Origin of the sequence: Rahnella ecdela, assembly GCF_019049625.1 — a bacterium.
GTDB classification, from domain to species: domain Bacteria; phylum Pseudomonadota; class Gammaproteobacteria; order Enterobacterales; family Enterobacteriaceae; genus Rahnella; species Rahnella ecdela.
The window spans coordinates 114900-230242 of sequence record NZ_JAFMOY010000126.1 but is presented as its reverse complement, the minus strand read 5'-3'; the positions used below and the strand labels follow the sequence as shown (position 1 = coordinate 230242).

The 115343-nt window shown below is 53.5% G+C and carries 100 protein-coding genes, 2 pseudogenes and 1 riboswitch (2 of these 103 cut by a window edge); of the genes and pseudogenes, 57 read left to right on the top strand and 45 right to left on the bottom strand.

Features of this window, described 5'->3' with window-relative positions; translation table 11 throughout:
- Nucleotides 1-193: the beginning of a glyoxylate bypass operon transcriptional repressor IclR gene (iclR, locus tag J1784_RS13625; protein ID WP_217149669.1), read on the bottom strand. It extends 650 nt beyond the left edge of the window; only the first 193 of its 843 coding nucleotides appear in the window; its start codon is at nt 191-193; its stop codon lies beyond the left edge, outside the window.
- A 265-nt stretch (nt 194-458) separates the two neighbouring features.
- Between iclR and metH the strand changes: the two genes are divergently transcribed.
- Nucleotides 459-4142, top strand: coding sequence for a methionine synthase (gene metH, locus J1784_RS13620; protein WP_217149668.1), 3684 nt, complete (start codon nt 459-461; stop codon nt 4140-4142).
- 149 nt (nt 4143-4291) lie between these two features.
- Here metH and J1784_RS13615 read toward each other — a convergent pair whose 3' ends face one another.
- Nucleotides 4292-5002 carry a UTRA domain-containing protein gene (locus tag J1784_RS13615; RefSeq protein WP_217149667.1) on the bottom strand — a complete coding sequence of 237 codons (711 nt, stop codon included), beginning with the start codon at nt 5000-5002 and terminating at the stop codon, nt 4292-4294.
- A gap of 204 nt (nt 5003-5206) precedes the next feature.
- On the opposite strand from J1784_RS13615, the gene J1784_RS13610 reads away from it, so the two are divergent.
- The 7 genes from J1784_RS13610 to J1784_RS13580 all read left to right on the top strand — a co-directional run bounded on the left by J1784_RS13610 (nt 5207) and on the right by J1784_RS13580 (nt 12134).
- Nucleotides 5207-6265: an ABC transporter substrate-binding protein gene (locus J1784_RS13610; RefSeq protein WP_217149666.1), complete on the top strand. Its 1059-nt coding sequence runs from the start codon at nt 5207-5209 to the stop codon at nt 6263-6265.
- A gap of 78 nt (nt 6266-6343) precedes the next feature.
- On the top strand, nt 6344-7141 hold the full coding sequence (locus tag J1784_RS13605) for an alkaline phosphatase family protein (RefSeq protein WP_217149665.1): 798 nt from the start codon (nt 6344-6346) through the stop codon (nt 7139-7141).
- 26 nt (nt 7142-7167) lie between these two features.
- A complete protein-coding gene (locus J1784_RS13600; RefSeq protein ID WP_217149664.1) occupies nt 7168-8010 on the top strand; it encodes an ABC transporter permease in 843 nt (280 codons plus the stop codon).
- A 22-nt stretch (nt 8011-8032) separates the two neighbouring features.
- On the top strand, nt 8033-8818 hold the full coding sequence (locus J1784_RS13595) for an ABC transporter permease (protein ID WP_217149663.1): 786 nt from the start codon (nt 8033-8035) through the stop codon (nt 8816-8818).
- A 2-nt stretch (nt 8819-8820) separates the two neighbouring features.
- Nucleotides 8821-9813 carry an ABC transporter ATP-binding protein gene (locus tag J1784_RS13590; protein WP_217149662.1) on the top strand — a complete coding sequence of 331 codons (993 nt, stop codon included), beginning with the start codon at nt 8821-8823 and terminating at the stop codon, nt 9811-9813.
- Nucleotides 9810-10466: an HAD family hydrolase gene (locus J1784_RS13585; RefSeq protein ID WP_217149661.1), complete on the top strand. Its 657-nt coding sequence runs from the start codon at nt 9810-9812 to the stop codon at nt 10464-10466. Before J1784_RS13590 ends, J1784_RS13585 begins: the two co-directional genes overlap by 4 nt.
- A 15-nt stretch (nt 10467-10481) precedes the next feature.
- Nucleotides 10482-12134 (top strand): Na/Pi cotransporter family protein, encoded by a 1653-nt coding sequence (locus J1784_RS13580; RefSeq protein WP_217149660.1) that lies wholly within the window; start codon nt 10482-10484, stop codon nt 12132-12134.
- A gap of 64 nt (nt 12135-12198) precedes the next feature.
- Here the strand turns inward: J1784_RS13580 and panS are convergent, their stop codons facing one another.
- Both panS and lysC read right to left on the bottom strand, forming a co-directional pair.
- Complete coding sequence (gene panS / locus J1784_RS13575; RefSeq protein WP_217149659.1) at nt 12199-13116, bottom strand: ketopantoate/pantoate/pantothenate transporter PanS; 918 nt, start codon at nt 13114-13116, stop codon at nt 12199-12201.
- A gap of 93 nt (nt 13117-13209) precedes the next feature.
- A complete protein-coding gene (gene lysC, locus J1784_RS13570; RefSeq protein WP_217149658.1) occupies nt 13210-14598 on the bottom strand; it encodes a lysine-sensitive aspartokinase 3 in 1389 nt (462 codons plus the stop codon).
- Nucleotides 14599-14707: 109 nt separating this feature from the next.
- Nucleotides 14708-14895: riboswitch (Lysine riboswitch) on the bottom strand.
- A 228-nt stretch (nt 14896-15123) separates the two neighbouring features.
- Between lysC and pgi the strand changes: the two genes are divergently transcribed.
- The 4 genes from pgi (at nt 15124) to ubiA (ending at nt 18908) form a co-directional block, all read left to right on the top strand.
- On the top strand, nt 15124-16770 hold the full coding sequence (gene pgi / locus J1784_RS13565) for a glucose-6-phosphate isomerase (RefSeq protein WP_217149657.1): 1647 nt from the start codon (nt 15124-15126) through the stop codon (nt 16768-16770).
- A 193-nt stretch (nt 16771-16963) separates the two neighbouring features.
- A complete protein-coding gene (gene psiE, locus J1784_RS13560; RefSeq protein WP_095924316.1) occupies nt 16964-17371 on the top strand; it encodes a phosphate-starvation-inducible protein PsiE in 408 nt (135 codons plus the stop codon).
- Between the two features lie 89 nt (nt 17372-17460).
- Nucleotides 17461-17997 carry a chorismate lyase gene (gene ubiC, locus J1784_RS13555; RefSeq protein WP_217149656.1) on the top strand — a complete coding sequence of 179 codons (537 nt, stop codon included), beginning with the start codon at nt 17461-17463 and terminating at the stop codon, nt 17995-17997.
- Between the two features lie 44 nt (nt 17998-18041).
- Complete coding sequence (ubiA, locus tag J1784_RS13550; RefSeq protein WP_217149684.1) at nt 18042-18908, top strand: 4-hydroxybenzoate octaprenyltransferase; 867 nt, start codon at nt 18042-18044, stop codon at nt 18906-18908.
- Nucleotides 18909-19027: 119 nt separating this feature from the next.
- On the opposite strand, the gene plsB is transcribed toward ubiA, so the two are convergent.
- On the bottom strand, nt 19028-21511 hold the full coding sequence (gene plsB, locus J1784_RS13545) for a glycerol-3-phosphate 1-O-acyltransferase PlsB (protein WP_217149655.1): 2484 nt from the start codon (nt 21509-21511) through the stop codon (nt 19028-19030).
- Between the two features lie 127 nt (nt 21512-21638).
- Here plsB and J1784_RS13540 point away from each other — a divergent pair, with 127 nt between their 5' ends.
- The 4 genes from J1784_RS13540 (at nt 21639) to J1784_RS13525 (ending at nt 24785) form a co-directional block, all read left to right on the top strand.
- Complete coding sequence (locus J1784_RS13540) at nt 21639-22007, top strand: diacylglycerol kinase (RefSeq protein ID WP_217149654.1); 369 nt, start codon at nt 21639-21641, stop codon at nt 22005-22007.
- Nucleotides 22008-22126: 119 nt separating this feature from the next.
- Nucleotides 22127-22735, top strand: a complete 609-nt coding sequence (lexA, locus tag J1784_RS13535) for a transcriptional repressor LexA (protein ID WP_047605531.1) — start codon at nt 22127-22129, stop codon at nt 22733-22735.
- 284 nt (nt 22736-23019) lie between these two features.
- Nucleotides 23020-24384, top strand: a complete 1365-nt coding sequence (gene dinF, locus J1784_RS13530; RefSeq protein WP_217149653.1) for an MATE family efflux transporter DinF — start codon at nt 23020-23022, stop codon at nt 24382-24384.
- Nucleotides 24385-24575: 191 nt separating this feature from the next.
- Nucleotides 24576-24785 carry a CsbD family protein gene (locus J1784_RS13525; protein WP_112287077.1) on the top strand — a complete coding sequence of 70 codons (210 nt, stop codon included), beginning with the start codon at nt 24576-24578 and terminating at the stop codon, nt 24783-24785.
- A 156-nt stretch (nt 24786-24941) separates the two neighbouring features.
- On the opposite strand, the gene zur is transcribed toward J1784_RS13525, so the two are convergent.
- Together zur and J1784_RS13515 are read right to left on the bottom strand one after the other, a co-directional pair.
- Nucleotides 24942-25451, bottom strand: a complete 510-nt coding sequence (gene zur, locus J1784_RS13520) for a zinc uptake transcriptional repressor Zur (protein ID WP_217149652.1) — start codon at nt 25449-25451, stop codon at nt 24942-24944.
- 99 nt (nt 25452-25550) lie between these two features.
- Nucleotides 25551-26738, bottom strand: a complete 1188-nt coding sequence (locus J1784_RS13515; RefSeq protein WP_217149651.1) for an ROK family transcriptional regulator — start codon at nt 26736-26738, stop codon at nt 25551-25553.
- Between the two features lie 109 nt (nt 26739-26847).
- Here J1784_RS13515 and J1784_RS13510 point away from each other — a divergent pair, with 109 nt between their 5' ends.
- The 5 genes from J1784_RS13510 (at nt 26848) to pspG (ending at nt 34035) form a co-directional block, all read left to right on the top strand.
- Nucleotides 26848-30102, top strand: a complete 3255-nt coding sequence (locus J1784_RS13510) for a DUF5107 domain-containing protein (RefSeq protein WP_217149650.1) — start codon at nt 26848-26850, stop codon at nt 30100-30102.
- Between the two features lie 18 nt (nt 30103-30120).
- Nucleotides 30121-31020 carry an aldose 1-epimerase gene (locus J1784_RS13505; protein ID WP_217149649.1) on the top strand — a complete coding sequence of 300 codons (900 nt, stop codon included), beginning with the start codon at nt 30121-30123 and terminating at the stop codon, nt 31018-31020.
- A 9-nt stretch (nt 31021-31029) separates the two neighbouring features.
- Nucleotides 31030-32469: a sugar porter family MFS transporter gene (locus J1784_RS13500; RefSeq protein WP_217149648.1), complete on the top strand. Its 1440-nt coding sequence runs from the start codon at nt 31030-31032 to the stop codon at nt 32467-32469.
- A 129-nt stretch (nt 32470-32598) separates the two neighbouring features.
- Nucleotides 32599-33606, top strand: a complete 1008-nt coding sequence (gene dusA, locus J1784_RS13495) for a tRNA dihydrouridine(20/20a) synthase DusA (protein ID WP_217149647.1) — start codon at nt 32599-32601, stop codon at nt 33604-33606.
- 192 nt (nt 33607-33798) lie between these two features.
- Entirely contained in the window at nt 33799-34035 is a 237-nt protein-coding gene (gene pspG, locus J1784_RS13490; protein WP_217149646.1) for an envelope stress response protein PspG, read from the top strand.
- Between the two features lie 378 nt (nt 34036-34413).
- On the opposite strand, the gene J1784_RS13485 is transcribed toward pspG, so the two are convergent.
- Entirely contained in the window at nt 34414-35397 is a 984-nt protein-coding gene (locus J1784_RS13485; RefSeq protein WP_217149645.1) for a quinone oxidoreductase, read from the bottom strand.
- A 182-nt stretch (nt 35398-35579) separates the two neighbouring features.
- Here J1784_RS13485 and dnaB point away from each other — a divergent pair, with 182 nt between their 5' ends.
- Together dnaB and alr are read left to right on the top strand one after the other, a co-directional pair.
- A complete protein-coding gene (gene dnaB, locus J1784_RS13480) occupies nt 35580-36986 on the top strand; it encodes a replicative DNA helicase (RefSeq protein ID WP_013577363.1) in 1407 nt (468 codons plus the stop codon).
- Between the two features lie 172 nt (nt 36987-37158).
- The gene (gene alr / locus J1784_RS13475; protein ID WP_217149644.1) at nt 37159-38238 is read left to right on the top strand and encodes an alanine racemase; all 1080 of its coding nucleotides are present in this window, start codon (nt 37159-37161) and stop codon (nt 38236-38238) included.
- A gap of 3 nt (nt 38239-38241) precedes the next feature.
- On the opposite strand, the gene J1784_RS13470 is transcribed toward alr, so the two are convergent.
- Entirely contained in the window at nt 38242-39021 is a 780-nt protein-coding gene (locus J1784_RS13470; RefSeq protein WP_217149643.1) for a transporter substrate-binding domain-containing protein, read from the bottom strand.
- A gap of 123 nt (nt 39022-39144) precedes the next feature.
- Here J1784_RS13470 and J1784_RS13465 point away from each other — a divergent pair, with 123 nt between their 5' ends.
- Together J1784_RS13465 and J1784_RS13460 are read left to right on the top strand one after the other, a co-directional pair.
- Nucleotides 39145-39609: an Lrp/AsnC family transcriptional regulator gene (locus J1784_RS13465; protein ID WP_217149642.1), complete on the top strand. Its 465-nt coding sequence runs from the start codon at nt 39145-39147 to the stop codon at nt 39607-39609.
- A 245-nt stretch (nt 39610-39854) separates the two neighbouring features.
- Complete coding sequence (locus J1784_RS13460; protein WP_217149641.1) at nt 39855-40487, top strand: YitT family protein; 633 nt, start codon at nt 39855-39857, stop codon at nt 40485-40487.
- A gap of 68 nt (nt 40488-40555) precedes the next feature.
- Here J1784_RS13460 and J1784_RS13455 read toward each other — a convergent pair whose 3' ends face one another.
- A complete protein-coding gene (locus tag J1784_RS13455) occupies nt 40556-41305 on the bottom strand; it encodes a 3-oxoacyl-ACP reductase family protein (RefSeq protein ID WP_217149640.1) in 750 nt (249 codons plus the stop codon).
- Nucleotides 41306-41432: 127 nt separating this feature from the next.
- Between J1784_RS13455 and J1784_RS13450 the strand changes: the two genes are divergently transcribed.
- The 3 genes from J1784_RS13450 (at nt 41433) to J1784_RS13440 (ending at nt 44217) form a co-directional block, all read left to right on the top strand.
- Nucleotides 41433-42377 carry a LysR family transcriptional regulator gene (locus J1784_RS13450; protein ID WP_217149639.1) on the top strand — a complete coding sequence of 315 codons (945 nt, stop codon included), beginning with the start codon at nt 41433-41435 and terminating at the stop codon, nt 42375-42377.
- A gap of 116 nt (nt 42378-42493) precedes the next feature.
- Complete coding sequence (locus tag J1784_RS13445; protein WP_217149638.1) at nt 42494-43687, top strand: amino acid aminotransferase; 1194 nt, start codon at nt 42494-42496, stop codon at nt 43685-43687.
- Nucleotides 43688-43863: 176 nt separating this feature from the next.
- A complete protein-coding gene (locus tag J1784_RS13440) occupies nt 43864-44217 on the top strand; it encodes an MmcQ/YjbR family DNA-binding protein (RefSeq protein WP_217149637.1) in 354 nt (117 codons plus the stop codon).
- Here J1784_RS13440 and J1784_RS13435 read toward each other — a convergent pair.
- Both J1784_RS13435 and J1784_RS13430 read right to left on the bottom strand, forming a co-directional pair.
- Nucleotides 44199-45119, bottom strand: coding sequence for a pyridoxamine 5'-phosphate oxidase family protein (locus J1784_RS13435; protein ID WP_217149636.1), 921 nt, complete (start codon nt 45117-45119; stop codon nt 44199-44201). The genes J1784_RS13440 and J1784_RS13435 overlap by 19 nt on opposite strands.
- Before the next feature lie 5 nt (nt 45120-45124).
- Entirely contained in the window at nt 45125-45745 is a 621-nt protein-coding gene (locus J1784_RS13430) for a glutathione S-transferase family protein (protein ID WP_217149635.1), read from the bottom strand.
- A gap of 100 nt (nt 45746-45845) precedes the next feature.
- Here J1784_RS13430 and J1784_RS13425 point away from each other — a divergent pair, with 100 nt between their 5' ends.
- The gene (locus tag J1784_RS13425; RefSeq protein WP_217149634.1) at nt 45846-46763 is read left to right on the top strand and encodes a LysR family transcriptional regulator; all 918 of its coding nucleotides are present in this window, start codon (nt 45846-45848) and stop codon (nt 46761-46763) included.
- Nucleotides 46764-46878: 115 nt separating this feature from the next.
- Complete coding sequence (locus J1784_RS13420) at nt 46879-48060, top strand: esterase (RefSeq protein ID WP_217149683.1); 1182 nt, start codon at nt 46879-46881, stop codon at nt 48058-48060.
- Nucleotides 48061-48121: 61 nt separating this feature from the next.
- On the opposite strand, the gene uvrA is transcribed toward J1784_RS13420, so the two are convergent.
- Nucleotides 48122-50977: an excinuclease ABC subunit UvrA gene (gene uvrA, locus J1784_RS13415; protein ID WP_217149633.1), complete on the bottom strand. Its 2856-nt coding sequence runs from the start codon at nt 50975-50977 to the stop codon at nt 48122-48124.
- Nucleotides 50978-51302: 325 nt separating this feature from the next.
- Here uvrA and J1784_RS13410 point away from each other — a divergent pair, with 325 nt between their 5' ends.
- Nucleotides 51303-51845, top strand: coding sequence for a single-stranded DNA-binding protein (locus J1784_RS13410; protein ID WP_217149632.1), 543 nt, complete (start codon nt 51303-51305; stop codon nt 51843-51845).
- 99 nt (nt 51846-51944) lie between these two features.
- On the opposite strand, the gene J1784_RS13405 is transcribed toward J1784_RS13410, so the two are convergent.
- Entirely contained in the window at nt 51945-53375 is a 1431-nt protein-coding gene (locus tag J1784_RS13405) for an amidohydrolase family protein (RefSeq protein ID WP_217149631.1), read from the bottom strand.
- A gap of 94 nt (nt 53376-53469) precedes the next feature.
- Nucleotides 53470-54324, bottom strand: a pseudogene (locus tag J1784_RS13400) (LysR family transcriptional regulator).
- A 257-nt stretch (nt 54325-54581) separates the two neighbouring features.
- On the opposite strand from J1784_RS13400, the gene hpxO reads away from it, so the two are divergent.
- Nucleotides 54582-55739 carry an FAD-dependent urate hydroxylase HpxO gene (hpxO, locus tag J1784_RS13395; RefSeq protein WP_217149630.1) on the top strand — a complete coding sequence of 386 codons (1158 nt, stop codon included), beginning with the start codon at nt 54582-54584 and terminating at the stop codon, nt 55737-55739.
- Between the two features lie 126 nt (nt 55740-55865).
- Entirely contained in the window at nt 55866-57443 is a 1578-nt protein-coding gene (locus J1784_RS13390) for a hypothetical protein (protein ID WP_217149629.1), read from the top strand.
- Between the two features lie 62 nt (nt 57444-57505).
- On the opposite strand, the gene J1784_RS13385 is transcribed toward J1784_RS13390, so the two are convergent.
- The gene (locus J1784_RS13385; protein ID WP_217149628.1) at nt 57506-57991 is read right to left on the bottom strand and encodes a hypothetical protein; all 486 of its coding nucleotides are present in this window, start codon (nt 57989-57991) and stop codon (nt 57506-57508) included.
- Nucleotides 57992-58121: 130 nt separating this feature from the next.
- On the opposite strand from J1784_RS13385, the gene J1784_RS13380 reads away from it, so the two are divergent.
- Together J1784_RS13380 and J1784_RS13375 are read left to right on the top strand one after the other, a co-directional pair.
- Nucleotides 58122-59543 (top strand): aldehyde dehydrogenase family protein, encoded by a 1422-nt coding sequence (locus tag J1784_RS13380; RefSeq protein WP_217149627.1) that lies wholly within the window; start codon nt 58122-58124, stop codon nt 59541-59543.
- Nucleotides 59544-59549: 6 nt separating this feature from the next.
- Entirely contained in the window at nt 59550-60464 is a 915-nt protein-coding gene (locus J1784_RS13375) for an AraC family transcriptional regulator (protein ID WP_217149626.1), read from the top strand.
- Here the strand turns inward: J1784_RS13375 and J1784_RS13370 are convergent.
- On the bottom strand, nt 60454-61362 hold the full coding sequence (locus tag J1784_RS13370) for a LysR family transcriptional regulator (RefSeq protein WP_217149625.1): 909 nt from the start codon (nt 61360-61362) through the stop codon (nt 60454-60456). The two genes, J1784_RS13375 and J1784_RS13370, sit on opposite strands and share 11 nt — an antisense overlap.
- A gap of 121 nt (nt 61363-61483) precedes the next feature.
- Here J1784_RS13370 and J1784_RS13365 point away from each other — a divergent pair, with 121 nt between their 5' ends.
- Nucleotides 61484-62224: an SDR family oxidoreductase gene (locus J1784_RS13365; protein WP_217149624.1), complete on the top strand. Its 741-nt coding sequence runs from the start codon at nt 61484-61486 to the stop codon at nt 62222-62224.
- Between the two features lie 10 nt (nt 62225-62234).
- Here J1784_RS13365 and J1784_RS13360 read toward each other — a convergent pair whose 3' ends face one another.
- On the bottom strand, nt 62235-62615 hold the full coding sequence (locus J1784_RS13360; RefSeq protein ID WP_217149623.1) for a tautomerase family protein: 381 nt from the start codon (nt 62613-62615) through the stop codon (nt 62235-62237).
- A 116-nt stretch (nt 62616-62731) separates the two neighbouring features.
- Nucleotides 62732-63637, bottom strand: coding sequence for a DMT family transporter (locus tag J1784_RS13355; RefSeq protein ID WP_217149622.1), 906 nt, complete (start codon nt 63635-63637; stop codon nt 62732-62734).
- A gap of 187 nt (nt 63638-63824) precedes the next feature.
- Between J1784_RS13355 and J1784_RS13350 the strand changes: the two genes are divergently transcribed.
- From J1784_RS13350 to J1784_RS13340, 3 genes are all read left to right on the top strand, one after another.
- Nucleotides 63825-64703 (top strand): AraC family transcriptional regulator, encoded by an 879-nt coding sequence (locus J1784_RS13350; RefSeq protein WP_217149621.1) that lies wholly within the window; start codon nt 63825-63827, stop codon nt 64701-64703.
- Between the two features lie 85 nt (nt 64704-64788).
- Nucleotides 64789-65322, top strand: a complete 534-nt coding sequence (locus J1784_RS13345; RefSeq protein WP_217149620.1) for a GNAT family N-acetyltransferase — start codon at nt 64789-64791, stop codon at nt 65320-65322.
- Nucleotides 65323-65356: 34 nt separating this feature from the next.
- Nucleotides 65357-65980 carry a glutathione S-transferase family protein gene (locus tag J1784_RS13340; RefSeq protein ID WP_217149619.1) on the top strand — a complete coding sequence of 208 codons (624 nt, stop codon included), beginning with the start codon at nt 65357-65359 and terminating at the stop codon, nt 65978-65980.
- A gap of 145 nt (nt 65981-66125) precedes the next feature.
- Here J1784_RS13340 and J1784_RS13335 read toward each other — a convergent pair whose 3' ends face one another.
- The gene (locus J1784_RS13335; RefSeq protein ID WP_217149618.1) at nt 66126-67241 is read right to left on the bottom strand and encodes an SDR family oxidoreductase; all 1116 of its coding nucleotides are present in this window, start codon (nt 67239-67241) and stop codon (nt 66126-66128) included.
- Nucleotides 67242-67694: 453 nt separating this feature from the next.
- Here J1784_RS13335 and J1784_RS13330 point away from each other — a divergent pair, with 453 nt between their 5' ends.
- Complete coding sequence (locus J1784_RS13330; RefSeq protein WP_217149617.1) at nt 67695-68552, top strand: PA4780 family RIO1-like protein kinase; 858 nt, start codon at nt 67695-67697, stop codon at nt 68550-68552.
- A 4-nt stretch (nt 68553-68556) separates the two neighbouring features.
- Here J1784_RS13330 and modA read toward each other — a convergent pair whose 3' ends face one another.
- The 3 genes from modA to J1784_RS13315 form a co-directional block, all read right to left on the bottom strand.
- Nucleotides 68557-69297 carry a molybdate ABC transporter substrate-binding protein gene (gene modA / locus J1784_RS13325; RefSeq protein ID WP_217149616.1) on the bottom strand — a complete coding sequence of 247 codons (741 nt, stop codon included), beginning with the start codon at nt 69295-69297 and terminating at the stop codon, nt 68557-68559.
- Nucleotides 69298-69344: 47 nt separating this feature from the next.
- On the bottom strand, nt 69345-70433 hold the full coding sequence (locus J1784_RS13320) for an ABC transporter substrate-binding protein (RefSeq protein ID WP_217149615.1): 1089 nt from the start codon (nt 70431-70433) through the stop codon (nt 69345-69347).
- Between the two features lie 97 nt (nt 70434-70530).
- The gene (locus tag J1784_RS13315; RefSeq protein WP_217149614.1) at nt 70531-71163 is read right to left on the bottom strand and encodes a LysE family translocator; all 633 of its coding nucleotides are present in this window, start codon (nt 71161-71163) and stop codon (nt 70531-70533) included.
- Between the two features lie 171 nt (nt 71164-71334).
- Here J1784_RS13315 and J1784_RS13310 point away from each other — a divergent pair, with 171 nt between their 5' ends.
- A complete protein-coding gene (locus J1784_RS13310) occupies nt 71335-72138 on the top strand; it encodes an inositol monophosphatase family protein (protein WP_217149613.1) in 804 nt (267 codons plus the stop codon).
- A 247-nt stretch (nt 72139-72385) separates the two neighbouring features.
- Nucleotides 72386-73948: a methyl-accepting chemotaxis protein gene (locus J1784_RS13305; RefSeq protein ID WP_217149612.1), complete on the top strand. Its 1563-nt coding sequence runs from the start codon at nt 72386-72388 to the stop codon at nt 73946-73948.
- 19 nt (nt 73949-73967) lie between these two features.
- Here the strand turns inward: J1784_RS13305 and J1784_RS13300 are convergent, their stop codons facing one another.
- Nucleotides 73968-76061 carry a putative bifunctional diguanylate cyclase/phosphodiesterase gene (locus J1784_RS13300; RefSeq protein WP_217149611.1) on the bottom strand — a complete coding sequence of 698 codons (2094 nt, stop codon included), beginning with the start codon at nt 76059-76061 and terminating at the stop codon, nt 73968-73970.
- Between the two features lie 268 nt (nt 76062-76329).
- Between J1784_RS13300 and J1784_RS13295 the strand changes: the two genes are divergently transcribed.
- The 3 genes from J1784_RS13295 to J1784_RS13285 all read left to right on the top strand — a co-directional run bounded on the left by J1784_RS13295 (nt 76330) and on the right by J1784_RS13285 (nt 80717).
- The gene (locus J1784_RS13295; RefSeq protein WP_217149682.1) at nt 76330-76998 is read left to right on the top strand and encodes a glutathione S-transferase family protein; all 669 of its coding nucleotides are present in this window, start codon (nt 76330-76332) and stop codon (nt 76996-76998) included.
- 534 nt (nt 76999-77532) lie between these two features.
- Complete coding sequence (locus tag J1784_RS13290) at nt 77533-78900, top strand: NCS2 family permease (RefSeq protein ID WP_217149610.1); 1368 nt, start codon at nt 77533-77535, stop codon at nt 78898-78900.
- 167 nt (nt 78901-79067) lie between these two features.
- Nucleotides 79068-80717, top strand: coding sequence for a Na+/H+ antiporter (locus J1784_RS13285; protein WP_217149609.1), 1650 nt, complete (start codon nt 79068-79070; stop codon nt 80715-80717).
- Between the two features lie 72 nt (nt 80718-80789).
- Here the strand turns inward: J1784_RS13285 and J1784_RS13280 are convergent, their stop codons facing one another.
- A complete protein-coding gene (locus tag J1784_RS13280; RefSeq protein WP_217149608.1) occupies nt 80790-81668 on the bottom strand; it encodes a LysR family transcriptional regulator in 879 nt (292 codons plus the stop codon).
- Nucleotides 81669-81812: 144 nt separating this feature from the next.
- On the opposite strand from J1784_RS13280, the gene J1784_RS13275 reads away from it, so the two are divergent.
- Together J1784_RS13275 and J1784_RS13270 are read left to right on the top strand one after the other, a co-directional pair.
- Nucleotides 81813-82235, top strand: a complete 423-nt coding sequence (locus J1784_RS13275; protein WP_217149607.1) for a CidA/LrgA family protein — start codon at nt 81813-81815, stop codon at nt 82233-82235.
- Complete coding sequence (locus J1784_RS13270) at nt 82228-82917, top strand: LrgB family protein (RefSeq protein WP_217149606.1); 690 nt, start codon at nt 82228-82230, stop codon at nt 82915-82917. The genes J1784_RS13275 and J1784_RS13270 overlap by 8 nt, the downstream gene beginning before the upstream one ends.
- 321 nt (nt 82918-83238) lie before the next feature.
- On the opposite strand, the gene J1784_RS13265 is transcribed toward J1784_RS13270, so the two are convergent.
- The 19 genes from J1784_RS13265 to msrP all read right to left on the bottom strand — a co-directional run bounded on the left by J1784_RS13265 (nt 83239) and on the right by msrP (nt 100316).
- Nucleotides 83239-84000 carry an amino acid ABC transporter ATP-binding protein gene (locus tag J1784_RS13265; RefSeq protein ID WP_274387326.1) on the bottom strand — a complete coding sequence of 254 codons (762 nt, stop codon included), beginning with the start codon at nt 83998-84000 and terminating at the stop codon, nt 83239-83241.
- A gap of 8 nt (nt 84001-84008) precedes the next feature.
- Entirely contained in the window at nt 84009-85118 is a 1110-nt protein-coding gene (locus J1784_RS13260) for an amino acid ABC transporter permease (RefSeq protein ID WP_420803971.1), read from the bottom strand.
- 9 nt (nt 85119-85127) lie between these two features.
- Nucleotides 85128-86306: an amino acid ABC transporter permease gene (locus J1784_RS13255; protein ID WP_217149605.1), complete on the bottom strand. Its 1179-nt coding sequence runs from the start codon at nt 86304-86306 to the stop codon at nt 85128-85130.
- A 103-nt stretch (nt 86307-86409) separates the two neighbouring features.
- Nucleotides 86410-87435, bottom strand: a complete 1026-nt coding sequence (locus tag J1784_RS13250; protein ID WP_217149604.1) for an amino acid ABC transporter substrate-binding protein — start codon at nt 87433-87435, stop codon at nt 86410-86412.
- Nucleotides 87436-87807: 372 nt separating this feature from the next.
- Nucleotides 87808-88494, bottom strand: coding sequence for a CTP synthase C-terminal region-related (seleno)protein (locus J1784_RS13245; RefSeq protein WP_217149603.1), 687 nt, complete (start codon nt 88492-88494; stop codon nt 87808-87810).
- A gap of 144 nt (nt 88495-88638) precedes the next feature.
- Nucleotides 88639-88824 (bottom strand): hypothetical protein, encoded by a 186-nt coding sequence (locus J1784_RS13240; protein ID WP_217149602.1) that lies wholly within the window; start codon nt 88822-88824, stop codon nt 88639-88641.
- Between the two features lie 86 nt (nt 88825-88910).
- Entirely contained in the window at nt 88911-89828 is a 918-nt protein-coding gene (gene lpxP / locus J1784_RS13235; RefSeq protein ID WP_217149601.1) for a kdo(2)-lipid IV(A) palmitoleoyltransferase, read from the bottom strand.
- Nucleotides 89829-90246: 418 nt separating this feature from the next.
- Nucleotides 90247-90678, bottom strand: coding sequence for a DoxX family protein (locus J1784_RS13230; protein WP_420803970.1), 432 nt, complete (start codon nt 90676-90678; stop codon nt 90247-90249).
- 198 nt (nt 90679-90876) lie between these two features.
- Nucleotides 90877-91173, bottom strand: a complete 297-nt coding sequence (gene fis, locus J1784_RS13225; protein WP_004097144.1) for a DNA-binding transcriptional regulator Fis — start codon at nt 91171-91173, stop codon at nt 90877-90879.
- 21 nt (nt 91174-91194) lie between these two features.
- Nucleotides 91195-92160: a tRNA dihydrouridine synthase DusB gene (dusB, locus tag J1784_RS13220; RefSeq protein WP_217149600.1), complete on the bottom strand. Its 966-nt coding sequence runs from the start codon at nt 92158-92160 to the stop codon at nt 91195-91197.
- Nucleotides 92161-92560: 400 nt separating this feature from the next.
- Nucleotides 92561-93313 carry a carbonic anhydrase gene (locus J1784_RS13215; RefSeq protein ID WP_338019908.1) on the bottom strand — a complete coding sequence of 251 codons (753 nt, stop codon included), beginning with the start codon at nt 93311-93313 and terminating at the stop codon, nt 92561-92563.
- A 146-nt stretch (nt 93314-93459) separates the two neighbouring features.
- Complete coding sequence (gene prmA / locus J1784_RS13210) at nt 93460-94344, bottom strand: 50S ribosomal protein L11 methyltransferase (protein WP_217149599.1); 885 nt, start codon at nt 94342-94344, stop codon at nt 93460-93462.
- A gap of 43 nt (nt 94345-94387) precedes the next feature.
- Nucleotides 94388-95833 (bottom strand): sodium/pantothenate symporter, encoded by a 1446-nt coding sequence (panF, locus tag J1784_RS13205; RefSeq protein ID WP_217149598.1) that lies wholly within the window; start codon nt 95831-95833, stop codon nt 94388-94390.
- Nucleotides 95823-96065 carry a YhdT family protein gene (locus J1784_RS13200; protein WP_217149597.1) on the bottom strand — a complete coding sequence of 81 codons (243 nt, stop codon included), beginning with the start codon at nt 96063-96065 and terminating at the stop codon, nt 95823-95825. Before J1784_RS13200 ends, panF begins: the two co-directional genes overlap by 11 nt.
- 75 nt (nt 96066-96140) lie before the next feature.
- Nucleotides 96141-97490 (bottom strand): acetyl-CoA carboxylase biotin carboxylase subunit, encoded by a 1350-nt coding sequence (gene accC, locus J1784_RS13195; protein WP_056776169.1) that lies wholly within the window; start codon nt 97488-97490, stop codon nt 96141-96143.
- Between the two features lie 11 nt (nt 97491-97501).
- Entirely contained in the window at nt 97502-97966 is a 465-nt protein-coding gene (accB, locus tag J1784_RS13190) for an acetyl-CoA carboxylase biotin carboxyl carrier protein (protein ID WP_013577296.1), read from the bottom strand.
- Nucleotides 97967-97998: 32 nt separating this feature from the next.
- Nucleotides 97999-98451, bottom strand: coding sequence for a type II 3-dehydroquinate dehydratase (aroQ, locus tag J1784_RS13185; protein WP_013577295.1), 453 nt, complete (start codon nt 98449-98451; stop codon nt 97999-98001).
- A gap of 241 nt (nt 98452-98692) precedes the next feature.
- Nucleotides 98693-99295, bottom strand: coding sequence for a protein-methionine-sulfoxide reductase heme-binding subunit MsrQ (gene msrQ / locus J1784_RS13180; protein ID WP_217149596.1), 603 nt, complete (start codon nt 99293-99295; stop codon nt 98693-98695).
- Between the two features lie 19 nt (nt 99296-99314).
- Nucleotides 99315-100316, bottom strand: a complete 1002-nt coding sequence (msrP, locus tag J1784_RS13175; RefSeq protein ID WP_217149595.1) for a protein-methionine-sulfoxide reductase catalytic subunit MsrP — start codon at nt 100314-100316, stop codon at nt 99315-99317.
- A gap of 379 nt (nt 100317-100695) precedes the next feature.
- Here msrP and csrD point away from each other — a divergent pair, with 379 nt between their 5' ends.
- The 10 genes and pseudogenes from csrD (at nt 100696) to J1784_RS13125 (ending at nt 114932) form a co-directional block, all read left to right on the top strand.
- Nucleotides 100696-102630 carry an RNase E specificity factor CsrD gene (gene csrD, locus J1784_RS13170; protein ID WP_217149594.1) on the top strand — a complete coding sequence of 645 codons (1935 nt, stop codon included), beginning with the start codon at nt 100696-100698 and terminating at the stop codon, nt 102628-102630.
- Nucleotides 102631-102985: 355 nt separating this feature from the next.
- Nucleotides 102986-104029 carry a rod shape-determining protein MreB gene (gene mreB, locus J1784_RS13165; protein ID WP_013577291.1) on the top strand — a complete coding sequence of 348 codons (1044 nt, stop codon included), beginning with the start codon at nt 102986-102988 and terminating at the stop codon, nt 104027-104029.
- Nucleotides 104030-104304: 275 nt separating this feature from the next.
- The gene (mreC, locus tag J1784_RS13160; protein ID WP_217149593.1) at nt 104305-105312 is read left to right on the top strand and encodes a rod shape-determining protein MreC; all 1008 of its coding nucleotides are present in this window, start codon (nt 104305-104307) and stop codon (nt 105310-105312) included.
- Nucleotides 105309-105797, top strand: coding sequence for a rod shape-determining protein MreD (mreD, locus tag J1784_RS13155; protein ID WP_132966287.1), 489 nt, complete (start codon nt 105309-105311; stop codon nt 105795-105797). Before mreC ends, mreD begins: the two co-directional genes overlap by 4 nt.
- Before the next feature lie 7 nt (nt 105798-105804).
- Nucleotides 105805-106398 carry a Maf family protein gene (locus J1784_RS13150; protein ID WP_217149592.1) on the top strand — a complete coding sequence of 198 codons (594 nt, stop codon included), beginning with the start codon at nt 105805-105807 and terminating at the stop codon, nt 106396-106398.
- Nucleotides 106388-107857 carry a ribonuclease G gene (gene rng, locus J1784_RS13145; protein ID WP_120508334.1) on the top strand — a complete coding sequence of 490 codons (1470 nt, stop codon included), beginning with the start codon at nt 106388-106390 and terminating at the stop codon, nt 107855-107857. The genes J1784_RS13150 and rng overlap by 11 nt, the downstream gene beginning before the upstream one ends.
- A 98-nt stretch (nt 107858-107955) precedes the next feature.
- Nucleotides 107956-111783, top strand: coding sequence for an AsmA2 domain-containing protein YhdP (yhdP, locus tag J1784_RS13140; RefSeq protein ID WP_217149591.1), 3828 nt, complete (start codon nt 107956-107958; stop codon nt 111781-111783).
- 142 nt (nt 111784-111925) lie between these two features.
- Nucleotides 111926-113371 (top strand): metalloprotease TldD, encoded by a 1446-nt coding sequence (gene tldD, locus J1784_RS13135; RefSeq protein WP_217149590.1) that lies wholly within the window; start codon nt 111926-111928, stop codon nt 113369-113371.
- A 251-nt stretch (nt 113372-113622) separates the two neighbouring features.
- Nucleotides 113623-114369, top strand: a pseudogene (locus J1784_RS13130) (DUF6531 domain-containing protein); the annotation flags it as partial.
- A gap of 149 nt (nt 114370-114518) precedes the next feature.
- Nucleotides 114519-114932, top strand: coding sequence for a hypothetical protein (locus J1784_RS13125; RefSeq protein WP_217149588.1), 414 nt, complete (start codon nt 114519-114521; stop codon nt 114930-114932).
- Nucleotides 114933-115053: 121 nt separating this feature from the next.
- Here the strand turns inward: J1784_RS13125 and aaeR are convergent, their stop codons facing one another.
- Nucleotides 115054-115343, bottom strand: the 3' end of a protein-coding gene (gene aaeR, locus J1784_RS13120; protein ID WP_217149587.1) for an HTH-type transcriptional activator AaeR. 649 nt of this gene lie beyond the right edge of the window; 290 of the gene's 939 nt are visible here — the last part of the coding sequence; its start codon lies beyond the right edge, outside the window; its stop codon occupies nt 115054-115056.

Sequence of the window (115343 nt, the reverse complement as noted above, 5' to 3'; positions counted from 1 at the left end):
TAGTAGAATTAGGTAAACCCGCCTGCTGCGCCAGATCTGTCAGCGCAACGCTGCCCTGCGCTTCAGCAATATATTCCAGCAACTTAAGGCCACGTGTCAGGGACTGAACCTGCCCGGTCGCGGCGCTGCCTGTTGCGGCAGCGGCTTTGGTTTTCTTAGCACGTTTGGCCGGAGCCGATACGGACGTTGCCATGAGCCTGTTCCTTGTAAGATGCGCCAAATGCTGGCGAAGAAAAGTCATTTTTGGAATTGGTTTTCGTTTTTACAGTATGGATCGCAACATGCCTTTGCGCTCATCCGATGTGTTGCATTGCATTTGCGGGATGTCTTCCCGAATTGAAAAAGTCTCACGTCGGCGCGGGCTTTTGGCTGAGGAAGGTATGCTAGGATGTTGACCATAATTTCCGGTGTATGAATGAACAATTTGCCGGGTGTGAGTGACGGGTGATGAGGTGAAAGTGACTAATCGAGTTGAAGCGCTACATAAGCAACTGGCAGAGCGCATTTTGGTTCTGGACGGCGGCATGGGCACCATGATCCAAAGCTATCGCCTGGAAGAGGAAGATTACCGCGGTGAACGTTTTGCTGACTGGGAAAGCGACCTTAAAGGCAACAACGATCTTCTGGTGCTCTCAAAACCAGAAGTGATTGTCGAGATCCATAACGGTTATCTTGCTGCTGGCGCTGATATCCTTGAAACCAACACTTTCAACTCCACCACGATTGCGATGGCTGATTACCATATGGAATCGCTGTCTGCTGAAATTAACTATGAAGCCGCACGGCTGGCACGCCAGTGTGCCGATGAATGGACCGCCCGCACGCCGGATAAACCGCGTTACGTCGCCGGTGTGTTAGGCCCGACCAACCGCACGGCGTCGATTTCCCCTGACGTTAACGATCCCGCGTTCCGTAACGTGTCTTTCGATCAGCTGGTGGAAGCTTACCGAGAATCAACCCGCGCGCTGATTGAGGGCGGTGCAGATCTCATCATGATCGAAACCGTATTTGACACACTCAATGCTAAAGCCGCCACATTCGCCGTAGAAAGCGAATTCGAAGCGATGGGTATCGTCTTACCTGTGATGGTTTCCGGCACAATTACCGACGCCTCAGGGCGTACATTATCCGGCCAGACCACGGAAGCTTTTTATAACTCACTGCGCCATGTTAAACCGCTCACTTTCGGCCTGAACTGCGCCTTGGGGCCGGATGAATTACGCCAGTATGTCGCTGAATTGTCGCGCATTGCTGAATGTTATGTGACGGCTCACCCGAACGCCGGTTTACCTAATGCCTTCGGTGAATATGACCTGGAAGCCAAAGATATGGCGGAGCACATTGCCGAATGGGCGCGCTCGGGCTTCCTGAATATTGTCGGCGGTTGCTGTGGTACCACGCCTGCACATATTGCGGCGATGGTGAAAGCCGTCGAAGGCGTGCCGCCGCGTGCATTGCCGACTATTCCTGTTGCCTGCCGTCTGGCAGGGCTGGAACCGCTGACCATTGATCCGCAGACGCTGTTTGTGAACGTCGGCGAACGTACCAACGTTACCGGTTCTGCGCGCTTTAAGCGATTGATCAAAGAGGAGAAGTATTCTGAAGCGCTGGCTGTTGCCCGCCAGCAGGTTGAAAGCGGCGCGCAAATCATCGACATCAACATGGATGAAGGGATGCTAGACGCCGAAGCCGCAATGGTGCGTTTTCTCAGCCTGATTGCCGGTGAGCCGGATATCGCCCGTGTGCCGATTATGATCGACTCCTCCAAATGGGATGTCATCGAGAAAGGCCTGAAATGCATTCAGGGCAAAGGGATTGTTAACTCCATTTCGATGAAAGAGGGTGAAGAAGCCTTCCTGCATCACGCCCGCCTGGTGCGCCGCTATGGGGCAGCTGTGGTGGTGATGGCATTCGATGAAACCGGACAGGCGGATACCCGCGCCCGAAAAATTGAAATCTGCCGTCGTGCCTACAAATTGCTGACGGAAAAAGTCGGCTTCCCGCCGGAAGACATCATTTTTGACCCGAATATTTTCGCGGTCGCCACCGGTATCGAAGAGCACAATAACTACGCCGTCGATTTCATCGAAGCCTGTGCCGATATCAAAGCACAACTGCCGCACGCGTTAATTTCCGGTGGTGTTTCCAACGTTTCCTTCTCGTTCCGCGGTAACGAACCGGTGCGCGAAGCCATTCACGCCGTGTTCCTGTATCACGCCATCCGCAACGGTATGGATATGGGTATCGTGAACGCCGGTCAGCTGGCTATTTATGATGACTTACCGGCTGAACTGCGTGACGCCGTTGAAGACGTGATCCTCAACCGTCGCGACGATGGTACCGAGCGTCTGCTCGAACTGGCCGAAAAATACCGTGGCAGCAAGGACGATGGCGAAGCGAACAAGCAACAGGCGGAATGGCGCAGCTGGGAAGTTAAAAAACGTCTCGAATACTCGCTGGTGAAAGGCATTACTGAATTCATTGAACTGGATACCGAAGAGTGCCGCCAGCTGGCCGCACGTCCTATCGAAGTGATCGAAGGCCCGCTGATGGACGGTATGAACGTCGTCGGTGACCTGTTCGGTGCCGGTAAAATGTTCCTGCCGCAGGTAGTGAAATCCGCGCGCGTGATGAAACAGGCCGTGGCCTATCTGGAGCCGTACATTGAAGCAAGCAAGGAGAAGGGCCAGACCAACGGCAAAATCCTGCTCGCGACGGTAAAAGGCGACGTGCATGACATCGGCAAAAACATCGTCGGTGTGGTACTGCAATGTAATAACTACGAGATTATCGATCTCGGCGTGATGGTGCCTACGGACAAAATTCTGAAAACTGCCATTGAAGAAAACGTCGATATTATCGGGTTGTCAGGGCTGATTACGCCGTCTCTCGATGAAATGGTCAATGTGGCGAAAGAGATGGAACGCCGTGGTTTTACCATGCCATTGCTGATTGGTGGCGCGACCACATCCAAAGCGCACACCGCCGTTAAAATCGAACAAAATTACAGTGGCGTGACCTGCTACGTGCAAAATGCCTCGCGCTCTGTCGGCGTGGTTTCTGCCTTGCTGTCAAAAGAGCAGCGTGACGCGTTTATCGAACGTACGCGCAAAGAGTACGACACCGTACGCATCCAGCACGCACGTAAAAAGCCACGCACACCGCCGGTCAGCCTTGAAGTTGCACGCGATAACGCGACGACTATCGACTGGGACGATTACACACCGCCGGTTGCTCATCGCCTGGGCATTCAGAAAGTGGAAGCCAGCATTGAAACGCTGCGTAATTACATCGACTGGACGCCGTTCTTCATGACCTGGTCGCTGGCCGGTAAATATCCGCGCATTCTCGAAGATGAAGTGGTCGGCGAAGAAGCGAAGCGCTTGTTCCAGGATGCCAATGACCTGCTCGATAAACTCTCCGCAGAGAAGTTACTGAACCCTCGCGGCGTTGTCGGATTGTTCCCTGCGAACCGTAAAGGCGATGACATCGAAATCTACAGCGATGAACGCCGCGAAGACGTGCTGGTGGTCAGTCATCATTTGCGCCAACAAACGGAAAAAACAGATTTCGCCAACTATTGTCTGGCGGACTTTGTCGCACCGAAATCGAGCGGTAAAAAAGATTACATGGGTGCATTTGCCGTCACCGGCGGGCTGGAAGAAGATGCGCTGGCTGAGGCATATGACAAGCAGCATGATGACTACAATAAAATCATGATTAAAGCGCTGGCGGACCGTCTGGCAGAAGCGTTTGCGGAATACCTGCATGAGAAAGTGCGTAAGGTTTACTGGGGCTTTGCACCGACAGAAAATCTGAGCAATGAAGAACTTATCCGGGAAAATTATCAGGGGATCCGTCCTGCACCGGGTTATCCGGCCTGTCCTGAACACACTGAAAAAGGCCAAATCTGGAAGCTGCTGGATGTTGAAACTAACACCGGTATGCAACTGACCGAATCCTTTGCGATGTGGCCGGGCGCTGCGGTATCCGGTTGGTATTTCAGCCATCCTGACAGCAAATACTTCGCCGTGGCGCAGATTCAGCGCGATCAGGTCGAAGATTATGCCGCGCGTAAAAATATGCCAATTGGCGAAGTTGAACGCTGGCTGGCGCCGAACTTAGGTTACGACGCCGACTAATACCCGTCATCCTTCAAGTTGACTCTGCGTTGGCTGCCATCACGAACCCCAGTCACTTACTTCAGTAAGCTCCTGGGGTTCATTCAGTTGCCGCCTTAATTCATCTCGAATGATTTAGGGTATCCCATCGGTGTGTTTTTCCACTTGAATCAACTCACTTCCACATCAATGTGCAGCGCGTCATAGCGCCAGTACTCCAGATCGCAGTCGATGACCCGGTCGTGCTGGTCACGGTTAATACGCGTGATAAACAGCGCCGGACTGCCGGAAGCGACTCTCAACGCACGCGACGCTTCTTCTGGCAGTAGCGTCGGCACCATATCAAACCGCACGCGCCCGTAATGAATGTCATAGCGGGAAGCATATAAATCTGTCAGAGATGTCGTGAGATCCGCATCAAGAATGCCCTGAAAATACAGCGGATTAAGGTAATGCTCGACATACAGCACCGGGCGCTTGTCGATATAACGCAACCTGCGGATACAAATCACCTCACTCTCTGACGGCAACAGCAGCTTCTGGCTGACCGTTTCACTGGCTATGCAGTATTTCGCATCAATGACTTCGGTTTGCGCATGACGTCCCTGATCTTTCGCCATCGCGTGAAAGTGACTTCTTTGCAGCGGGTTGTAGACAATGCGCGGCGGGGAAACAAACCAGCCCCGGCGTACCTCCCGGTAGATCAACCCCTGCGCCTCGAGCTGGCTTAATGCTTCCCGTAATGTGATTCGGGTGGTGGAAAATTGTTCACTTAACGCCCGCTCAGAAGGCAGCCTTCCCTTGGCAGAAAAAGCCCCGGCCGCAATACTTTCGCTCAATGCCTTGCAGATGACAGCAAGGGTGGTCTGCGATTCACTCATCGGTCAGCAAGCCTCATTTCAGTGCGTTTTTGCACCAACCTGACTCTTCGTTGTGTAAATAGTGTGCGCTTGTTAACAGCTATAAGCTTAAAAATGCTGCTTTTTCATGCTGACATATAATTATCACAATTGAGCGTTAGATTGGCTTGGTTCTTGCTGGACTAGACCAGCACTTCACACACACTACCATCCGGAGCATCCGTTATGAAACAGTTGTTCGCTTCTGTGTTAACCAGCGCGCTTGTCCTCTCCGCTTCACCGGCATTTGCCGCTGAACCTCCAGCTGCACTCCTCAAAGCGGCGCAAGCCGAAGGGACCGTTAACAGCGTCGGTATGCCTGATGACTGGGCGAACTGGAAAGCCACCTGGAATGATCTGAATACCAAATACGGCCTGAAACACAGCGATACAGACATGAGTTCCGCGCAGGAAATCGCGAAATTCCTCGCTGAAAAAGACAACGCCAGTGCTGATATTGGGGATGTGGGTGCAGCCTTTGGTCCGGTCGCGGTTTCTAAAGGCGTTACTCAGCCGTATAAACCGACTACCTGGGATCAGGTGCCTGACTGGGCGAAAGATAAAGACGGTATGTGGGCACTCGCTTATACCGGCACTATCGCGTTCATCATTGATAAATCCCAGGTCAAAGATGAGCCGCACAGCTGGGCCGATCTGCTGAATAGCAAATACAAAGTGACCATCGGTGATGTGAGTACGGCAGCGCAGGCAGCGAACGGCGTGCTGGCGGCAACGTATGCGATGGGTGGCAATGAAAAGGATCTGAAACCAGGTCTGGAATATTTCGGCAAACTGGCGAAAGCAGGGCGTCTGAGCCTGACTAACCCGGTCATCGCTTCTCTGGAAAAAGGTGAAGTGCAGGTTGGCGTGGTCTGGGACTTCAACGGTCTGAGCTATCGCGACAAAATCGACAAAACCCGCTTCGACGTGGTGATCCCATCTGATGGCTCCATCACTTCCGGCTATACCACCATCATCAACAAATTTGCCAAACACCCGAACGCCGCCAAACTGGCTCGTGAATACATCTTCTCCGATGCCGGTCAGATTAACTTAGCGCAGGGTTATGCCCGCCCAATCCGTGCTGATCACATCACTCTGCCAGATGACGCAAAAGCCAAACTGCTGCCATCCAGCGAATACAAAAATGCTCACCCGATTGCCGATCCGGCTGCCTGGGATAAGAGCGCCAAAACCTTGCCTCGTTTGTGGCAGGAAAACGTCATGATCAACATGCAGCAATAATTGCTTAAAAAATAAGAAAAACCGGGCAGCGAAAGCATTGTTTATTTAAAACACCTGTACGAAATAGGCATACATGTAATGAAGAGCATTCTGGTAGTACTCGACGGCCTGAATTATCAGGTCGGCCGCGATGCAATGGGATATTTACAGGCGCAGTGTGCCGCAGGACGCGGTCGCTTGTATCAACTGGAATGCGAACTGCCTTCGCTGTCCCGGCCGCTTTATGAATGCATTCTCACCGGCATTACGCCGGTGGTGAGTGGTATTGTGCATAACCACGTTGACCGGTTATCGACGCAACGCAGTATTTTCCATTATGCCCGGGACGCCGGTCTGACCACGGCAGCTGCGGCTTATCATTGGGTCAGCGAGTTGTATAACCGATCGCCGTTTGACCCGCCGCGTGACCGCCATACCAGCGATGAATCGCTGGCTATCCAGCACGGTCATTTTTATTACGACGACAGTTACCCTGACTCGCATTTGTTCGACGATGCGGAAAGCCTGCGCCGTCGGCATGCCCCAGACTTTTTGCTGATCCACCCGATGAATATCGATGACGCGGGCCATAAATTTGGCCTGTCCTCGCCGCAGTACCGCAATAAAGCGCGGACAGCGGACGGCATTCTTTCGCGTTATCTTGGCGACTGGCTCGATGCCGGTTATCAGGTGATTGTGACCGCCGACCACGGCATGAATGATGACCGCAGCCACGGCGGTATTTTGCCGGAAGAGCGTCAGGTGCCACTGTTTGTATTTGGCAGCGCGTTCAGTTTAAAAGATGCCGCACCACTTCAAACCGAGCTGTGCGGAACCGTTTGTCAGATACTTAATATTGCCCACGACAAGCCACATTGCGCGTCATTACTGGCCTGAATCCGGTCACTTTTAGAGGATCACCGATGAAAGCTAAGTGGATTGCAGCGCTGTTTATGTTGCCGTTTCTGGTATTTTTCATCGCTTTTCAGCTGGCGCCGCTGGCCTGGATTGCAGTGAGCAGTTTTTACAGCGAAACCTACGAAGCCTGGGGGGTGGGCAATTACAGTGACATTCTGACTTCTCCGTTTTATCTGCAGGCCATGCGCTTCTCGCTGGATATTTCGATCTGGTCGAGTTTATACGGTTTGCTTATCGCGTTAGTGGGCAGTTACTCACTTCGTCAGCTGTGCCCGACAAAGCTGCATGATTTCGTCATGTCGTTCACCAACATGACCAGCAACTTCGCTGGCGTACCGCTGGCATTTGCTTTCGTCATCCTGCTTGGCCTGAACGGTTGTCTGACGTTGCTGCTGCGCAAATATGGGCTGATGGAGCACTTCGACCTGTATTCGAAAGACGGGCTGATTGTTCTCTACACCTATTTTCAGATCCCGCTTGGCGTATTGCTGATGTATCCGGCGTTCGATGCCCTGCGCGAAGACTGGCGCGAATCGGCTGCATTGCTGGGTGCTGGTCGCTGGAGTTACTGGCGCTACATCGGCATTCCTGTGCTGTTCCCGGCGCTGCTGGGCACTTTCGTGATTTTGCTCGCCAATGCCCTTGGCGCGTATGCCACGGTCTACGCACTGACCACCGGAAATTTCAACGTGGTGCCGGTGCGCATTGCGGCGCTGGTGTCGGGGGATATTTCCCTCGACCCGAATATGGGCAGCGCGCTGGCGATGTTACTGGTGGTGCTGATGGCCTTTATCACGCTTGTCCATCAGTGGTTATTGCGTAAAAGTTATCTCAGTCAGCGCAGCTGATTGCCCGAAGAAGGAACGTAAGATGTCGCGCTCTGAAGCGATTTACCACCGTGTGGTGAGCTGGGTTTTACTGATTGTCCTGATGTTACCGTTGCTGGCGACGCTGGTGTATGCGCTGGTGCTGGAATGGGGAGCGACGATTTTACCGAGCGGCTTTACGCTCAAATGGCTGGTGGAACTGTGGAGCGATCCGCGCTTCCTGATTGCGCTCTGGCACTCGCTGCTGGTGTGTTTCGGCACGCTTTTCCTGTCGCTGATACTGATCCTGCCACTGATGTTTGTGATTGCTTACTATTTCCCGAAGCTCGACGCACTGATGAATATCCTGATCCTGCTGCCGTTCGCCGTGCCGCCGGTGGTGTCTTCGGTGGGGCTGATGCAGCTCTATTCCGCTGAGCCGCTGGCGCTGACCGGTACCCCGTGGATCCTGATTGGCTGTTACTTCACTATCGCATTGCCATTTATCTATCGTGCTATTTCCAACAACATGCAGGCGATCAATCTTCGTGACCTGATGGATGCTGCGCACCTGCTCGGTGCCAGCACCTGGAAAGCTGCGTTGCTGGTGGTATTACCGAACTTACGCAAGGGGGGAATGATTGCCGTATTGCTGTCGTTCTCGTTCCTCATCGGGGAATTCGTGTTCGCCAACCTGCTGGCGGGCAGCCGTTATGAAACGGTGCAGGTCTATCTCTATAACATGCGCAATGGCAGCGGCCATTTCACCAGCGCATTAGTCATCTCCTATTTCATGGTCGTCCTGATTTTCACCTGGGTGGCAAACATGCTGAACAAAGGAAAGAGCTGATTATGTCGTATTTGCAGGTCACTCAACTCAACAAGTCGTACGGTCCGACGCAGATTTTCAACAACATTGATTTCTCGGCAGAAGAGGGCGAATTCGTCACGTTGCTAGGGCCGAGCGGCTGCGGAAAATCCACACTGCTGCGCTGCCTGGCCGGGCTGACGTCGGTCGACAGTGGAAAAATTGTGATTCAGGGGCAGGACATTGTGCCGCTACCACCACAGCAGCGCGGGATCGGGATGGTCTTCCAGAGCTACGCGTTGTTCCCGAATATGACGGTGGAAGCCAACGTCGCGTTTGGTTTGAAAATGCAAAAGATACCGGCTTCCGAATTGCATCGTCGCGTTGGAGAAGTGCTGGAACTGGTGGAAATGAACGATTACGCCAAACGTTACCCGCATCAGCTTTCCGGTGGTCAGTGTCAGCGTGTGGCGCTGGCGCGTTCACTGGTGACGCAGCCACGCCTGTTGTTGCTCGATGAACCGCTTTCCGCGCTCGATGCCCGTATCCGTAAACATCTGCGCGAACAAATCCGCCGTATTCAGCGCGAAATGAACCTGACGGCAATTTTCGTCACTCACGATCAGGAAGAGGCGCTGACTATGTCAGACCGGATTGTGCTGATGAACAAAGGACAAATCGTCCAAAATGCCGATGCCGAAACCCTGTATACTGAACCGGTGGATGCTTTTGCAGCAGGCTTTATCGGCAGCTATAACCTGCTGAGCTCTGAGCAGGCGATGGCGCTGACCGGCATGACTTACAGGGGGCGCGTCGCTATCCGGCCAGAGTCGGTGACAATATGCGAGCTGATTGAAGGCATTCCGGCTAAAATTCTCAGCCACAGCCTGCTTGGCAACGTGGTGCGTTATCGTGTTGTCGCGCACGGCGTGGAACTTTCTGTGGATGTCTTAAACCGTTCTGTGGCCTCGCTTCTCGCCGATGGCAGCGATATTGGTCTACAGTTAGATCTTGTTACGTTACGGGAAGTTGCATGAAACTGGCGCTGTTTGATCTCGATGAAACCCTGATTAGCGGCGACTGTTCCAGTCTCTGGTCTGCCTATATGGTGGCGAATGGCTGGGTGGCGGATGAGCAGGCTTTCCTGCAACAAGATGCCGCGCTGATGCAACAATATGCCGTGGGTAAGATGGATATGCAGGAGTACATGCGGTGTACTCTGGTGCCACTTGCCGGTCGCAGTGAAACTGACGTTGCGGCAATGGTCGCAAATTATATTCAGGATGTAATAGCACCGCGCATTTATGCGCAGGCGCGTGAGTGTCTGGCCGCTCACCGCGCACAGGGCGACCGGACGGTGATTATTTCCGCATCCGGCGAGCATCTGGTGCGGCCGATTGCCCGCTTCCTCGGTGTTGAGGAAACGCTGGCGATTGGTGTGGAAATTAAAGAAGGGCGCTTTACCGGCGCCACGCAGGGGACGATGACGTATCGCGAAGGCAAAGTGTCGCGCTTACTGGAACTCATCAATCAGGACGATTCCCTGCTGCAACAAGCCAGTTTCTATTCGGATTCCCATAATGATCTGCCCTTACTGACCCGTGTCGGTCAGCCGGTGGCGGTGAATCCGGACGCCATCCTGCTCCAGCACGCCCGGCAGGCAGGATGGCCGGTCTATGCCTGGCGTTAATGGAGCTGTTTTTTCGTGTTAACCCTTTTGCATCTGTTGTCTGCTATTTCTTTGCTCGTATGGGGTACGCACATCGTGCGTACCGGCATCATGCGCGTTTTTGGCGCCAATCTGCGCCGTGTTCTGAGTAACAGTGTTGAGAAAAAACCGCTGGCGTTCGTCGCCGGTATTGGCGTGACCGCACTGGTACAAAGCAGTAACGCGACGGCGCTGCTGGTCACGTCCTTCGTCTCGCAAGGACTGGTTGCGCTGGCACCGGCGCTGGTGATTATTCTCGGCGCTGACGTCGGGACCGCCGTGATGGCGCGTATCCTGACGTTCGATCTCTCCTGGCTTTCCCCGCTGCTGATTTTTGTCGGCGTGGCCTTCTTCCTCAGCCGTAAGCAAACCCGTGCCGGACAAATGGGGCGCGTCTGTATCGGGCTGGGTCTGATTTTACTGGCGCTGGAACTGATTGTGGGCGCTGCGACGCCGATTATGCAGGCCTCCGGCGTGAAGGTTTTATTCTCTTCTCTGACCGGCGATGTGTTGCTCGATGCGCTGACCGGCGCAGTGTTTGCCATCATCAGTTATTCCAGTCTGGCAGCGGTTTTGCTGACCGCAACGCTTGCGGCGACCGGCGTTATCTCGCTCAAAGTCTCCTTATGCCTGGTGATTGGCGCGAACCTCGGCAGCGGGCTGCTGGCGATGATCAACGCCAGCAAAATGAATGCGGCAGGCCGGCGCGTGGCGCTGGGCAGTACGCTGTTCAAACTGATTGGTTTAGTGATTGTGCTGCCGTTTGTCGGGCCGCTTTCCACGCAACTGGCGCGTCTGGGCATCCCGGATGAAGAACTGGTCATTTATTTTCATATGTTCTACAACCTGATCCGCTGTCTGGCGATGGTGCCGCTGACCGCGCCGATGGCGAAGATTTGCCAGCTGATGATTGCCGATGTGCCGGAAGACGATCCGCGTCTGCGTCCGCGCCATCTGGACGTCAGTGCCATTGATACACCGACGCTGGCGCTTTCCAATGCCGCCCGTGAAACCCTGCGTATGGGCGACGTGGTGGAACATATGCTGATCCTCAACCGCGAAGTGATGCACGGGAAACTGGCACAAGATCGCGAAGTACGGCGTCTCGATGACGACGTGGATGTGCTGTACACCGCCATCAAACTGTATCTGGCACAAATTAATAAAGAAGGTCTGGGTGAAGATGATTCGCGCCGTTGGGCTGAAATCATTGAGATGGCGCTGAACCTGGAACAGGCCGGTGACATTATCGAGCGCATGACCGGGGATATCACGGCGAAATCTCACGCCACGCGCCGTGCATTTTCGCCGGAAGGGTTAGTGGAGCTTGAAGCTCTGCATGAGAAATTGCTGGATAATTTGCGTCTGAGTCTGGGCGTATTCCTGTCGAACGACCTGACCAGCGCAAGGCGTTTGCGCCGTTCCAAACATCGTTTCCGTATTCTTGACCGGCGTTATGCGCACGCCCATGTTGACCGTTTGCATCAGCATAACGTGCAGAGCATCGAAACCAGTTCGCTGCACCTCGGGTTGCTGGGTGACATGAAGCGTCTGAACTCTCTGTTTTGTGCGGTGGCGTATAACGTGCTGGATCAGGATGAGCAGGAAGATGAACAGCGCGAACCGAATGACGACGTACAACGGGTGTAATACGAATAAAAACGGGCGCTGAGGATGCGCCCGTTTTTTATTTCACGTTTTGACTGTCTCAGAATCAGTCTTTTTTAACCGGTTTACCTGACCAGTAACCGGCCAGCAACGATCCTGACAGATTATGCCAGACGGAGAACAGTGCCCCCGGCAACGCGGCCAGCGGGGTGAAATAGATTTTTCCGAGCGTCGCGGCTAAACCGGAGTTCTGCATACCCACTTCCATCGCCAGCGTGCGACAGGTGGTTTCATCAAAGCCAAACAACTTCCCGCCCCAGTAACCGCTCAGCAGGCCAATGCCGTTGTGCAGAATAACCGCCACAATCACGATAAGGCCGACAGAACCAATAAAGCCCTGGCTGCCCGCTACCACGGCGCTGATTATCGCCACGATGCACACCATCGAGAAAAGCGGCAGCAGCGGTTCGATGCGTTTTACGGTTTTGGTGAACAAATGATGAATAATCAGACCGGCCAGAATCGGGATAACCACGATCTGCAAAATGCTCAGCAACATGCCTTCGACATCCACTTTGATGTGCGTATCGACATAAAGACGCGTCAGCAACGGCGTGGCGAAAACGCCGACCAGCGTGGAAACGGCAGAAATCGTCACGGAAAGCGCGACGTCACCTTTGGCAAGATAAATCATGACGTTAGATGCAGTGCCGCTGGCGACGCTGCCCACTAAAATCATACCCGCCGATAAATCCGCAGGCATATGGAAGAGTTTTGCCAGCACCCAGGCTGCCAGCGGCATCACCAGATAATGCAGGAAAGTGGCGGCGGCGACCGGGCCCGGACGCGACAGAACGCGCTTGAAATCACCGAATTCGAGGGTGACGCCCATCGCGAACATAATCAGCATCAGCAGGGTGGAAACGTACGGGCCGATCGGGGTGAACGTGCCGGGCGAATAATAGGCCGCGACGGATAACAGCACGGCCCACAGCGGGAACAGGCGGGTTATTTTGGCTAACATTGAGGATGATCCTTGTCTTTGTTGTTTTGCAAAAGGTACAGACAAAAAAAGACCGGGCACATGGCCCGGTCTTCTCAGATACCGCGCCCGTCGTTATTCGAATAGGTTGCGGTGTAGAGTTTTAACGACCTGATCGGCATCGTTGCCCGGCACCAGGAAGCACAGGTTGTAGCTGCTTGCGCCGTAGCAAATCATGCGGATATTGAACGGATCCAGCACGCCGAAGACTTCTTTGCCGACGCCACAGGCCTGCGACAATTTGTTGCCGATGATGGCGACCAGCGCGAGATTTTCTTCCACTTCCACGCGGCACAGTGAGGATAATTCTGTCAGCAGCGAAGTGGTCAGCAGACTCGCATCGGAAGAGGTGGAACCGGTGGTATCCAGCGTCAGCGCAACGCTGACTTCTGAAGTGGTGATGAGATCCACGGAAATGCTGTGACGCGCCAGAATGCCAAACACTTCGGCGAGGAAACCGCGTGAATGCAACATGCTCAGGCTGTGCAGCGTGACCAGCGTTTGTCTGCGACGCAGGGCAATCGCGCGGAACAGCGGCGGATTATCGGTGGTATCGCACACTAACGTGCCGCCGCCCGACGGATCCTTGCTCGAGCCGACAAACACCGGAATACCGCGGCGTACCGCAGGCAGTAACGTAGCCGGGTGCAGCACTTTCGCGCCAAATGTCGCCATTTCAGCGGCTTCTTCAAAAGCGATACGATCAATGCGTTTTGCTGCCGGAACCAGGCGCGGGTCGGTGGTGTAAATTCCCGGTACGTCGGTCCAGATATCCACACGCACAGCGCTCAGCGCTTCGCCCAGCAAGGCCGCTGTATAATCGCTGCCGCCACGGCCCAGCGTGGTGGTGCGGCCTTTGCTTTCGGAGCCGATAAAGCCTTGGGTGATCACCAGCGCGTCCTGCAGGCGCGGTTGCAGCTGCGAAACGGTGAGCTCGCTCAGGGCCTGCGTGTCCGGTTCTGCACGACCGAAACGATCGTTGGTGCGCATGATTTTACGCACGTCGAACCATTCCACCGGCACGTTGCGCTGGCGGATGATTTCAACAAACAGCAGGGTGGACATCAGCTCGCCGTGGCTGACCAGTTCGTCGGTCAGCGCCGTTGATGTCGCGAGGCTGGCGGCTTCAGACAGCATGGCGATGTTTTCCAGCATGCGGCCCAGCTCTTCGCGGATCACCGTCGGATTGTCCAGTCGGTCAATAATGGCATTCTGGATACGGCGAATTTCATCAAGCAGGAACGCCCGGCGCTCAGCTTCTTTGCCTTCGGCCAGCTCGACTAATAAATTGGTGACGCCCGCAGAGGCGGAGAGAACAACCAGACGCACTTCAGGGCGCGACAGAACGATATCTGCACTGCGATTCATAGCGTCGAAATCCGCTACGCTGGTACCGCCGAATTTGGCGACGATAACGTTGCCCAGAGGCTGCGGGTTGGCGTTGCGGGATGCTGCGTAATTCATGTAAAACCTCGTGTCAGGGTCGTCATACCAGACGGCCATCTATTCCATAAACTTTAAGAATTGGCACAAGGGGAGAGCGGGAAGGGGGCAGACGTAGAAATGCTACGATACACCCAGAAGCGCCCCACCTTGTCGACATCCTCTCGGATGCCCGGTGACAACCCAGGGGATTCAGCCCCTGTAGTCGATCATATGCCTGCCGCGGGCTTCAGACCTCGGCGTCGCTCCCCCTGATGTACCTTCGTAGGATTCGGCTCCTCCGATACACTTCCTGGGCGACGCGCCTCTTCTGGCTCACGCGACACGCGCGCGAGTTAGGTGCTTAGGAATAACGGGTTATGGCGCGTCTGTCAACGGTCTCTCGGCCCATGCGCCACATTTTGAACGATTCTCATCTAATATTGTTCTCTGTCATTGTGATTTAGCAGATCTGACCTATCGCAAGAAAAGGCATCTCATCTCGGGAAGTTCAGGATACAATCGGGACAGTTACCTCATATTTATTCTCAGCCTAAGAGCATTGCTATGAAAAATATCAATCCAACTCAGACCGCTGCCTGGCAAGCCCTGCAGCAGCATTTCGACAAGATGAAAGATGTGCAGATTAGCCATCTGTTTGCTGAAGATGGTGATCGTTTCTCCAAGTTCTCTGCCACGTTTGAAGACCAGATGCTGGTCGATTTCTCCAAAAACCGTATCACTACCGAGACGCTGGATAAACTGCAGGCGCTGGCGAAAGAGACCGACCTTCAGGGCGCAATCAAATCGATGTTCTCTGGCGAGAAGATCAACCGCACAGAAGACCGTGCCGTGCTGCACGTTGCCCTGCGTAATCGCAGCAACACGCCAATCGTCGTCGACGGCAAAGATGTGATGCCGGAAGTGAATGCGGTTCTGGCGAAAATCAAAGGCTTCACCGAACGCGTTATCGGCGGCGAGTGGAAAGGTTATACCGGTAAGGCTATCACTGACGTGGTGAACATCGGTATCGGCGGTTCAGACCTCGGCCCGTTCATGGTCACCGAAGCGCTGCGTCCGTACAAAAACCACCTGAATATGCATTTCGTCTCCAACGTGGATGGCACGCACATCGCCGAAACGCTGAAAGACTTGTCTCCGGAAACCACCCTGTTCCTGGTGGCGTCAAAAACCTTCACCACGCAAGAAACCATGACCAACGCCCACAGCGCGCGTGACTGGTTCCTGAAAACCGCAGGCGACGACAAACACGTGGCGAAACACTTCGCGGCGCTGTCTACCAACGGCAAAGCGGTGAGTGAGTTTGGTATCGACACCGACAACATGTTCGAATTCTGGGACTGGGTCGGCGGCCGTTATTCACTGTGGTCTGCAATCGGTCTGTCTATCGCCTTGTCTGTTGGTTTCGATAATTTCGAACAACTGCTGAGCGGCGCTCACGCGATGGATAAACACTTCGCCAATACGCCGGCTGAGAAAAACCTGCCGGTTCTGCTGGCGCTGATCGGTATCTGGTACAACGATTTCTACGGCACCGAAACCGAAGCTATCCTGCCCTACGACCAGTACATGCACCGTTTTGCTGCTTACTTCCAGCAAGGCAACATGGAATCTAACGGTAAGTTCGTTGACCGTAACGGCAATCCTGTGGACTACCAGACTGGCCCGATCATCTGGGGCGAGCCGGGTACCAATGGTCAGCACGCGTTCTACCAGCTGATTCACCAGGGCACCAAAATCATCCCTTGTGACTTTATCGCACCCGCTATAAGCCATAACCCGCTGAGCGATCACCATGCGAAACTGCTGTCTAACTTCTTCGCACAGACAGAAGCGTTGGCATTCGGTAAATCTCTTGATGTCGTCGAGAAAGAATTCGCCGATCAGGGTAAAAAACCGGAAGACGTGAAACACGTTGCTCCGTTCAAAGTGTTCGAAGGTAACCGTCCGACCAACTCCATCCTGCTGCGTGAAATCACGCCTTACAGCCTGGGTGCGTTGATCGCGATGTACGAGCATAAAATCTTTACTCAGGGCGCAATCCTGAACATCTACACCTTCGACCAATGGGGTGTGGAACTGGGCAAACAGCTGGCAAACCGTATCCTGCCAGAGCTGGAAGGCGACAAAGATGTTACCGGCCACGACAGCTCGACTAACGGTTTGATCAATCGTTTCAAAAACTGGCGCTAATACCCGTCATCCTTCGCGCTGCCCCGGTATTGGCTGTGTTGATCCAGCACGAATGATTTAGGGTATTCAGGTTTTTATACGTCAAAATAAAAGGGTCTGCCTTCACCGGTAGGCCCTTTTTTAATGGCGCTTTGCCGGTGCTGACTCTGTGGTATTCTGCGGGTATTCATAACAAAAATGGGATGTAGATCACATGGCAGGATCAAAACGCGCAATGATGATATCCGTCATTATGCAGCGAATCTTGAACGTTTTCTTATTAGGGCTGGCCGCGATCCTGATGATTTTTATCGGACGCGAAACCTATCATTTGGCCATGGTGTTGTTCGTAAATAACGACCAGTCTTCGTCGTATTTGCTGATAGAGGGGATTGTGATTTACTTCCTCTATTTCGAATTTATCGCGCTGATTATTAAATATTTCTCCTCGGGATATCACTTCCCATTGCGCTATTTTATTTACATCGGTATTACCGCGATTATCCGTCTGATTATCGTCGACCACAAAAGTCCTTATGACACACTGGTTTACGCCTGCGCCATCCTCGTGCTGGTCGTGACGCTGTTCCTTGCTAACGGCGAACGTCTGCGCCGCGAATAAAACAGGCCATTACTGACCCGCATTCATGCGCTAGAATGCGGGTCAGATAATTCATTGGAGGTATGAATACCTTCATTACGGAGCCGTTGATGTCTGATTCCCATTCCCCTGAACAATCCCCGATCTACTGGTTTGACGATCCTTCGCATGTGCCTGCGGATGTGGCTGACTGGCTGATGGAAATGGGATCCATGACGCGCCGCTTTGAAAAGCAGGGTGTTACCGTCACCGTGAAGCCGCAAAATGAATGTTTTGTCAGCCGCGATGAACTGGGTGAAAGTGAAGCGCAGCAGTTGCCGGAAAGTGCCCGTTACTGGATCCGCGAAATCGTGCTGTTTGGGGATGCCGAACCCTGGCTGCTGGGCCGCACGGTCATTCCTGAAGAAACACTGACGGGGCCGGATCTGGCGCTGGTTGATTTAGGCACAGTCCCGCTTGGGCGCTATCTTTTTAGCGGCAATAATCTGACCCGCGATTACATTCATTTGGGACAATTGCAAAGTGAACAGGGTGACTTATGGGCGCGTCGATCCCGCCTGCGGTTGTCTGATAAACCACTGCTGCTGACTGAAGTTTTCCTCCCGGACTCGCCGTTGCATCGCCCGCAAAATGAGGTGGGGCAATAATGAGTCAGACGAATCAACAAGGAGAACAGAGAGTGTCGGGAAGTATGACTCAGGGCACATGGCGTGATTACTGCCGCCTGATGCGTATTGATAAGCCTATCGGTTCACTGTTGCTGTTGTGGCCAACATTATGGGCATTGTGGGTAGCCGGTGGCGGACTGCCTTCGGCAAAGATTTTGCTGGTTTTCGTGCTGGGCGTATTCTTTATGCGTGCTGCCGGTTGTGTGGTGAACGACTACGCCGATCGTAAATTTGATGGTCATGTGAAACGCACTGCCAATCGCCCGCTGCCGAGCGGTGCCATTTCCGGTAAGCAGGCGAAAATGCTTTTCGTCGGGCTGGTGCTGGTGTCCTTCCTGCTGGTTCTGTTGCTCAACCGCATGACGATTTTGCTGTCTCTGGCCGGGCTGGCGCTGGCGTGGATTTATCCGTTTATGAAACGGGTCAGCCATCTGCCACAGGTTGTATTAGGTGCGGCATTTGGCTGGGCCATTCCGATGGCTTACGCGGCGGTCAGCGAAAGCGTACCGCTCAGCTGCTGGCTGATGTTTGCCGCCAATATCTGCTGGACGGTGGCGTATGACACGCAATATGCGATGGTCGATCGTGACGACGATTTGAAAATCGGTGTGAAATCCACAGCGATTCTTTTCGGCCGTTTTGACACGCTGATTATCGGCCTGTTGCAACTGGCGACGTTAGTGCTGATGGGTATTGTCGGCCATCTGTCGCAACTTGGCGCGCCGTTCTACTGCTCGCTGCTGCTGGCTGCCGCACTGTTTGTGCATCAGCAAAAGCTGATTGCTAAGCGCGAGCGCGATGCCTGTTTCCTCGCTTTTCGTCAGAACAACTATGTCGGGCTGGTTCTGTTCCTCGGCATTTTGATGAGCCTTTCAGCCATCACGTTGTAAGTGTTTCCGCACTGATTCAGCGCCCATAAAAAACGCCCGGACTCTGTAAGAAGTCCGGGCGTTTTGTTTTTGCCGTCTGCTGGCTGGCGCAACTTTATGGCTGACGCAACTAAAGCCAGTTAATGGTCGGTATCGCGCACATCCATCTTCGGCTCAGCCGGCGGTTCTGTCGGTTGCGGTAGCTCAGAAGGCATTCCCGCACTTTCAATGGTGAGCTTGATATCCGGCGTCATCAAATCGCTGAGCATGATGTAAATCTCACGCGTTTGTTCCTGAATAGCATCACCGCTGTCACTGATATAGCCCTCGGCGCGTAACGTGCCGACCAGCGTGGAGAACACCGCTTTATCGAAGAACTCAGGTGCATTGATACCGTGCAATACGGACAAACGCTGCGCCATAATCCGGCTCTCTTTTTCCAGCGCACCACGGTTGATGCTTGGATTATTGGTGAGCAGCGAGAAGGTAATCGCGTAGCGTTGCAGTGTTTCACGCACACCTGCGGCCAGCAGTTGCAACGTGCGGATACGCGCCGGGTTCAGCGTCAGTTCATCGTCTTCCAGATGAATGATTTGCTGACGCGCCAGTTCCAGCGTCAGGACATCCAGCACCTGCGGCAGCGCTGATTTATCAAAGTGCATAAACAGTTCAGCTTTGAGCATCGGATAAATTAGCTCGACCTGACGCAGTAATTCGGCGCGGGTGACCTGACGGTGATGCATCACAATGCTTGAAATCAGCGACGGCAACACCAGCATATGATGGATGTTGTTACGGTAATACGTCATCAGAACAGCCTGCTCGCGCGGCAGAACGATGATGTCACCGATGTTGTCTTTCTCGACCTGGAACTTATTCATGTTCAGGGCGTGATCGAGCAGCTGATCGGCGGTCAGATCAGGCACGGTCGAGTCCGCGTTATACGGTACGTTACGCAGCAATTGCAGATAGCAGTCTATTTGCTCGGTCAGCTGTTCGCGGGTCAGCGAGCGCTGACGCGATGCCAGCAGCGCGGTACAACACAGGTTCATGGCATTGGCTGCCGCTGAGTTGTTGATACGCACCATGATCTGCTCAGCCAGATCCTGCACCGTTGGCGTCAGCCAGCTTGGACGTTGCGCTTCAATCGGGTCGATTGCTTCACGCCAGGTCGGGACGTTCTGGTTCAGATAAGTGGTCAGATGCAGCGGCTCACCGAAGTTCACATACCCCTGACCGAGGTTGCGCAATTTGCGCAGCCCGTTCAGCATCTGTGTCAGGCTTTCTTTCTCTTTGGTCGCCCCGCGTAACTCTTTCGCGTAAGTACCCACTTCCATCACGTGCTCATAACCGATGTAAATCGGCACTAGCGTAATCGGACGTGAACCCCCGCGCAGCATGGCCTGAATGGTCATCGCCAGCGTACCGGTTTTCGGTTCCAGCAGACGGCCGGTGCGTGAACGGCCACCTTCGACAAAGTATTCGACCGAATAACCGCGACTGAACAATTCGCCCAGATATTCGCGGAAAACGGTGGAATAGAGTTTGTTGCCTTTAAAGGTACGACGGATGAAGAACGCACCCAGACGGCGGAAAATCGGGCCAGCTGGCCAGAAGTTCAGGTTGATACCGGCAGCGATGTGCGGTGGCACCAGCCCCTGATGATAGAGCACATAAGACAGCAGCAGGTAGTCCATGTGGCTGCGGTGGCAGGGCACATACACAATTTCCTGACCATCCAGCGCCAGCTGACGAACGCGCTCAGCATTGTTGACGTTGATGCCTTTATATAAGCGGTTCCACGTCCAGCTCAGCACGCGGTCTGAAAGACGTACGGCTTCATAAGAGAAGTTCGCCGCGATTTCTTCCATCAGTGCGATAGCGTTCTGCTGGGCTTTTTCGTGGGAAATTTTCTTACTGCGGGCTTCGTCTTCAATCGCTTTTTCGATGGCTTTGGAAGCCAGCAATTTATTGAATAAATCCTGACGAGCCGGAAGACGCGGGCCGACTGCCGCAAGACGCTGACGGGAGAAATGCATACGCGCCACGCGGGCCAGTTTCTGAGCGATAGTTTTGTCGGTGCCGTGCTCCGTCGCCATATAACGCAGGGAAACGGTATTGGAGAACCGGACAAAACTGTCACGGCCGAGCCACAGCACGGCGAAGAATTTCTGAATGCCGTTCAGCACGCGCAAATGCGGCGTATCATCCTGACCTTCACGGCCCGGCGCACGGCCAAACATCACGGAAACCGGCAGCATCTGAATGTCTAAATCCGGATTGTTACGGTGTAAATCCAGATAGTCGTGGAACAGTTTTACGGATTCCTGCTTCGGCGTGTAATACGAGAATACGCGCGGGCCTTCAGCGATGAAAACATGGCTTGGCAGCAGGGTTCCGTCAATTTCCAGCGGAATAAGGGGATCGGGCAGATTCTGTGCCAGACATTGCGCACGCAATGTCAGCAAATCCGCCTTGGAATTATAAGGTAACACGTACAAAATCGGCCGCGTCGGGTCTAAATGCAACTCGGTAACCGGATCTGAAGGTATGACCTTGCTCTTTACCAGCAATGAGAGTGGTAAATTCAATAATGTATAATAAAGTCTACGCCAACCTGACATAAAAACGTGAAGCCTCTTGTTAGCAATTTCGCCGCAAGGATACCAGAAAGCTCAGATGAGATCTGTGGTGATGCAATACCATATAACAGCTAAAATGCTGCAAACACTCTAAGGATCAGTACCCGAAATGGCGAATCAAGTCACTGGATTTACCCGAATTTATAAAGCGGCCGGATATTCCTGGAAAGGACTGAAAGCTGCATGGCAAAACGAAGCGGCTTTTCGTCAGGAAGCCAGCGTAGCTATCCCGCTAATTTTGTTATCTTTCTGGCTTGATGTCAGCACAGTTGAACGCATTCTGCTGGTAGGCTCCGTCGTGCTGGTCTGCGTCACTGAGCTGCTCAACAGTGCGGTGGAGTGCGCGATTGACCGTATCGGTTCAGAGTTTCACGTGCTTTCTGGACGCGCAAAAGATATCGGCTCTGCTGCCGTACTTCTGACCATCATATTGGCGATTTTTGTCTGGGTCAGTATCTTTTGGCCGCGATGGTTCTGATCTGGAATCTGTATTCCAGGAATCACCGTTATGCCCTGTTTTTATTCAATCTTAGGTTTTCATTGACCGTTTAGCTGTATATACTCACAGCAAGACTGTATAAACAACCAGGGGGCGGAATGAAAGCTTTAACGACCAGACAACAAGAGGTCTATGACCTTATTCGCGATCATATCTCCACCACCGGTATGCCACCGACCCGCGCAGAGATTGCATCGCGTCTGGGTTTTCGTTCTCCCAATGCGGCGGAAGAACACCTGAAAGCGCTGGCACGTAAAGGCGTTATCGAGATTGTCTCCGGTGCATCTCGTGGTATCCGTCTGCTGATGGAAGAAGAAGAAGGTTTACCGCTGATTGGCCGCGTTGCCGCCGGTGAACCGCTGCTGGCTCAGCAACATATCGAAGGGCATTACCAGGTTGACCCGGCGATGTTCAAACCGAGCGCCGATTTCCTGCTGCGCGTCAGCGGTATGTCGATGCGTGACATCGGTATTCTCGACGGCGATTTGCTGGCCGTGCATAAAACGCAGGACGTGCGTAATGGACAGGTTGTCGTGGCCCGCATCGATGACGAAGTCACCGTGAAACGCCTGAAAAAACAGGGCAGCGTGGTGCAGTTATTGCCTGAGAACAGCGAATTCCAGCCAATCGTGGTGGATTTGCGCGAGCAGAATTTCAGCATTGAAGGGCTGGCGGTAGGCGTCATCCGCAACGGCGACTGGATTTGACCTTCGTACTTCGAGCTGCAAATGCGTTGGCTGCGTGCGTTCACCCGAATCAGTGACTCTTGTCAGCTCATCGGGATTCTCCTACTTGCCGCCTTCCTGCAACTCGAATTACTCGGTCAGATATTACTGAGTCAGATTTCGAAGACCAAAGACATATTGAATATGGATGGCGGCCGCCCTGGCATCCATGTGAATTCAAAGAGAAATGCGTTTCTCTCATCGTCGCCCCTTTCGGGGCGATGTCATTTCCAGGCATAACCTGAACCTCCGGCATGAGATTCTCTATGCAACATCATTCCCTGCGACAAGCATTCAAAAACACCTTTTTAAGTCCTGCCGATAAAGCACTCTGGACGCTGGCGTTACCGATGATATTTTCAAATATCACGGTGCCACTTCTCGGCCTGGTAGATACGGCAGTGATCGGTCATCTCGACAGCGCGGATTATCTCGGTGGCGTGGCGGTCGGTTCGATGATCACCACTTTCCTCTTCATGATGCTGCTGTTTCTGCGCATGAGCACTACCGGCATGACCGCCCAGGCGCTGGGCGCGAAAGATAATCAGCTGCTGGCACGTGCTTTTGTGCAGCCCTTTTTGCTGGCGGTGCTGGCGGGTTTCATCATCTTATTGTTTCGCCATCCGCTGATGGAACTGGCATTTCATGTCGTCGGAGGCAGTCAGTCGGTGCTTGTACAGGCGAGGCTTTTTATAGAAATCCGCTGGTTCAGTGCGCCTGCCTCGCTGGCGAATCTGGTGATCCTCGGCTGGCTGCTGGGTATTCAATATATTCGCGGGCCGGTGATTTTGCTGATTGCCGGAAACTTGCTGAATATTATTCTGGATATCTGGCTGGTGATGGGGCTGGGGCTGAACGTGCGCGGTGCAGCGATAGCCACGGCCAGTTCGGAGTATTTCACGCTGTTCATCGGGCTGTATTTTGTCTGGCGTGTGATGAAACGACGCGGTATCACCGGCGCAGAAATCACCTCTGCGTGGCGGGGTAATCTGCGCCGTTTGCTCGGGCTTAACCGCGACATCATGCTGCGTTCATTGCTGCTGCAGCTTTGCTTTGCCTCGCTGACCGTACTGGGCGCGCGGCTCGGCAGCCACATTGTGGCGGTCAACGCCGTGCTGATGAATCTGTTGACCTTTACCGCGTTCGCGCTCGATGGCTTTGCTTATGCCATTGAAGCCCATTCCGGTGAGGCGTTTGGTGCGCGTAATCGCGAAAAATTACTGAACGTGTGGCATGCCGCGTGCCGTCAGGCCGGGCTGGTGGCACTGGCCTTTGCGCTGATTTACGCCATATCAGGCGAGACGATTATAAATGCGCTGACGTCACTCCCCGAATTGCGTGAGCTGGCGGATCATTATCTTGGCTGGCAGATTGTACTTCCGCTGGTGGCGGTCTGGTGTTATCTGCTCGACGGCATGTTTATCGGCGCAACGCGCGGGCGTGATATGCGTAACAGTATGGTGGTCGCTGCGCTCGGATACGGGCTGACGCTTCTGACCTTGCCGGCGCTTGGAAACCACGCGTTGTGGCTGGCGCTGACCGTTTTCCTCGGATTGCGTGGGATTTCATTGGGCTGGATATGGCGTCGTTACTGGCAGCGTGATAGCTGGTTTTCTTCTCCCGGACACTGATTTCGCAGTGTTTTATCAAAGAGATAAATCTTCTGTTGCCGTTATTTTCTGCTTTGGATTAATCCTAATAGTGGTTTTAATCGCTATCAGAGGAGGATTAATCCAGATTCTCTACTAACCTTAGAAGTGCTAAGGACGAGCTGCCAGAGCAAAACGCAGCTCCATAAACCCAAGGTAACAGGAGATATTTTATGAATAAGGACCAAGCCGACGGTAACTGGAAGCAGTTCAAAGGGAAAGTGAAAGAAAAATGGGGCAAACTGACAGATGACGACCTGACAGTGGTTGAAGGTAAACGTGATCAGTTGGTTGGTAAAATTCAGGAGCGTTACGGCTATCAGAAAGATCAGGCCGAGAAAGAGCTCAAGGAATGGGAAACCAGCAACAAATATCACTGGTAATACGCGACTCCCCCTCGCGTGTCAGTGACGTATCCTGAGATTTAGCTGCTCCTGCCCGGAACGCTTCAGGATACGGGTACACGGATGTACCCAACTTTATGTCTTCACTTCATTATGTCTTAGCTTCAACAATCCCCCACCAAAACACTCAATCCCTCAGCGTTTTTTCACCACAATACTGTGGTCATGATCACAGTGATCATGGCTGTCACAGGTTTCAACGACTTTACATTCCCCGCACAAACCGTGGGCTTCCACCACTGAATGGCGAAGCTCAAAGCCCGATTCCGCCGCCAGTTTCTCCAGACGTTCTTCGATACCGTCAGTGGTTTTTTCCGTCACCAGCCCGCAGCGGTCGCAGATAAATAGCGCTGATGTGTGGCTCGGTTCTTCGAAATGATGGCAAAGCACGTAGCTGTTAGCAGATTCCACCCGATGGATAAACCCTTGTTCGAGCAGAAAATCCAGTGCGCGGTAAACGGTCGGAGGCTTTGCCTGAGGTTCGCTGACACGTAGCAGATCAAGCAAGTCATAGGCGCTGATCGCACCGGGTTGTTGCGTCATCAGGCGCAGTACTTCCAGCCGCTGCGGCGTAAGACGAACATTGCGCTGCTGGCAAAGTTCTTCGGCTTGCGAAAGTAATTTTTCCGGATTATTCAGGGTCATAGCAACGTTCTCTGAGCGCAGATTGGGATCGGTAGGCCACATCATGCGACCATTGTTGATTTTATCACGCTTGGGCTAAAACGACGAATTATGCGCCATTCATCCCGCCATCGCGTCCAGCGCTTTTTCCACATACAAATATCCGATGCCCATAATCTGCTGCTCCCGGCTCAGCGTTCCCGGCGCAATATGTGTTGCCTGAGTTTTAACGTGATCAGTACGGTCAAACGGATTGAGACCGCTTTGTCCGCAGACGGTTTTCAGCCATGCATCGCCAAAACCACAACTGCGACCATAAAGATAAATGTGGTTTATATTCAGTATGTTGAGGAAGTTATACAGACTCAGCCCCAGCGCGCGGGCACCTTGCATAACCTGCTCACAAATGGCACTTTCACCCCGGTGATAGCGGTCGATCAGTTCCTGCGTTGAAGGCCTTCGTCTTGCCGGATCCGCAGGCTCAAGCTGACGGGCTTTTTTCTTTAATGCCGACAATGACGCCAGCGTTTCCAGGCAACCATATCGCCCGCAGGCGCACCGGTCGCCGTGGGGATCAATGATGGTATGGCCGATTTGTCCGCTACCGAACAGATTACCGCGATAAATTTGCTGATTGATTACGAAGGAAGATCCGATGCCGTAATCAACATTAATCACGCAGAAATCCTGATGATTATTAGCATTTTGCCATTTCTCCGCCAGCGCCAGCATGATGCAATCATTGTCCATCAGGATGTCAGTTTGCAGCTTTTGTTCCAGCAGATACTTAATCTCAATTTCGCCGGTCCAGGGCGCTTGTGGCATCCGCTGTGACACGCCAGTGGTCGGATTAACCTGCCCGTGGATCGCCAATGCCAGCCGGATTTTCATACCGGGATAGTTTTTCTTGTACTGATGAAAACAGACTTCGATTTGTGCCAGCAGCGCATCCGGCGTTCTGACTGAAATCTCCGTCATCTGATAGTCACTCAGCGGCAAAATAAGCCTGCTGACCAGAATGCTTTCGATGCGGTAAGGCGTGATGTTCAGGCACAGCACGGCGCTGCCATCGGTGGCTATCTGATAACTGCCGCCGCCCAGCCCGCGCGAATGTAAATTGACCGGGCTGTGCGTGATCAACTCTTCGCTTTGCAGATCGTCGAGGATCTTGCTGATGGCCGGGATCGACAGACGGGAAATCCGGGCCAGCGTGGATTTACTGGCTTTTTTCTCGCGATACAGCAGCGTCATCAGTACCTGTTTATTGAACTGACGTAGCCGCAGGTTATTCAATCCGGTTACCGACATTTACTAAACCCTGTTTACTGAATTGCGTGACCGTAGCAAATTCACCGTGTCAGTACGCTGCGTAGAATCTCGAAATTGATATTTCGGTCCGGCGTACTGAGGGAAAATCATGAGCGCAGCGGTAAAAGTCTGGCAGGAAGCGGTCGAACTCCCGACCTGGCTGACAGGAAAGCAGGACACACACCCGATGTTTCTGGCACACCGGGTTTATCAGGGATCTTCCGGTGCGGTCTACCCGTACGGCGTGACAGATACGCTGACCGGTGAAAAGGTCATGAAAACCTATCAGGCGTTATATCTGGAAAATGATTTTATTAAAATCATGCTGTTACCGGAGCTGGGCGGTCGGGTCCATCGTGCCTGGGACAAAATAAAACAGCGAGATTTTGTCTATTACAACGAAGTGGTGAAACCCGCGCTGGTCGGTTTACTCGGGCCGTGGATTTCAGGCGGTATCGAATTTAACTGGCCGCAGCATCACCGTCCGACCACTTTTATGCCGGTGGATTTCACTCTTCAGGCACAGGATAACGGCGCGCAAACCGTGTGGATGGGCGAAGTGGAACCGATGCGCGGTTTGCAGGTAATGACCGGTTTTACCCTCTATCCAGACAAAGCGCTGCTGGAAATCAGCGCCAAAATTTACAACGGCAACCCGACGCCACGCCATTTCCTGTGGTGGGCTAACCCGGCAGTCACTGGCGGAGACGGGCATCAGAGTGTATTCCCGCCAGATGTCACCGCCGTTTTCGATCACGGTAAACGCGATGTATCTTCCTTCCCGATGGCGACCGGCACCTACTACAAAGTGGATTATTCAGCGGGCGTGGATATCTCGCGCTACAAAAATATTCCCGTTCCGACGTCCTACATGGCCGACAAATCTGACTATGACTTCGTGGGCGCCTATGACCACGACCAGCAGGGCGGATTACTGCATATCGCCGACCATCATGTGTCGCCGGGCAAAAAGCAGTGGACGTGGGGCAACTGCGATTTTGGTCGTGCATGGGATCGCAATCTGACCGATAACAACGGGCCTTATATTGAGCTGATGACCGGCGTATTTACCGATAATCAGCCGGATTTCACCTGGCTGGATGCTTACGAGGAGAAGTGTTTCGTGCAAAACTTCCTGCCTTACAGCTGTCTGGGCACGGTGCAGAACGCCTCTGAGCAGGCGGTGATCAAACTTGAACGTCACGGGCAAAAACTGACGTGGGGCGTCTATGCCGTCAGCCCGTTAATTGCCGCGCGGATTGAGATTGCTTCTGAGGATGGCACGCAAATTTTGCTGGAAAAGGACATCACTTTGCAGCCGGGCGATGTGCTTCAGGGCGAACTGAGCGGTGAATTCCCGTCACGCCTGCGGCTTCGTTTGCGCGATGATCAGGGTAATGAGCTGTTGTCTTATCTGGAGCATCAGGCCAGCGAGACGCCGTTGCCGTCGCCTGCCAGCGCGCCATTGCCGGCGCAGGACATCACTTCTGCGGATGAAGCCTGGTTTATCGGACAGCATCTTGAGCAATACAACCATGCCAGTCAGGGAGCGGTGAATTATTACCGGCGTGGTGTGGAACTGGACGCGCTGGATTATCGCTGCAATCTGGCGCTGGCCACGCTCAGTTACAATCAGGCGAATTTCACTCAGGCGCTGGCTTTTGCTGATACGGCGCTGAGCCGGGCACACCGGCTGAATAAGAATCCGCAATGCGGGCTGGCGAGTCTTGTTCGTGCAAATGCACTTGAGGAGACCGGTGATTTTGACGTGGCTTTTGACAGTTATTACCGCGCCGTGTGGAGCGGTAATGCCAAATCCGGTGGCTATTTCGGGCTGGCAAAGATAGCTACACGCCGTAAACAGTATCCGCAGGCACTGAGTTTCTGCGAGCAGGGGCTGGCAACGCAGGCGAACCATTACGGCCTGATCGGCCTGAAAGCCACGTTGCTGTGCCTGATGAGCCAGGACGCCCGGACCTATATCGAAGCACATTTAACACTTTACCCGCTGCATTACCTTCTGCACTTCCTGCGTTATCACCTTTCGCCTGATGTGAAATCGGCCGCGCAACTGCGGGATGTCACCAGACAGCGTGGCGAAAGTGCCATGAATATTGCTGGTCAGCTGACCGGTTGCGGGCTAGATGCGCTGGCACTGGAAGCGCTGAACGTGCTGAAAAGTCGGGAAACCTTGCCGCTGTATTTGCAGGCTTCCCTTCAAAAAGAAGGGCGTGAGGCGTTATGTCTGGCTGCACGAAATGCCTTCCCGCAGCATGTCCGTTTCCCGCAATGGCTGGCGGAAGTTCGCATGCTTGCGGCTTTCCCGGATGACGCATTTGCCCTGCATTTACTGGCGTCTTTTCATTACAGCAAAGGCAATACACAGTCGGCGGTCGCCCGCTGGCAGCGTTGTCTGGAACTGGAACCGGACTTTGCGGATGCATGGCGCGGTCTGGGAATTAATGCGTGGAACCAGAAGCAGGATGGTGCCGAAGCGCGCCGCTGTCTGGAAGAGGCATGCCGTTTACAGCCACAGGATGCGCGGCTGTTATTTGAATCCGACCTGCTTAATCGTCTGACCGGCGTAGCCCCGCAAATCCGTCTGGCTCGGCTGGAGAAAGTGCTGCCCGTCGCCACACAGCGTGACGACCTGACTGCTGAATTACTCAGTTTGTATAACCAGTGCGGGCAGTTACAGGCAGCAAGGGCGCTGCTGGCTGACCGGAAATTTCATCCGTGGGAAGGCGGTGAAGGGCGTATCACCGGTCAGTATCTGCTGAACAAGCAACTGCAGGCGTTTGAATATCTCAGTGCCGGGGATGTGATTGCCGCGCAGGCGCAGCTGTTATCCGCGCTGGAATATCCGCAAAACCTCAGCGAAGGGCGGCTGGTCGGGCAAACCGATAACGATATCTGCTTCTGGCTGGGTATTTGTGCGCAAAAACTTCAGCAGCATAAACAGGCACAGGCGTGGTTTGAGCGCGCAGCGGCGGGTGATAAAGGGATTGGTGAGCGCCGCTATTACAACGATCAGCCGGTAGATTATTTGTTCTATCAGGGCATGGCGCTGCGCAAACTTAACGATGTGGCGCAAAGCCGTCAGGTCTTCCGACAAATGCTGGAATGGGCGGAGAGCGCAGCGGACCAGCCTGTGCAGGCTGATTTCTTCGCGGTGTCATTGCCGGATTTAGTCGTGCTGACCGGCGACCGTCAGAAAGAGCATCGCATTCACTGTCTGCTGGTAAAAGCGCTGGCCCTGCGTGGTCTGGGAGACGAGGCCTTTGCCGATGTGTTACAGCAAATCTTCGCGCTGGACCCTTCCTGTGCCAAAGCGTATCTCTTCTTGCAGTTGCCGGATTGCTGAATGAAGGAGAAGAGAACAATGCCGCTGTATTCTCTCGATAATCATCATCTTGCACTGACAGTGTCGCCTTGCGGCGGCACTATCCTGCAACTGCTGGCAAAGCGGGCGGACGGCAATGTTCACCTGCTGCGCCCGTCAGTATTGAGTGAGGAAACACCCGCCGCAGAGTCGGCTTGTTTTCCTCTTCTTCCCTTTGGTAACCGTCTGAAAGGCAATGATTTTTATTTTAAAGGGCGTCATTATACACTGCCGCCCAACACCGGGGACGCGCATTATCTGCATGGCGATGGCTGGCTGGGAAACTGGCAATGCACTTTCCAGAATGAAGATGCGCTGACGCTGGCCTTTACGCATCGCAGCGACAGTTACTGCTATTGCGCGGAGCAGCATTTTTCTCTGCATGATGACCGGCTGGATATCAGCTTATGTATCACCAATCAGGGGACTGAATCCCTGCCTTTCGGGCTGGGATGGCATCCGTTTTTCCCGCTCAGCGAAACTACTCGTCTTCAGGCAAAGGCGTCCGGTTACTGGCAGGAGGACGCGCAGTGGCTGGCGGGAAAACATCATCACGCACTGCCTGCCGGTCTGGATTTCAATACGCCTCAGCCGCTTCCCCGTCACTGGGTGAATAACGGTTTTTCCGGCGGGGATGGCAAGGCTGAGATTGTATGGCCGGGAGCCGGACATAAGCTTTCGCTGACCACATCTCCGGAATGTCCGGTATTTTTCCTGTTTATATCCGACAGCCGTTTCGATGCAGGCTGTCAGCATGATTTCTTCTGCTTTGAACCCATGACCCATGCGCCAAATGATCACCATTTGCCGCATGGGGGCTCGCTGCGGGTGTTATCTCCCGGCGAATCCCTGACACAGCAAATGTCGCTGCACAGCGCGACGATTAACATCCCGGAATGAGGAATGCTTATGTCTGACTCAAAAGCTTTGAATATGCCCTACGTGTGGATGATTTGCCTGGTGGCTGCCTGCGGCGGCTTATTGTTTGGCTATGACTGGGTGGTAATCGGCGGGGCCAAACCCTTCTACGAAGCGTATTTCGGGATAACAGATGCGGCAATGTCCGGCTGGGCGATGAGCTCCGCATTGCTGGGTTGCGTGCTGGGCGCGGCGGGTTCGGGATCACTGTCCGACCGTTACGGACGCCGCCTTCCTCTGATTATCGCCGCAGTGCTTTTCACCGCATCGGGTGTCGGAACGGCGCTGGCCTTCAGCTTTAATAGCTTTGTTTTCTGGCGAATTGTCGGCGGCGTCGGGATTGGCCTGGCATCCGCACTGGCACCGGTTTATATCGCTGAAATCAGTCCGGCAGAAAAGCGCGGACGCTTTGTGGCGGTGAATCAGCTGACAATTGTGCTGGGGGTGCTGGCTGCGCAGCTTATTAATCTGATGATTGCCGAACCGGTCGCCTCTGCCGCCGTACAGGCAGATATTTTACAGAGCTGGAATGGTCAAACCGGCTGGCGTTATATGTTTGGTGCCGAAGCTATTCCGGCCGCCATCTTCCTGATCATGATGTTCGTGGTGCCTGAATCCCCGCGCTGGCTGGCGAAAGCTAACCGGTATCCGCAGGCGGAAAAAGTCCTGCAACGTATCGGTTCTATGGAATATGCCCGCGTTACGCTGGCGGATATTCGTCGCTCGCTGGGCTCGGAAAACCAGAAGGTGCCGTTCTCTGCGTTGTGGGAACCGCGCGTCAGGCCGGTCATTCTGATGGGGATAGTACTGGCGGTTTTCCAGCAATGGTGCGGGATCAATGTGATATTCAACTATGCACAGGAGATTTTTGCCTCGGCGGGATTTGATATCAACGACACCCTCAAATCAATTGTCGCCACCGGCCTCATCAACCTGATTTTCACCTTACTGGCGCTGCCGCTGGTGGATAGAATTGGCCGCCGTCGCCTGATGCAGCTGGGTTCGGCGGGGCTGACGATCATTTATATTTTGATCGGGCTGTCTTACTCATTTGGTGTCACGGGATTACCGGTGTTGCTGCTGGTGCTGGTGGCTATCGCCATTTATGCCATGACGCTGGCGCCGGTGACCTGGGTATTGCTGTCAGAAATCTTCCCTAACCGGGTGCGCGGTAACGCGATGGCGGTTGGCACGCTGGCATTGTGGATCGCCTGTTTCCTGCTGACCTACACCTTCCCGCTGATGAACGCGGCTTTGGGCGCGGCGGGCAGTTTCTTCATCTACGCTGTTATCTGTCTGGCGGGTTGGATTTTCATCCAGTGCAAAGTGCCGGAAACCCGCGGGGTGACGCTCGAAGTACTGGAACAGCGCCTCAGCCGCACTGACGCCGAGCGGAAAGCCGAAAAAGCGGCGATGTCCGAAAGCCACTAAACCCCGCAAGATGCCGAATCTTTGTTCTGTGGTATAATCAGCGATTACCTTCCCTCTGGCGTTGCGCCGGAGGGAGCGCCACGAACCCCTTCAGCGAATGTCAGGCCGATGTCAGAAACTCAACACGCAATGCCCCAGACCACTCCGTTTTCCGCCCAGCGTTTTTCCGTTGCGCCGATGCTTGACTGGACCGATCGCCACTGTCGCCATTTTCACCGGCTGATGACCGGCCAGACGTTGTTGTACACCGAAATGGTGACCACCGGTGCCATTATTCACGGCAAAGGGGATTATCTCGGGTTTGGCGACGCAGAGCATCCGGTGTCATTGCAGCTTGGCGGCAGCAATCCGGCTGACCTTGCGCATTGCGCGAAACTGGCAGAAGAGCGGGGTTATGACGAAATTAACCTCAACGTCGGTTGTCCGTCAGATCGCGTGCAGAACGGCATGTTTGGTGCCTGTCTGATGGGGCAGGCGTCTCTGGTGGCGGATTGCATCAAAGCCATGCGCGATGTGGTCTCGATTCCGGTCACGGTCAAAACCCGTATCGGCATTGACGAGCAGGACAGCTACGAATTCCTGTGCGATTTTATCCGTCAGGTTTCAGAAAATGGCGGCTGCAATACCTTCATTATCCATGCGCGCAAAGCCTGGCTTTCCGGTCTCAGCCCGAAAGAAAACCGTGAAATTCCGCCGCTCGATTATCCGCGTGTGTATCAGCTTAAGCGTGATTTCCCGCAGCTGACGATGGCGATTAACGGCGGCATTAAAACCCTCGAAGAAGCCAAAACGCATCTGCAATTTATGGATGGCGTAATGGTCGGTCGCGAGGCTTACCAGAATCCGGGTATGTTGCTGAACGTGGATCGCGAGCTGTTTGGCTCCGTCGCACCGCTGAAAACCGGGCCGGATATTATCCGCGCGCTGTATCCTTATATCGAAGCGGAACTGAGCAAAGGCACCTATCTGGGCCACATTACCCGCCATATCCTCGGCCTGTTCCAGGGCGTGCCGGGCGCGCGTCAGTTCCGTCGTCACCTGAGTGAAAACGCACATAAAGCAGGCGCGGGCATCGATGTTGTTGAACAGGCATTGCAGATGGTCGCTCAGCAGCAGGAAATGGCCACGCAGGCGTAAAAACAGGGTGAGCAAACTCACTATCTGTTAGTCAAATTTACTATGTTTTCGCAGGTCGTTCGTGCCTGCGAATTATTTAATCTTTACTATTCAATTAATTATTTATTTCATCACACTGGCACGTTTCTTGTAATAGCTAACGTGTGTTCTGACATCACGTCTTATTGCACATGGCTTATTAAGGAGCACCCGATGCTGGAAATTCTCTTCGTGCTTGGTTTTTTCTTTATGCTGATGCTGACCGGCATTTCGTTGCTGGGCATGGTCGCTGCGCTGATCGTCGCATTTGCTGTGATGATGTTGGGGGGCTTTCTGGTAATTGTTATAAAAATGTTGCCTTGGTTGATTCTGGCCGTGGTCGCCGTGTGGATTTACCGGGCATTTATTAAACCGGATCAGCCAAAATATCGTCGCCGCCGTCTGCCATAACTTCTGCTGCCGATAAGTGATTTCTGTAACTGCATGAAATACAGATGATTAACGGTGGTCTTTTAAGCACAAAAATGTAACCGTTGCAGCGATAACTTTTGCTTATGTGCTAGCGATCACAAGCTGGGTCAGAATGTGCGGTCAAAGTGCATAAATCATATTTTTTAACATGGGTGACTGTTAGGATGGAATTCATTGGCAGCCGGCAGGCTGTAAAACGAATTCATCAAGTCCGCTGAGGCATACAATAGTCGCTTAAGTGACATCGCCCTGTGGATTTACCCGGCAGTACCCTACAGCAGTACCCGTCTGAAATCAGAGGTCGTCTGAGTCAGGCAGTAAAAAAGGCTTTCACATCAGTGAAAGCCTTTTTTGCATTTAAGGGATCAGTAAACTTGAGCCTTGCGTCACGCGACTTTCCAGCGTTTCATGTGCGCGTCTGGCTTCTGAGAGCGGGAATTTCTGCGCATCGCTGACGTCCACTTTTATCGCTCCGCTGGCAATCAGTGAAAACAGTTCGCTGCTCGCCTGCGCCAGTTCTTCGCGGTTCGTCACGTAGCCATTCAGGGACGGGCGCGTCACGAACAACGAACCTTTCTGATTGAGGATCGCCAGATCCACGCCTTTTACCGGCCCCGAAGCGTTGCCGAAACTGACCAGTAACCCGCGGCGTTTCAAGCTGTTCAGCGATTTCTCGAAGGTGTCTTTGCCAACGGAATCGTAAACCACTCCGACTTTTTCGCCATTTGTCAGGTCCGACACGCGGGTCGCGATATCTTCTTTTTGATAATTAATCGTCGCCCAGGCTCCGGCCTGACTGGCGCGTTCAGCTTTTTCATCAGAACCGACTGTTCCGATCAGTTTCACGCCCAGCGCTTTGGCCCACTGGCAGGCAATCAGGCCAACGCCACCGGCGGCAGCATGGAAAAGAATAGTTTCACCCGCCTGCACTTCGTGAGTCTGGCGCAGTAAATAGTAAACCGTCAGCCCTTTAAGGAAGGAGGCCGCCGCCTGTTCAAAACTGATGGCGTCCGGCAGCAGGGCGATTTTTTCCTGTGGCACGTTATGGAATTCGCTGTAAGCGCCGAGCGCCGACTGTGCGTACACCACACGGTCACCCGGTTTAATACCGGTCACATCGTGGCCGACTTTCGTCACAATTCCCGCTGCTTCAGTACCTAAACCGGCCGGAAAACTGGCGGGCGCATACAGACCGCTGCGCACGTAAGTATCGATATAGTTGATACCGATAGCTTTGTTCTCGACCTGAACTTCGCCAGCCTGCGGATCTTGTGGCTGATAATCAACGTATTGCAGAACGTCGGGTGTGCCTGTTTCAGAAAACTGGATGCGCTTTGCCATGTTTTTCCCTCGTGATGGAGTCTGATTTCAACCCTAGGCTAAATGTCCGGGACAATCCAGATTTTCGGCACTAAGGGTTAATACCCTTTTGAAATGGTTTATACTGTCGCGCGAGTCTGGCTCCGAATTTTGGAAACCCGACGCTCATAAAACAGGCGCTTAGAGCAGGAACTAATCCACAGATGGCAGCAAAAAAACCGACCAATCAACAGAACGAAAACCGCGATCGCCAGATGGAAGGATTGAAACTTCCGCCGCATTCGCTGGAAGCTGAACAATCCGTTCTGGGCGGGCTGATGCTGGACAACGAACGCTGGGATAACGTCGCCGAGCGCGTGGTCAGCAATGACTTCTTCAGCCGCCCGCATCGCCTGATTTTCACCGAAATGCAGCGTTTGCTGGAAATGAGCAAACCGATCGACCTGATAACGCTTTCTGAATCTCTGGAACAGAAAGGCGATCTGGATTCTGTCGGCGGTTTTGCGTATCTGGCAGAACTCTCGAAAAACACTCCAAGTGCGGCGAACATCGGCGCTTATGCCGACATCGTGCGTGAACGCGCCGTCGTGCGTGAAATGATTTCCGTCGCCAATGAAATTGCCGATGCGGGGTATGATCCGCAGGGGCGCAGCAGCGAAGACCTGCTGGATTTAGCTGAATCCCGTGTATTCCAGATTGCCGAAAGCCGTGCCAGCAAAGACGAAGGCCCGAAAAGCATCGACCGCATTCTGGAAAGCACCGTTTCCCGTATCGAAGAATTGTTCCAGCGCCCGCACGACGGCGTAACCGGTGTTTCTACCGGCTATGCGGATCTCGATAAGAAAACTGCTGGCTTGCAAAAATCTGACCTGATTATCGTGGCGGCACGTCCGTCGATGGGTAAAACCACTTTTGCGATGAACCTCGCCGAAAACGCCGCGATGATGCAGGACAAACCGGTCTTAATCTTTAGTCTGGAGATGCCCGGCGACCAGATCATGATGCGTATGCTGGCGTCGCTTTCCCGCGTTGATCAGACCAAAATCCGTACCGGTCAGCTCGATGATGAGGACTGGGCGCGAATTTCCAGCACTATGGGCATTCTGCTCGAAAAACGTAACATGTATATTGATGACTCGTCCGGCCTGACGCCAACCGAAGTCCGTTCGCGCGCGCGACGCATCTTCCGTGAGCACGGCGGCCTGAGCCTGATCATGATCGACTACCTCCAGCTGATGCGTGTTCCGGCGCTGTCCGATAACCGTACGCTGGAAATCGCCGAAATCTCCCGCTCGCTGAAAGCGCTGGCGAAAGAATTGCAGGTGCCGGTAGTGGCGCTGTCTCAGCTGAACCGAAGCCTGGAGCAACGTGCCGATAAACGCCCGGTCAACTCCGACTTACGTGAATCCGGCTCCATCGAGCAGGATGCCGACTTAATCATGTTCATCTATCGTGACGAGGTCTATCACGATAACAGTGAAGAAAAAGGCATCGCGCAAATCATCCTCGGTAAACAACGTAACGGTCCGATCGGTACCGTCCGCCTGACCTTTAATGGTCAGTGGTCGCGGTTTGATAACTATGGCGGCCCGCAATACGACGAAGACTAGTGCGGAGCTAGCTTACTTGCCATTTTGAACCCGGGCAGTGCTCAAAATCCTCACGTACTTTGTGTACGCTCCGGTTTTTCCGCGCTGGCCGTGTCCAAATTGGCCGCGACGCTGACGCCCCTAAGCATTAGCGGTTAGGTTAACACTCTCAATTTCATGCAAAGGACTCAAAATGAAAGCGGCTACGGCTGTCATTGATCGCCGCGCTCTGCGACACAATCTGCAACGGGTGCGTCATCTGGCACCTCAAAGTCGTCTGGTTGCAGTTGTGAAAGCAAACGCTTATGGGCATGGTCTGTTAGAGACGGTGCACAGCCTGCAGGACGCCGATTATTACGGTGTTTCCCGGCTCAGTGAGGCGCTGACACTGCGCAAAGCCGGTATCGTAAAACCCATTCTCCTGCTTGAAGGTTTTTTCTCCGCCAGCGAATTACCTTTACTGACTGACCATCAGCTCGATACCGCTATCCATAGCATTGAACAGCTGGAAGCGCTGGAAAGCGCGGACCTTGCGCGTCCGCTGAATGTCTGGCTGAAAATCGACACCGGAATGCACCGTTTGGGCGTTCATCCCGCGCAGGCAGAAGCGTTTTATCAGCGCCTGAGCGCCTGCAAAAATGTCGTTCAGCCGGTCAATATGATGAGCCATTTCTGCCGCGCCGATGAGCCGCAAAGTGACGCGACGCCGAAACAGCTGGACAGCTTTAATGCGTTTGCCGACGGCAAGCCGGGGCAGAAATCAATCGCGGCGTCTGGCGGGATTTTGCTTTGGCCGGAATCGCATATGAATCTGGTTCGTCCCGGCATTATTTTGTACGGCGTTTCGCCGATGGAAACCGGTACGGCCAGCGATTTCGGGCTGCAACCGGCCATGACGCTGACCTCCAGTCTGATCGCCGTGCGTGACCATTTCGCCGGAGAATCTGTCGGTTACGGCGGTACCTGGGTCAGCGACAGTGATACTCGTCTTGGCGTGGTCGCGATGGGTTATGGCGACGGTTATCCGCGCAGCGCACCGAATGGTACGCCGGTGCTGGTCAATGGCCGCGAAGTGCCGATTGCGGGGCGCGTCTCTATGGACATGATCACCGTCGATTTAGGGCCGCAGGCGTCGGATAAGGTCGGGGATGAAGTGATTTTCTGGGGCGAAAAATTACCGGCTGAGCGCATCGCGCAGGCAACCGGTATCAGTGCGTATGAGCTGATTACCCAGCTCAGCGAGCGCGTTGCCCGCATTTATACTGGCGACTAAACCTTACTTTTTCACCGCCAGCCACTGGCTGACAATCTTCTGATATTCGCCGGTGGCTTTACTCAGGTGCAGCCACTGGTCGACATACATCTTCCAGCTCACGTCATCACGCGGCAGCATGTAGGCTTTTTCGCCATATTGCAGCGGCTTTTTCGGGTTCACCGCACACAGTTTCGGGTAATGCTTCTGCTGATACAGCGCTTCTGACGCATCCGTAATCATCACGTCTGCTTTCTTATCCACCAGTTTCTGGAAGATCGTCACGTTATCGCTCAGCGTCAGTGTGCCCTTTGGCAGATGGCTGTGGACGAATGCTTCATTGGTGCCGCCCGCCGGTTCAATCAGGCGCACGGATGGCCGGTTCAGCTGTTCAACGGTCTGGTACTGACGCACGTTTTCACAACGCACCAGCGGAATTTTCCCGTCCTGATCCAGAACGTTTGCGAACCAGGCTTTTTGCTGGCGCTTCAGCGTGACGGAAATCCCGCCCATCGCGATATCGCAATGACCGGCGCTCATTTCGTCCGGCAGGGATTTCCAGGTGACCGGCACCCAGTTCACTTTCACGTCCAGACTTGCTGCCAGCGATTGCGCCATCGCGATATCAATACCTTCATATTCCCCATTTTTTTTCAAAAAAGTATATGGCTTGTAGTCGCCGGTAGTGCAGACATTCAGCGAGCCTTTCTGTAATACGCGCTCAAGATGGGAAGACGTGGTATCCGCTTTTGCGAAAGCAGGCAAAGCAGACAGTAATGCGAGAGAGTAGAGTACTTTTTTCATTATTTTTTCCTTGCGGTAACAATGAGCGCAAGTATAAGAAAAAACAGCCGATAAGTATTTAACCGGTATAGTCTTTGCAATAAGAATTCGAAACATAAAAATTAAAACGACAGGAAAGGTGCCATGTATAGCGTTGATGATTATGACCTGAAAATTCTGACCTTATTACAAGCCAACGGAAGACTGACCAACCAGGAATTAAGCGAACTGGTCGGGCTGTCGGCCTCGCAATGTTCACGCCGCCGGATTGGTCTGGAGCAGGCTCAGTTAATTCTCGGTTATCACGCGCGTCTGGCGCCGGAAGCGCTCGGCTTAGGCATGATAGGCCTGATTGAAGTCAGGCTGATCAACCATTTACCCGCGCAGGTCGAGGCTTTCCATAGCATGCTGGGGGAAGTGGCTGCTATCATTGATGCTTATAAAACGACCGGTGATGCGGATTATTTGCTCAAAGTCGCCGTAAAAGACTTAGCCGCTTTAAGCACGTTGATCAGCCAAATCCTGTCAGTGCATAAAAGTGTGGCCCATGTGAAAACATCGGTCGTGCTTAACCGCTTAAAAGAAAACGGGTTATTAACACTGAGTTGAGAAATATAACCCTGTATTTTTTGCGCACTGTTATGGTGATTTATTTTGGTGCAAGCTCACTTTAATGGTGCATTATTTTGAATTGATATGCGCACTCCGTGCATGTAAAGAATAATTAACGCGTAATAAAATCTTATTTTCGATTTTTAATGCAAATTCCGTGCGTGAATATTGCCTTAATTCCTCATCTCATTAATTATCTCAAAATCAGACTTTAGGATTATTATTTTTGGGTACGGGGAATTATGGCAAGTGTAGACGACATCAAACAGCCGGTTGAGCAGCCGCGCATCGGGCATACGCGGGTGGAAGATGCGCTGGCGATCATTATCGGTACGCTGATGGTTTCATTTGGCGTAGTGATGTTACGTCAGGTCGGCGCGCTGACTGGCGGCACAGCGGGGATGGCCTTTCTGGCGCATTACGTGACGCAGATTTCGTTCGGTACTGCCTTTTTTATCATCAACTTACCTTTCTATTATCTCTCTTTCCGCCGTATGGGTTTGCAGTTCACGCTGAAAACTTTCGCTGCGGTCGCGCTGGTTTCCGTATTCTCCGATCTGCATCCGATGTTTGTGCATTTCGATCATCTTCAACCGTTCTACGCCACGTTGTTTGCCAATGTGATTATGGGCATCGGCTTCATTGTGCTGTTCCGCCACAAGGCCAGCCTGGGCGGCGTGAACATTCTGGCGCTGTACCTGCAAGATAAATACGGTATCCGCGCCGGTAAACTGCAGATGGGCGTGGATTGCTGCATCGTGCTGGCGTCGTTGTTTGTGGTGAGTTACGAAATGCTGATTGCCTCGGTGCTGGGCGCGGTGATCGTCAACCTGATTATCGCGATGAATCACCGTCCGGGGCGCTACAGCGTCTGAATATACAGATAAAAAAATGGCGCAGGGATATGAACCCTGCGCCATTTTTGACTGTACACCAGTATAAATTATGCGCCGAAGCCGCCGTCAATTGTCAGGTTCGCACCGGTGATGTAACCCGCTTCAGGGCCGGAAAGATAGGCCACAAAGCTGGCGATTTCACTGTCTTTACCATAGCGGTTGAGCGCCATGTAAGAACGCATACCGTCGGCCATTTCGCCGTCTGCCGGATTCATATCCGTATCCACCGGGCCGGGTTGCACGTTATTCACGGTAATACCGCGCGGACCTAAATCGCGGGCCAGACCTTTGGTGAGGCCGACGATAGCGGATTTACTCATGGCATACACCGCGCCACCCTGGAAGGGCATGCGGTCGGCGTTGACGCTGCCGATGGTGATGATGCGTCCGCCGTCAGGCATGTGACGCGCTGCCTGTTGGCTGGCGACAAACACGCTGCGCACGTTGATGGCAATGGACCGGTCAAAATCATCTATTGTCAGTGCATCAATTTCGCCGAAGGCCAGTACACCGGCGTTATTCACCAGAATATCGATTTTGCCGAAGGTTTTTGCCGCGCTGTCGATAGCGGTGCGAACGCTGTTTTCATCGGCGCTGTCGGCTTTAATCGCCAGTGCTTTACCGCCACCGGCTTCGATACTTTTTACCAGTGCCTGTGCTTTGTCTTCAGATGAGACGTAAGTGAAGGCCACGCTGGCACCTTCACTGGCCAGACGTTTAACGATGGCGGCGCCGATGCCGCGTGAACCGCCCTGTACAAAAGCGGCTTTACCTTGCAGTGAGTGCTGTGTGGTCATTTTCTGTTGCTCCGGATGATGAAGTTAATCGGGTTGGTTAACCGAGTATTCACCTGATCCGTCCGGTGAACTAGCCGGTAAACGCTATAATCATTTCAAACTAACAGTTTGAAATCGGAGTAAACGGATGCTTGTTCATCTTGATTGCTTTGTCATCAGCGCGGATAACGGCAGCTTTTCAGCGGCTGCGCGACAACTCGGACTGACCTCGGCGGCGGTAGGGAAAAATGTGACGACGCTGGAAACACAACTTGGCGTGCGCCTGTTTCAGCGTAGTACACGTAAGCTGATGCTGACGGAAGCCGGTGAGCGATTTCTTCAGGAAGTGCGTGGCGGGCTGACGGCGGTAAAAATGGCGATGCAGGGACTTTCCACCTCAACGGAACGTCCTTCCGGCACGCTGAAAGTCAGTATGGGCACTTTTTTTGGCATGCATTTTATCCTGCCATTGCTGGTCGAATTTCTGACCCGTTATCCGGATATTGAGCCTGACTGGGAATTCGATAACCGCAAAATAGATCTGATCGGTGAGCGTTTTGATGCCGCCATCGGCGGTGGATTCGATTTACCGCAGGGGATTGTGGCACGCGAACTGGCACCGGTACATGCCGTGCTGGCGGCGTCACCGGCTTATCTGAGCCAGCACCCGCCGTTTCTCGAGCCGGAAGATCTGGCGCGAAGCGCAGGCATCCGCATCCGTTCGCCGCAAACCGGACGCATACGCAACTATATGCTGCGTAATGCTTCGGGGCAGGAGGCGCCGGTGAATTTACCCGTACGCATGACGTTTAATGAACCCGAAGCCTGTTGCCGTGCGGCTGAAATGGGGCTGGGAATGGTGATGGCTAACATGCCGGATCTTCTCCCTGCGCTGGAGAGCGGGAAACTGGTGCGCGTACTTCCTGAATGGTATGCAGAGGCGGGGGCTGTTTTCCTTTATTTTCCGACACATAAACTGCTTCCGGCCAAGACGCGGGTATTCGTCGATTTTATTATTGAGAAATTCCGTGAGCACCGCATCGCCCGGCGTATTGATGCGCGGATCACCGCACAAAAAATGCCCGACAAATGACAACATAGTTGTCATCTTTTTTAACGAACTTTGATAGTCTGTGAAACAGTCGCGAAGCACCTGGCTACGGGGAGCTTATCGCCGCGCTACTCAACCAAACCAAGGAGATGTATACCGTGTTCCAACATGTCGATGCCTATGCCGGTGACCCGATTTTGTCGCTGATGGAAAGCTTCAAGACCGATCCGAGACAAGATAAGGTAAACCTGAGCATCGGTCTTTATTACGACGAGCAGGGTATTATTCCGCAACTGGCTGCGGTGGAAAATGCAGAAAACCAGCTGAACGCCGGGCCACAGGCCGCGTCAGTGTATCTGCCAATGGAAGGCCTGCCAGCATACCGTGCGGGCATTCAGGAACTGCTGTTTGGTGCCGAGCATCCGGCGCTGAAACAACAGCGTATCGCAACGATTCAGACCGTCGGCGGTTCCGGCGCGCTGAAAGTGGGTGCGGATTTCCTGAAGTTTTATTTCCCGGATTCAGAAGTTTACGTGAGTGACCCGACCTGGGAAAACCACGTGGCTATCTTTGGCGGCGCAGGTTTCAAAGTGCATACCTATCCGTACTTTGACGCAGAAACGCTGGGTGTGAATTTCACCGCGATGATCGAACGCCTGAAAACTTTACCGGCGCAAAGTATCGTGCTGCTGCACCCGTGCTGTCACAACCCGACGGGTTCTGACCTGACGCCAGCGCAGTGGGACCAGGTGATTGAAGTCACCAAACAGCGCGAGCTGATCCCGTTCCTCGACATCGCTTATCAGGGTTTTGGCGCAGGCATTGATGACGATGCTTACGCCATCCGTGCAATGGCCGCAGCGGGCGTGAACTGCTTCGTCAGCAACTCCTTCTCGAAAATTTTCTCTCTGTATGGTGAACGCGTCGGCGGATTGTCCGTGGTCTGTGAAGACAGCGAAGCCGCAGGCCGCGTGCTGGGTCAGCTGAAAGCGACTGTGCGCCGTAACTACTCCAGCCCGCCGAATTTCGGGGCGAAAGTGGTGGCGAAAGTACTGAGCGACAGCGCCCTGAACGCGCAGTGGAAAGCGGAAGTCGAGAAAATGCGTACCCGTATTCTCGAAATGCGCCACACGCTGGTCGACAGCCTGAAAACCGCTTTGCCGGGCCGTAATTTTGACTACCTGCTGCAACAGCGCGGGATGTTCAGCTATACCTGTTTCAGCGAAGCGCAGGTGGTTCGTCTGCGTGAAGAATTCGGCGTATACCTGATCCTCAGTGGTCGCGTGTGCATGGCTGGCCTGAATCACCATAATGTTAAACAGGTAGCTGAAGCCTTCGCCGCCGTGCAGTAAATCCTCGTCATAATTCGGGCTGCTGCTGCGTGGGTTGCGCTCACTAAGGTCGACAGAAATGTCGGCCTTTTTTGTATTTGCGATCTTCTACCTTTCTTTTTTGCGATGTTGCTGCACACTAAATAGACGATTCCGGTTCGCGGAGTCGTCAACATCAGACAAGGAGAGAGGCCAAAATGACCAGTTCGGAATTGCTCGACTACTGCATGGGAAAACCCGGAGCAGAACAAAGTACCCAAAATCAGCTCGGTGCCAATCAGATAAAAGTGGGCGGCGTAATGTTCGCCATGTTCTGCGATTGCCAGGGACATGAAGCGGTATCGCTGAAAACCAGCACCGGCATGGCCGGCAAGTTACGCGCTGAACACACCTGCATTCTTCCGGGTAAGAATCTCAACAAGGCGCACTGGAATACCGTAGTTCTCGATGGCACCTTGCCGGATTCTCAATTTTATTCCCTGATCGACAGTTCTTATCAGACGGTCGTCTCCGGTTTAGAAGAGCATCTGCGTCAGGAAATTGGCAACTGATCGCCCGACCATTGACCGGTTTTCAGTGTCGCAGGTGAGAACTCCGCCGGTGCTGCACGCCACGGCAACGCAGCGCGAAAACGCCACACGCGGGTGATATCCAGACTCCAGTAACGTTCCGCGCCTGCCGGACCGGGAAACGCTTCCGGCTGCCAGTGGATCTGCGTATGTCCCTGAAGATGTAAAATATCGCCGTTATCGAAATCCATAAACAGCAGCGCTGCACGCGGTTCTGCCAGTAAATTTCCCAACGTATTCATGTATCTGTTGCCGCGAAAATCCGGCACCCACAGCCGGTTTCCAACCAGATGGGCAAATCCCGGCTGACCGCCGCGATGCGACACATCCGCACCGCCATGCGCGTGACTGGCGATGAAAAACGTGTCAGAGCGCGCAATCAGCGCACGGGCGTCGGCATCCGGCTCCGTCATATCTTCCCGTGGAGGCAGCGGTGAACTGACCGGCATTTCCGTCAGTTTGCGGATCTGAATATACTGCGGACAATTACCAAAACTCTGATCGACAACGATCTCGATCCGGTTTTTATCAATGCGTCCGATCTTGCCGTTCACGCGATTACGTCGCCGGTTGGAAAAGTCGATCCCCAGTCCGCCGATCTGTTTTCCCGGCTGTAAAGCGGCCAGCGCCGGATCGTCCGCCCGTCTCGGCGCGTTCACCCGCAAATGTGTGTCATCCGGCGTGCGGATAAAACCGGCAGGCCCGGTCAGGAGCGTTGCCACCGGCCAGCCGTTTTCGTCCAGCGTTGAGATAAACAAATAGGGCAGCGCGGCGAAAAACAGCCGATGCTGTTCCGGCATCGCTTCACGGATACCGTGTGCTTCGACGTCAAACCCTGCCATGTCCTGAGCCAGGATTTCGTCTGCATGGAAAGGGTTATTCATCGTGTTTACCCCACAATTTCAGGCAAAGGTAACGGCGGAAGCGGCGTAAAGCCGGGCAGACTTTCAATCCGCACAAGCCAGCGCTGAATGGCCGGATAACCGGTCAGAGCAACGCCGCCTTCCGGTGCGGTCGCCACATAGCTGTAACAGGCCAGATCGGCAATCGTCGCGCGCTCCGTCGCCAGAAACTCACGGTTTTCCAGATGATTGTCCAGTTGCGGCAAGAATCTTGCTGAAATCTTCAGGGCGCTTTCATAGGCTTCCGGCGCAGAAAACTGTTTGACCATACGCGCAGACGCCGGACCGAAACGCACTTCCCCGGCGGCACGGGATAACCATTTTTGCACCTCGGCGGCCTTCAGCGGATCTTCCGGCAACCAGTGGCTGTCGGGCGCATAGCGCTTTACCAGATACACCAAAATCGCGTTGCTGTCGGTGAGCACGTGTTCACCGTCGATAAGAACGGGGATCTGGCGCAGCGGATTGAGCTGCGCAAATTCTTCTGTCTGGCGCACGTCGGCACCGGCTTCCGTAGCTTCAAACGGCAGATTTAGCATATTCAGCAGCAAGGTCACGCGGTGACAGTGGCCGGAAAGCGGCGTGCTGTAAAGTTGAATGGCGGGCATGGGCGTCTCCTTTAAGTGTCTGAGAACAACATTACTCTTGCACTAAACGATTGTGATCCACGAAGATTGAAATTGAGTGTTTCACTATGCGGAAGAATCTATGGATCGTTTGGATGAAATGGCGATTTTTGTCGCTGTACTTCAGTATGGCAGCCTGGCGGAAGCCGCCCGTAAACTTCACCGGTCGCCGCCCGCGATCACCCGCGCCATTGCCTCGCTGGAACACCGCTTCGGCGCGAGGCTGGTAGAGCGCACCACGCGCAGCCTGGCACCGACCGAAGCAGGCGCCCGGCTGGCAGAAAAGGCGCGGACGTTGCTCAGTCAGTATCAGAATGCCGTCGAAGATACCGCAGAAACTCAGCTCAGCGGCCTGTTACGTATTACTGCGCCGGTGCAGTTTGGCCGTAAACACGTCGCGCCGCTGGTGATGGAATTTCTGGCGCAGCATCCGGATATGCAAATCGAAATGGTGCTCAATGACCGGAATCTGGATCTGATCGACGAAGGGTTAGATCTGGCAGTACGCATCGGGCATCAGGAAGATTCGGGCAAAGTGGCCCGCAAGGTGGCGGAGGTGACCCGCGTACTGGTCGCCAGTCCGGCGTATCTGGCGCAATACGGCGTGCCGCAGCATCCGGCTGAACTGGCCGCGCATCAGACGGTGATGGGCACGCTGCGCACGCAAATCCGCGAATGGCGTTTCGGGCCGCATGAGGATGATTTGCGTGTCCGGCTTACGCCACGTTTGCTTTCCAACGACGTCGAATCGCAGCTGCTGGCGGTGCGCAGCGGGCAGGGGATTGCGCGCCTGTTGTCTTATCAGGTGAGTGACGATTTGCAGGCGGGCAGTATGGTGCGGCTTCTGGCGAATTTTGAGCCTCTGCCGTTACCGGTACAGCTGGTGGCGCAGCAGGTGCAGCAGATGCCACGAAAGGTCAGGACATTCTGGGATTTCGCTTATCAGCAACTGAGCGCGCTACCGCAGCTTCACGCCCTGAGCGCATCCTCTGAACAGTGACGCAGATCACGTCCGCTTGCGGTAAAAATAACCTACTCTGAGAGTTGTGCAAAAACAGTGAGTTACTTCAGGACAGGTTGTCCGTTTGCTCACGCCAACCCAGAAGGAAAGGATGATGACCCGTAACCGGCTGAATCTTGCCACGCTTTTGATACTGGCGCTCAGTGCGCCAGTCTCCCTGACCGTCTCCGCGCAGAGTTTGCCGCAGGATACGGATGCCTCGGTGCCTGCGAAAAACTACATCACGGCGGTAAATCCTGATTTAACCATTACTTACCGGCTGTATGCGCCGACTGCGGAACACGTTGACGTGGTGACCGGTGCGACGCCGGTGACGTACATTCCGCATCAGATGAAGAAGGATGATAAAGGCGTCTGGAGCTGGACGTCGGAGGCGCAGAAACCGAATCTTTATGAATATTTCTTCAACGTTGATGGTTTGCGCATTGCCGATCCGGGCAGCGCGATGCCGAAGCCGCAGCGTCAGGTGAATACCAGCCTGATCCTGGTACCGGGCAGTATTCTGGATGTGAAAAACGTGCCGCACGGTGAAGTCCGCACGCTGACGTACCATTCCGCCGCGCTGAATTCAGAGCGTCAGGTCGCGGTGTGGACGCCGCCGGATTATACCGACGCGTCACAGCCGCTGCCGGTGCTTTATTTCTATCACGGCTTTGGCGATACCGGCCGCTCGGCGCTGGATCAGGGGCGTATCCCGCAAATCATGGATAACCTGCTGGCGGAGAAAAAAATCGCACCCATGTTAGTGGTTATTCCTGATACCGAAACCGACGCCAAAGGCGTTGTGCCGGAAGATTACGTCACCAAAGATCGCCGCAAAGACTTCTATCCGCGCAATGCTGCGGCGGCAGATAAAGAGCTGACCGGCGACATTATCCCGCTGATTTCTAAAACCTTCCGCGTACGCGATGACGCCGCCGGGCGCGCACTGGCCGGACTTTCACAAGGCGGCTATCAGACTCTGGTCAGCGGCATGACGCATCTCGACCAGTTCGGCTGGCTGGCGACGTTAAGCGGTGTTACCACCACGACAGTCCCGAATGCCGACGTCCAAAAACGCTTCGCTGAACCGGATAAAATCAACGCGCAGCTGAAAAACTTCACGTTAGTTGTGGGAGAAAAAGATGTGGTGACGGGCAAAGATATCGCCGGACTGAAATCTGAGCTGGAAGAGAAAAAGATTAAATTCGATTACCACGAATACCCGAATCTCGGCCACGAAATGGACGTCTGGCGTCCGGCCTACGCGGAGTTTGTGCAGAAGATCTTTAAGTAAGTTTGAACCGCAATGCAGAAGGGTTAGCTCCTCCCCTGCGAAGGGGAGGAGCTCTTTTACGTTAAGCGCTTTTCTTCGCCTGCTGGCGGTGGCGTTCCAGCAACGGTTTCAGGAAGCGGGCGGTGTGCGATTCTTTGCACTCCGCGACGGTTTCCGGTGTACCGGCGACAAGAATCTGTCCCCCGCCCGCGCCGCCTTCCGGCCCGAGGTCGACAATCCAGTCTGCGGTTTTAATCACATCCAGGTTGTGTTCAATCACCACGATGGTATTACCCTGATCGCGTAACTGATGCAGTACTTCCAGCAGTTGCTGAATATCGGCAAAGTGCAGGCCGGTAGTCGGTTCGTCGAGAATATACAGCGTCTGACCAGTACCGCGTTTGGACAGCTCACGCGCCAGTTTCACGCGCTGCGCTTCACCGCCGGACAGCGTGGTCGCCGACTGGCCGAGGCTGATGTAGGTCAGACCGACGTCGATCAGCGTCTGCAATTTACGCGCAAGGGCAGGAACGGCATCGAAGAAACCACGTGCTTCTTCAATGGTCATTTCCAGCACTTCGTGGATGCTCTTGCCTTTGTATTTAATTTCCAGCGTTTCGCGGTTATAGCGTTTGCCTTTGCACTGGTCGCACGGCACATAAATATCCGGCAGGAAGTGCATTTCGACTTTGATCACGCCGTCGCCCTGACAGGCTTCGCAGCGTCCGCCTTTGACGTTGAAACTGAAACGTCCCGGCGTATAACCGCGTGAACGCGATTCCGGTACACCGGCAAACAGCTCGCGCACCGGTGTGAAAATGCCGGTGTAAGTCGCCGGGTTAGAACGCGGCGTACGGCCAATCGGGCTCTGATCGATATCGATGACTTTATCGAAATGTCCCAGACCTTCGATTTCGCGATACGGAGCCGCTTCGGCAATCGTCGCGCCGTTCAGCTCCCGTTGTGCAAGCGGGAACAGTGTATCGTTGATCAGCGTCGACTTACCCGAACCGGACACACCGGTGATGCAGGTAAACAGGCCTACCGGTAGCGTCAGCGTCACGTCTTTCAGGTTGTTGCCTTTCGCGCCGGAAAGTTTCAGCACTTTGGCCGCATCTGCAGGAACACGCTGCGCCGGTACAGAAATTTCACGTTTACCGCTCAGGAACTGGCCGGTCAGTGAGTTTTCCGTCGCCATGATGTCTTCCGCGGTGCCTTCAGCCACCACTTCGCCGCCATGTACGCCAGCTCCCGGACCGATATCAATAATATGGTCAGCGGCGCGGATCGCGTCTTCGTCGTGCTCGACCACAATCACGGTATTACCCAGATCGCGCAGATGGATCAGGGTTTCCAGCAGACGCTCATTGTCGCGCTGATGCAGGCCGATAGACGGCTCATCCAGCACGTACATCACGCCCACCAGACCGGCACCAATCTGGCTCGCCAGACGGATACGCTGGGCTTCGCCGCCGGACAGCGTTTCCGCAGAACGGGACAGCGAGAGGTAATTCAGGCCGACGTTCACCAGGAATTTCAGGCGATCGCCAATCTCTTTCAGCACTTTCTCAGCAATTTTGGCACGCTGGCCGCTGAGTTTCATATTGCGGAAGAAATCCATCGCATGGCCGATGCTGAAATCAGAGATTTCCGGCAGTGTGGTTTCTTCGACAAACACGTTGCGCGCTTCCTCACGCAGGCGGGTGCCACGACATGAAGTACACGGACGGTTGCTGATGTATTTCGACAGTTCTTCACGTACCGCGCTGGATTCCGTCTCTTTATAACGACGTTCCATATTGTGCAGCACGCCTTCAAACGGATGGCGACGGATAGAGGTATCACCGCGATCGTTGATGTATTTGAATTCAATCGTGGTTTTGCCGGAGCCATGCAGAATGGCGTGTTGCACATCGCTGCTCAGTTCGTTAAACGGCGCTTCCACGTCAAAATCATAATGCTCGCCAAGAGAGCGCAGCATCTGGAAGTAATAGAAGTTACGGCGATCCCAGCCACGAATTGCGCCACCTGCCAGAGAAAGCTCAGGGTTTTGCACCACGCGTTCAGGGTCGAAGAACTGCTGCACGCCCAGGCCGTCACAGGTCGGACAGGCACCGGCCGGGTTGTTGAACGAGAACATACGCGGCTCAAGCTCGCGCATGCTGTAGCCGCACACCGGGCAGGCGAAGTTGGCGGAAAACAGCATCTCATCGGCTTTCGGGTCATCCATATCGGCGACTACCGCGGTGCCGCCGGAAAGCTCGAGCGCGGTTTCAAACGATTCCGCCAGACGCTGCGCCAGATCATCACGCACTTTAAAGCGGTCAACCACCACTTCAATGGTGTGTTTTTTCTGTAATTCCAGTTTTGGCGGATCAGACAGGTCACACACTTCGCCGTCGATACGCGCGCGGATATAGCCCTGCGATGCCAGGTTTTCCAGCGTCTTGGTGTGCTCGCCTTTGCGATCTTTAACAATCGTCGCCAGCAACATCAGGCGCTGACCTTCCGGCTGCGCCAGCACGTTATCCACCATCTGACTGACGGTCTGGGCTGACAGCGGAATATTATGATCCGGGCAGCGCGGCTCGCCCACGCGGGCAAACAGCAGACGCAGGTAGTCGTGGATTTCAGTGATCGTCCCGACGGTAGAACGCGGGTTGTGCGACGTTGATTTTTGCTCAATCGAAATCGCCGGAGACAGACCTTCAATATGGTCGACGTCCGGTTTTTCCATTAAGGATAAAAATTGGCGTGCGTAGGCAGACAGCGACTCGACGTAGCGGCGCTGACCTTCGGCGTACAGCGTATCGAACGCCAGAGAGGACTTGCCTGAACCGGATAAGCCGGTGACAACAATCAATTTGTCGCGCGGGATAATCAGGTTGATATTCTTGAGATTATGGGTGCGTGCGCCCCGAACTTCGATCTTATCCATTCATCATTCCCGGATTAACTTGATAGCTCACCGTGCCGGTGACCGTCGTGAGATACAGCTTCGCGCCAGCCATCGAATCGGGCACAGAGAAGAACGTAACGCGCAATTATGACACAAATCACAGCCCATGCCACCCCAAAACCTGAATGTATATCCAGTACTCGATGTAACAATGGAATGTTTGCTGAACAATCTGGAAAGAATATCCCAGTGCATGACATCCGTGGTACGGAGTCATCGTTTTGTGGTTATAATGTCGCGAAGTGAGTTCCTCACACCCCAAACTGTGGTTTCAACCACGACATACATCATCAGGAGAATCCACATGGCCAGCAGAGGCGTAAACAAAGTTATTCTCGTCGGTAATCTGGGACAAGACCCGGAAGTCCGCTACATGCCTAACGGCGGCGCGGTTGCCAACATCACCCTGGCAACCTCTGAAAGCTGGCGTGACAAAGCCACCGGCGAGCAGAAAGAAAAAACGGAATGGCACCGTGTGGTGTTGTTCGGCAAATTAGCGGAAGTCGCGGGCGAATACCTGAAGAAAGGTTCTCAGGTTTACATCGAAGGTGCACTGCAAACCCGTAAATGGACCGATCAGGCTGGCGTTGAAAAATACACCACCGAAGTCGTCGTTAACGTGGGCGGCACCATGCAGATGCTCGGCGGTCGTACCGGCGGCGGCGCACCAGCAGGTGGCGGTCAGCCATCCGCAGGCGGCCAGCAGGGCGGTTGGGGTCAGCCTCAGCAGCCACAAGGCGGCAACCAGTTCAGCGGCGGCCAGCAGGCTCGTCCGGCTGCGCAAAACAACGCGCCAGCACAGAACAACGAACCACCAATGGATTTCGACGACGATATCCCGTTCTGATAAGTTGCCTTCGGGCATCAATGTCAGACATCGCGTCAGAAAAACAAAAAGCCCCGAAAGGGGCTTTTTGCTGTCCGGCATTCAGGAATTTCTCATCCTTCAAACTTTCCCCACCGCCCCAAACACTAATCTGCCCTGATGGAATGTCGCTTTCACCTCTGACACCCGCGCGACCGCTTCGGCGGAGCAGCTGGCATCGACCAGGATCATCTCGGCGTTATCGTTCACTGCAGGCCACTGGCGTTTGCCGCTGTCGTCGAGTGGCAGGATGTTGCCGGTGGCGATGGCGAGAGAGCGTGTCAGGCCGAATTCGTCGGAATTGCCATAGAGCTGGGCGTAGAGGCTGGCTTTTTCCAGCATGCTGCCGGTGCCGAACGGCGACCAGTGGTCGATCACACTGTCGGTGCCGGTCATCACGAAAACCCCATTCTGGCTGAGCTGCGGCAGCGGCATGTTCAGTTTGCCCAGCGGAATAGTGGAGGCGACGGTGAACTGCTGCTGTGACAGTCCGGCGATCACTTCTTCAAGTTCCTCACCCTGCATCATCGCCAGCGCGAAACCGTGGCTGAGCGTCACTTTGACTTTCAGCTGCGGGTTTTTCTCCACAGTCTGAATCATGTATTTGACCGCGGCAATCCCGGCGGGGGTGGTTTCATGCAGATGAATATCCACGCCTTTGTGGGTATCCAGTGCAATCTGGAACATCGCATCGAGCGATTTTTCCATTGCGCCGTCTACGTTGGTTGGATCCAGCCCGCCGACGTACTGCACGCCCATTTGCATCGCTTCGCGCATCAGACCGTCGACTTTCGAATGCAGTAAACCGTGTTGCGGGAATGCCACAATTTCACAGCTGAAATCCTGCTGATGTTTTTCCAGCGCGATTTTCAGATGCTCAAGGCTTTTCAGGCCGCTGACAGGGTCGATATTGCAGTGGCTGCGCGCCATGGTGGTACCTTTGGAATGCAAAAGACCAATGATCGCTTCGGCATGTTCCACCGACGTCGGCAACAGTTGCGGGATCAGCACCTGTTCGCGGGCAATCATGTCCATGATGGTTTTGCCTTTACGCGGGCGCGGTGCTTCCCATTTGCCGCCGTAAAAGGTCTTGTCGAGGTGGATATGCATGTCACGCGTGGCAGGCAGCAGGAGTAATCCCCGCGCATCAAAGGCAGGTAAGGTGCCCGCCGGTGCGTCTTTTGCAGGCTGAATCGTCACGATTTTGCCGTTGTTGATTTCCAGATTGTACAACCCGGTTTGGGTGGCAATAACGATATCGCCTTCGCGCTCAAAACCCTCTTCCAGCCGGACATTGCGCAGCTGGTAGTGCGGCGCAGAAATGGCGTTGATCTGACTGGCATCGTCACATTTTTCGGCCATCGCGCCTGCTTTAAAGGGTGCGGCTGATGCGATGCCGGAGGCCATCCCTGCGGTGAGCAGCGCGCCGGTGGCGGTGATTTTGGCGCTATGAGAGAGAAAGTTTCTGCGGCTTTGTTGCTGAGGATTTTGCACGTCGAATTCCTTAATCATGATGCGGGAGGATGCTGTTTCCCTTTCACCCTAAAAGATATCGCCGGTTCCGGCTGCGATTTTTCCCACTGCCTGCCAGTGGGAAACGTAATGGCTAACTGAGCTGACAAAAATCCTTTAATTTTCCGGCCAATGCGATTTGTGCAGGCGTCGCGTCGGGGCGGTAAAACAGTGCCAGTTCGACGTTATCCACCTGCGGCAATCCGCTTTCGGTGCCCAAAATCCGGTGCTCCGGCAGACGGCAACTGGCGGGCAATAAAGTGACGCCCAGCCCGGCAGCACTGGCGGCGACCAGCGCGGCGAGGCTGGCACTGCTGTAACTGATGCGCCAGCTGCGTCCGAGGGAATCCAGCGCCTGACACAGTTCTTCGCGATACAACCCGTTGAGCGGGAACAGCACCAGCGGGATCGGATCCCGTTCAAACGCCGGAAACGCGGCGCTGTCGAGCCACAGCATCGGCTCGGGACGCGAGGCATTGGCTTTCTCGCCGGTCAGCTGCTTCACCAGAATGATGTCCAGCATGTCCTGTTGCCAGGCGCGACGCAGTTCGTGGCTCAGGCCGCTGGTGACGTCGAGGCGGATATGCGGATGGGCGCGGCTGAACTGTGCCAGCAACGAGGTAGTCGCTGCCGCAAAATCTTCCGGCACGCCAAGACGCACCACGCCGTCCGGCCACTGGTCATTCAGCGCATCGTGTGCTTCACCGTTGAGCGCGATGATCCGCCGCGCATAACCGAGCAGCCGTTCGCCTTCTTCGGTGAGCTGCACCTGATGTGAGGTGCGTTCCAGCAGGGATTTGCCCAGCGCTTCTTCCAGCCTGCGGATTTGCTGACTGACCGTCGATTGCGACAGATACACGCGGTCGGCGGCGCGGGTAAAACTGCCGGTTTCGCAGACGGCGACAAAACTGAGTAATTACTGCGGGCTGAACATCGGATAGCGATTCATTTTATAAATACTTATGTTTAACGTATTCGAAATATCAATACTACCCAGAGTACCAACCTTCGCGCCCGCGCACCAGACTGGCTCATTGCACGGTGAATTATCCACTTCTGCTCCAAAAGAACGCCTTGTTTTAGGGCATCGCTCCCGCGCTCCGGCAGTTTCTGATTTCACTTAAGATTGTATACAAGGCTCCGGCGGCAAATTGTCTTTCTGGTACAGAAATTGCTTTTCCCCTGTATGACTCAGGGGAGAAAAATATGAAAGCGATCGTGATTGGTGGCGGTATTGGCGGTGCGTGTGCGGCGATTGCGCTGAAGCGTTTTGGCATTGAAACGGCTGTATACGAGGCGGTGAAGGAGATCAAACCGGTGGGCGCGGCGATTTCCATCTGGCCGAACGGCGTGAAGTGCCTGAATTATCTGGGTATGAAAGACGCGCTGCGTGAACTTGGCGGCAACATGCGTTTTATGGCCTACAAAGAATATCAGCAGGGTCAGACCATGACGCGTTTCAGTATGGATCCGCTGATCCAAAGCGTTGGCGAACAGCCGTATCCGGTGGCGCGCGCAGAACTTCAGTCAATGCTGCTCGATACTTATGGTCGTGATCAGGTGCAGTTCGGCAAACGCGTCACGCACGTTGAAGAATCCGCCGACAGCGTCACTGCCTGGTTTGACGACGGCACGTCTGCGACCGGCGATTTACTGATCGCCGCCGACGGCACCCATTCTATTATCCGCCAGCATGTGCTGGGTTATGCGACGGAACGCCGCTACGCCGGTTACGTCAATTGGAACGGGCTGGTTGAAATCGACGAAAGCATCGCGCCTGCCGATCAGTGGACGACGTTTGTCGGCGAAGGCAAACGCGTTTCACTGATGCCGGTGAGCGGCAACCGTTTCTATTTCTTCTTTGATGTGCCACTGCCGAAAGGTTTGCCGCAGGATCGCACCACCGTGCGCGACGATTTGCAGGGCTACTTTGCAGGCTGGGCAGAACCGGTGCAGAAGCTGATCAGCCAGATTGAGCCGCAGACCACCAACCGCGTCGAAATCCACGACATTGAGCCCTTTATGCAACTGGTCAAAGGCCGGATTGCGCTGCTCGGCGACTCCGGCCACAGCACCACGCCGGATATCGGGCAGGGCGGGTGCGCGGCGATGGAAGATGCGGTGGTGCTGGCCAATATGCTGCAAACCAATTCATTAGGCATTGAAGATGCGCTGCTGCGGTATCAGGAAAAACGCGCGTATCGCGTGAAGGATTTGGTGCTGAAAGCGCGTAAACGCTGCGATGTGACCCACGGCAAAGAAATGGCCGTCACTGAACAATGGTACGAAGATTTGAAAACTGAAACCGGCGAACGCATTCTTTCCGGTATGTGCGAAACCATTCTGGGTGGCCCGCTGGAATAGCCATTTACTCACAGGAAATAACTCTTTACATATCCTTAAAGTTTCCTGTGTTTTTGCCGAAAATAGCATCAGAAGGATCAGGGTATCCACTGGCGCTGTGACGCAAAAACATAGGGACTCATCAGGATGACAGTTATCTCTGCGACAGGTAATCAGGCGCTTAATACGCTGGTTACCGCCACCAAAACCACGGCTACGCTCACTTCTGCGACCAGCCAGCAACAGGTTTCAGCAACGCAATCCACTGCGGTGAACATCGGCCAGACGGACACCACGTCGCCGGTTTACGCTATCACCAAACCGGCACTGGTCTGGGAACGTTCTTCCGGCGACCTGATGTCTTCAAAGCTCGCGTCGAACTTCAGTAACGCCGGTAACGCGGCGCGTTTTACCGGGCTCGGTGCGGCGCTGCTTGAGCGTTTCACTACCGATACAAGCAGTTATTCGCAATCGGTGATGAAACAAACTTCAGCTCAGTCAGCCAGTTCAGCGGGCAACGTCGCCGCCCAAAATCAGCTCCATACCAAAGCCGATAACCAGATAAGCCTGAGCATTAAAACCGCCAGCGGCGCGCTGGTGGATATTACACTCGGCAGTGATGATGACGGTCTGGGCGTGCAGGTGAATGTCAGCAAAGGCACGCTCAGCGATGCCGACCGCAGAGCTCTGGCCGGGCTGGCAGAAGGTTTTCAGAAAGCGATTGATGGCCTGACCGCGCAGCCGCCGAAGCTGGATCTGAGTGGCCTGACGAAATTTGATACCTCTGTGCTGTCGTCCGTGGATTTACACGCCACGCTCGGCACCACCAATACCCAGACGCTGGATTTCCATGCGGATGCGAATACGCGTTCCGTGAAATCGACCGGTATCGCCGGTACGGTGGATATCAGCGTGGACATGAGCAAACGCGCACTGCTGGGCACTGAAAGTCAGCAGAAACAGGCGCTGAACAGTTATCTGAAGCAAATTAACAGTGCGGGGAATCGCGGGAATGCTGACGATTCGCTGATGGCAATGTTCAAAGATGCCTTTACCGCGCTGAACAGCAATTACGGCGATACGGAGACGACCTATAAAAGCCGGGGCCCTGAGCCGGTGTATTTCTCGCTGACCAAAACCGATAAAAACATGATGACCGGACTGGCGGATTTCACGGCGTCCATTTCGCAAACGCCGGTCGATTCCACCAATCCGATGCGCCCGGACGAAACCGATACGTTCTCCTATCAGCTTTCACAAGCCAGCACCATTACCGGCACAGGAACGCAGGATCGCAACATCTCGCAGAAACAGCAGTCACATCTGGTCGCCAGTTATCATCAGTCGCTGACGCAGGGTTTGCAGCTGAACCTGACCAGTGACCGCAACTCACAGAATTACCTGTATTATCAGATTGATGATAAGTCAGAAAGCACGACCTCCATGCAGTATCACAAAGGGGCGCTGGTCAGTGCGTCGGTCGATCAGTCTGCCAGCCACTTAACGCATATTCAGAAATATGTGAAAGGCGCGCTGGAGTCGGATACCACTACGCCGGAATCCGTGTCGAAAACCACTAATCTGCTCGGCAAGCTGCAATCCGCCTGGGAAAATGACGCTCCGCGGATGTCATTCCAGGATTACCTGAATCATCAGACATTGCCGGATCTCAGCCCTCTGGTACTGATGGAATCTGATCCCACGCAGCTCAAAAACCGGTTTTAATAAGCGCAGATAAAACGAAACAGCCTCTTCTGAGGCTGTATTTTTATGGTTTTATGGCAGGCTTACATTTCGAACTTTGTGCCTTTTACCACGATGTCATCAAATTGCAGATGATGCATAAACTCTCGCAAAATCAGCAGGGTGGCGGCGAAATCATTGCCGTCAGGTATGCCTTCGAAATGGGCAGGACGGCCATTAATCACCAGCGCCAGACGGTCGAAAGTACGCTCCACGGCGTCGAGTGATAAGGTCATCACTTCGTTTTCAGCCTCACCGGCAATGCGGGCCAGCGCGCGGATATCATTATCCGTACTGAATAATCTGGCGCCCGGCGGAATATCATGGCGGATGCGGATCACTTCGTCCTCGACCACCATAATGGCGGTTTCCATTTCATCCGGCGTCGGCGGCGAATGGCGGAAATAGCCGACGGAGGTCAGCTGTGAGCCGAGTGTCAGGAGTAAATTTTTATCTTCGTTATCATCATTTCGGACGATAACCCGCGTTTCTTCGCTGCCGATATGCAGCAATACAGCAGGTGTGGTCATCGGCGTCTCCCCATCGTTAGCATTCTGTTTTACTCCCCGACAGCAGGATCAGGCAATCCTTGCACAGTATTGGTCTATCTGAGATTTGCGCACAAGTCTTAGCATGAAAGCTCATTCACCGGAGGCATTCATGAAACAGATTAATCAAATCTATATTAATGGCGAATTCGTCACCCCGCACGGCAATGAAATGATGAACCTGATTAATCCTGTGACCGAGCAGGTTGCGGCGCAGGTTCGTCTGGCCGATGAAACCGATACCCGTCAGGCGATTGCTGCCGCCAAAGCCGCATACGCGACATTCTCGCGTACCTCAAAAGCGCAGCGTATTCAGTATTTGCAGCAATTACATGATGCGGTGCTGGCGCGGGCGGATGAGCTGGAAGTGGTAATGAGCGCAGAATATGGCGGGTCACTGGCGATGGTTCAGGGCACCGTTGCGCGGTCTTCCGGCGCTTTTTTACAGGCGATAAAACTGCTTAATGAATACGACTTTGTGCGCCAGATTGGCCGGGCAAAAGTGGTGATGGAACCACTCGGCGTGGTCGGGCTGATTACGCCGTGGAATGCGAATTACGGTTTCATCTGCAATAAAATGGCCACCGCTCTGGCGGCGGGCAGCACGGTGGTGATCAAGCCCAGCGAGCTGAGCGCGGGACAAACACAGTTGCTGACCGAATGCCTGCACGCCGCAGGATTACCGGCGGGCGTATTTAATATCGTCACCGGTCGCGGCGATGTGGTGGGCGCCGAAATGACCCGCCATCCGGATATCGCCAAAATCTCGTTTACCGGTTCGACGCTGGTCGGCAAAACCATTGCCCGCGACGCGGTTGATACCCTGAAACGCGTCACGCTGGAACTCGGCGGCAAGTCGCCAAATATTTTGCTGCCGGATGCCGATCTCGCGAAAGCCATTCCGCTGGCGCTGGCGGTTGGCACCATGAATAACGGTCAGGCATGTATCGCCGGAACGCGTCTGCTGGTGCCGCAGGAACGTCTCGAAGAAGTGAAAACGCAGTTGTTGCAGGCAGTGGCGAATGTGAAAGTCGGCGACCCGACGCAGGCTGATACGCAAATCGGCCCGCTGGTGACTGCCAAACAATACGCCCGTGTGCAGAATTATATTCGTCTGGGCATTGAGGAAGGTGCGGAACTGCTGTGCGGCGGCGAAGGGCGGCCGGAAGGATTAGACAGCGGTTATTTCGTCAAACCGACAGTATTTGTCAACGTCACACCGGATATGACTATCGCCCGCGAAGAGATTTTCGGACCGGTGCTTTCGGTGCTGACCTACTGCACTGTCGAAGAGGCGGTGCAGATGGCGAACAATACGGTGTACGGCTTGCAGGCGTATGTCAGCGGGGAAAACCGTCAGCAGGCGCGTGAGGTCGCGGCGCAGATTATTGCCGGACGGGTGTTCGTCAACGGCATGTATGACGAACCTGATGCGCCGTTCGGCGGCTTCAAACAATCCGGTTTAGGGCGCGAATTTGGCACTTACGGGCTGGAAGCGTATCTTGAGCCGAAGACCCTGATCGACGATGAGTGAGGCGCGATGACTTCAATGACGTCCATGATTTCCCTGAGCGCGCGCGTGTTGCGCGCTTTTTCCCTGCTACCGCCGGAAGAGAATTCCTGCCCGACGGCGCTCCCGTGGCTGTCTTTTATCCGTTTCACCCATCCGACCGCGCTCAATAAAGGCATGCTGGAACCGTCAATGTGCCTGATTTTACAGGGACAGAAAAAGGTGCTGATTGGCACTGACGTGGTGGAGTACGGCGCGGGCAGTTATCTGCTTTCCGCCATCGACATGCCGGTTTCCGGGCTGGTGACGCAGGCATCGGAAGATCATCCGTATCTGGGGATCCGTATCGATCTGGATCTGAAAGAGATGGCGGATCTGATGATCGACATGCAGCTCGATCAGCGGCTGATCCCTAAATCTGGCAGCGCGACTTATGTGGCGAAATCGGATAATTATCTGGCGGATGCTTTTTTGCGGCTGGTGACGATGCTGGATATTCCGCAGGACTTGCAGGCGCTAGGCCAGCTGGTGAAAAAAGAGATTTTCTACCGGCTGATCACCGCGCCGGAAGGCGGTCATTTTTATCAGCATCTGCTGTCGTATTATCAGGGGAAGGGCGTCAGCGAGGCGATTCAGTGGATCAAAGCCAATTTTGCTCATCCGCTGCGTATGGACGAACTGGCGAAAACGGTCGGCATGAGCGTTTCCAATCTGCATCACCGTTTTAAAGCGCTCACGGTGATGAGCCCGCTGCAATACCAGAAACAAATCCGTCTGCTCGAGGCGCGGCGTCTGTTGCTGAGCGGCAATATCGACGCCGCGACGGCGGCATTTCGGGTTGGCTATGAAAGCCCGTCGCAATTTAACCGTGAATACCGCCGGTCGTTTGGCGCGCCGCCGTTGCAGGATATCGGTCAGCTGCGCCAGCAGGGCGTCACGCTGTAAGCGGATGCGGATCCCGTCGCGCAAACTCTTTCACCATCCAGTCGATAAACACCCGCACGCGTGGTGAAAGCTGGCGGTTACGCGGGTAAAGAAGGGAAACCGGCAGTGAACCGGCCGGATAATCCGCCAGAATTTGCACCAGACTTCCCTGCGCCAGATCCTCCAGCAGACCGTAATGCGGCACCTGAATAATCCCCATTCCGCGCCGCGCCGCCTCTTTCATGCTTTCCGCGCCGTTGACCGATAAACTGGTCGGCAGCAGAATTTCACGCGTTTTGCCCTGCGTCTGAAAAACCAGCGGCAACAGGCCGCCGGTGGCGCTGGAACGAAAACCAATCATCCGGTGACCGGTGAGATCGTCGGGCGCTTTTGGCGTCCCGAAGCGTTGTAAATAATCCGGGCTGGCGCAGGTGATTTCCGGCAGCGTACCGAGCGCACGCGCCACCATATCGCTGTCTTTCAGCTCTCCGGCGCGGATCACGCAATCTATCCCTTCGCGCACCAAATCCACAAGCCGGTCGCCTTCGCTCATGTAAAACTCAATGTCAGGATACTGCGCCAGAAAATCCGGCAGACCGGGCAGCAGAAAATGCCGCGCCATTGAACCGTGCACATCCACCCGCAACAGCCCTTTGGGCTGCGCACCGGCAAAGGCCATTTCGGCATCTTCCACATCCGCCAGAATGCGCAGACAGCGCTGGTAATAGGCTTCGCCATCCAGCGTCGGGCTGACGTGACGGGTGGTGCGTTGCAAAAGCCGGATGTTCAGCCGGGTTTCCAGCTGCTTTATCGCATCAGTGACGGTCGAACGTTTCAGGTTCAGCGCCTGCGCGGCCTGCGTAAAGCTGCGCAGTTCCACCACGCGGGTGAACAGCTGCATGCTGTCGAGTTTATCCATGATGATTGTTCGCCTTTTCCGGATAGTGATAACGAATATCAGGGAATTATCCGGCGGCGTCAATCGGCTACTCTTTCTTCATCGACAACAGATCCGAAGCACTGAAAAAAGGAAACGCATCATGACTTCATCCAAACAGAAAGTCGCGCTGGTCACCGGCGCATCACGCGGTATTGGTGCCGCCATCGCAGAACGTCTGGCGCGCGACGGTTTCACCGTGATCGTCAACTATTCACGCGGTGCGGCAGAAGCCGACGCGGTGGTCAGTAAAATCGAGCAGGCTGGCGGCAAAGCCATCAGCGCGCAGGCGGATATCAGCGACGCAGCCGCGGTCAGCCGGATGTTTGCCAGCGCGGAACAGGCGTTTGGCGGCGTGGATGTACTGGTGAATAATGCGGGCATTATGACGCTTTCGGCCATTGCGGATACCGATGATGCGGCATTTGATCGCCTCATCGACATCAACCTGAAAGGCACTTTCAACACGCTGCGTGAAGCGGCGAAACATCTGCACAACGGCGGGCGTATCATCAATTTCTCATCGACTGTCGTCGGTTTATACCAGCCGACATACGGCGTGTATGCCGCGACCAAAGCCGCTGTCGAAGCACTGAGCCGCGTGCTGACCAAAGAAATGCGCGGACGCCAGATAACCGTCAACACCGTGGCTCCCGGCCCGACGGCAACGGATTTATTCCTCAACGGCAAATCGGATCAACTGATCGAAACCATTGCCAAAACCTCACCGCTTGAACGCCTCGGCCAGCCGGAAGATATCGCCTCCGTCGTCGCGTTCCTCGCCGGTCCCGATGGCGCCTGGGTTAACGGCCAGACGCTGAAGGCGAATGGCGGGATTATTTAAGCGGTTGTGATCACGCGTATTGCGCTTCACCGTTGCCGAAGGACCAGTTCTCTTTCGGCACTTCGACCAGGCTGATGAATACATCTTCTAAGCGTAAACCGACTTTTTCGTGCAGTCCGTAGGCTACGGCGTGATAGAACGCTTTTTTCATGTCTGTCGTGCGACCCGCATTGAGCGTTATCTGTATGACAATGCAGTTCGGGCTGCGCTGGATATCCAGATAGTCCGGTGAAATCATCATTTCTGCCGGAGAGTGTTCGGAGATGACAATAAACTTGTCGTTTTCCGGTACGTTCAGCGTGGATCGCATGGCGTCGTAGACCACATCGCCGACGGTTTTTCGGTAGGTTTCGGGTTTTCCTTCGACCATATCAATACGTACAAAAGGCATTTTATTCTCCTCGTTATTTTCTGTAGGGCGCGCATCTCTCAGGATGCGGCCTTTCAGGTATGCAACACGAGGAGCCGGTCTGTCGAGCGATTTTTTGTACGTACCGGTAACCCGCCTTACGCCACTGCGGTTTTGCGCCTGAACATCTCCAGCCAGGCCGGACGACAGAACATCACCAGATTCCCGAGCAGGATCAGCGCCAGCCCGATAACTGCATTGGCGTGCCACTGATAACCTTCATAAAACGTGGAAACCGTCAGCGCGACCAGCGGGAAAAGCAGCGTGCTGTAGGCGGCCTGACTGGCACCGATACGCCCGACCAGCGTGAAGTAAATACCGAAAGCCAGCACTGAACCAAACACCGAAAGATAGACCAGCGAGCCGAGATATTGCGTCGTGAGGTCGATGGCGAAAGACGCACCCTGCGCCAGACTCAGCGCGCCCATCACTGCGGTGCCGTAAAACATCGCGTACGTATTAGTGGAAAGCACGTCCAGTCCGTGACGCTGATGGCGCGAGCTGATCATATTGCCGAGCGAGAAACCGTAGGTACCGAGCAGGCTCAGACCGATACCTTTGAGCAGTTCCGGCGCGATATGCGCGGCGCTGAGATCATGCCAGAACAGTGTGATAATTCCTGCCAGCCCGAGAACGGAGGCCGGAATAACCGCCGGTGCGAGTTTCTGGCGGAAAAACAGCATGCCGTTGAATGCATTAAACAGCACGGCCATTGAGAAAATCACCGATTCAAGCCCGCTGGTGATGTAGGCCGCTGCGTGATAGAAGCAGTAAAAATTGAAGCAAAAAACACAGCAACCCTGAACCATGCAGAACAGGTGATCTTTCAGCGCCAGACGGCGTAACCGGCGCGTTGCCAGCAATGCCATCAGCATAATCACTGCTGCCAGCAGGAAACGGTAGAAAATTGACACCGTCACCGGCACGTCGCCCTGTTGCAGGTAAATCGCAAACCAGGTGGTGCCCCAGATAATAATCACCAGGATATAAAGCAAAGCGTTCATCGTTTCTCTCACTCAAAAAGTATTGGCTGAAAGAAGTGTGCCGCAACGCGAGATTGCAGGCTTTCAGCGACTTGCACGGAGTTGCATATTCTTGCGCATTTTTTTGTCTCTGAGGGCAGCAAAATGTGGCTCTGGGGCGGGGAAAAACCGTAAACTGAAGCTCTTCTTTCCTCCACACGGGAATGCCATGACTAAGGTTTATCAGGCTTTCGAAACGCTGCGTCAGCACAAAGCGGTTCTGCATGACAGTGTGGAGCTGGGTTCCGGTATTCAGCTGGCGGCATGGTCGAACAAAAATGACATCGTGAATCAGGAAAGTGCCGATCACCATACGCTGAGCCTGTACGTCGCCAACGGTTACGAGTGTTATCACAAAACCCGTGGCGGCTGGCGCAACGGCGGCGGGCCGGATCGCTTTTGTCTGATGCCCAAAGGCAGTATGTCGAGCTGGGATGTGCGCGACGATCTGTCGTTTGTGCATCTGTATTCTTCTGATGAACATCTGCGCCATCTCGTCGAGCAGACCTGGGATCGCAGCCCGGCGGCGATTGAGCTGGAAGAACGCACGTTTGAAGAAGATCCGCAGATTACGCTGCTGTATCGCCACTTCTTGCTCAACAATCAGTGGCAGGAAAACAGCAATCAGCTGATGCTGAGCAGCGCGGCTAATTTGCTGCTGGCGCATCTGGTCAAAAATTATACCCATCTGCAATGGGCGCTGCCGACGGTGCGCGGCGGGCTGGCTCCGCATATTCTCAATCGCGTGAAAGATTATATTCATACCCATCTGGCGGAGCCTTTACTGTTGCCGGAACTGGCCGCGCTGGCACAACTCAGCGAATTCCATTTTGCCCGTATGTTCAAGCAAAGCATGGGCATGGCGCCGCATCAGTACGTAATGAACGCCCGGCTGATCCGCGCGGAAAATCTGCTGAAAACCAGCTCGCTGGACATTACCGCCATCGCGCTGGCGTGCGGATTCAGTTCCACCAGCCATTTCAGTAACCGCTTTAAATCCGTCCGTGGCATGACGCCTTCATCGCTGCGCGGCGGCATTATCGTCTGATTTTCATTTCCCGTTAAAAGCCCTCTTCCTGTCCGTGTAATTCCAGTGCTAAGTTAATGGAAACTCACTTTATTCAGAGAAAACCATGCTGACCCGGGCACCTGTTATTGAAACCGAACGTCTGATTTTACGCGCCCATCACGTTGATGATTTTGAACATATTGCCGCGCAATGGGCCGATCCGGCGATAGTAAAATATATCGGCGGCACACCGTCGACCCGCGAAGCCAGCTGGAGTCGTCTGCTGCGTTATCCCGGTCACTGGCAGATGCTGGGATTTGGTTACTGGATTGTGTTCGAAAAAAACGACGGCGCAGAAGGCACGTTTGTCGGTGAAATCGGTCTGGCGGATTATCAGCGCGACATCACGCCGTCGCTGAATGGCATGGCGGAAATGGGCTGGGTGGTTTCTCCGTCATTTCATGGCAAAGGCTATGCCTCTGAAGCCGCGCAGGCGGTGATCCGCTGGGCTGAAAAAAATCTGGATCGTCAGCTATGCTGCATTATTGCGCCGGAACATCAGGTTTCCATTCGTCTGGCGGAAAAATGTGGTTTCGTGGCGAAAACCGACACCACTTATCACGGCTCAGCCACGCGGATTTTTGTGCGCCCGTCGTGACAGGCCATCTGTGCTCCACTTAACAGGGGAAATCATGCTGAAGATTCTGGGTAAATCACCGTCGATCAATGTGCGTAAAGTGTTGTGGACCTGCCACGAGCTGGGGCTGGATTACGAGCAGGATCAGTTTGGCGCAGGTTTTCAGTCCACGCAGACAGCGGATTTTAAAGCGCTGAACCCGAACGCGATGGTGCCGGTGGTGCTCGATGGCGAGTTCGTGTTGTGGGAATCCAACGTGATTTGCCGGTATCTGGCGGCGCGGGAAGGGCGTGAGGATTTGCTGTCATCCGACCCGAAACGCCGTGCGCTAACGGAACAGTGGATGGACTGGCAGGCCGGTGAGCTGAATAATTCCTGGCGCTATGCGTTTCCGGCGCTGGCGCGCAACAGTCCGCAACATCAGGATCCGGCACTGATTGATGCCGGTGTCAGCGAATGGAACCGCCATATGCAGATGCTGGAAGAACAGCTGCAGCGCAGCGGTGATTACGTGCTGGGCGATAATTTTACGCTGGCAGATATTCCGCTCGGGCTGGCGGTGAACCGCTGGTCGATGACGCCGATGCCACGTCCGGCGTTACCGGCAGTGAGCGCGTATTATGACAGGCTGAATCAGCGCGAAGGTTTTCGTCAGTATGGCCGTAACGGTCTGGTCTGATCCCCGTCATCCTTCACGCTGCCTCTGCGTTGGCTGCCTTCATTTACCCCGGTCACTTACTTATGTAAGCTCCCGGGGATTCATTCAGTTGCCGCCTTGATGCAACGTGAATGATTTAGGGGGGGAATATTTAACAGCCGTTGGTTTATTTAAAATCCACCCGCATCAGTTCACTGATAGATTGTCCCCGCGTAGAGGAAACACATTTATCAATATAACTTTTAAACGCGGCTGGCTTTGGAATGCCCATATTCAATAATCGTGAATTATCAAATTTCACGTTTAATTGTGCAAAGCCGCCGTAGAGTTTAATGGCGCGTAAAATGATTTTGTCATTACACGGTCCAAGCACATCTTTAAATTGCTTACGGATGCCGGTGAATTCCTGATAACTGATTTGCTCATATTCACTGATAATACGCGGCGCATTATTCGCTTTAGCCACGGACGTATCAATTTCATGGAATGGCGTACACATCTCTTCGCCGGAAGAAATATGATAAAAATTATGGCTGAGTTCGGTTTCCAGACATAATTTTGCCAGCACCATCGCGCAATAATCTACCGGAATAACATCCACCTGGTCGTCAAGCGTGCAGGTAAATTTCTTCAGTTTTATCGCCATCATAAAGACCCAGAAAATGCTGCTCGAAGGCTGGCAGCCATGCTGGGTATGGCCGACGATAATCGACGGACGGGCGACGACAAACGGCAGTGACGGGCATTCTTCCCGCACCAAATTTTCGATAGCACGCTTGGACGCGGTGTATTGCACCAGGTCTTCGTTCTGCTCGTTATCCGGCATACCTTCATAGAATACGCTGTCTTTATCCGGCATTGAGGCCATCGCCGTGCCGACATGCACAAATCTTTGCAGCCCTTTGACCTGCGCCATACGTTTGGCAAAGACCAGTGAGCCTTCAACATTCACCCTCCACATAGCCGGATTATTACCGAAGGAAGCAATGGCGGCGCAGTTAATGACATGGGTGACATTATCTAAACGCGGATCCAGAATAAAACTTGCTGGTTCAGCTAAATCACCGGTTAATATTGACGCGTCGCTCAGCGCAGAAAGCTGTTCATCACTGAGTTCAAATTTCTTTAAGTTATCGATAATTCTGGCGAGTCCCGTCGCATTATCGTCAGCCCTGACTAAAAGCAATAGTTTATTTTTGGTGGTTAATTGCTGACGCAAAAAATATTCAACGACAGCTCCGCCAACAAAGCCAGTGGCACCGGTAATTAATAAAGTGTTCATAACAGACAACCTGCAGCGGGAAATTAACGGCACAGTACCACCTCAATTCTAAACGCAGCGTATACCGTTTCCTGCCCTTAATAAACGAAGGCTAAACAGCACGAAACGTTCAAGTCAGGGAAAAAGTTCCGATGAAATTAAAATATAATAACTGGCAGGACTTATTTACAGTAAGAAATAATTATCAGGTGTGAAGTAATTAGTTAAGTCAAATTACCGGTGGCGAGGTTCACAGGGAAAACAGCCGCATTGCCCCTCTTCTTTTTTGCGCAGAATGACAATAACCTGTGAGCAGAAAGTATCCACTCCATCGCCACTACGTTAAACTGTACCTCTGAAGGCGGTAAGCGATAAGGATTAAGAAAGGATGACGCGAACGGCGTGTCTGGTGTGTAATGAAGGGAATATTGCGCAGGTCATTCCCTCATGCGCTGAAATAAGGTACAAGGCTGCATGAAAATCCCAAATAGAATCCAACCTCTGGTGGATGACGGCCTGATTGATGATGTGGTCCGTCGACTGAAAAGTGGCAAAGAGGCCGACGTGTACACCGTTTTATGCGGTGAAGAGATACGTTGTGCCAAGGTTTATAAAGAAGCGACGCAGCGTAGCTTCAAACAGGCTGTGCAATATCAGGAAGGCCGTAAAGTCCGTAACACCCGCAACGCGCGTGCGATGCAAAAGGGGTCGAAGTTCGGTCGTAAACAACAGGAAGAGTCCTGGCAGACGGCGGAAGTTGATGCGCTGTTTCGTCTGGCGAATGCCGGTGTGCGCGTGCCGCAGCCTTATATTTGCCTCGATGGCGTGTTGCTGATGGAGCTCATCACCGACGCTGACGGCGTGGTCGCGCCGCGCCTCAGTGATGTCATCCTGAGTGAAGAAGAAGCGGTCGCGGATTTCGAAACCATGATCCGCAATATCGTGCGCATGCTCTGCGCCGGTATCGTTCACGGTGATTTGTCAGAATTTAACGTGCTGATGGACGCTGACGGGCCGGTGATTATCGACCTGCCGCAGGCCGTTGATGCTGCCGCCAATAACCACGCAGAAACGATGTTTGAGCGCGATGTGAATAACATGACTGAGTACTACGGTCAGTTCGCGCCGAAGTTGCTGGAAACGCGTTATGCCAAAGAGATCTGGGCATTGTATGAAGACGGTAAACTGACACCGGAATCACCGCTGACTGGCCTGTTTGCCGAGGATACGCATAAAGCGGATGTGGATTCCCTGCTCGACGAAATCATTGCCGCCGAAGATGAGTATTACGATCGTCAGCGGGCAATGAAGGAACGCGATTTAGATCATTAATTCCTTATTCCGGCATCACCGAATGCTTTCCGCAAAAACCGGCGTTCTGCAAAATATGCTGGCCGGTTTCTGAAAGAATGAATTCTGCCAGCGGTTTCCCTTTTTCGGTGCAGGTGGCCAGCGCGTAGATGGCACGGACATTGTAATCTGCCGGAATATTGAACACTTCCAGCTCATCATTTTCCCGCAACAACGTGGCATAACTGGTATAGCCGATAAACACATCGGCTTGCCCGCTGCAAATCAGCCATTCTGCCGCCAGTTTACCTTCTGGCACTTTTGCTGACTTCTCACCGCCCACCAGCCGTAAGGCTTTATTGCGCAATGCTTCACCGGCACCCGGATGACGACGCTCAATATTTTCAAACATCTGCCAGGTATAGTCGCCGGAAGGATCACTTTTTGGCGTGGATGTCGCCAGCCGGAAACGCGAATCGAGTAACACTTTCAACCAGTTAAGCGTTTCCAGTTCCGGCACTTTACGCGCCGTCACACACAGGCTGTTGCCGCAAAAATTGTCCACTGACAGTGCCTTGCCATGCTGCTGTAAAGCCAGCGGATGCGAAGTATTAGCGCAAGCAAACAGATCGACTCTTTCACCCTGTTCGATGCGTTCACGTAACAGCCCGGCAGGGCCGAACTCCGCATTCACTTTCGTGCCGGTTTTTTCCGTAAAGGCTTCACACAATGGTTGCCATGCCCGGCGCAGGCTACCTGCGGCCAGCACTTTGATTGAATTTGTCATCAGGTCTCCTTGTCACATTGCCTCGATAAAAAACGCCGGGGACGAGGTTATTTCCCCGCGCGCGCCGCGTCTGCCGCGGGTTTAAAATTCGTCCGGTAGAAGCGCTGATAATAAGCGTTAGCCTGTTCTTGCATGTCGATGTCTGCGAATTTTTGCGGATACAGTTTTTTCGCCATCCACAGTTCACCGATCGCCAGCGCTTCGGGCATCGGGTAGCCCCAGGCTTTGGCGTATTCCGGCATCAGATAAACGCGGTGATTTTTAACGGCATCAATACTTTGCCATTTCGGATCACTGTTGATCTGCCCGACCACTTCCGGATATCGGTCCTGGACGAAAATCACCTGCGGATCCCAGGCGATCACCTGTTCCATCGCCACCTGTTTGAATCCTTTCACGGTGGCAGCGGCCACGTTCATCGCACCCGCATGTGACATCATCAGGCCGGTGTATTTACCGGAACCGTATGTGGTTAGATCGGGATTTGCCATGTACGTACGGATGCGCTGTTCAGGCGGAATGTCTTTCAGACGCCCGGCGGTCAGTTTGCGCTCTGAAAAAGTATAGTCGATCAATTCCTGAGCCTGTTTCTGGTGATTAACCACTTCGCCAATCAGCGCGATGCCTTTCTTCAGCCCTTCTGTGTACGCCTTATCTTCATCAGGCAGCACCGGATTCATTTTATGTTCTTCGCCTTTGGGATCATCACGCAGTGAAATCGCGACCACCGCAATGCCGGCCTGGCTGATCTGGTCGATCATTTCCTGCGGCGCATAGTTGGTGACAAAAACCACCTGCGGATGCAGCGCTACCACGCTTTCCAGATTCACGCTGGTCAGGTCGCCCACTTCCGGCGTTTTGGCAAGCTCCGGTGCGAGACGGACATAACCGCTGCCCAGCTGCTTTTGCCAGTTATTCAGCACGCCGACAATGTCTTTGGTGGCATCGAGCTGAACCAACAGATTCAGGGTCTGATGTTGCAGAACGACCACGCGATCCACGTTATCGGGGATCGTGACCTGACGGCCTAACTGATCAGTAATCTGGCGTGAAGCCAAAACGGAAGGGGAGGCAAAGCTCAGGGCCAGCCCGAGCAGGGCGACCGAAGGCAAAAAGCGGGATGATAATGCGCGCACGTATAAATCCTCTGGTTTCGTTGTGCAGAGGATTATATAGAGTTCGCCGTTAAGTGAATATGACCGGTGATAAAGGACCGTTCTTATAAACTGAACGTTATTTACGGCCGTCGAGCAGCATACGCACTGCCAGCCCGCCCAGAACCGCGCCCATGAACCAGCGCTGAAGCACCATCCACAAAGGGCGCCCCGCAAGGAAGACGGCGATATAACCGGCTGACAGGGCGATCAGCGCATTAACCGTCGCACTGATCAGGATTTGCGAGCTTCCTAAAATCAGTGACTGCGTCAGCACATGTCCCTGCCCCGGCACGAGAAATTGCGGCAGTAATGTCAGGTATAACACCGCCACTTTAGGATTCAGCAGACTGGTGACCAGTCCCATGCTGAACAGCTTTTTATTGCTGTCGCGGGGTAAATCTTTGACCTGAAATGGCGAACGACCGCCGGGTTTTACCGCCTGCCACGCCATATACAGCAGATACGCCGCGCCGCCGATGCGCAGGGTGTCGTAAGCGAATGGAACCGCCATCAGCAGCGCGGTAATACCCAGCGCGGCGAACAGCATATAAAACAGAAAGCCCAGCACCACGCCGCCAAGCGAAATCAGGCCTGCCTTTGGCCCCTGACACAGTGAACGCGAAATCAGGTAGATCATGTTCGGGCCGGGCGTTAACACCAGTCCGAGACAAATCAGTAAAAAAGGGATCCAGTGGGCGGCATCAGGCATGGGAATCTCCGGCGAAAAGCAGAAAAGTTAAGCACACAGATATAGAGTGTTTTGCGCTGTTTTGGCAAGCGGCCCGTTGTCATTTTTTATTCATCAAAACCGGTGCATTCTATGTGCGTGAATGTCTCTTGAAACAGAAAACCCTTCAGACTGTAAAAATCAGGATTTATGATGACGAATAGTACAATGCCCGGGCGTCTGGCGATGGCCAGCCAGATTGCGGCGCAGGCGGCTGAACTGGCGCTGAGCTTTTTTAACCGCCGGGACACCATTGAGGTCAGCAGCAAACGCACGCAGGATTTCGTCTCAGAAGCGGATGTGGCGGTCGAGCAGTTTATCCGCGGTCAGCTGGCAGAGCATTTCCCGCACGATGCCATTATCGGTGAGGAACTGGGCGGCGTGCTGACCGACGCGCCTTGCTGGGTGATCGACCCGATTGACGGCACGTCGAATTTCCTGCGCGGTTCGCCGCTGTGGGGCGTATCGCTCGGGCTGGTGGAAAACAAAAAGCCGGTGATAGGTGTCGTGGCGCTGCCGGTATTAAACGACCTGTTTGCAGCGGAATGCGGAAAGGGAATTTTCCATAACGGTAAGCCTTTTAGCCGTGATGACCGGTTTGGTGACGTACAGGTGGTTTCCCTCGGGGACAGTTCCGACGACAAGCTGGATGAAGCGTCGGCATTTTATCAGGGGCTGCGCGCTGCACACTGGTCGGTGCATTGTTATCGCTGCACGACCATAGGCATGGTGTTTGCCGCTAAAGGCATTATAGACGGGCACCTGCAACGTCGCACGACGCTGTGGGATATTGCAGGTGGTACGGTGCTTTGTCAGGAAGCCGGACTGCAAACCGTCGTGAAATTCGCCAAAACGCCGGACGGTATCGAGAATTACCGGCACATGTCGGTCGCAGCCGGAACCCCGAATCTGATGTCTGACATCATGCCGTTATGGCCGGGTTTTGAGCCCAGGTGAACCTCAGTCATTCGAAATAATGCGGCGATACTGCTCTCTCGGCCAGAGAGGGAAAAACCGGGGAAATACGCCGCAGATCATGTTTTTAGCCTGCGCATATAACATGAAAAATTTGTCCGGTAACCCTGGAATTACATTTCGAAAGCCAGCGTTTAACAAAATGAAATATAGTTTCATTTTGCCATAAAGTTCCCTTTCTTTTGGCCGTTATGAGAGTCTCCTTTCACTGACTTTCTGATGTGTCCAGATGAAAAAATTCACCAATCTCTCTGTTCTTACCCGTTTACTTGGCGCTTTCGCCGTCGTGATGGCGCTGATGCTTACTCTTGCCGCAATGTCCGCCTGGCTGCTCAGCAGCAGTAATCAGCAGATCGAAAACTACCGGGCTTATCGTCTTCCCGGCGTGCAATATCCGCTGGTCATGCGCGGGACGCTGGCGGAATTACGCCTGCAACAGGTGCAATATATCGCCTCGCCGCAAGGGTCGTCGCGCGACGGGCACCGGGTGGAAATTCAGCAGGCCGTTGATACCTTTAAGGCCGCCGAAAACGCGTATCAGAAGCTGAACAGCGGCGGCAGTAAATCAGATCTTTTTAAGCAAATTGTCAGCAACTTCGAACAGTTTTCGCGGGCAAATGACGAAGTGATTACAGCAATGGAGCGCAACGATATTGCGCAGGCCACGCAAATCAGCGGTGACAATTCGCGTAAATACCGCACGCAGCTGATGGCGAGTCTGGCGAAGCTGGTCAGCGACGAACTTGCCAATAGCGAGAAAGCTGCCGCACAGGCCCGCAGCAGCTATCAAAATGCCAGCGTGATGTTTTTAGTGCTGGTCGTCGTGGCCTTTATTATTTCGCTGCTCATGGCGCTGTTGCTGGCACGCAATCTGATTAAACAGCTGGGCGGAGAACCTGCCTATGCGGCTTCGATTATGCATGAGATTTCCACCGGCAATCTGGCTGCCAGAATAGCCCTTAAGCCGGGAGATACGGACAGTTTGCTGGCTTCACTCAACGGTATGAATCTGCAACTGAATAAAACCATTCATCAGATTATGCAGGGCAGCGAGTCGATTAATCATGCCGCCAGTGAGATTGAGCAGGGTAACGTAGATCTCTCGCAGCGCACGGAAGAGCAGGCGGCATCGCTGGTGCAAACCAGTTCGAATATGCAAAACCTGACGGCGACCGTCAGTCAGAATGCTGAGAATGCGCGCCAGGCCAGCCAGCTGGCTCACGAAACTTCGAAAACGGCCTCGCAGGGCGGGGCGATTGTCAGCGGTATGCAGGCGCATATGCGTGATGTTTCCGGCAGTTCCAGCGAAATCATCAATATCATCAGCGTCATCGAAGGCATTGCTTTCCAGACTAATTTGCTGGCGCTTAACGCCGCCGTAGAAGCAGCGCGTGCGGGAACGCAGGGCAAAGGTTTTGCGGTGGTCGCGAGTGAAGTCCGTGTGCTGGCACAAAAAAGCGGGCAGGCGGCAAAAGAGATTAAAGACCTTATTCAGGACACGGTGACTAAAATTTCAGAAGGCTCAGATCAGGCCGATCGCGCCAGTAAGGCCATGAGTGAAATCGTGATTTCGGTGAATAAGGTGGCTGAGATCGTCAGTGAAATTTCGACGGCCAGTTCGGAGCAACATTCCGGTATTCATGAAGTGGGGATTGCGGTCGATCAGATGGATCAGGTGACGCAACAAAATGCGGCGCTGGTTGAACAGGCTGCCGCTGCCGCGCAATCGCTGACCGAACAAAGCGTCGAATTACGCAACGCTGTGCGGTTTTTCCGCACAGCGACTGCCTGAAATACGACGCTATCTGTCATTACGCTTTCTGTTTAATAGTGAGCTGTGGTTCCCAGTCGGCATCGGGGTGCTGGGCAATCTGTTGCGGTGTCATCGGACGCCCCAGCAGATAGCCCTGCAACGTGTCGCAGCCCAGCTGTGTAAGGAAATCCTGTTGTTGGGTGGTTTCCACACCTTCGGCCACCACTTTCAGATTGAGGGTCTGACCCAGAGCGATGATCGCCGAAACAATACTGGCATCTTCACTGCCCGCGATCAGGTCATTAATAAATGCCCCATCGATTTTCAGTTCGCTGGCCGGCAGACGCTTGAGGTAAAGCAGGCTGGAATAGCCGGTACCGAAATCGTCAATCGAGGCCTTCACGCCAAACTGGGTCAGGCGTTCCAGAATTTCCACGCTGACGTCCGGATTGCGCATTGCCGTGGTTTCTGTGACTTCAAGCGTCAGCATTTCCGGCGGGATCTGATGACGTTCAATCGTCTCAATCACCATTTCCACCAGATTTGACTGCTCAAACTGTAGCGTGGAAAGATTGACCGCCACTGTCCAGGTGGTATGTCCTTCCAGATGCCATTCGCGCAACTGGCGGCAGGCTTCATTGAGCACCCATTCGCCAATCGGGATGATTAAACCGGTTTTTTCCGCCAGAGGCAGGAACACGTCCGGGCTCAGCGTTTTGCCGTCACGCTCCCAGCGCAGCAGCGCCTCGAAACCACTGACCGGCCCGTAAGGCGCGATAAATTTCGGCTGATAGTGCAGGCGCAGTTCGTGGTGTTCGATTGCCAGACGCAAATCATTGAGCATCTGCAACTGGTTTTGCGCATTGGCATTCATCGACGGCTGGAAGAAGCTGTGTCCGTTGCGGCCGGAATTTTTGGTGTGATACATCGCCGCGTCGGCATTGAGCATCAGCTCCCGCTCATTTTCACCGTCGCCCGGATACACCGCGATACCGACGCTGGCGGAAACCAGCAGTTCGTAACGGGAGACGTAAAACGGACGGGCGATCAGATGCACCAGTTTATCGGCTAACTGTGAAGCATCCGTCGGATCGGCGATTTCCACCAACAGGACAAATTCATCGCCGCCCAGACGCGCCAGCGTGTCTGTCGCGCGCAACTGAGATTTCAGGCGTTCAGTGACAGAAATTAACAGCTGATCGCCGATGTGATGCCCGAAAGCATCGTTAACCGCCTTGAATCCGTCGAGATCCAAAAACAGCACCGCAAACTGTGATTCCCCCCGCGAGGCTTTCTGAAATGCCTGACTGAGGCGGTCTTCCAGTAACAGGCGGTTCGGCAGACGGGTGAGATTGTCATGCAGCGCCAGCTGAGTCAGCTCGCGATTAGCCTGCGCCAGCGACGACGCCAGAATCGACGTGCGTGCCTGCATCCGGCCATCAAGAATGGAAATAATCAGGGTGATCGCCAGAATGGCCAGCGTCACCACAATCACCAGCAGCGCCAGCCAGTTATTATCCACGCCACTGAACGCCGCCATGCTGTGGCTGTCCATCGGGAATTCGGCAGCGGCCATGCCGATATAATGCATACCGACAATCGCTGTGCCCATCACCACGGCGGCACTGATGCGCAACAGTCGCACATTCGGCGACTGCTGACGCAGATGGAACGCCATCCACAGCGCCGCGCCGGATGCAACAATGGCCACCACGACAGATAACGTGACCCAACGGAAGTCATAAACAATCGGCGGCATCATCAGCATCGCTGACATGCCGGTGTAATGCATGGCCGCAATACCGCCACCCATCAGCAATGCACCCGCCAGCAAACGCCGCACTGGCAGCTCCTGCAGGCAGACCAGCCAGAGCGCAAAGGCTGAAGAAACAATCGCGATCAGCATGGAAAGCAGCGTAATAACCGGGTCGTAACCCATTGGCATAGAAGAATTAAAGGCCAACATGCCGATGAAATGCATGGACCAAATACCGATACCCATTGCAATGGCGCCACCAATTAACCAAAGTCGGGAAGCCCTTCCCTCCGTGGTGGCAACCCGGCCAGCCATATCAAGCGCGGTATAAGAGGCAAGCATTGCAACAATGAACGAAAACATTACAAGCACATTGTTGTAATTACTGGAAAACATGTAAGGCTCCACAAACATAGAGTCGAAAGCGACGGGCTGATTTTTTATCCGGCGATAATGGCATTAAGATTTATTAAAGGCGAATGAAGTTACGATAATTTTTTTCGTGTAATTAAGATTAATCCGTAAGTGATTTTTATCAAATAAAAAGATGTCCATGATATTAATCCTGATGAAAACAAGGGTTTTTAAAGCGAATGTGACACGGGCATCGAAAGCGTTGTCTATAGTTAACAAATAATTAAATACGAAAGGGCAGATGACAGTTATGTTAACAGTTCACCATTTAGATAATTCCCGATCACAGCGAATCTTATGGATGCTCGAAGAATTGAGCGTCCCTTACGAAGTGCAACGTTATCAGCGCAACGCAGAAACGATGCTGGCGCCCGCCGTATTGAAGAAAATCCATCCTCTGGGCAAGTCTCCGGTAATCGAAGATAACGGTCTGATTCTGGCGGAGTCCGGCGCCATTATCGAATATCTGCAGGAAGTCTATGACGAGGCCGGAACGCTGAAACCTTCGGCGTTCGCCGAGCGCCAGCAGTACCGCTACTGGATGCATTATGCGGAAGGTTCGCTGATGCCGTTGCTGGTCATGAAGCTCATTTTTGGCCGCTTAGGTAAACCGCCCATGCCGTGGCTGATCCGTCCGATTGGAAGCGCGATTGGTCAGGGTGTGCAAAAAAACTATCTCGATAAACAAATTTATACTCATCTGGATTATCTCGAGCAGCATCTGACCACCCATCCTTATTTTGCCGGTTATCAGTTCAGTGCGGCGGACATTCAGATGAGTTTCCCGGTAGAAGCCGTCAATGCCCGTACCGGTTTGGAAAAATACCCACATATAAATGCATGGCTTTCCAATGTGACAGCCCGACCGGCTTATCAGCGGGCACTGGAAACCGGTGGCCCGTTGAATATTCTGCGTTAATTGTTTTTAAGTCAGCGGAAAATATAAAGGGAAGCGTTTTGGTTTTTTTATCGCCGGAACGTTTTCCCTTTTTATATTTAATAGCGGGCTTTTTGCTGGCTGCAAATTGGCGCAACAGACGCCATCAAAAATAAACCTTAATAAACGTCCTGTTATTTTTCTCTCCTGCTTTTTGCATTCCGCGATGACGTTTCATCGTGATTTGTCCTCCCTGTTTCCCTCCACGTTGAACAGCGTGCGCAACCGTTATCGCACAGCAAATCGCCAGCCGGATAGATTTCCACCACAACCGCGTTTTTATTGACCAGACAACGGTAAATTGTCGGCGAACGGAGTTGAAATGGAAGTACTAAAGGCCGGATAATCGTTTGCGTTAATTTTTGTCCCGCCATACGCGATGCGAGTTAAACGTTTGCCTTGCCGTTCTGATGCCTGTTTCGGCGGTTTCAGACGACAAATAAGGAAGTAAACGTGCAGAAACGGTTTCATAATGACCACGCCGGCTAATCAGTAGAGACATTCAGAGGATTTTCCATGTCGAGTCAACACACTCCGACGGGCAGCGCTGTTGCGCCAAAAGGCCCGTTTGATTCTTTTTTCAAAATCAGTGCGCGTGGCAGTAACGTTCGCCAGGAAGTGATCGCCGGCTTAACGACGTTTCTGGCGATGGTGTATTCGGTCATCGTTGTGCCGTCAATGCTCGGTAAAGCGGGCTTTTCGCCAAGCGCCGTGTTTGTGGCGACCTGTCTGGTTGCCGGTTTTGGCTCGTTGCTGATGGGCCTGTGGGCTAATCTGCCGCTGGCGATTGGTTGCGCTATTTCTCTGACTGCCTTTACCGCCTTTAGTCTGGTGCTCGGCCAGCACATCAGCGTACCGGTTGCCCTCGGCGCGGTATTCCTGATGGGGGTATTGTTCACCATTATCTCGGTGACCGGCATTCGTTCGTGGATATTGCGCAATCTCCCCGTCGGGGTTGCGCACGGCACTGGCATCGGTATCGGTCTGTTCCTGTTGCTGATCGCTGCCAACGGTGTTGGTCTGGTGGTGAAAAACCCGCTGGACGGCTTACCTGTCGCATTGGGCGCATTTACCTCTTTCCCGGTGATCATGACGCTGCTCGGTCTGGCGGTGATTTTCGGTCTTGAGAAACTGCGTGTTCCCGGCGGCATTTTGCTGGTGATTATCGCGATTTCCATTATTGGTCTGATTTTCGATCCTGCCGTGAAATATCAGGGTTTGTTCGCGATGCCATCTCTGGCAGGGGCTGACGGCAAATCGGTGATTTTCGATCTCGATATCATGGGCGCGCTGAAAGCCGCGGTATTGCCAAGCGTTCTGGCGCTGGTCATGACGGCGGTATTTGATGCCACCGGCACCATCCGTGCAGTGGCCGGACAGGCAAACCTGCTGGACGAAAATGGCCAGATCATCAGCGGCGGCAAAGCCCTGACCGCAGACTCTGTGAGCAGCATTTTCGCCTCACTGGTTGGCGCATCCCCTGCGGCGGTTTACATCGAATCGGCAGCCGGTACGGCAGCTGGCGGCAAAACTGGCCTGACCGCGACGGTTGTCGGCGTACTGTTCCTGCTGATGTTATTCCTGTCTCCGCTTTCGTATCTGGTGCCTGCTTACGCGACCGCTCCGGCGTTGATGTACGTTGGCCTGCTGATGCTCAGCAACGTGACCAAGCTGGATTTCAACGATTTCGTGGATGCCATGTCAGGATTGCTGTGCGCCGTGTTCATCGTGCTGACCTGTAATATCGTGACCGGCATTATGCTCGGTTTCAGCTCGCTGGTGATTGGCCGTATTTTCTCCGGCGAATGGCGCAAACTGAACCTGGGTACAGTGATCATCGCCGTGGCGCTGGTGGTGTTTTATGCGGGCGGATGGGCGATTTGATTTGTTACTCCCTCCCCCTTCGCAGGGGGAGGAGCAGTAAATCCCCAGTTGTAACCGCACGCACTGATTTAAATCCCGTCCCCTTTTGATCTACTATTCCAAAGTCCGTCCCGGATTCACTCACCTGCGTCCGGTTGAATTCATAAAAACAAGAGTCTAAGGAAAGCATGGAAATCTTCTTTACCATTCTGATTTTGATTCTGGTGGTGTCACTCTCCGGTATCGTCACCAGAATGTTGCCATTCCAGGTTCCTCTTCCATTAATGCAGATTGCCGTCGGTGCTTTGCTGGCGTGGCCCAATTTTGGCCTGCATGTGGACTTCGATCCGGAACTGTTTCTCGTTCTGTTCATCCCGCCATTGCTGTTTGCCGATGGCTGGAAAACCCCGACCCGTGAATTTCTCCACCACGGCCGCGAAATTCTCGGGCTGGCGCTGGTGCTGGTGCTGCTCACCGTCGTTGGTATCGGTTATCTGATTTATATGATGGTGCCGGATATTCCACTGGTTGCAGCCTTTGCACTCGCGGCAGTGCTGTCCCCGACCGATGCCGTGGCATTAGGCGGGATTGTCGGTAAGGGCCGTATTCCTAAGTCGATCATGAGCGTGCTGGAAGGTGAAGCGCTGATGAATGACGCATCCGGTCTGGTGTCGTTGAAATTTGCTATCGCGGTTGCGATGGGCACGATGATCTTTACCGTCGGTGGTGCCAGCGTTGAGTTTCTGAAAGTGGCGATCGGCGGCCTGATGGCCGGTGTCGCGGTCACCTGGTTGTACAGTAAATCGCTGCGCATTATGAGCCGCTGGAGCGGCGATGATCCGGCGACACAAATCGTCTTCCTGCTGTTGCTGCCGTTTGCGTCTTATCTGATTGCCGAACACATTGGCGTTTCCGGCATTCTGGCCGCCGTGGCTGCGGGTATGACCATCAGCCAGTCGGGCATTATCCGTAACGCGCCGCTGGCGATGCGTCTGCGTGCGAACAGCGTCTGGGCAATGCTCGAGTTCGTGTTCAACGGCATGGTGTTCATCATGTTGGGCCTGCAATTGCCGGGCATTCTTGAGAACTCGATTGATCAGGCAACTCACGACCCGTCCATCGTGACGTGGCATCTGTTCGCTGACGTCGGGATTATCTATTTTGCACTGCTGATCCTGCGTTTTGTCTGGCTGTGGGTGATGAAGAATTTCAGCAACCGTTTCCTGAAAAAGAAACCGCTGCTGTTTGGCAGCTACAGTACGCGTGAGCTGTGGGTGGCGTCTTTTGCCGGTGTGCGTGGGGCGATTACGCTGGCCGGTGTGCTGTCGATTCCGTTATTTCTGGCCGATGGTTCAGCGTTCCCGTCGCGCTATCAGCTGGTGTTCCTGGCGACCGGCGTCATTCTGTTCTCCCTGATTGCCGGTGTGATTGCCTTGCCGTTCCTGCTTAAAGGCGTGGTGGTGGCGGATGGGACGGCTTATCGCGAAGAAGAACGGATGGCGAAATCCATCGCGGCGGAAGTGGCGATAGAAAGCCTGCATAAGATGGAAGAACGTCTGGCGGCGGATACCGAAGAAAACATTGATGAGCAGACGCTGAAGGAAATCAGCTCGCGTGTTATCGGTACACTGCGGCGACGCACGGCCAATCGTGATGATATGGAAACTGCGCTGAAGCTGGAAAACCTCGAGCGTCGCTTCCGTCTGACCGCGCTGCGCGCTGAACGTGGTGAGCTTTACCACCTGCGTGCGACGCAAAAAATCAGTAACGAGACGCTGCAAAAGTTGCTGCACGATCTCGATTTGCTGGAAGCATTACTGGTCGAAAAAGAAGTTTAGTTTCTGCCGGGACTGAACAAAACCGCGCGCTCTGAAAAGGGCTCGCGGTTTTTTATTTCCTACAACTTCCGGCTATTTCCAGTAGTCACGGCACAGCGTGATCCACGCCTGCGCGCTGTGCGAAAGATAACTGCCCTGATGCCAGATAAGCCCAAGCTGCCACGGCATCAGCGGATCCAGCGGCAGCCACATCAGCGCGTTTTTATCCAGCCGCTGACAAACAGGCTCCGGCAAAATCGCCACGCCCATACCCGTCTGTACCATCGCTGCTAAGAAATCCCACTGCCCGCTGCGGGCGGCAATTTTGGGTGTGAAACCGTGGGCGGAAAACGCATCCATCAGCTGCCGGTACAGCGCAAAATCTTCGTTATAAATCAGAATACTTTCGTCAGACAGATCACTTATCCCGATGCGCGTGCGGTTCAGCCAGTGCGGCGTGCGCGGCACTACCACGCACAGCGGATGGCTGAACAACAAAATTGAGGCGATAGATGGCACCGCATCGGCGGGCAGGGCGGTCAGCGCCAGATCCAGCTCACCGGAAATCACCGCCTGTTGCACCGTCAGGCCGCCAAATTCGGAAATTATCAGTTCAATGCCGGGATATTGCTGGCGGAAACTGCCGATCAGTGGCGCGATTTGTGTGCCGACCATGGGTGGAATACCCAGCCGCAAATGACCCGATTTCAACGAATTAATGTCTTCGAGTTCGGCTTCGAGCTGGCGGAATTCTTCGAGAATATTCAGCCCGCGCTGATACAACGCCTGGCCGCTGTCGGTGAGACGCAAGCGGCGTCCTTCACGGATAATCAGTGTGCATTCCAGTTCTTCTTCCAGATGGCGCAGCATTTTGCTGATCGTCGGCTGGGTGACGAACAGCTTTTCCGCCGCGCGGGTGAAGCTTTGCTGGCGAACCACTTCGACAAAATAGCGTAAGGTACGGACGTCCATGAGCTGATGTTTCCCCGTTCAGAGCGGCGAGTAACAAAGTATTCCAAACTGGAATCATTTTTATGATTTTAATTCATTTCTTTACCGGTTTCCTGCCAGCGTATACTTCATTTTCACTCTTTTTCCTCTTTTGAGGTCGTCCCCATGTTGCTGGCGTTGCGCACTAAAGCGCCGTCCCTGCTGACCCGCTGTCAGATCCCCGTTCAGGTGGTGTTGTACGCGGTGTTATTCGTTATTGCCGACCGTCTGGTCACTCTGTTACATCTGCCTTTGCCCGCCAATATTGTCGGGATGCTGATGCTTTTGCTGTTGATTATGTTCCGTGTTTTGCCGGTGAAATGGGTGAAAGCCGGTTCACGCTGGCTGCTGGCGGAAATGCTGCTGTTCTTTGTACCCGCCGTGGTGGCGGTGGTGAATTACGCCCAGTTGCTGATGATCGAGGGCTGGAAAATCTTTCTGGTCATTGGTATCAGTACCTTACTGACGCTGGGCGCGACAGCGGTGGTGGTCGATAAAGTTTACCGGCTGGAACAACGTCTGGCGGCGAGGAAGACGGCCCGTGACTGATTTACTCATCAGCATTCTGTGTTTTGTCATCACGCTTGGCCTGTATTACGCCAACAAAAAACTCTATCGCCAGAAGCGCACTTTGCTGCTGATGCCGCTGGTCTTCACGCCGATTGTGCTGGTGATTTTGCTGGTAGTGACGCACACGTCTTATCAGGATTACATCGGCGAAACGCACTGGCTGCTGTGGCTGCTCGGGCCATCCACTATCGCGTTCGCAGTGCCGGTTTACGAAAATATGGCGGTGATCCGTCGTCACTGGATGTCGCTGAGCGCGGGCGTGCTGACGGCGATTGTCGTAGCGGTCACCAGCTCCGTCTGGCTGGCGCGGATGCTGACGTTGCCGGAAGAGATCCAGCGTAGTCTGGCGGTACGTTCCATCACCACGCCATTCGCGCTGGCGGCTGCGAAGCAAATGGGCGGTCAGCCGGATCTGGTCGCGCTGTTTGTGGTGATCACCGGCGTATTCGGCATGGCGGTGGGCGATATGTTGTTCCTGCGTCTGGCAGTGAAAAGTGGCCTGGCAAAAGGCGCCGGGTTTGGCGCGGCGTCGCATGGTGCCGGCACGGCAAGAGCCTATGAACTGGGCGCGGAAGAAGGTGTCGTTTCCAGTCTGGTGATGATGCTGGCCGGGGTTGTCACCGTGGTGATAGCACCGATGATCGGAGTACTGATGTGGTGATGATCTTTTGAAAAAGATCTGAAACTTTAAGGTCAAATCCAAGGTCGTGGGTTGCCACCCACACTGGCCTTAAGAGGCGCCTATCGCCGCGCCTCTTAAGAATCACCGGCTCTTTTACTGCGCGCTACCGCAGCCATGACGGACATACTCCTTGGCAATAATGAGTGGCGCAAAATGTCATCGCTGCGCGATTCCCGAATTTCAGGTTTCGAGCCTTGGGTCTCGAACCGTTCATTCGGTGCCATTTTTGAGTACGCCAATCAACCTTTCTAAAAGATAAAAAACTGTCTTCAGTTATTTTTAAAAAGCTGCGCCACCCGCTTAATGAATCACCTGTGCCAGGAACTCCCGTGTTCTCGCTGACTTCGGATTTGCAAAGAACTCCAGCGGCGGGGCTTCTTCTACGATCTCCCCGCGATCCATAAAGATCACCCGGTCAGCGACGGTTCGTGCAAAGCCCATTTCATGCGTCACACACAACATGGTCATGCCTTCTTCCGCCAGAGTGATCATGGTGTCCAGCACCTCTTTCACCATTTCCGGATCAAGCGCCGAAGTCGGTTCATCAAACAGCATAATTTTTGGCTTCATACACAGCGAGCGGGCGATCGCCACGCGTTGCTGCTGACCGCCGGAAAGCTGGCCGGGGAATTTATTGGCATGCTCGGCGATACGCACGCGTTTCAGATAATGCATCGCCAGTTCTTCGGCTTCTTTTTTTGGCATCTTGCGCACCCAGCAGGGTGCCAGAGTGCAATTTTGCAATACGGTCAGATGCGGGAACAGATTGAAGTGCTGGAACACCATGCCGACTTCGGTACGCACGCGTTCGATGTTACGTAAATCATCATTCAGCTCGGTGCCGTCGACCACGATGCGCCCCTGCTGGTGTTCTTCCAGATGGTTGATGCAACGGATAGTCGTTGATTTTCCTGAACCGGAAGGTCCGCACAGCACGATACGTTCGCGTGGTTTGACGCTCAGGTTAATGTCTTTCAATACGTGGAATTGTCCGTACCACTTATTCACGTTTTCCAGCGTGATCATCATATTTTGGTTTTCAGTGACTTGATGGTCGCTCATGGTTTACCTCAGTGTGCGGAACGTCCGGTGTGAAAGCGTCTTTCCAGATGCTGGCTATAACGCGACATGCTAAAACAGAAAATCCAGTAGACGGCAGCGGCGAAGACGTAGCCTTCGGTCGACATGCCGAGCCATTCCGGATCGACGGTGGCTTGCTGTACGCTGCTGAACAGGTCAAAAAGACCGATGATGATCACCAGACTGGTGTCTTTGAACAGCGCGATGATGGTGTTTACCAGACCCGGTATCACCATTTTCAGCGCCTGCGGCAGAATGACTAATCCCTGCGTTTTCCAGTAACCCAGCGCCAGTGATTCGGCGGCTTCGGTCTGTCCTTTCGGCAGTGCCTGTAGCCCGCCGCGCACCACTTCTGCGACGTACGCCGACTGGAACAGCACCACACCCACCAGCGCACGCACCAGTTTGTCGATACTCGTTCCTTCGGTCATAAACAGCGGCAGCATCACCGAGGACATAAACAGGACGGTGATAAGTGGCACACCGCGCCAGAACTCAATGAAAACGACCGACAGAATACGCACGATCGGCAGACGTGAACGGCGTGCCAGCGCCAGCATAATCCCCAGGGGTAAGGCCCCGGCGATGCCGACGGCGGCGATAATCAGCGTCAGCGTCAGGCCGCCCCACTGGCGGGTTTCGACGCGGCTCAGGCCAAAGAATCCGCCATACAACATGAACCAGGTGAAAATCGGGAACAGTACCATCCAGCAGGCGATATAACGTCCGCGACGCGGCGTCGCTTTAAAGAAAATGGGCGCCAGTGTCAGCAATCCGACAATCAGCGTGACGTTGATGCGCCAGCGCTGATCAAACGGATATAAACCATACATAAACTGGCCGAAACGCGCGTGGATAAACACCCAGCACGCACCGGCTTTGGTGCAGTCAGTTCGTGCCGTACCGACCCAGTTGGCCTGGAAAATCACCCAGTTCAGCAGCGGAGGGATAACCAGCCACATCAGCCATAAACAAAACAGCGTCAGCAAACTGTTAAACCAGCTGGAAAACAGATTTTTACGCGCCCAGAGTACGGCGGTACCCAGTGGCGTACCGGGCTTCACGGCTCTGACTCCGGGAGGAAGTGTTGTCATCGTCATGGGTTTCCCTTAACGCTCGACCAGCGCGATACGCCGGTTGTAGATATTCATCAGGAACGAAATCACCAGGCTGATGATCAGGTAAACCGACATGGTAATCGCAATGGTTTCAATCGCCTGTCCGGTCTGGTTGAGCACCGTTCCGGCGAACAGCGACACCATATCCGGATAACCGATCGCGGCCGCCAGAGAGGAGTTTTTCACGATGTTCAGATACTGGCTGGTCAGCGGCGGAATAATCACCCGCATTGCCTGCGGCAAAATAACCTGTCGCAGCGTGACCGGATTCGGCAATCCTAACGAACGGGCGGCTTCATGCTGACCGTGCGACACCGACTGAATGCCGGAGCGGATCACTTCGGCAATAAACGTCGAGGTATAGACCGACAGCGCCAGCGTTAACGCCGCCAGTTCCGGGATAAGCACCATGCCGCCACGGAAGTTAAAACCGCGCAGTGCAGGGACATCCCAATGCAGCGCAGGCCCGAAAATCAGGTGCGCCAGCACCGGAAACGCGACGAGCATAACAATCGCCCATGGCCAGATATGCCAGACGCGTCCGGTGTGGGTCTGACGAAAATGGTTGTAGCGTTGCAGCGCGACGATGCCAAAAATCGCCAGCAACAGGGCGATAAAACCCGCCAGGCTAGCTGGTGCGAGTTCCGGTGACGGCAGATACAAACCGCGGTTACTGACGAAAGCCAGATCAAACGCCTTCAGGCTCTGACGCGGGCCCGGCAGATTGCGCAGTACGGCGAAGTACCAGAAGAAGATTTGCAGCAACGGTGGAATATTACGGAACGTCTCGATATACACCGTCGAGACTTTACGGATCAGCCAGTTATCGGAAAGACGTCCTAAGCCGATAATGAACCCGAGAATCGAAGCAAATACGATACACAGTGCGGAAACCAGCAGGGTATTCAGCAGACCGATAACAAATACGCGGGCGTAAGTGTCGCCTTCCTGGTAGTCAATAAGATGCTGAACAATGCCGAAACCGGCACCTTTTTCAAGAAACGCAAATCCCGAGGTGATCCCTCGTGTAGTCAGATTGGTAATGGTGTTGTGGAGCAGGTAACCCAGACAGGCTACCAGCAACACCACCGCGAAAATTTGGTAAATCCAGGCGCGTACCGCTGGGTTGGTCAGCGAGAACGAAGCCTTAACGGTTGGGCGTTGCGACATTTTTAACCTCGACCTGCAGGTAAAACTGTGGAAGTGATGCACCGGGGAACGACCGGTGCATCAGCTTCCTTAAACACTTTTCAATTTCTTGTAGAAAGGATATTTAGCGGACTGGTGGCGCGTACTGGATGCCGCCTTTATTCCACAATGCGTTCTGACCGCGCTTGATTTTCAGCTCGCTGCCCTGACCGACGTTACGTTCGAAGCTTTCGCCGTAGTTGCCGACCTGTTTAACGATTTTAACTACCCAGTCGTTTGGCACTTTCAGATCAGCACCGTACGTTCCGGTCTTGCCCAGCAGGTTGCTCATATCAGGTGTAGTCGGGTTGGCCGCCAGCTGATCGACGTTGGCAGAAGTCACGCCCATCTCTTCGGCGTTCAGCATCGCGAACAGTGACCAGCGCACGACGGCCAGCCAGTCTTCGTCGCCACGGCGAACAACCGGACCCAGAGGTTCTTTAGAAATCACTTCTGGCAGAACGATGAAGTCATCCGGTTTGCCCAGTTTGATACGCAGAGCGTACAGCTGAGACTGGTCAGATGCCAGGGTATCACAGCGACCTGAGTCCAGCGCTTTGGCGCTTTCGTCTGAACGGTCGAAGGTGACCGGAGTGTAGGTCATTTTGTTGGCTTTGAAGTAGTCAGCTACGTTCAGTTCAGTATCTGTACCGGCTTGCAGACAGACAGTTGCGCCGTCGAGTTCTTTGGCGCTTTTCAGGCCCGCTTTCTGGTGAGTCAGGAAGCCGATACCGTCGTAATAATTTACGCCAGCGAAAATCATCCCCATGCCCGCGTCACGGGAAGAGGTCCAGGTGGTGTTACGGGACAGGATGTCTACTTCGCCAGACTGCAACGCGGTGAAACGCTCTTTTGCCGTCAGCGGGGTGTATTTCACTTTTTCAGAATCACCAAACACGGCGGCAGCTACCGCGCGACAGAGGTCAACGTCGATACCGGTGAATTTGCCTTTGGAGTCAGCATACGAGAAGCCAGGAAGGCCGTCGCTGATGCCGCACTGAACAAATCCTTTCTTTTTAACTGCATCCAGAGTGGTACCTGCATGAGCCTGACCAGCCAGTGTCACGAAGCTTGCTGCGGCAATCAGCGTTGAGAGCAATATTTTTTTCATAAAGCGTCCTGTGAGACAAAACTGAAAATTATTATTGTGTGAGTGCCGGAGCACCCTGTCTGTTTATGGGGCAACGCCCTCTGCACCTGTCATTGCAAAGGGAGTGCCAACATGAAAAACGCGCCATCAATCAAGTCACGCACTGGAATTGCACAGTAACATTGACGGGCGTTATAAAACTTATTGCCCTGTTTCAGTGCGCGGTCAATGTGGCTGCTTTAAAAGGGTGCGGATTATTTCAATATTGGAGTGCAGATCGCGGTCTTTGAAGGGAAGGGAAATACGGTGTCATATTTGGTAAAAAAATGAGGTAAAACGATGAATAAATCTCTCAGACCGGATGGCCTGAGAGACATTCAGAAACAGGCGGGCTCAGAGAACGGACTTTATCAGTGCAGCCACCAGCGGCGGGAGCTGACCTTTTAGTGCGGCGCGTTCCGGCTGGAATAACGTTGCAACAAAAAACGGATGGCCGGGCAGTTCGATGGCGCGAACTTCGCCCGTGGCATCGTGCCCTATCATCCGCAATGGCTGCGCCTCCAGCGCGGTCTGAAAAGCGGGATTTATGCCGTAACGGCAGTGATAACCCTCTTCGACTTCCAGCCGGCCATAGGCGCGTGCTGGCAGGCTGTCCTGGGTAAAGGTGAGGGTATTTTTAACTTCTACCATTTCGCACGACAAGGCGCTGATCACCAGCCGGCCTTCAGTGTCGGTTTCGCCGTGTCCGGCATCCTGCCAGTCCATCACGTTACGGGCATATTCGATAATCGCATGCTGAAAACCGCCGCAGGTACCCAGGAAAGGTTTACGATTTTCTCGGGCAAAACGGATGGCGCTCAGGGCGCCTTCGGTTGAGCGATACGGGCTGCCGGGAACACACCAGAAAGCGTCGTAGTTTTGCAAAATTTCAGGGGTTATGGTGTCGGTCGCAAGCCAGTCGGCGTGAATTTCAGTGCTGAAGTGTTGTGCTGCAAGGTCGATAGCAAGGGGGATAGCTTGGTGGGCCGTGATCGCGGAATTGTAGTCTCCGACCAGCGCCAGACGAACAGAGGTTTTCATCACTTCTCTCCAGGGCAGGTAAAAATAGAGGTTACAGAAAAGCGATTAATCTGTCGTGAGAATTATTTTCATCAGCTTGTTTGCGCAGATAAAGCCATTAAAAAACCCACATGAAGTGGGTTACTGTCAGGCGACGTTTTCACATCATTCGCTCTTGTCGGCATTGCCTTTGATGAGCTTACGCGCAGCGGCAATCTGCTCATTGTCCGGTGCTTTGGGCTTGGCTTTATTCAGTGCTGTACTGAGGCCGGAGCGCCCCCAGAGGTCAAAACTGTCTTCCTCTTTGAGATGGTCAAAGATGGAAGGTGTCGCGTCAGGTTTTTTAGCCATGAAAATTACAAATCTCTTATGGATGCGTTCAATGAAAAAGCCCGACGCATTGCATCGGGCTTCTGTTTTATCACGTCTGGCACTTATCAATAAAGAGAAGGCGTTCCTGCCGGACGGGTTTTAAAGCGGCGATGCAGCCAGAGGTACTGGTCTGGCGCACGCATAATTTCTTTCTCGATCACGCGATTCATGTACGCCGCAGCGGCCATTTCGTCGTCAATCGGGTAATCCTGCAATTGCGGCTGGATAACCAGTTCATAGCCTTTACCGAGGGCTTTTCGTACCAGTACTACAGTAACCAGCGCAGGTTTCGCCAGACGCGCCAGCATAAAGGTACCGCTGGTCGTTGCTGCCTGGTCTACCGCGAATAAAGGTGCAAAGACGCTGCCACGCGGGCCGTAGTCCTGATCCGGCGCGAACCAGACCGCTTCGCCTTTTTTCAGCGCGTGAACCATACCGCGTAAATCTTTGCGATCCAGCATGGCCTTGTTGGAGCGCATACGCCCCCAGGTCTGCACGAATTCCATCGCTTTATTGTTGTGCGGTCGGTACATCGCCATCATCGGCTGACATAAACCCATCGCGCGGCCACCCAGTTCCAGCGACATGAAATGCACACCAATCACCAGTACGCCTTGTTTGTTTTCCTGCGCCTTTTTCAGATTGTGCAGACCGCTGACGTCAAACCAGCGTTTCACACGGGCATCTGACCAGAACCAGGCCATACCGGTTTCCAGCAAGCCCATGCCGAGAGATTCGAAGTTACTGACGATGCGTGCTTCAACCTGATCAGAAGGCAATTCCGGGAAGCACAATTGCAGGTTGCGGCGGGTGATCGACACACGGCGCTTAAGGAAACGCATCGACGTTCGGCCGAGCCAGATCCCCAGACGATTTAACACCGGATAAGGGAGCTGAACTAACAGGAACAGGACGCCCAGACCAAACCAGGTCAGCCAGTAGCGTGGATGTAAAAATGAAGCGCGAAAGCGAGGAGAAGTCATAAAAGCCTAATCATCTGCATAAAAAACCGGGGTAACGCGTAAGGAGATGCCTCAGTCGCGATACGGATTGTCTTACAAAGAGTGGGACAGCGTGTGTCGGCAAATGTTTTTGAAAAGACACAAGTTGACGCAATTTTTACTCTATAAAGACACTGTTAAAAGGCGGGATCGCGAAGCTGAAGGGCTGTCCGTAGGCGTTGAGCGGGCGAATACGACTCTTACGTAGAGTATAACATGCTGGTTGATCTAACCGGAGGGGGTAATTGTCCGATAAACGCACTATTTACCGTTTATTTACGTCACCTTTTGGGCCAGCGAGCGAAAGCACAACGGAAAGAAGGGATTAGCTTTAAGAAACCAAAGCAGCCTGAGTGGGGTATCAGCATGCCTGACGATTCAGACATGCTGAAACGAAATATCAGCGGTACAGCGGGTTGCTCATTACAGAATAACGGCCACTACCGTACAGCGCGATCACGATGGCTGCCATGAAGTAATACACGATGTCTTCAATGGCCCAGGCACCGACCGGTGATAATGCAAAAGTATGGTGAATACCCACCATCAGCCAGGCGACTACCATTGTCGCTGCCGCAGACAGGGCGGCGAGACGGGTGAAAATCCCCAACATCATCATGACAGGGGCAATAACCTCGCCGATGATGACGCCATAGGCGACAAATGCAGGAATGCCATAGCCCGCCAGCATGCCCTGAATACCGCCCAGCCCGTCGTGAAGTTTATGCCAGCCATGAAAAATCAGCAGACCGTATGTGATACGCAACAGCAAAATAGCCAGATCAGGTTTGTTCAGCGTGGCGGTAAAACGAAGATAGAGTTGCTTCATCATTATGACTCCGGGAGACGTTTTTATTGTCTCTCTAAAGTAATTCTTAATGGCTGAACAGAGGGGAGAATTATTCTCATTTGGGTTGATCTGGGTTAGGTTTTGAGCAAATTTTCAGCTAAAGGCCTGCTGGTAAAGCAGAAAACAAAAAGGCGCCCTCCTTGCGGAAAAGCGCCTTTTTAAGACATCGACTGATTAGTATCAGTTCATGCCGTATTTTTTCAATTTCTTACGCAGCGTACCGCGGTTGATACCCATCATCAGGGCCGCACGAGTCTGGTTGCCACGGGTGTACTGCATCACCATGTCTAACAGTGGCTGTTCAACTTCAGCCAATACCAACTCATACAGGTCATTCACGTCCTGACCATTCAATTGAGCAAAATAGCCCTTAAGTGCTTGTTTTACCGAGTCACGCAGGGGTTTTTGGGTTACCTGATCCTGAGAATTAACGGTAGAAACGGTCAGTACGTCAGAATTCACGCGTTGTTCGAACATAGTTCTGTCAGCTCTTTTTTGTTACGCAAGATTTTCGAAATATGCTTCCAACGCCTCCAGCTGTTCGCTGGCATCCTCTATGGCGTTGAAGGAGCGCCGAAACTGGTCACTCGGGGCATGTTCCTGGAGATACCATGAAACATGCTTACGGGCGATACGGAATCCCTTGCCTTGACCGTAAAAGTCGTGCAATTCCCGTACGTGCCCTATTAACAAGCGCTGTACCTCACCCAAAGGCGGTGGCGGTAACAGTTCCCCTGTGTCCAGATAGTGCTGGATTTCCCGGAAGATCCAGGGTCTCCCCTGAGCGGCACGTCCTATCATCAGAGCATCAGCTCCGGTGTAGTCGAGCACCGCTCTGGCTTTATGCGGGTCAGTTATGTCGCCATTCGCGATAATCGGAATGGAAACACTCTGCTTAACTGTCCGAATACTGTCGTACTCTGCTTCTCCATTGAAGAGGCAGGCACGGGTTCGGCCATGAATAGTCAGGGCCTGAATTCCACAGTCTTCAGCCAATTGGGCAATTTGTACACAGTTACGGTGTTCCGGTGCCCAACCAGTACGAATTTTCAACGTGACTGGCACATCTACCGCATTCACAACGGTAGTGAGGATTTGTTTAACCAAATCCGGATACTGCAGTAATGCAGAACCTGCCAGTTTGCGGTTCACTTTCTTGGCCGGGCAGCCCATATTGATATCAATGATTTGCGCACCGCTTTCCACGTTAATTCGTGCAGCAGCCGCCATATCTTCGGGGTCACAACCGGCAATTTGCACGGCGCGGATCCCCGGTTCATCGTTATGTACCATGCGCAAACGTGACTTATCCGTCTGCCACACCTCCGGATTGGAGGAGAGCATTTCAGATACTGCCATTCCAGCCCCCATCGCATGACATAAGGCACGAAAGGGTCGGTCAGTGATACCGGCCATTGGGGCCGCAATCAGGCAATTTGTAAGCTGGTGGTGTCCGATGCGCATGAACTAGGAATGACCATACTGATGTCCGCAAGGGCGCGTATATTACGCATTTTCGTAGCGATATGAAAGGCCAAACTTTGAGCAACTCGATAAGAAAATCCCTTGCCAACGGTGTAAATCAGCACAACTCAATTATTTATCTTGGTTTTACATTGGCTTATGTGACGGTGGTTAAATTGTGCGCTTAAGCAAATTCCTAATATCTCTCTGAAACACCCTGTTATATCAGTGGATTCTAAGGGCAGGGTTGATGTTTTAAGCAGCAACAACCACAAAATTCCGTGACGCAGATCGTCTTTTGGTTAAAAAGTGACTTATTTTTAGTAAGCGTAGGTGAGTTTCAGAAACAATGGAAAAGAGGCAGCAGCGTTAAACTCCGTGCCTCTGATGTCAGAAGGAATTACTCGGCGACAATCGTGCGACCGTGAAGGTTCTGTACGGGACGATTGTTTGCATGTTGTCTCGTGTGCTGGAATTTTTCCAGTTGCGCTTCAGAGAGGGTCACAGGTTGTTTTAACACCAGCCAGCGAACGCCTTCAGAACATGGCGGAGTGGTCAGAGAACCGCTGAATCGGTAATGCGTCGTATCTTTGGGCAGCAGACCTTTGAGACTGACTTTATCTTTCAGCGCGAGGGTTTCTCCAATATGTTCTGGCATTTGCTGCCAGATTTTTTCCAGTTCAGGATTGGCTTTGCCGGTTTCAAACATCACAGCAACGACCGCAACTTCTCCGGTTGAGTCCAGATGGACAAAATGTGCTTCCATCGGGAAGGATTTGCCATCGAGGGTATTTTCGCTCGGGGAATGGAAATGGAATTGCTGGAGGACGAATTTCTCCCCGTCCAGCGTCACAAAATCGCCCTGCTGGACATTCACCTGCACGCTGTGGCCATTGTTGATGACATTCACCGGCGGCAACTCATAGCTGACCTTGAGAGGACGAGGGTGCACCTGCAACGCATCTTTGATATCCACCGGAGACTGATTTTTGCCTTGCTCACACAGATGGAAATCAGGGCTGAGTTTCGACCAGTTTTGCGGAGCGGCATCGCCATCGTAGGACCAGTGTGGCGCTTCATTGGCGAAGGCGGGGTGTGCGGAAGCCGACAGCATCAGTACGGCCATTGTGGTAGTCAGTATTGTTCCTTTCACGAGATATCCCTTTCATTTATGGAGTGAAAAACCATGTGAAGTGTAAGGGTTTTGTGGGGCAGGTGAAATGCGGGAGAAGGCCTGAAATGGATTTTGGGGGAGATCCCGCTCTTTCTGCAAAAAAAGAAAAAGCGGGAGGCTGCAAATCAGGCGTTTTTAACGCCCGTTATGCGACACCATTCTTCTTTTTCAGCAACCGGATCCAGCTCGAATTTATCTTTGTATGCATCCGCGACGCTTTGCGCCTGGCTCGCCAGTACGCCGGACAGCCCCAGATGACCACCCGCGACAGGCAGGACGCCAATCAGCGGCGCCAGCTCGCGCAGAGGGCCGGCAAGGATGTTAGCGACGACCACGTCGGCTGACAGGTTCTCAGGCTGATCTTTTGGCAGATACAGCGACAGACGCTCTGAAACGCCATTACGCTCGGCATTATCGCGGCTGGCCTGGATCGCCTGCGGATCGATATCGATCCCGACGACGTGTTTTGCGCCGAGTTTCAGTGCGGCGATCGCCAGAATGCCCGAACCGCAACCGAAGTCGATCACGGTTTTATCTGTCAGGTCCAGGCTGTCGAGCCATTGCAAGCACATCGCGGTAGTCGGGTGAGTGCCGGTACCAAACGCCAGACCCGGATCGAGCATCACGTTGACCGCAGTCGGATCCGGGACATCGCGCCAGCTCGGGCAAATCCACAGGCGCTCGCCAAAACGCATCGGGTGGAAGTTGTCCATCCATTCGCGCTCCCAGTCTTTGTCTTCCAGTTGTTCGATTTTGTGCACGAAACCTTTGCCCAGCAGCGGTTCGTTTTCCAGCATGGCTATCACTTCTTCCATGTCGGTTTCTGCATCGTACAGGCCGATGGCGTCGGTATCGCCCCACAACAGAGTTTCGCCAGGCAGAGGTTCGAAGACCGGATTATCGTGTGTGTCCTGGAAAGTCACAGACACAGCGCCACTTTCGATAAGCGCGTCGCTCAGCGTTTCCGCATCATTACCGGTAGTATTAATTTTCAGTTGGATCCAAGGCATAGCCATTCTCTTCTTAACAATCTGTAAAATCAGTGCCGCCCGGTCAGGACGGCTTGAGTACGGTTTCTTGTGGCTGTTTTCCAAATTTATTGCCGACATAAAACGCCAGCAGGCTCAGCGACAGCGACGGTACAATCGGATGCAGACCGGCAATATGCACGTCGATACTGGCGAGCAGGGTATAACAAACGCCGCCAACAATCATTGAGCTCAGCGCCCCCGTGGCGTTAGCGCGCTCCCAGTACAATCCGAGTACCAGTGGCCACAGGAATACCGCTTCCAGTCCGCCAAAGGCCAGCAAATTAAGCCAGATAATCATTTCCGGCGGACGCCATGCGGCCAGCAGAACCAGTAATCCGAGCACAAACGTGGCCCAGCTTGAGAAGCGTTTTAATTTGCGCTCATTGCTAAGCTGATCCGGTTTAACGCCCAGGTATAAGTCTTTAACGATAGTCGCTGATGACTGTAAAAGCTGTGCGTTGATGGTCGACATAATCGCCGCCATTGGCGCGGCAAGGAAAATACCGGCGGCATAAGGGGGCAGCACGGTGATCATCAGCGTCGGGATCACCTGATCGGGTATTTTAAGATCCGGTAAAACAGCGCGCCCGAGCGCACCGGCCAGATGCATACCGAACATCAGAATGGCGACTACAATCGTACCCAGTACAATGCCGCGATGCACCGCTTTGCTGTCTTTATAAGAGATACAACGCACGGCAGTATGCGGCAGACCAATTACGCCAAAGCACACTAAAATCCAGAAAGAAGCCATAAACGGCAGCGAAAGAACGTCACCTCCGCCGTGAACCGATACCAGTTTCGGATCAATTTGCTGAAGTTTATCGACTGCGCTGTGCAGACCGCCCGCGGCATGAATGACGCCCACCAGCAGCAAAATGGTGCCCAGCAGCATTACCAGCCCTTGCATGGCATCATTGAGTACGCTGGCACGAAAACCGCCAAACGCCGTATACAGTGCGATACTGATGCCGAAAATCAGCAGACCGGTGTCGTAAGGAATACCGGCAGCCGTTTCCAGCAGACGAGCGCCGCCGATGAACTGGACGGTCATAGCGCCCAGAAATGCGACCAGCAGGCTCAGGCTTGCCAGCCAGACCAGTAAACGGCTCTGATAGCGGGCAAACAACATATCGTTGAGTGTGACGGCATTATAGCGCCGCGCCAGAATGGCGAATTTCTTACCCAGAACCCCCAGCGACAACCAGACCGCAGGCAGCTGGATCATCGCCAGCAATACCCAGCCGAGGCCAAACTTATAGGCCGCGCCTGGACCGCCAATAAAAGAACTTGCGCTGATATAGGTGGCGGTCAGGGTCATGGCCAGCACGAAGCCGCCCATTGAGCGATTGCCAAGAAAATACTCAGTGAGGAAGTTGCCCTGTTGGCGGCGTGTGTAGGCATACACAGACAGGCCGAATACCAGCAGCAGATAGGCGATAAGTGGCAGCAGAACTTCAGTCTTCATCACTGTCCTCCAGCGGAATATCGCGGAAAATCACACGAACCATCAGCCAGCTTAAAAGCACGAAAATCAGTGGTACCAGCATGCACGCCATTTCAAACCAGTGCGGCAACCCGGTAATACCCTGTTTATCATCAGGAATATAAGCGGCAAAACTCCATGCCAGCAGATAAGCAATCGTCAGCCCAAACGCCCAGCGGGCTTCACGGTTGGCTTGTAAGAAACGTTTATCCATTTCTCCCTCCCCATAAATGAAAAAAAGGCCGGAATATCCGGCCTTGATAAGAATGTACGCAACGGTACGGTCTTATTATTTTTCCTGCAAACCGAGTTTTTTCTCCAGATAGTGGATGTTAGTCCCACCATGCTGGAAGTTCTCGTCGTCCATAATACGCATTTGCAGTTCAATGTTGGTTTTGATGCCGTCGATGATCAGTTCTGCCAGCGCATTTTTCATGCGGGCAATCGCCACTTCACGGGTTTCGCCGTAAGTGATCAGTTTACCAATCATGGAATCGTAGTACGGAGGCACTGTGTAGCCTGCGTAAATGTGCGATTCCCAACGAACACCGAAGCCGCCAGGTGCGTGGAAACGAGTGATTTTGCCCGGGCTCGGCAGAAAGGTGTTAGGGTCTTCCGCGTTAATACGGCATTCCACCGCATGGCCTTTGACTTTCACTTCGCTTTGTTTGATCGACAATGGCTGGCCGGACGCAATGCGCAGCTGCTCTTTGATCAAATCCACACCCGTGATCATCTCGGTAACCGGATGCTCAACCTGGATACGGGTGTTCATTTCGATGAAGAAGAACTCGCCGTTTTCATACAGGAACTCGAAAGTACCCGCGCCACGGTAGCCGATATCCACACAGGCTTTTGAACAACGTTCGCCGATGAAACGACGCAGTTCTTCAGTGATGCCTGGTGCCGGCGCTTCTTCCACGACTTTCTGATGACGACGCTGCATGGAGCAGTCACGTTCAGCCAGATAAACCGCGTTGCCCTGACCGTCAGCCAGTACCTGAATTTCCACGTGACGTGGGTTTTCCAGGTATTTTTCCATGTAAACCATGTCGTTGTTGAAAGCCGCTTTGGCTTCAGCACGGGTCATGTTAATGGACTGCTCGAGGTCTTTGTCGCTGCGCACAACGCGCATACCACGACCACCGCCGCCGCCAGAGGCCTTGATGATGACCGGATAGCCGATGCGTTTAGCGAAGCCACGGTTTTGATCCATGTCGTCGCCCAGCGGGCCGTCTGAGCCTGGTACGCAAGGTACACCAGCCGCTTTCATCGCGTGGATCGCAGAAACTTTGTCACCCATCAGGCGAATAGTTTCAGCTTTCGGGCCGATGAAAATAAAACCAGAACGCTCAACCTGCTCTGCAAAATCGGCATTCTCGGACAGGAAACCATAGCCCGGGTGAATAGCCACCGCGCCAGTGATTTCTGCCGCAGCGATAATGGCAGGGATGTTCAGATAGCTTTTTACTGAAGGTGCAGGACCGATACAGACGGTTTCATCTGCCAGCAGCACGTGTTTCAGGTCACGGTCAGCGGTGGAGTGCACTGCAACGGTTTTGATGCCCATTTCTTTACAGGCACGCAAAATACGCAGGGCAATCTCGCCGCGGTTCGCGATAACAATTTTATCTACCATGGTACGCCTCGTTATTCGATGACGACCAGCGGCTCGTCGAATTCAACCGGTTGGCCGCTTTCTACCAGAATTGCTTTAACAACACCGGATTTGTCTGCTTCGATTTGGTTCATCATTTTCATCGCTTCAACGATACACAGGGTATCGCCGGCGTTCACTTTCTGACCCACTTCGATGAAGGCTTTAGCGTCCGGGCTTGGCGTACGGTAGAAGGTACCTACCATCGGTGAGCGAACGATATGGCCACTGATTGCAGCCGGAGCTGCTTCTGCCGGTGCAGCCGCCGGAGCAACCGCAGCAGCCAGACCTGGCTGTTGTTGAACAGGCATTGCATAAGCCTGTTGCATCATAGGATAAGCCTGCGCAGGTGCAGCACGGCTGATACGTACTGATTCTTCGCCTTCAGAAATTTCCAGTTCAGAAATGCCTGATTCTTCAACCAGTTCGATCAGTTTTTTGATTTTACGAATATCCATGGGTGTGATTCCGTACTCTTTTTGCGTAGAAATTAGTGGGTTTTTGACAAGCGGTTAACCGCTGCCTGTAATGCAAAGTGGTAGCCATCTGCGCCAAGTCCGCAAATAACGCCCACTGCGATGTCGGAAAGATAGGAATGATGCCGGAACGCTTCACGGGCATGTACATTCGACAGATGGATCTCGATAAACGGAATCGAAACCCCCAGTAATGCATCGCGCAGCGCCACGCTGGTATGGGTAAAGGCCGCGGGGTTGATCAGAATAAAATCAACGTTTCCGCGTGCCTGATGAATGCGTTCAATCAGGACATGTTCTGCGTTGGATTGCAGATGGCTCAGTGCCACATCAGCAGCAGCAGCCTGAACTTCCAAACCTTTAACAATATCGTTGAGCGTGGTGTGTCCGTACGTTTCAGGCTCACGGGTTCCTAGCAAATTCAGGTTAGGACCGTTTAGTAGCAAAATGTCAAACTTATGCGCCATTGTGAGCCTATCTCCGGCAATTAGACAAAGATTGTAGAAAATACCCTGATGTCACCGATTTGTCACCTATTTCGCGGCAAATCGTCCCGTCTCTTCACCATGAGGTCGGGCATTATAATGATATCGTGGCAATTCGCAGCTAAATACTGGTCTTATCAGCGAAGATAATCAACCCTCGCCCCGTGAATGTGAGGGTGATTGCCGAAATTATGAGGGGCAGAACACATAAAAGTTCCGCAGCTTATCGCAGCCACTGACGGAATTTTTTATAGCGAAATGCCAGCAAGATGACCGCAAGTAACGCGTAAATGACGGGTTGCGGGGATAGCACTTTTACCGACCAAAGGTAATGGATCGGCGCAAGAACCGCGATCAGATAAATGAAGTTGTGCAACTTCTGCCATTTTGCGCCCATTTTGCGCTGTGCCCACAGTGTAGAAGTACAGGCCAAGGCCAGCAGCAGAACCCAGCAGATGATGCCCAGCGTGAGATACGGGCGGGAAATCAGTTCACTGCCGAGCAGTCGGAGATTGTTGATGCCCAATTCGAGGAAGGAATAGCTGAGAAGATGCAGCGTTCCCCACGCGAAACACCATAAACCGAGCAAACGGCGGGTGCGGATCAGCAGCGGTTGTTTACCGTAACGCGCGACGGGCGTGACCAGCAGAGTAACCAGCAAAAATTTCAGAGTCATCCTACCGGTAAAATGCTGAATATCCTTGGCGGGATCGGCACTAAACCAGCCCTGATTTATCGAGAGAATAATCCAGAGTAAGGGCAAAATGGCGCAAAGATAGATGATCACCTTCAGCCAGGTAATATTTGCAGGGCTTAAACGACGCATAACTGAAACTTCCCCTTCCTTAATAGAACTTACGCAAATCCATGCCGTGATACAGCGAAGCCACCTGTTCAGCATAACCGTTGAACAGCAGGGTTGGCTGGCGCTGGACATCGAGCAATCCGCCCGAACCGATAAATCGCTCCGTCGCCTGTGACCAGCGCGGGTGATCAACATGCGGGTTCACATTGGCGTAAAATCCGTATTCATTCGAGGCAATCTGGTTCCAGGTCGTCGGCGGCTCATCTTTGGTGAATTTGATATTCACGATGGATTTAATCCCCTTGAAGCCGTACTTCCAGGGAAGGGTCAGACGGATGGGCGCCCCGTTCTGAGGGGGAAGGGCTTTGCCATAAACGCCGACCGTCATCATCGCCAGCGGGTTCATCGCTTCATCTATACGCAGGCCTTCAACATAGGGATAATTCAGCCCGCCGCCGATAAACCGGTCTTTCTGACCGGGCATATGTTCAGGGTCATATAAGGTAGTAAACGCGACATAACGCGCATTGCTGGTCGGTTCGGCGAGTTTGAGGATTTCACTGAGCTGGAAGCCTACCCAGGGAACCACCATCGACCAGGCTTCGACGCAACGCATCCTGTAGATCCGTTGCTCGAGCGGGAAGCGCTTCATGATGTCGTCCATATCCAGCGTCATGGGTTTTGCGACTTCGCCATCAATGGTTATTTTCCACGGCGAGGTGACCAGCTGCCCGGCATTCGCTGCGGGATCGGCTTTATCCAGCCCGAATTCATAGAAATTGTTATAGCCGGAGACTTTATCTTCCGGCGTCAGCGGCAAATCATTCTGGTAGGCAGCTGGTTTAGTGAAATCGAGCGGTTTGCCTGCAGGCGCAGGTGGCCGGTCGTGGCCTTTAAACCAGGAAAGCAGATCAGCCCGGGCATCCTGCGGAATGGCCAGCGCCGCAGCACTGATCCCCAGTGCCTGTAGGACTTTGCGCCGGTCATGGAAAATATCTTCGGGTGTGACATCGGCTTCAGTGAGTTTGCGGGGTTTGAACATAGCATTCTCCGGCAGTTTGTTTTATATGATTCATTTTTATGGTTATAGACAGAGCATGGCGTGAAACCGGGGGTTTTGCGAGATGAACTCTTCAAATACCGAATTTAAAAAAAAATGCCTTTGGCTCATTTCTATAAGAATTCTGAATTGATTGTTTTTTACGTTGCTATGCTATCAATGGAAGCAAAGGACATTTTTCAGTCCGATAGAAGAATGAATGGGCGCCTGATGCGACAGAAATGAAGAAACATCTGATGAAGTCTGTTTCGTAAATTTCTCCAGCCGCCCCCGTGTTCTGTTTTATAGTAGCGGCGTTTTTACGCAGCAGGCTCAGTCAACGGGTTTGTGTTCATTTAACCGTAGCGAGTAAGGCACAGGGATGCGATTTACTACCAGACTATCGGCACTGATTTCGATGTTAGTCGCGCTGGCAATGCTGTTGATGTTGCTGGGCGTCACTTTCAGTTTTCTCTATCTCAATAAACAAAGTACCGAGCAGCATCTGCAGGCGCTGGCAACGACCTATGATCAGGCGCTTCTGACTCATACACCCGCAGAGGCCCAGCGCTGGTTGCCGCAGGCGATGCGAATGCTCGATGTCACTGATATTGAAGTCAAACTCAATGACACCACCGTTTATGAGTATCACGAAAATCCCAATCTGCACCGCTCCTGGGACAGCGTAATGCCTGAATATGACACAGCAATTTATCCGCTGATGCAGAACCATTCGATGTCTCTGCAAATGTCATATATCGATCCCGTCAGCACTTACATTCGTTCCCTGCGCTCAACATTTGCTATTGGTCTCGCCATATTGGTGATGCTCGGCATGCTGTTGCTCAGCTTCCGCTGGCTGCGCCAGGAAACCGACGGCGTGGAAAAGCTGGAAGACCGCGCAGTACGGATTTTACGCGGTGAACGCGAGGGGCTGACCGGCGATGTCGGTGAATGGCCGCATTCTGCCAGCAGTGCTATTGATGTGTTGCTGACCGACCTGAACGAAGCACGCGAACAGCGCAGCCGTGTGGATACACTGATCCGCGCGTATGCCCAGCAGGACGCGCAAACCGGGCTGAGTAACCGTCTGTTCTTTGATAATCAGCTCGCCACGCAGCTGGAAGAAAAGGGCGCGCATGGCGTGGTGATGTTGTTGCGTTTGCCTGATTTCGACCTGATGCGCGAAACCCACGGTCAGGCGGTGGTGGATGAATTACGCTCGGCGATGGTGAATTTATTGTCGACGTTTGTCATGCGCCACGTCGATGCTTTGCTGGCGCGCTATTTCCACAGTGATTTTGCGGTGCTGTTGCCGCACCGCTCCCTGAAAGAGGCGGAAGTCATGGCGGCTCAGCTGGTTAATGCACTGGGCGTGTTGCCGACGTCATCGCTCATCGACCGCGACGCGTTGATGTACATAGGCATCAGCGCGTACCGTTTCGGACAAACGCCGGATCAGGTCATGGATATGGTCGAGCAGGCCACGCGCCATGCGGCTTTTCAGGGAAGTAACAGCTGGTTTATCTACGATAAAAATGTACCGGAAAAGGGTCGGGGGAGTGTGCGCTGGCGGACTTTGCTGGAAAATACCCTGGCGCGCGGCGGCCCGCGTTTATATCAGAAACCGTCATTCTCAAAAGGCGGCAAACTCGACCATCGGGAAGTGCAGCGCCATGTTTTTGACGGAGAACAGGAGCTGCTCGCCGCCGAGTTTATTCCTCTGGTGGTACAGTTTGGCTTGTCGCAGAGCTTCGATCGGGTGATGTTAAGTCAGATTATTCCGTTACTTAACCGCTGGCCGGATGAAACGTTGGCATTTCACCTGACGGTTGATTCATTATTGCAGCGCTCGTTTGTTCGTTGGTTGCGCGATACGTTGCTTCAGTGCGAAAGAACACAACGAAATCGAATTTTGATTGAACTTGCAGAGGCAGATCTCTGTCAACATACCGACCGACTGCGTCCGGCGATCAGATTATTGCAAGGGTTAGGCTGTCGACTGGCCGTTACGCAGGCGGGTTTGTCGGTCGTCAGCACCTCTTATCTGAAAACTTTCCCGGTGGAGAGAGTCAAGCTTCACCCAGGGTTAGTACGTGATATTGATAAAAGGGTTGAAAATCAGCTTTTTGTACAAAGTTTGCTCAGTGCGTGTGAAGGAACTCAGGCCCTGATTTTTGCCTCCGGAGTGAGGACAAAAGAGGAGTGGGCAGTCCTGCTGAAAAGCGGGATCCACGGCGGTCAGGGCGATTTATTTGCTGTACCGGAGCCTGTTGAACCGGTCGGTAAAAAATATTCACATAACCGCGATGTTTAAGTGACCGTTATGGGATTATTTAACGTAGAATGAGCCAGCTTTTGACCGACTCCCTTGCCTGGCCTCCGGTGCTTGTTATCAGGCCGCAGATAAGCGGAAAATTTCGGTAAAAGTGTAAGAATTTATGTGCGGTGTTGCTACTTCGCCTGGGTGCCTGCCCGAGGTAAACCGAGCCTGCGATACAGAATTATATCGCAGTGCCATCAGCCTCAAAAAGTAACAACAAGTGAATGGCGACATCGCTGACAATTTTCACGGAAGCAGGACGTTTTTGCGCCTTGTCGCTGCTTCGCGTGGTTGGTAAAGTAGGCGGATTTTATTTTTCGCCCCCAGCTTGCAGGATTATCCTTTCGTTATGTTTAAGAAATTTCGTGGCATGTTTTCCAACGACTTGTCCATCGACCTGGGTACCGCCAATACCCTTATCTATGTAAAAGGACAAGGCATCGTGCTGAATGAGCCATCTGTAGTGGCTATTCGTCAGGATCGTGCTGGTTCACCTAAAAGCGTCGCTGCTGTTGGTCACGACGCAAAACAGATGCTGGGGCGTACTCCCGGCAATATCGCAGCTATTCGTCCAATGAAAGACGGCGTTATCGCTGACTTCTTCGTGACTGAGAAAATGCTGCAACACTTCATCAAGCAAGTTCACAGCAACAGCTTCATGCGCCCAAGTCCGCGCGTGCTGGTGTGTGTGCCAGTCGGTGCAACGCAAGTTGAACGCCGTGCTATCCGTGAATCTGCGCAAGGCGCAGGCGCGCGTGAAGTGTTCCTGATTGAAGAACCGATGGCTGCGGCAATCGGTGCAGGCCTGCCAGTATCTGAAGCGACCGGTTCAATGGTGGTGGATATCGGTGGTGGTACGACTGAAGTTGCGGTGATTTCCCTCAACGGCGTGGTGTATTCCTCTTCTGTGCGTATTGGTGGTGACCGTTTCGACGAAGCTATCATTAACTACGTGCGTCGTAACTACGGTTCACTGATTGGTGAAGCAACTGCCGAACGTATCAAGCACAGCATCGGTTCTGCGTATCCGGGCGATGAAGTGCACGAAATCGAAGTTCGTGGCCGTAATCTGGCTGAAGGTGTTCCACGTGGTTTCACGCTGAACTCCAACGAAATCCTGGAAGCCTTGCAGGAACCGCTGACCGGCATCGTCAGCGCGGTAATGGTTGCACTGGAACAGTGTCCGCCAGAGCTGGCTTCTGATATTTCCGAGCGCGGCATGGTGCTGACCGGCGGTGGCGCATTGCTGCGTAACCTTGATCGTCTGCTGATGGAAGAAACCGGTATTCCGGTTGTCGTTGCAGAAGATCCGCTGACTTGCGTAGCCCGCGGCGGTGGTAAAGCATTAGAAATGATCGACATGCACGGCGGCGACTTATTCAGCGAAGAGTAATCTGAGCGAAGACTTGTGGTTTTGGACAGAGCTTGCTGTAAGCAGGCTTTGTCGTAGTTAACAAAATCAGTCTGCCCGGGAAAGTGGTTGTCCGTCAGGTAAAACCTGCAACGTGAAGTGTGCAGTGTTCAATGTGGATCCGTGCAAACACTGGCCGAGCGATAAACGCTTTGCCGGTGTTTTGTCTATCCCATGAGATTGCCGCCTTTTCTGTCAGGGGAAGTCTTTACTTCGACTGACTGAAACCTTCTGTTGCCGAGGAACTCGCATATTTTATGAAGCCAATTTTTAGCAGGGGACCTTCCCTGCAACTGCGACTTTTTTTGGCTATTCTCACGGCCATTGTCCTGATTGTTGCCGACAGTAAAATAGGTACGTTTGTTAAAATTCGCACCTATATGGATACTGCCGTCAGTCCCTTCTATTTTTTGTCCAATGCCCCGCGTGAATTCTTAGATCAGGTCTCTTCTACATTTGCCACGCGTGGTCAGATGGAACTGGAAAACCGCGCTTTGCGTCAGGAACTGTTGCTGAAAAACAGCGATCTGATGATGCTCGGCCAGTACAAACAAGAAAACGCCCGTCTGCGTGAACTGTTAGGGTCGCCGTTGCGTCAGGACGAGCACAAAATGGTGACGCAGGTTCTGTCTACCAGCAATGATCCTTACAGCGATCAGGTCGTGATCGACAAAGGCAGCAACAATGGCGTGTATATCGGGCAACCGGTTATCAGTGACAAAGGTGTTGTCGGGCAGGTTGTGGCAGTTGCCGCACTTACCAGCCGTGTATTGCTGATTTGCGATGCGTCGCACGCGTTACCGATACAGGTGCTGCGTAATGACATCCGCGTGATTGCAGCCGGTAGCGGCTGTGCCGATGACCTGCAACTTGAGCATCTGCCAAGCAATACCGACATTCGTGTCGGCGATGTGCTGGTCACGTCCGGTCTGGGCGGTCGTTTCCCTGAAGGGTATCCGGTGGGTGTGGTGTCTTCAGTCAAGGTTGATAATCAGCGTGCCTATACCGTGATTCAGGCGCGTCCGACCGCGGGTCTGCAACGTCTGCGTTATTTGCTGCTCTTGTGGGGTTCCGACCGTAATGGCGAACATCCGCTGCCACCGGACGAAGTACATCGCGTCGCCAACGAACGTCTGATGCAAATGATGCCGCAAGTCCTGCCACCTCCGGGTGATATGGGGCCTCCGGCACCGGTTCCGCCACCGGCCACTGGCACAGTGACCGCGCCTGTCAGCACACCTGCTGTGCAGGGAGCGACACGATGAACAGTTACCGGAGCCACGGGCGTTGGATTATTTGGCTATCCTTCTTAATAGCCATGCTGCTGCAGGTAATGCCGTGGCCTGAACAGATATATATGTTCAGGCCGTCATGGCTGATGCTGATCCTGATTTACTGGGTGATGGCGTTACCGCATCGCGTCAACGTGGGAACCGGTTTTATTGTCGGCTTCATCATGGATCTGATCCTGGGCTCGACGCTGGGTATCCGGGCGCTGGCATTTGCCATCACCGCCTATCTGGTCGCGTTCAAATTCCAGTTATTCCGTAATCTGGCGCTCTGGCAACAGGCGCTGATTGTCATGGTGCTTTCACTGGCCGTGGACGTGATGGTGTTCTGGGGTGAATTCCTGGTCGTTAACGTTTCGTTCCGGCCTGAAGTTTTCTGGAGTAGTGTGGTTGACGGTATCTTGTGGCCATGGCTGTTCCTGCTGATGCGTAAAATTCGTCGTCAGTTTGCCGTGCAATGAGGATGTTATGACCGCACTTTATCTGGCCTCCGGGTCGCCGCGCCGCCGTGAATTACTCACTTTGCTGGAACTGCCTTTCGAGCGCCTGTCTACGGACGTGGCGGAAGAGCGTCAGCCAGATGAAGCACCGCAAGACTATGTTCTGCGGCTGGCGAAAGAAAAGGCGCAGGCAGGTGTGGCGGTAGCAGCAGAAGATTTCCCAGTGCTGGGTGCAGATACCATTGTGGTACTTGACGGTAAAGTGTTGGAAAAGCCACGTGACGAAGCGCAAGCCGCTGTTATGCTTAATGCATTGTCGGGCAGACAGCATCAGGTGATGACCGCGATTGCGTTTGCTGACCGGCGGGATTGCCTCAATACGTTGGTTGTGACCGATGTCACCTTCCGTTCACTATCCTCCGACGACATTGCACACTATATTCTGAGCGGTGAGCCCATGGATAAAGCGGGCGCTTATGGTATTCAGGGAAAGGGCGGTTGTTTCGTCCGAGAAATTCGCGGCAGTTACTATGCAGTTGTGGGTCTTCCTTTAGTGGAAACTCAGGAACTGCTAAATGAATTTTCTGCCTTACGCGAGCTTAGGAGAAAACATGACAGCTGAATTACTGGTCAATGTCACCCCGTCTGAAACCCGCGTGGCCTACATTGACGGTGGCATTCTGCAGGAAATCCATATTGAGCGTGAAACCAAACGCGGGATTGCCGGCAATATTTATAAAGGACGTATCAGCCGTGTTCTGCCAGGCATGCAGGCAGCATTTGTTGATATTGGCCTTGAAAAAGCAGCGTTCTTGCACGCTTCAGACATCATGCCTCACACCGAATGTGTGGCGCGTGACGAGCAGAAAAACTTCCATGTGCGTGATATCGCAGAGCTGGTGCACCAGGGCCAGGATCTGATGGTGCAGGTGGTGAAAGACCCGCTGGGCACCAAAGGCGCGCGCCTGACGACAGACATTACCTTGCCTTCCCGCTATCTGGTGTTCATGCCCGGAGCTTCGCACGTTGGTGTATCGCAGCGTATTGAAAGTGAAGCGGAACGTGATCGTCTCAAACGCATCGTCTCCGAATATTGTGACGAGCACGGTGGTTATATTATCCGTACCGCAGCTGAAGGCGTGGGTGAAGAAGAGCTCAAGCAGGATGCCGCTTACTTAAAACGTTTGTGGACCAAGGTGATGGAGCGCAAACGTCGCAACAAAACCAAGTGCAAATTGTATGGTGAACTGGCGCTGGCGCACCGCGTTTTACGTGATTTTGCCGGCGAAGCGCTGGACAGGATCCGCGTCGATTCCCGTCTGACGTACGAATTGTTGGTGGAATTCACTGGCGAATACATGCCTGAAATGACCAGCAAGCTGGAACATTACAGCGGCAAGCAGCCAATCTTTGATTTGTTCGATGTGGAGAATGAAATCCAGCGTGCGCTTGAGCGCAAGGTGGAACTCAAATCCGGCGGCTACCTGATTATCGATCAGACCGAAGCGATGACGACGGTGGACATCAACACCGGCGCATTTGTCGGCCATCGTAATCTTGAAGACACCATTTTCAACACCAATACCGAAGCGACGCAGGCCATTGCCCGTCAGCTGCGTCTGCGTAATCTCGGCGGTATTATCATTATCGACTTCATTGATATGTCGAATGAAGATCACCGCCGCCGCGTGTTGCACAGCCTCGAACAGGCATTGTCGAAAGACCGCGTGAAAACCGGCATTCACGGTTTCTCGGCGCTGGGACTGGTGGAAATGACGCGTAAACGCACGCGAGAAAGCGTCGAGCATGTGCTGTGCAGCGATTGTCCGACCTGTCATGCACGCGGCACAGTGAAAACCGTTGAAACCGTTTGCTATGAAATTCTGCGTGAAATCGTGCGCGTGCATCATGCTTACGATTCCGACCGTTTCCTGGTTTATGCGTCTGCTGCCGTGGGTGAAGCCCTCAAGGGAGAAGAGTCCCATGCTCTGGCCGAAGTAGAAATCTTCGTCGGCAAGCAGGTCAAAGTGCAAATTGAGCCGCTCTACAGTCAGGAGCAGTTCGACGTCGTTATGATGTGATCTGCGGATGACTGGCTTGAAGCATCTGGTTGTTCAAGGTTTCCATTGCCGTCTGTGCGGGTGAAAACCAGCATGGAATGGAAAACAAGGAGAGAGGTTTGAGGCGACTGCCCGGTATTTTATTAACCACCAGCGCAACCCTTGTCGTGATAGTGGCTTTGGTGATCAGCGGCTTGCGTCTGGCATTGCCGCAGCTTAGCCGCTTTCAGGATCAACTGGTCGGGAAGGTAGAGGCTGTCACCGGCGTACCGATCGAACTGTCGCAAGTCAGCGCAAGCTGGAAAACTTTTGGCCCGATCATGGAAGTCCGTGGTCTTGAGGTCACAATGCCGGATGCCAGATGGCGGGTTCAGCGTATCACCATGGCGCTGGACGTCTGGCAATCACTCCTGCATTTTCGCTGGCAGTTCCGCGATCTTACCTTCTACAACCTGCAACTGGATCTAAACACCCCGCTCGGCGGCGATGCCAATAAAGGCAACGGCATCAAGCCCGGTCGTGCTAGTGACATTTTCCTGCGTCAGGTTGACCATTTTGACCTGCGCAACAGCCGCATTACTTTCCCTACGCCTGCCGGTCCGCGCGCAGAATTTGATATTCCCCAGCTGACCTGGCTGAACACCCGCAACCGCCACCGTGCCGAAGGACAACTCAGCCTTTCGAGCTTTAACGGCCAGCACGGCGTTGTGCAGTTGCGTATGGATCTCAACGACTCAAACGGTCTGCTCAATAACGGCAAAATCTATCTGCAAGCCGATGATATTGATTTGAAACCGTGGTTCAGCCGGTGGTTGCGCAGTAACACCGGTCTGGAAAGTGCCAACTTTAGTCTTGCCGCCTGGCTGACGGTGCACAACGGCGAAATTTACGCCGGTGATGCCCTGCTGAAGACGGGCTCCGCCACCTGGAAAACTGGGGACGATGAGCACCGCCTGGACGTCGATAATCTCACCTTGCACGGCAGCCGTCAGGGAAGTGGCTGGCAGGTTGGAACTCAGCAACTGAATCTGAAAACGGACGGCGTGGCGTGGCCAAAAGGCCGTCTTGAAGCGCTTTATCTTCCTGAAAATACTGACTTCCTTGGCCCCTCGCAGGGTGAGGAGTTGCGTATCCGGGGTACCCATCTGCAACTGGAACGTTTAGGGCCGGTTATCCCGACGATTTCCTTCCTGACACCGACCCTGCTGGAACGCTGGCAGGATTTAAAACCTGCCGGTAATGTCGACCGGCTCGCGCTGGATATCCCGCTTAAGCAACTGGACCAGACCCGCTTTGATGCAAGCTGGCACGATGTCAGCTGGCAGCGCTGGGAACTCCTGCCGGGCGTAAACCATTTCAGCGGCAGTCTGAAAGGCAGCGTGGCAGGTGGTCAGCTGGCGGTCAATCTCAAAGACAGTGTTTTACCGTATGGCGAAATGTTCCGGGCACCACTGGAAATCGGCGCAGCCACGGGTACCTTTAACTGGACCAACGGCAAGGAGGGTTGGGCGCTGTCGGGCAAAGATGTTGACGTCAAAGCGAACGCGCTGTGGGCGAAGGGGGATTTCCGTTACAACCAGCCAGCGGAAGGCCAGCCGTGGCTGAACATTCTGGCCGGTATTCGTTTGTATGACGCCGGTCAGGCGTGGCGCTATTTCCCTGAGCCGCTGATGGGAAAACATCTGGTCGATTATCTGAGTGGTGCCATTCAGGCCGGTCAGGTCGATAACGCGACGCTGACGTTCAACGGCAATCCACATGATTTCCCGTTTAAAAAGAACGAAGGGCAGTTTGAAGTCTGGGTTCCGCTGCGCCACTCAACCTTCGAATTCCAGCCGGGCTGGCCAGCGCTGACTGATCTGGATATTGACCTCGATTTCCTCAACGACGGCCTGTTCATGAAAGCCGCGCACACCAGACTGGGCAATGTTGATGGCAACAATGTGGTTGCCAACATCCCGGATTATCTGAAAGAGCGGTTGTTTATCGATTCAGACCTGCGCGGGCAGGGCAAAGATATCGGCGACTACTTCATGGGCACGCCGCTGCATGATTCGCTGGGCTCGGCGCTACAGGAATTGCAGATTGGCGGCGAAGTGAATGGTCGCTTACATCTGGATATTCCGCTGGATGGCGAGATGGTTCACGCCTCTGGCGGGGTGACTTTAAACGACAACAGCCTGTTTATTAAACCGCTGGACAGCAAAATCAGCCATCTCAGTGGTCAGTTCAGCTATGACAACGGCAACCTGCAAAGTAACCGTCTTACCGGTGAATGGTTCGGTCAGCCGGTGAACGTGATGTTCAGCACGCAGGAACTGGCGAATGACTTTAAAGTACAGGTTGGTCTGGATGCTAACTGGCAGCTGGCGAAAATCCCTGGTCTGCCGGCAGCGGCGGCCAGCAAAATTTCTGGCGGCACGCCGTGGAAAGGCGATGTGAATATCACGCTACCACACAAGGGCACGCCGACCTACACCGTCGATGTGAACGCCGATCTGAAAGATGTGAGCAGTCACTTACCTGATCCGCTGAGTAAAAAGGCCGGGCATGCAATGCCGCTGGTGGTGAATGTGAAAGGGGATCTGCACAGCTTTAATCTCGAAGGCGTGCTGGCCGGAAAAGACCGCTTCAACAGCCGCTGGTTGCTGGGCAAACAGCTGAAACTGGATCGCGCTTCCTGGCAGGCCAATGCGAAGAAAACCCCGTCATTGCCTGCCGACAGCAGCCTGACGCTGAATCTACCGCCGCTGGATGGTGAAAACTGGCTGGGCCTGCTCTCCCCGGATAAAGCGACGCAGAGCACGAACAGTAAACTGGCCGGTTTCAGCTTCCCGCATCAGATAACCCTCACTACGCCTGCGCTGACACTGGGCGGACAGGTATGGAATGACCTGACGCTGACGTCGGTGCAAGGGCATCAGGGGATGGAAATCATAGCCAAAGGCAAAGAAATTGACGGCCAGCTGAATATGAATGACAACGGCCCGTGGCTGGCTAACCTCAAATACGTGTATTTCAATCCGCAGTGGACCGTGGCCGATGTTGCCAGCAGCGGTCAGCCTGGCGGAAATCCGTTCGCGACCGGTAAGATCTCCTTCGCTAACTGGCCTGCTCTGCAACTGCGTTGCGAAGCCTGCTGGTTCCTCGGGCAGAACTTCCGCAAAGTGAATGCCGATCTCACCCCTCAGGGCGATCAGCTGATGCTGCGCAACGGTCTGATCGACACCGGCGTGGCTCGCCTCAACGTGCAGGGCGACTGGAAGCAGAACGCTGAGGGCGAAAATACCGGCCTGAAAGGGAAGCTGACGGGTAAAAATATCGATCAGGCCATGTCATTCTTCGGCGTAACGACGCCACTGAAAGGCGCGCCATTCGACATCAACTTCGATCTGCACTGGAAATCTGTGCCGTGGAAACCGGATATCAGTACGCTAAACGGCACGCTGAAGAACACCTTAGGTAAAGGTGAGATCGCTGATGTCGGCACCGGACGTGCGGGACAGTTGCTGCGTCTGATCAGTTTCGACGCCTTGCTGCGCAAGCTGCGCCTCGATTTCAGTGACACCTTCGGTCAGGGATTCTATTTCGATTCCATCAAATCCACGGCCTGGATTAAAGATGGCGTAATGCACACCGATGACCTGCTGATCGACGGGCTGGAAGCGGATATTGCCATTACCGGTCAGGTGAACTTTGTGAATCAGCGTCTTGATCTGGAAGCCGTTATCGCGCCGGAAATCTCAGCTACCGTCGGTGTGGCAACTGCCTTTGTCATTAACCCGGTGGTCGGTGTGGCGGTATTTGCGGCTAGTAAAGTGCTGGCGCCGCTGTGGAATAAAATCTCGCTTATCCGCTATCAGATTAGCGGCACCATCGCGGATCCGCACATCAATGAAATTCTTCGCAAGCCGGTTGAACATCCGAAAGCCGCCGCCGCTCAGTAACGACACCGGCGAAGGTGGCAGGAAACCTCGTGCGGGCTGTGTTAGGCTGTTAATAACCTTGTAATAATGGATTGTCCGGCCGGTTGACGTTTTTATAACGCTCAGTCCGCCGGATTTTCGTCTAAAAAGAGAGTGAACATCTATGAGTCTGGCCTTAGTCAGTGAGCAGTTACTAACTGCTAATAATCTGAGTCATCAGGATTTGTTTTCCGTTTTGGGCCAGTTGTCTGAACGTCGCCTTGATTATGCCGATCTCTTTTTCCAGTCCAGTTTCCACGAAGCCTGGGTTATCGAAGACAGCATCATCAAAGACGGTTCATACAATATCGATCAGGGCGTAGGCGTCCGTGCGGTAAGCGGTGAAAAAACCGGTTTCGCTTATGCCGACCAGATTACGCTCAATGCACTGAATCTGAGTGCAACAGCGGCCCGCAGCATTGTCCGCGAGCAGGGCAATGGCAAGGCGCACACGCTGGGCGAAATTGCGTACCAATCTCTTTATTCTCCGCTGGATCCGCTGCAAAGCCTGCCGCGCGAAGCGAAGATTGAACTGCTGCACCGCGTAGACAAAATCGCCCGTTCGGCAGACAAACGTGTGCAGGAAGTCAGTGCCAGCATTACCGGCGTATACGAAACCGTGCTGGTTGCGGCGACGGACGGCACGCTGGCAGCTGATATCCGTCCGCTGGTGCGTTTGTCTGTCAGCGTTCTGGTCGAACAGGACGGACGTCGTGAGCGTGGCTCAAGCGGCGGCGGCGGTCGTGTGGGTTATGACTACTTTCTCGAAACCGTTAACGGCGAAGTGCGTGCCGAAGCTTTCGCCCGTGACGCTGTGCGCATGGCGCTGCTGAACCTGACCGCAGTGGCCGCTCCGGCTGGCGGCATGCCGGTAGTACTGGGTGCGGGCTGGCCGGGCGTGCTGCTGCACGAAGCGGTCGGTCACGGTCTGGAAGGCGATTTCAACCGTCGCGGCACGTCCGTGTTCAGCGGTCAGATGGGCAAACTGGTAGCGTCTGAACTCTGTACCGTGGTGGACGACGGCACTATTCCGAATCTGCGTGGCTCGCTGGCGATTGACGATGAAGGTGTCCCGGGTCAGTACAACATGCTGATCGAGAACGGCGTGCTGAAAGGCTATATGCAGGACAAACTGAATGCGCGACTGATGGGCGTTGCACCAACGGGTAACGGCCGCCGTGAATCTTATGCGCATCTGCCGATGCCGCGTATGACCAATACCTACATGCTGGGCGGGAAATCCACGCCGGAAGACATCATCAGCAGCGTGGAGTATGGCCTGTATGCGCCAAACTTCGGCGGCGGTCAGGTGGATATCACCTCGGGAAAATTCGTGTTTTCGACCTCAGAAGCGTATCTGATCGAAAAAGGTCGCATCACTAAACCAGTGAAAGGCGCGACGCTGATCGGTTCCGGTATCGAAGCGATGCAGCAGATTTCCATGGTCGGCAACGATCTGGCGCTCGATAAAGGCGTCGGCGTGTGCGGCAAAGAAGGCCAGAGCCTGCCAGTCGGGGTCGGTCAACCCACCCTGAAACTGGATAATCTGACCGTGGGTGGTACTGCTTAAACTCTGCATCCTGCTGTAACTATAGCCCCCCATAAATCCCTGACCTTTCCCGTCGGGGATTTTTTTATTTATCACACTTCACTTTTTCTGCTTTCCTTGCGTTTGCGACACCCGTCACACCAAACGTTCTTTCCTGCGCCTAATCTCACCCATCTTTTTGATTTGGTTATATTTGTTTGGTTTATGCAACAGTAAATACACCTCTTTCAAATCAATCATTCCACGGACGTTTCGATAAAAGGATTTACCCCATGCCCGGATTTCCGGCAGCACGTCAGAAGGATATGACCGCCATTGGCGGCCAGATTGTTCAGGGCTCTTTAGGCGTGATGATTGGTGCGCCGACCGGCGTGGCGTGTTCGGTGTGCCCCGGTGGTGTCAAAGAAGGCAGCCCCGTTAACCCGTCGCTGGGGGCCAAAGTCCTGCCGGACGAGACCGATATCGCGTTGCCCGCGGCGCTGCCGTTTGTGCTCAGCCGTTCGTACAGCAGCTATAAAACGGATACGCCCGCGCCGGTCGGGCTGTTCGGCCCCGGCTGGACCGCGGCGGCGGACATCCGCCTGCAAGTTCGAGACGACGAACTCATCCTTAACGACAACGGCGGGCGCAGCCTGCATTTTCATCTGCTGCCGCCGGGCCGGATTGCCTTCAGCAACAGCGAAAAGCTCTGGCTGGCGCGCGGGGGCGTGGCTAAACAAAGCGACGCGCATCCGCTCAGCAATCTGTGGCAGGTCCTGCCGGAGGAGCTGCGCAACAGTCCCGACGACTATTTCGTGGCGAACGACGCCACCGGTCCGTGGTGGATTTTAGGCTGCGTGCAGCTGCCTGAAACGGCACAGGACGAGCTGCCGCGCCCTCTGCCTGCCTCGCGCGAACTGCTCGGATTAACCGACCGCTTCGGCAATACGCTGTGCTATCAGCGCGACGTGCAGGGTGAGTTTGCCGGGCACATTACCTCTGTGACCGACAGCGCCGGACGGCGTTTTCGCCTGGAGCTGGAGCTGGAAATAATCTGGCTAGTTGTCCAGAGACATATCCTATACGCGGTACAGACGGCGCTTGCCATAATTTATTTTAGAAATATATCCGCAAAAAAATCGATAGTAATTTATGGATATATTAACCAGTAAAATAACGAGTGTGAGTTTTGAAAATAAATATAATTGTGTTTTTTTTATTTGTTATTGCTATGGCGTGTGATACTTCATGCGCTAGCCCATATTGTGAAGAAATGAGAGGTAAATTCAGTGATGAGCAAATTGATTCTCTTAAAATAAACGTTTCCCGGCAATTGATGATAGGGGGTGTTACTATTATTTCATTATTTAAAAAACAAAAGTGGTCCGTGGCTTATGTTGAGACGGACTTTGCCGATGATGTATTCCTTTTCTATCACGGTGATGTTTATAAAGATAATTTTATTACGACGTGGAGTGGAGTTGCCGAAATATCAGAGGAACATTCTATAGCTAAATGGGCTGAAGATAATGCCACAGGCATTCCGGAAGATTTGGCTGAGTGTTTTGCATGGTATCTAACACATGGGCGCAATGAGAATTAACACTCACATTAAGAAGTCATCATTTCCTTCTTTGAGAACTAATCTATTTAGAATGTTATGATGCTTTAGTGGTATGAAGACCCCATTCAGTATTCATACCACTTAGAAGCGGAATTTTGGTTCAATTCCACTGCGTTCCCTTTTTCCCCTGCCGGTATCCCTGATACACCTTACTCACCCGTTTGAAATAATCCGTCAGATAATCTATGCAGACCTGCACTTTCAGCGGGAGTTTGTTTTTTTCGGTATACAGCGCGTAGACCGGTCGCGGGTCGGACTGGTAGCTTCTGAATAAGATTTCCACTTCCCCGGCGTTAATTTCCTCAATCACCCACATCAGCGGCACATAGGCGATCCCCACACCGGCTTTCAGCCAGCGGATCATGGTTTGCGAATCGTTGGTGACGAAGC

Bases quoted from the DNA above. Each gene is read 5' to 3' on its own strand.
- zur (WP_217149652.1), bottom strand. From the start codon at position 25,451: ATGACCCTGAATAATCCGGAAAAATTACTTTCGCAAGCCGAAGAACTT.
- J1784_RS13290 (WP_217149610.1), top strand. From the start codon at position 77,533: ATGTCGAGTCAACACACTCCGACGGGCAGCGCTGTTGCGCCAAAAGGC.
- msrQ (WP_217149596.1), bottom strand. From the start codon at position 99,295: ATGCGTCGTTTAAGCCCTGCAAATATTACCTGGCTGAAGGTGATCATC.
- J1784_RS13280 (WP_217149608.1), bottom strand. From the start codon at position 81,668: ATGGACGTCCGTACCTTACGCTATTTTGTCGAAGTGGTTCGCCAGCAA.
- J1784_RS13385 (WP_217149628.1), bottom strand. From the start codon at position 57,991: ATGACCACACCTGCTGTATTGCTGCATATCGGCAGCGAAGAAACGCGG.
- alr (WP_217149644.1), top strand. From the start codon at position 37,159: ATGAAAGCGGCTACGGCTGTCATTGATCGCCGCGCTCTGCGACACAAT.
- csrD (WP_217149594.1), top strand. From the start codon at position 100,696: ATGCGATTTACTACCAGACTATCGGCACTGATTTCGATGTTAGTCGCG.
- mreD (WP_132966287.1), top strand. From the start codon at position 105,309: ATGAACAGTTACCGGAGCCACGGGCGTTGGATTATTTGGCTATCCTTC.
- plsB (WP_217149655.1), bottom strand. From the start codon at position 21,511: ATGTCAGGTTGGCGTAGACTTTATTATACATTATTGAATTTACCACTC.
- J1784_RS13230 (WP_420803970.1), bottom strand. From the start codon at position 90,678: ATGATGAAGCAACTCTATCTTCGTTTTACCGCCACGCTGAACAAACCT.
- J1784_RS13420 (WP_217149683.1), top strand. From the start codon at position 46,879: ATGACCCGTAACCGGCTGAATCTTGCCACGCTTTTGATACTGGCGCTC.
- J1784_RS13460 (WP_217149641.1), top strand. From the start codon at position 39,855: ATGGCAAGTGTAGACGACATCAAACAGCCGGTTGAGCAGCCGCGCATC.
- J1784_RS13305 (WP_217149612.1), top strand. From the start codon at position 72,386: ATGAAAAAATTCACCAATCTCTCTGTTCTTACCCGTTTACTTGGCGCT.
- J1784_RS13425 (WP_217149634.1), top strand. From the start codon at position 45,846: ATGGATCGTTTGGATGAAATGGCGATTTTTGTCGCTGTACTTCAGTAT.
- J1784_RS13485 (WP_217149645.1), bottom strand. From the start codon at position 35,397: ATGGCAAAGCGCATCCAGTTTTCTGAAACAGGCACACCCGACGTTCTG.
- J1784_RS13245 (WP_217149603.1), bottom strand. From the start codon at position 88,494: ATGAAAACCTCTGTTCGTCTGGCGCTGGTCGGAGACTACAATTCCGCG.
- lpxP (WP_217149601.1), bottom strand. From the start codon at position 89,828: ATGACTTCTCCTCGCTTTCGCGCTTCATTTTTACATCCACGCTACTGG.
- ubiA (WP_217149684.1), top strand. From the start codon at position 18,042: ATGACTCAGGGCACATGGCGTGATTACTGCCGCCTGATGCGTATTGAT.
- J1784_RS13240 (WP_217149602.1), bottom strand. From the start codon at position 88,824: ATGGCTAAAAAACCTGACGCGACACCTTCCATCTTTGACCATCTCAAA.
- J1784_RS13440 (WP_217149637.1), top strand. From the start codon at position 43,864: ATGACCAGTTCGGAATTGCTCGACTACTGCATGGGAAAACCCGGAGCA.
- hpxO (WP_217149630.1), top strand. From the start codon at position 54,582: ATGAAAGCGATCGTGATTGGTGGCGGTATTGGCGGTGCGTGTGCGGCG.
- J1784_RS13590 (WP_217149662.1), top strand. From the start codon at position 8,821: ATGTCGTATTTGCAGGTCACTCAACTCAACAAGTCGTACGGTCCGACG.
- J1784_RS13465 (WP_217149642.1), top strand. From the start codon at position 39,145: ATGTATAGCGTTGATGATTATGACCTGAAAATTCTGACCTTATTACAA.
- J1784_RS13605 (WP_217149665.1), top strand. From the start codon at position 6,344: ATGAAGAGCATTCTGGTAGTACTCGACGGCCTGAATTATCAGGTCGGC.
- J1784_RS13330 (WP_217149617.1), top strand. From the start codon at position 67,695: ATGAAAATCCCAAATAGAATCCAACCTCTGGTGGATGACGGCCTGATT.
- J1784_RS13310 (WP_217149613.1), top strand. From the start codon at position 71,335: ATGACGAATAGTACAATGCCCGGGCGTCTGGCGATGGCCAGCCAGATT.
- J1784_RS13365 (WP_217149624.1), top strand. From the start codon at position 61,484: ATGACTTCATCCAAACAGAAAGTCGCGCTGGTCACCGGCGCATCACGC.
- ubiC (WP_217149656.1), top strand. From the start codon at position 17,461: ATGTCTGATTCCCATTCCCCTGAACAATCCCCGATCTACTGGTTTGAC.
- J1784_RS13615 (WP_217149667.1), bottom strand. From the start codon at position 5,002: ATGAGTGAATCGCAGACCACCCTTGCTGTCATCTGCAAGGCATTGAGC.
- accC (WP_056776169.1), bottom strand. From the start codon at position 97,490: ATGGTAGATAAAATTGTTATCGCGAACCGCGGCGAGATTGCCCTGCGT.
- J1784_RS13500 (WP_217149648.1), top strand. From the start codon at position 31,030: ATGTCTGACTCAAAAGCTTTGAATATGCCCTACGTGTGGATGATTTGC.
- J1784_RS13350 (WP_217149621.1), top strand. From the start codon at position 63,825: ATGACTAAGGTTTATCAGGCTTTCGAAACGCTGCGTCAGCACAAAGCG.
- J1784_RS13300 (WP_217149611.1), bottom strand. From the start codon at position 76,061: ATGTTTTCCAGTAATTACAACAATGTGCTTGTAATGTTTTCGTTCATT.
- pspG (WP_217149646.1), top strand. From the start codon at position 33,799: ATGCTGGAAATTCTCTTCGTGCTTGGTTTTTTCTTTATGCTGATGCTG.
- J1784_RS13335 (WP_217149618.1), bottom strand. From the start codon at position 67,241: ATGAACACTTTATTAATTACCGGTGCCACTGGCTTTGTTGGCGGAGCT.
- J1784_RS13295 (WP_217149682.1), top strand. From the start codon at position 76,330: ATGTTAACAGTTCACCATTTAGATAATTCCCGATCACAGCGAATCTTA.
- J1784_RS13505 (WP_217149649.1), top strand. From the start codon at position 30,121: ATGCCGCTGTATTCTCTCGATAATCATCATCTTGCACTGACAGTGTCG.
- rng (WP_120508334.1), top strand. From the start codon at position 106,388: ATGACAGCTGAATTACTGGTCAATGTCACCCCGTCTGAAACCCGCGTG.
- J1784_RS13450 (WP_217149639.1), top strand. From the start codon at position 41,433: ATGCTTGTTCATCTTGATTGCTTTGTCATCAGCGCGGATAACGGCAGC.
- J1784_RS13345 (WP_217149620.1), top strand. From the start codon at position 64,789: ATGCTGACCCGGGCACCTGTTATTGAAACCGAACGTCTGATTTTACGC.
- J1784_RS13260 (WP_420803971.1), bottom strand. From the start codon at position 85,118: ATGACGATGACAACACTTCCTCCCGGAGTCAGAGCCGTGAAGCCCGGT.
- J1784_RS13355 (WP_217149622.1), bottom strand. From the start codon at position 63,637: ATGAACGCTTTGCTTTATATCCTGGTGATTATTATCTGGGGCACCACC.
- panF (WP_217149598.1), bottom strand. From the start codon at position 95,833: ATGAAGACTGAAGTTCTGCTGCCACTTATCGCCTATCTGCTGCTGGTA.
- J1784_RS13610 (WP_217149666.1), top strand. From the start codon at position 5,207: ATGAAACAGTTGTTCGCTTCTGTGTTAACCAGCGCGCTTGTCCTCTCC.
- J1784_RS13585 (WP_217149661.1), top strand. From the start codon at position 9,810: ATGAAACTGGCGCTGTTTGATCTCGATGAAACCCTGATTAGCGGCGAC.
- J1784_RS13370 (WP_217149625.1), bottom strand. From the start codon at position 61,362: ATGGATAAACTCGACAGCATGCAGCTGTTCACCCGCGTGGTGGAACTG.
- tldD (WP_217149590.1), top strand. From the start codon at position 111,926: ATGAGTCTGGCCTTAGTCAGTGAGCAGTTACTAACTGCTAATAATCTG.
- J1784_RS13435 (WP_217149636.1), bottom strand. From the start codon at position 45,119: ATGAATAACCCTTTCCATGCAGACGAAATCCTGGCTCAGGACATGGCA.
- J1784_RS13265 (WP_274387326.1), bottom strand. From the start codon at position 84,000: ATGAGCGACCATCAAGTCACTGAAAACCAAAATATGATGATCACGCTG.
- dusB (WP_217149600.1), bottom strand. From the start codon at position 92,160: ATGCGCATCGGACACCACCAGCTTACAAATTGCCTGATTGCGGCCCCA.
- J1784_RS13340 (WP_217149619.1), top strand. From the start codon at position 65,357: ATGCTGAAGATTCTGGGTAAATCACCGTCGATCAATGTGCGTAAAGTG.
- J1784_RS13390 (WP_217149629.1), top strand. From the start codon at position 55,866: ATGACAGTTATCTCTGCGACAGGTAATCAGGCGCTTAATACGCTGGTT.
- J1784_RS13360 (WP_217149623.1), bottom strand. From the start codon at position 62,615: ATGCCTTTTGTACGTATTGATATGGTCGAAGGAAAACCCGAAACCTAC.
- J1784_RS13200 (WP_217149597.1), bottom strand. From the start codon at position 96,065: ATGGATAAACGTTTCTTACAAGCCAACCGTGAAGCCCGCTGGGCGTTT.
- accB (WP_013577296.1), bottom strand. From the start codon at position 97,966: ATGGATATTCGTAAAATCAAAAAACTGATCGAACTGGTTGAAGAATCA.
- psiE (WP_095924316.1), top strand. From the start codon at position 16,964: ATGGCAGGATCAAAACGCGCAATGATGATATCCGTCATTATGCAGCGA.
- J1784_RS13285 (WP_217149609.1), top strand. From the start codon at position 79,068: ATGGAAATCTTCTTTACCATTCTGATTTTGATTCTGGTGGTGTCACTC.
- mreC (WP_217149593.1), top strand. From the start codon at position 104,305: ATGAAGCCAATTTTTAGCAGGGGACCTTCCCTGCAACTGCGACTTTTT.
- msrP (WP_217149595.1), bottom strand. From the start codon at position 100,316: ATGTTCAAACCCCGCAAACTCACTGAAGCCGATGTCACACCCGAAGAT.
- uvrA (WP_217149633.1), bottom strand. From the start codon at position 50,977: ATGGATAAGATCGAAGTTCGGGGCGCACGCACCCATAATCTCAAGAAT.
- J1784_RS13455 (WP_217149640.1), bottom strand. From the start codon at position 41,305: ATGACCACACAGCACTCACTGCAAGGTAAAGCCGCTTTTGTACAGGGC.
- J1784_RS13470 (WP_217149643.1), bottom strand. From the start codon at position 39,021: ATGAAAAAAGTACTCTACTCTCTCGCATTACTGTCTGCTTTGCCTGCT.
- pgi (WP_217149657.1), top strand. From the start codon at position 15,124: ATGAAAAATATCAATCCAACTCAGACCGCTGCCTGGCAAGCCCTGCAG.
- J1784_RS13410 (WP_217149632.1), top strand. From the start codon at position 51,303: ATGGCCAGCAGAGGCGTAAACAAAGTTATTCTCGTCGGTAATCTGGGA.
- J1784_RS13275 (WP_217149607.1), top strand. From the start codon at position 81,813: ATGTTGCTGGCGTTGCGCACTAAAGCGCCGTCCCTGCTGACCCGCTGT.
- dusA (WP_217149647.1), top strand. From the start codon at position 32,599: ATGCCCCAGACCACTCCGTTTTCCGCCCAGCGTTTTTCCGTTGCGCCG.
- prmA (WP_217149599.1), bottom strand. From the start codon at position 94,344: ATGCCTTGGATCCAACTGAAAATTAATACTACCGGTAATGATGCGGAA.
- J1784_RS13255 (WP_217149605.1), bottom strand. From the start codon at position 86,306: ATGTCGCAACGCCCAACCGTTAAGGCTTCGTTCTCGCTGACCAACCCA.
- J1784_RS13510 (WP_217149650.1), top strand. From the start codon at position 26,848: ATGAGCGCAGCGGTAAAAGTCTGGCAGGAAGCGGTCGAACTCCCGACC.
- J1784_RS13540 (WP_217149654.1), top strand. From the start codon at position 21,639: ATGGCGAATCAAGTCACTGGATTTACCCGAATTTATAAAGCGGCCGGA.
- J1784_RS13430 (WP_217149635.1), bottom strand. From the start codon at position 45,745: ATGCCCGCCATTCAACTTTACAGCACGCCGCTTTCCGGCCACTGTCAC.
- dinF (WP_217149653.1), top strand. From the start codon at position 23,020: ATGCAACATCATTCCCTGCGACAAGCATTCAAAAACACCTTTTTAAGT.
- J1784_RS13150 (WP_217149592.1), top strand. From the start codon at position 105,805: ATGACCGCACTTTATCTGGCCTCCGGGTCGCCGCGCCGCCGTGAATTA.
- J1784_RS13525 (WP_112287077.1), top strand. From the start codon at position 24,576: ATGAATAAGGACCAAGCCGACGGTAACTGGAAGCAGTTCAAAGGGAAA.
- J1784_RS13250 (WP_217149604.1), bottom strand. From the start codon at position 87,435: ATGAAAAAAATATTGCTCTCAACGCTGATTGCCGCAGCAAGCTTCGTG.
- J1784_RS13515 (WP_217149651.1), bottom strand. From the start codon at position 26,738: ATGTCGGTAACCGGATTGAATAACCTGCGGCTACGTCAGTTCAATAAA.
- J1784_RS13600 (WP_217149664.1), top strand. From the start codon at position 7,168: ATGAAAGCTAAGTGGATTGCAGCGCTGTTTATGTTGCCGTTTCTGGTA.
- modA (WP_217149616.1), bottom strand. From the start codon at position 69,297: ATGACAAATTCAATCAAAGTGCTGGCCGCAGGTAGCCTGCGCCGGGCA.
- J1784_RS13380 (WP_217149627.1), top strand. From the start codon at position 58,122: ATGAAACAGATTAATCAAATCTATATTAATGGCGAATTCGTCACCCCG.
- aroQ (WP_013577295.1), bottom strand. From the start codon at position 98,451: ATGGCGCATAAGTTTGACATTTTGCTACTAAACGGTCCTAACCTGAAT.
- panS (WP_217149659.1), bottom strand. From the start codon at position 13,116: ATGTTAGCCAAAATAACCCGCCTGTTCCCGCTGTGGGCCGTGCTGTTA.
- fis (WP_004097144.1), bottom strand. From the start codon at position 91,173: ATGTTCGAACAACGCGTGAATTCTGACGTACTGACCGTTTCTACCGTT.
- J1784_RS13375 (WP_217149626.1), top strand. From the start codon at position 59,550: ATGACTTCAATGACGTCCATGATTTCCCTGAGCGCGCGCGTGTTGCGC.
- lexA (WP_047605531.1), top strand. From the start codon at position 22,127: ATGAAAGCTTTAACGACCAGACAACAAGAGGTCTATGACCTTATTCGC.
- dnaB (WP_013577363.1), top strand. From the start codon at position 35,580: ATGGCAGCAAAAAAACCGACCAATCAACAGAACGAAAACCGCGATCGC.
- lysC (WP_217149658.1), bottom strand. From the start codon at position 14,598: ATGAATTACGCAGCATCCCGCAACGCCAACCCGCAGCCTCTGGGCAAC.
- J1784_RS13595 (WP_217149663.1), top strand. From the start codon at position 8,033: ATGTCGCGCTCTGAAGCGATTTACCACCGTGTGGTGAGCTGGGTTTTA.
- J1784_RS13315 (WP_217149614.1), bottom strand. From the start codon at position 71,163: ATGCCTGATGCCGCCCACTGGATCCCTTTTTTACTGATTTGTCTCGGA.
- J1784_RS13405 (WP_217149631.1), bottom strand. From the start codon at position 53,375: ATGATTAAGGAATTCGACGTGCAAAATCCTCAGCAACAAAGCCGCAGA.
- mreB (WP_013577291.1), top strand. From the start codon at position 102,986: ATGTTTAAGAAATTTCGTGGCATGTTTTCCAACGACTTGTCCATCGAC.